Raw genomic sequence first — 112,227 nt, 5'->3', positions numbered from 1 at the left:
TCATATAAAGTTTCTCAGAAATCTAATGTTAAAAAGGCGTTTAGAAAAGTCTATTATCGGTTGTAATTTTTCTTTGTTTAAAGACGATTTCAAAAAAATCAACGGATTTGATATGAACTATGAAGCGCCTGCAGTGGGTGAAGATACAGATATTGAATTTCGTTTGAATGGCGTTGGTATAAAAACAAAAGCACTAAAATTTGGTGCAGCATTACTGCACCTTTATCACCAAGAGCTTAAAAGGCCATCTATCAATCAGGAGATCTTTCAAGAAACCGTGAAAAATAAAGCATTCTGGGCAAACAATGGTTTAGACAAGCTATAGTTTTTCATGGATGACGTGCTGGTAAATATCTTGATACTTTTGTGCGCATATTGAGATATCAAATTTTTTGGCTGTATTTAATGCTTCTCGGGCCATACATTCTAACAACTCAGGTGTTTGAGATAGGGTTTCAATATAGTGAGCAAGTGATGCAGCATCACCAGACGGGATCAGATAGCCATTAGTCTCGTGATTAATAATATCAGGGATCCCGCCTGCCTTCGTACCAACTGCCGGCAAGCCTGTGGCCATCGCTTCGAGGATCACAGAGCCTAGCCCTTCACTATACGAAGGATGAACCAGCAAATCGGCGGCTGCGAACCAGTTCCCCATTGCGCTTTGTTTACCCATAAAGCTAATGTTGCCAAGGCCTTGTGCCTGTTTTTCGAGCTCAGCGCGCGCTTTACCGTCGCCTAGTAAGCAGATGTGAACCTGAGGAGCATGCTTCTCGAGCGCCTTGGCGGCGCCAATCGTGACATCAAAGCCTTTGTGAGCGTACATATTCGCGGCTTGAATGACCAAAAACTTATTAGCAAACTGCGCCTTAATCGCGTCGACGTCCGCGTCTGAAACCGGATACTGAACCGGAGAGCTAGGAATGGTTGCGACATTCGCTTGAGGATGGCGCCGAGTTATCTGGCGGACAATCTCCGAACTGAGCCCGACCAACGTACTTGCACGAGTATAGGCAAGTTGAGATAGCCATTTACGCTTTAGGGGATTATCAATGCGTCGTGTGACGATATAGGGTACGCCATGTATCAAGCGCTGGAGCAGCGCCCAATAGATGGCTCGGCCTTCATGAACATGTACCACATCGCAGTCAGCGGTGATTGAGCGCTGATGCGAGCGAGTATAATGCTTACAAAGCACTAATTGGCACTGTTCAAGTGCGCGAATTTCATCAGCAAACGGGCTTTTGGGGTTAGCGACCACAGTGAGTTGATAACCCATTGCGAGCTGTTGTTTGATCAGTGTGAGTGTTTGTCGCTCACCGCCGCTAAACCCAGATGCAAGATTGACATGGCAAATGTGCATATCAAGATTGCCTCTTAACATAGTCTCTCAACCACAAATCGGCATAGCGTGTGAAGACGACATTAGCACTGAGTAGTGCGAGGACAAGCCCATGTCGACCATCTAAAAAGCCTTTTTTTAATATATACATTTTTATGAATCGAAATAGTGCATGGCTAATAGCTTTTAATACACTCGACGACTTTTTACCTTCCCTCTGATCACTCCAAAGCTTTATGTACTGGTTAGTCTTCGCGGTGTACTCATGAAGATAATGAAATGTATTATGCTTTAATACACCATCTAAATAGACTTTTTGATGTGTACTGGGTACTAAAACATGTTCATGGACTAGCGAGTCAGAATACTGAGCCTCAGATGTTTTATAGAGACGACAGATCCAATCAGGGTGCCAACCAGAGTGTTTTATTTCCTTGCCAAATGCACGGGATAGTCGGTTCACATAATAAACTGTGTTCGTTTGTTGGCTATTAATGGCACTTAAGATGCTTTCTTTTAATTCAGGTGTGACTTGTTCATCAGCATCTAGCCACAAGACAAAATCACTTTCCACATATGCTTGTGCGCGCTGTCGCTGCTTACCAAAACCTTGCCAATCTGATTCAATATAAACTTTGTCTGTATATTGTTTGGCAATATCGAGCGTCTGATCGGTGCTGCCAGAATCAAGAATGATGATCTCATCGACCCATCCCTCTACGGACTGTAGACACGGCTCGAGATTGTGTGCCTCGTTTTTTACAATCAGTGCGACGGCAAGAGTATTAGTTGTTTTGGTCATGATGGCTTCCCTGTCCTTGCCACTAGATCAATTACCTGGCGTGGGTCCAAATCGTTTAAACATTTTAAATGCCCTAACGGACATTCGCGTTTAAAGCATGGGCGACAGTCGATATCGGTGTGAATAATATCGACTTTATGGGTTAATGGGGGCGTGTATTCCGGGGATGTGGAGCCGTATACTGCAATCACATGACAATTTACCGCGGCAGCGATATGCATTAAGCCCGAGTCGTTGCTGACCACAGTTTGGCAGGCGCCGAGTAAGTCAACGGCTTCAATCAGGCTGGTTTTTCCCGCTAACACATACATGTCATCTTGCTGGCCAGACAGTGCGGCAATGTTTTCACAGGTTTCAACGTCTTTTGCCGAGCCGAATAGCCACACTTGGTAGCCTTGTGCAATCATCGCTTGTGCGACCGCGGCATAGTGGCGCTCGGGCCACTTTTTCGCTGGGCCAAATTCGGCCCCTGGGCATAAACCAAGCACGGGCTTATCTTGATTCAGCCCCAGTTTTTTGACCACGGCCGCTTGTGCGTCAGGGTCAATGGTTAACTCAGGTTTTGGCAGGCCTTCAAGACCGCCGAGTGAGGCCGAGCTTTGCATCTCAGCTCGAGGGTGAGCCAATGCGACATAGCGCTCAACCATGTACTGAAAGGCTTTCTTGTTGGGGCGTAAGTCATTCAGCAAGCCATACCGCATTTCACCTTTCCAGCCTGTGCGCACTGGAATATTGGCAAACCAAGGGATCAGTGCCGATTTGGCCGAATTAGGCAACACATAGGCGTGATCATAGTGGTGCTTTGCGAGTGCTTTACCCAATTGGCGACGTTTACCGAGCGCAAATTCGCCATGGCCGAGCGGCATCTCAATGCTGCGATTGACCTCTGGCATGCGTGCCAAAATTGGGGCACACCACGCTGGTGCCATCACATCAATCTTGGCGTTAGGGTGCTGTTGCTTAATAGTTTTATACAGTGATTGTGACATCACCATATCGCCTACCCAAGATGGACCAATGACCAGTATGTTCATCATGCTGCCGCCTTCTTTTTTGCTTCTTGATAAATGTTGCGGCCATCTTCTCGGGTCCGGAGAAGCTGAAGAATCCACATATATTGGTCTAGCTGTCCTTCTAGCATTGTCTCGATTTGCGCATTCATAGCGCGTGCATCTGTCTGACTTTCACCGGTTGGAAAGTCGTTGAATGCGGGATAAACGGTGATGTTAAATCGCCCTGTTTGGGCATTAAAGCCGGACAATACCGGGACAATATGGGAACGGGTCACTTTGCTTAGCTTGCCCAAGCTTGGCAAGGTGGCTTTGGTGGTGGCAAAAAACGGCACGAATTCGCTGCTTTCATCACGCATATCTTCATCGGGCAAGTAGTAACCTAGAAATCCGCGTTTAACGGCGCGAATAAAGGGTTTAATACCGGCCTCACGTTCGTAGCAGTTCCCGCCGTATTGCACGCGTTGGCGATGCATCAGCCAATCCAGCAGGCGATTCTTTTGTCGTTTAGAAAAGGCCGCCACCGGCAGTCCTTGAGAAGCAAACAGAATGGCTGCGGCATCAATGGCCCATGTGTGGGGCACAAACAGGATCACCGCTTCGTCATTATCCGTGTGGCGAGTGATGTTCTCCATGCCCGCGACGTCACAGTGGTGTTGAAACCAATGGCGGCTTCGCAAGGTGATCAGCGGAAAGCTAAGCAAAAAGGCCCCAGCCGTGGTTAAGGTTTCTACCAAAATCGCCTGACGTGCCTCGGCGGATTTGTCAGGAAAGCAGGCTTCGAGGTTAAGCCATGCATTCAAAATGGTACCTTTTTTCTTTGCTACCAGTTTGTTGGCGACCCAGCGAGAAAAGCGATACTTCGCCTTAGCCGGAGTGAGTAAACAAACGGGAAGGGCAACCAAAAGCATCAGCCATGTGCCCCAGTATTTTGGCGCCAGATAGGCCCGCGAAAATTCTGGGTTGTAAGCATGCGCGTCGTAATCGTGTCGCTGTTTTGTCATTGCTCTTTCTCACGCCCCAGCCTCACTGGGGCGAACTATTGTTATTAGCGATTAATTTCGGCCAAGTACGCGGCAACACCTTCAGCAACGGTTTTAAATGTTGCGGTGTAGCCTGCTTCTCGAACCTTGGTGAGATCGGCTTGCGTGTAGGTTTGGTAACGGCCTTTCAGGTGGGCAGGAAATGGAATTTCTTCAATTTCACCTTTGCCGTGAAATGCGATCACTGCATTGGCAACAGCGCTGAATGGCTCAGCACGGCCGGTACCACAGTTAAAAATCCCAGAGATTTGCTGCTGCCAGAACCAGATATTCATTGCGCAAACATCGCCGACATAGACAAAATCACGCTTGAAGGTATCACTGCCTTCAAAAAGTTTGGGATTTTCACCGTTTAAAATTTGTTGGTTAAGGTGGTAGGCCACTGAGGCCATACTGCCTTTGTGCTGCTCGCGTGGGCCATACACATTAAAGTAGCGAAAGCCGGTGATAGGTGGCAGTGTTTCACCATGAGCTGCCGCATCGTCCCATACGCGACGGACATAGTTATCGAATTGCTGCTTCGAATAGCCATAGACATTGAGTGCCCCTTCATAGTCGGGCGCTTCAATAAAATCGCTGTCGCGGCCGCCGTAAGTAGCTGCTGACGAGGCGTATAAGAATGGAATATCACGCTCAATACAATAATGGAGTAGCTCTTTGGAGTACTCATAGTTATTGAGCATCATGTACTTACCATCCCACTCTGTGGTGGAAGAGCAGGCGCCTTGGTGAAAAACCGCCTCAATAGGACCAAAGTCATCACCCGCCATAATTTGGGTGAGGAAATCGTCTTTATCCATGTAGTCGGCGATATCGAGATCAACGAGGTTAGCGAACTTGGTGCCGTCTTTTAGGTTATCGACCACCACAATATCGCGATAGCCTTGCTGGTTGAGTGCTTTTACTAAGTTGCTGCCGATCATGCCGGCGCCACCTGTCACAATTATCATATCATTACCTAAATTTTTGCCTGACGACAGACGCCGTCGCCTTCGCTGTTGTCTGTGATAGTATGGTTTAGCATCAACCGGGCAGAGGACAGAACCATACATGAAAACCCGCGATCGAATTATCCATGCTGCACTGGCTTTGTTCAATCAACACGGCGAGCCAAATATTACCACAAACCATATTGCGGCTGACCTCGGTATCAGCCCGGGCAACCTTTACTATCACTTTCGTAATAAAGAGGCGATTATACACAGTATATTCGACCAATACGCGCAAGATCTCGCCTTGGCGTTTGATCCTCATCAGCCCCGCGACGATACCCAAGCCCTGTTGCAGCATTATTTAGACGCGACGTTTAGCCTGATGTGGCGGTATCGGTTCTTTTACGCCAACCTGCCCGACATCCTGCGCCGAGATGAAGCTTTGCAACAAAAGTACTTGGCCGCCCAGCAACAGCTGCAAGTTAATTTAATGACCATACTTCAACACTATAGCCAAGCAGGCTGGCTCGCGCTGGATGAAAGTGCCCTTAGTGCCGTTGGCGAAACCCTGAAGTTGGTGGCGTCGAGCTGGATTTTTTACCAAAGCGCCCAGGCTCCCCAAACGCAAATTCACGCGGGGGTGATTTATAAAGGCGTGCTGCAAATGCTAGAGCTCCTCAGGCCCTTAACTACCGCACAAGGGCAAGCCGCCATTGGTGTATTAATAGACCACTATCGCAAGCAATTAGTTCGCCAAGATAAGCATGCTTTAGACACGCTGAACTGAGTAGTTCGACGGTTTGCCTGCCTAGCTGCGTGATATTCAAACAAGATGACAGCGATTACACGATATGAATCACTGTCTGACATCCCTTATTGGCACCCGGGTATTTAACGTGCCATGATAGCCGCCATCATTCGCTGCCACCGTTGGGCAGCGACCTTCGTAAAGTAATCATCACAGCATGGAGATTGCGATGACGGCTGCCTTCTATCAGCAAATTCGTCACCAGCTTGAGCAAGTAAAAGCTGATGGCTTGTACAAAAGTGAACGTCTTATTACCTCGCCACAAGCGGCCAGTGTTGCCGTCAATCATGAGCAGCAGGTACTGAACTTTTGCGCCAATAACTACTTGGGGTTGGCGAACCATCCTGAGTTGGTCAAGGCTGCCAAGGCAGGGATGGATGAGCACGGTTTTGGTATGGCGTCGGTACGGTTTATTTGTGGGACGCAAGATGCACACAAAACCCTGGAAGCCAAGTTATCTGACTTTCTCGGGATGGAAGATACCATCCTGTATTCCTCATGCTTTGATGCCAACGCGGGCTTGTTCGAAACCATTCTCGGCCCTGACGATGCCATTATTTCTGATGCGCTAAACCATGCGTCAATTATCGATGGCGTACGCTTGTGTAAAGCGAAGCGATTCCGTTATGCCAACAACGATATGGACGAACTGGAAGCCCAGCTTAAAGCCGCGAAAGCCGCCGGTGTGGCGAATATCTTGATTGTGACTGATGGTGTCTTCTCGATGGACGGCGTGGTGGCGAACTTACCAGCTGTGTGCGATCTGGCGGAGCAATATGGCGCGCTAGTCATGGTGGATGATTCCCACGCAGTTGGCTTTATGGGCGAGCATGGCCGAGGGACGCACGAATACCATCAAGTGATGGATCGTGTCGACATCATCACCGGCACCTTGGGTAAAGCGATGGGCGGCGCGTCAGGGGGCTACACGTCAGGCAAAAAAGAGGTGATTGATTGGCTGCGTCAGCGTTCGCGCCCTTATCTCTTCTCCAACTCTCTGGCACCTGCGATTGTGTCTGCCTCTATCCGTGTACTGGATATGCTAGCCGAGAGTGACCACTTGCGTGAGCAGCTTTGGGACAACAGCAAGCACTTCCGTGCACGCATGACGGAAGCTGGCTTTACGCTAGCAGGGGCCGATCACGCCATTATTCCTGTGATGCTTGGCGATGCCAAAGTCGCCAGTGAGTTTGCCGAGCGCATGATGGAAGAGGGCGTCTATGTGGTGGGCTTCTCCTACCCAGTGGTACCGAAAGGTCAAGCACGTATCCGCACCCAGATGTCAGCCGCGCATACGCGTGAGCAATTGGACCGAGCCATTGATGCCTTCATTAAAGTAGGCAAAGAGATGCAACTGATTGGGTAATGTCATGACACAAACAACCATGAAAGCGTTGGCGAAACTCAAAGCGGAGCCCGGCATTTGGATGACGGAGACCGAGCTTCCCGAGCTGGGGCACAACGATCTACTGATAAAGATTCGAAAAACGGCCATCTGTGGCACCGACGTGCACATTTACAAATGGGATGAGTGGTCGCAAAAGACCATTCCGGTGCCTATGGTGGTTGGCCATGAATATGTCGGTGAAGTAGTCGGCATTGGTCAGGAGGTACGCGGCTTCTCATTGGGTGACCGCGTATCGGGTGAAGGGCATATCACTTGTGGACACTGCCGCAACTGTCGCGGCGGTCGTACTCACCTGTGCCGCAACACCGTTGGTGTAGGCGTTAACCGTGAAGGTGCCTTCGCGGAGTATCTGGTGATCCCAGCGTTTAACGCGTTCAAAATCCCCGATGAGATCTCCGATGATTTAGCCTCGATTTTCGACCCATTCGGCAATGCCGTGCATACGGCGCTGTCCTTTGATTTGGTGGGCGAAGACGTGTTGATCACCGGCGCAGGGCCGATTGGCATCATGGCCGCTGCGGTGGCGCGTCATGTTGGGGCGCGTCATGTGGTGATCACCGATGTGAATGAATATCGCCTCGAGCTTGCTCGTAAGATGGGTGTTACACGTGCGGTCAATGTGGCTGAGTCATCTCTGGAGTCGGTAATGGCAGAGCTTGGCATGACGGAAGGCTTTGATGTTGGCCTCGAAATGTCTGGGGTGCCGGCGGCGTTTAATAGCATGCTGGCAGCCATGAACCACGGTGGCAAGATTGCGCTTCTTGGCATCCCACCGAGTGATATGGGCATTGATTGGAATCAGGTGATCTTTAAAGGGCTCGTGATCAAAGGTATCTACGGCCGCGAGATGTTCGAAACCTGGTACAAGATGGCATCGTTAATTCAATCTGGCTTGGATTTAACCCCGATCATCACCCATCACTACAGCGTGGATGACTTCCAACAAGGCTTTGATGTGATGTGTTCAGGGCAATCTGGCAAGGTGATCCTCGATTGGCAGCGTTAATGCCTCTGGTGTAGCAGCGCTGATGTACGCAAAACACCCGCACGCCCACCTATTTGGTGGGCGTTTTTAATCCAGCCAAGGGAGTGGATTGGTGGTGTTGCCTTTGCGGCGAATTTCGAAATACAAGGAAGGGGTGGATTGGCCACCGCTGTCGCCGACCAAGGCGATAGGCTCACCGGCGGTCACGGTATCGCCTACATCTTTTAGCAAGGCTTGGTTATAACCATACAAGGTCATGTCACCTTTACCGTGGTCTACGGCAATCAATAGGCCATAGCCACGCAACCAGCTCGATAGCACCACTTTACCCGCATGCGCCGCTTTCACTTCGGTGCCGCGCTTGGCGCCAATCACCACACCGTTCCAACTGACTTGGCCGGACTGACGTTCGCCAAAACGGTGTAATAACCTGCCTTTGACGGGCCAAGTAAGCTTGCCTTTGGCATTCGCAATCCCTGCCATCTTCACGGTGGCGCGTCGTGCCGCCGCGGCGATTTCTTCTTGTAAACGTTGTTTGTTCGCGTTGAGTTCCGCAAGGTAGGCACTGTCACTGGCAATTTGTGCGCGAATTTTTTTCGCCGTTTGACTTTGTGCGTTTTGCTCGCTTTCCAAATCCCGCTTTTTCTCTTGCAGTTCGGTGACTAAAGCAGACTGCTTATCGCGTTGTTGTTTCAATTGGTGCACGGTTAACTGATATTCGGTGCGTGTCGCGGCGAGGGACTCAATCGCAGCTTGACGAGACTGTGCCAAGGTTTCGGCATAGCGTGTGAGTCGGTCTAATTGTGCAATATCATCGCCACTGAGTAGTCGCTGGAGCTGATCGTTTTGGCCTTGACGGTATTGTGCGTCCAGTAAGTCGGCCAGTAAGGCTTGCTGGCCAATCATCTCCTGTTGGAGGCGGGACTGTTTTTTAGTGAGTGTCTCAATCTCGGCTTCTGTATCACCAAGAGCGCTCTGTGCAGAGCGAATCCGTTTCGATAGCGTTTCAATACGCGTGGCTTGCGCTTTTAAATCGCGTTGCAGGTGATTCAGTTTTTTGTTGTGTGCGGCCAATTGCGATTGTTGGCGAGCGATTTCATCACTGACCCCTTCCAACTGGGAATTGGCGCTCGTTGAAAAAGTGAGCAGGCACAGAAAAACGCCAGTGCACAAGGCACTGGCGCGGAGGGCTGTAAAAAAGCGTGTTCGTTTCTCCCGCATGAGAGGATTATTTCAGATCGAACACCGGCTTGCCAGTCATCTCTTCTGGAATCTCCATACCGGCCAAGGCCAGCATGGTTGGGGCCAGATCAGACAGCTTACCGCCTTCTTTCAACGTGATGTCTTTGCTGCCCACATACATCAGTGGCACTGGCAAATTGGTGTGCGCGGTGTAAGCGCCACCAGTGTTTGGATCCACCATCATCTCGGCGTTACCGTGATCGGCGGTGATCAGCATCTGGCCGTCCACTTCTTTAATCGCTTCAAGCACGCGACCAATGCAATGGTCTACCGCTTCACATGCCTTCACCGCAGCATCGTACACGCCAGTGTGGCCGACCATGTCGCCGTTCGGGTAGTTACAGATGATCATGTCGAACTTGCCAGACTTGATGGCCGCAACGAGCTTGTCAGTCAACTCTTCTGAGCTCATTTCAGGCTGCAGATCGTAGGTTGCTACTTTTGGTGAGGCAACCAACGCACGCTCTTCGCCTTCAAACACGGTCTCGATACCGCCGTTAAAGAAGAAAGTCACGTGAGCGTACTTCTCGGTTTCTGAGATACGCAGCTGGGTTTTGCCGTTTTTCGAGAGCCACTCACCCAAGGTGTTAGACAAGCTCTCTGGTGGGAAGGCGACCGTGGTATCGATGTCGGCCGCATATTCTGTCAGCATCACAAAGTCAGACAGCTCGGCGTATTTTTTACGCGTAAAGCCATCGAAATCCGGCATAAAGGCGCGGGTCATTTGACGCGCACGGTCGGCACGGAAGTTCATGAAGATCACTGCATCGCCGTCGTTGATGGTCGCTTTATTATCACCGTCGCGATAAATTTCGGTCGGCGCGACAAACTCATCGTTTTCTTCACGGGCGTACGCAGCCTCTAGGCCCTCAACCGCGCTGGTGGCAGCGAACTCGCCGTGGGCTTGGGTAAGCAGGTCATACGCGCGCTCAACACGGTCCCAGTTGTTGTCACGGTCCATCGCGTAGTAACGGCCCACCAAAGACGCAATACGGCCTTTACCGAGTTTGGCAAATAGGGCATCAAAACGCTCAAGTGATGCTTTGGCGCTGCGTGGTGGCGTATCACGCCCGTCGAGGAAGCAGTGCAGGTAGATTTGGTCGGCACCGCGTTCAGCGGCAAGCTCAACCATAGCCGCAATATGGTCTTCATGACTGTGTACACCGCCTGGCGACATCAGACCCATAATGTGAACCGCTTTACCTTTGTCTACCGCTTTATCAACCGCAGCAGTCAGCGCTGGCGTTTGGTTAAATTCACCATCTGCAATGGCTTTGGTGATCCGAGTCAAGTCTTGGTAAACCACGCGGCCAGCACCAATGTTCACGTGTCCCACTTCTGAGTTACCCATTTGCCCGTCCGGCAGGCCCACATCGAAACCTGATGCAGAGATCAAGGTGCTGTTAGCGGCCATCAGGCTATCGAGTACCGGGGTGTTGGCGTTGGTGATCGCATTATCGCTTTGTGGATCGCGATAACCCCAACCATCGAGAATCACCAGTGCGAGTGGTTTTTTTGCAGACATATTACGTCCTCTCAATTCAAGCTAAAGACTGACATTGGCTGCCATAAGACAACCACTGAGGCTTGATGCCGACCCGAGCTGAGCAGCAGCATGACTCAATGGTCATTGAATGAGCGTAATTTTACTACATTTTACGCCGCGATATGTAGGCTAAGATCAATTATCCCTGCTGACAAGTTGACCATTAGGCTTGCCAATACCCCTTGAGTCCCCTCATTATGGCGAAGATCCAGCCGGCTTGCGAATGGCTTTGCTCGATTTCTGCTATTGGTGAAACCTTCTTTCTTTTCAAGTTATTGAGCGGATGGGGAAAACCGTGCTAGTCATCTGGCAAGTGAGCGAGCGCGCGGATTTGCGCGGACAGGCTGTAAAACCATGGCGAGCAAGTTATACTCGACACCATTTTTCACCCCTTGATGGATTCTCGCGACGCGAGTCAGCAAGCAGTATAGAGCAAAGATTATGCAGGAATATATCGATTTCGTCTCCAACAACATGCTCCTCACTTTGGTTTGGGTAGGTTTGGCCGCAGCACTGCTGATGTCCTTAATTAAGCAGAAAACCGCGGCATACAAAGTGGTTGCGCCGAACCAAGCGGCGATCATCACCAACCGTGAAAACGGTGTGTTTGTCGATATCCGCAGTCGTGATGAGTACCGTGCTGGCCACATCACCGGTGCGATCAACCTCTTGCCGAGTGAAATCAAATCGAACTCACTGGGTGAGCTTGAAAAGCACAAAAATGACCCCATCATTGTGGTATGTAAAACAGGTCAAACGGCGGCAGAAAGCGCAAACCAGCTAGTCAAAGCTGGGTTTGACACTGTGTATGTACTGAAAGATGGTCTCACCTCTTGGAATGATGCCAATATGCCACTGGTTCGCGCCAAAAGCAGCAAGGGCAAAACTAAGAAGAAAAAGTGATCATCAACTCAAATATCGAGCGGTCGCATGACGCGGCGGCTCGCTTTTTTTAATGTGCTGGGCACATTGAGCCAATTTAAAGTAAGGATTAACCATCATGGCTGAAGCAGAAACCAATCAACAAGCCGAGCAAAACTTTGCAATCCAACGCGTGTTTTTGAAAGATGTGTCTTTCGAAGCGCCAAACTCGCCGGAAGTGTTCCAACAAGATTGGGCGCCAGACGTTAACTTGGATCTCGATACGCAAAGCCGTGAGCTAGGCGAAGGCATTTATGAAGTGGTTCTGCGCCTCACGGTGACAGTGAAAAACCAAGACAGCAATGCCTTCCTTTGTGAAGTGCAGCAAGGCGGTATTTTCTCAGTGACTGGCATGGAAGCGCCACAATTGGCACACTGCTTGGGTGCATTCTGCCCGAACATTCTTTTCCCGTATGCCCGTGAAACCATTTCAAGCTTGGTCGTCAAAGGCACCTTCCCGCAACTGAACCTAGCGCCTGTTAACTTTGATGCGCTGTTCATGAACTACTTGCAACAGCAAGCTGACGAGCAAAAAACCGAAGACGCGCAAGCGTAAGGATTGGCCATGACCACGTTGGCACCGACACAAGACGCTGCAATCACCGTACTAGGCGCAGGCTCTTACGGCACAGCACTGGCGATTTCACTTGCCAGAAACGGTGCCAATGTCGTGTTGTGGGGCCATGATCCCCTGCATATCGCGCAGCTTGAAACGGATCGTGCCAATCAGGCGTTTTTGCCTGACATCTCGTTTCCGGACTCATTGATCTTGTGTGCTGACTTAGCGGTGGCAGTGAATGCCAGCCGCGATTTGTTAGTTGTGGTACCCAGCCACGTCTTTGGTGATGTGCTGGGTAAGGTGAAGCCTTACCTACGTGCTGATTCTCGCGTGTGTTGGGCTACCAAAGGGCTTGAGCCAGAAACCGGACGCCTTTTACAAGAGGTGGCTCGGGAGCAACTGGGCGACAACATCCCGCTTGCGGTCTTGTCGGGTCCCACCTTCGCCAAAGAGCTGGCGGCAGGCTTGCCTACCGCGATTTCTGTGGCCTCTCCGGATGCGACATTTGTGAGTGAGTTACAAGACACCATTCACTGTCAGCACAGCTTTCGCGTTTATGGTAACCACGACTTCATCGGCATGCAGCTTGGCGGTGCGGTGAAGAATGTGATTGCGATTGGCGCAGGGATCTCCGATGGGATTGGCTTTGGCGCCAACGCGCGCACCGCACTGATCACCCGAGGGCTTGCTGAAATGACACGCTTGGGCGAGGCGCTCGGTGCGTCACGCGATACCTTTATGGGCATGGCTGGACTCGGTGATTTGGTGCTTACTTGTACCGATAACCAATCTCGAAATCGTCGCTTTGGCTTAGCGCTCGGGCAGGGCGAGGGCGTTCAAGACGCGCAAGATAAGATTGGTCAAGTGGTTGAAGGTTACCGCAATACCAAAGAAGTGTGGGCGCTGGCGCAACGCGCGGGTGTGGAAATGCCGATTGTCGAGCAAATCTATCAAGTCCTTTACCAAGGTAAAGCGGCTCAACAAGCAGCAAAAGACTTGCTCGCACGAGAGAAAAAGTCGGAATAATCGCCCAGCGAGTGCAGACATAAACGCGCGGGGTGAGAACCGCGCGTTTTTTTTATACACTGGCAGTGGCACTGGACGTATATGCGTCCTGGTTGTAGGTCATTTTTGTAAGGACGAAGGCAGTGAATAAGGCCAGAAAAGAATGCCAGCAACACCGCGTATGGCAAGCGGTGAAAAAGGAAGCGCGCGAGCATGCTGAACGCGAGCCGATGTTGGCGAGTTTTTACCATGCCACCATTATCAAGCACGACAACCTTGCCAGTGCGTTAAGTTATATTTTGGCGAACAAGCTATCGACCCCGTCGATGCCGTCGATGGCGGTGCGAGAGGTCATCGAAGAAGTCTATGCCAATGATGCTTGCGTGACGGAGTCAGCCGCCTGCGATATTTGTGCCACGGTAGAGCGTGATCCCGCGGTGGAGCTATATTCAACGCCACTTTTATACCTAAAAGGTTTTCATGCGTTGCAAGGCTTTCGCGTCGCGAATTGGTTATGGCGTCAGGGCCGTAAGGAGCTCGCCACCTATCTTCAAAATCAAATCTCGGTGACATGCCAAGTTGATGTGCACCCTGCTGCCTGTATCGGGCGTGGCATTATGTTTGACCATGCCACTGGCATTGTGATCGGCGAAACCGCGGTGATTGAAGACGATGTCTCTATCCTACAAGACGTGACCTTGGGCGGTACTGGTAAAGAAGGGGGCGATCGCCATCCAAAAGTCCGCACAGGGGTGATGATTGGCGCAGGGGCGAAGATTTTGGGCAATATCGATATTGGCGAAGGCGCGAAAATCGGTTCCTGCTCTGTGGTACTCAACCCTGTTCCGCCCCATACCACCGTGGCCGGTGTACCGGCGAAAATTGTGGGCCGACCCAGCTCGCATATGCCGTCTTTGGATATGGACCAAGAATTCAACGGCTCGCATAAAACCTTTATCTCTGGTGATGGGATCTAATCTAGCCGATAAAAAAACGGAGCCACTGGCTCCGTTTTTGTTCGCATATTGAACGAGATTAAAACAGCTTTTCTGCTACTTCGTACAAATCTTGGCGGAATGGACGCTTCATGTTTTCAATAGCGTCGATGATGTCGTGATGCACCATTTTATCGTTCTGAATACCCACACAACGGCCACCTTCACCTTGCTGGAGAAGATCGACGGCATACGCACCCATGCGGGATGCCAAAATACGGTCAAAAGCACCCGGTTGGCCGCCACGCTGGATATGGCCCAAGATGGTTGCACGGGTCTCGCGGCCGGTTTCGGTCTCGATAAACTTCGCCAGTTCGTTTACGTCGGTCATCAATTCTGTGATAGCGACAATGGCGTGTTTCTTACCCTTGTAGATCCCTTCTTTGATTTTCGACAGCAGTTTGTCTTTATCCAAGCCAGTCTCTGGGGTAATGATGTATTCGCAGCCACCCGCAACGGATGCCATCAAGGTGAGGTCACCACAATGGCGGCCCATCACTTCGACAATCGAGATACGTTGGTGAGAGGATGAGGTATCGCGCAGACGGTCAATCGCATCGATAACGGTGTTCAAGGCGGTCATGTAACCGATGGTGTAGTCAGTACCGGCTACATCGTTGTCAATAGTGCCGGGTAGGCCGATACAAGGATAGCCCATTTCAGTAAGCTTCTTGGCGCCCATGAATGAGCCGTCGCCGCCAATTACCACCAGTGCATCGATACCGTGCATCTTGAGGTTTTGGATCGCTTGTTCACGTACTTTCTCGTCCGCGAACTCAGGGAAGCGGGCTGAGCCTAAAAACGTACCGCCGCGGTTAATCACGTCGGAAACACTGGTGCGGTTAAGACGCTCAATGCGGTTTTGGTGTAAACCGAGAAAGCCATCATAGATGCCGTAAACTTCGAGTCCTTCGGTGAGTGCGCTACGTACCACTCCACGAATCGCTGCATTCATGCCCGGCGCATCGCCGCCACTGGTCAAAACACCAATTTTTCTAACCATGGTTACCCTCTGACTTTTGGTCAATTAGTTCGCGCCGATTGCGGTAATGGCAACCTATTTGCCCCAGTGAACCCGCAACGACTGTTGCTTAGACTGTAATTTTCCTACTTCTGTAATAGTATTACAATTACTGTCGCTAAAAAGTTGATACATGTCAGCCCTGTGGGCTTTTGTTCACTGCCGATGACGAGAATTGTGTGCGCTCTTTGTTCACCACGGACACGGGATCTTGGTGGATCATGATGTCCGCGCCGGGAAATGCAATGAGCAACCGGTCTTCCACTTCATCGGCAATGGTATGTGCATCTACTAAGGGTAGCTCGTCATCCAGCTCAATGTGCAGTTGGATAAACGTTGTCATCCCAGCTTGGCGTGTACGCAGCTGGTGGATCCCCCGCACACCCGCGACAGAGCTGGAAAGCACGGCGATGCGTTCCTGATCATCAAGCGGAATTTGCCGGTCGAGTAACGACTGGACTGCCTCGTAGGCCATTTTGATTGCTTGCCACAAAATAAAGCCACTGATCCCAATCGCGAACCAGGCGTCGGCTTGTGTCCATCCATACCAACTAAGGACCAATGCAATAATGATCGCCACATTCATCAGCAAATCTGACTGATAGTGCAGCGCATCGGCGCGAATCGCGGGGCTCGCGGTTTTACGAATTACCCACTTTTGAAACAGCACCAACCCCAAAGTCACGAGCGTTGCCCCCACACTCACAGCGACCCCGAGTTCAGGGGCTGCAATAGGTACAGGCTTGAACAAACGTTCAAGCCCACTGAGCAGCAAAAACGAGGCCGAACCGACAATAAAGGTTGATTGGGCTACGGCGGCTAATGACTCAGCCTTACCATGGCCAAAGCTGTGTTCATTGTCAGCCGGTTGCACGGCATAACGCACCACGACTAAGTTGGTTAATGAGGCGAGCAAGTCGAGTAGCGAGTCGACGAAGGAGGCGAGCACACTGACCGAGCCGGTCAGCCACCAAGCAATCAGCTTGGCGACCAGCAATAGGGTGGCGACGCAGGTTGCGGCCCAAGCAGCGGCCTCAACCCAGAAGGCATACTTTTTTGTCATACCAAGGGCAGAAGGTTAATAAATTCTGCCCTCAGTATATATCTCATTCACAGCAAACGTATGACACGACGCAGGTTTAACGTGAACAATCGCCTTTTTTGCCGTGATGACGATGATGCCCTTTGCCTTGTTTGTCATGCTTTTTATGCATGGCGTCAAAGAACGCGGTTTGCTGCTCCGGGGTGAGCACCTGCATCATCGCGTGTTGATGACGCGCATGGGCCACGCGGCGTTCAATATTCGGCTGTGGATGAGCCGACAATAAATCGCGCACCGCCTGCTCATTAAAGGTCTCTTGGGTCAATAAGGTTTTCATCTTTGCTTGAAAGTCGCCGCGTGCCTGCTGACGTTGAGTGCGATACTCATCACGCAGTGCTTGGAGTTGATTCTGTTGAGCCTCGGTTAAGTTCAGATCACGCCACATACCGCGGTCCATACCATCGCCAAAGTGGGGAGCGGCGAGGGTGGGCAGGGCAATGGCGGCTATTGCTAGGCCGATAGTGAAACGTTTCATTATTTTTCTCCGGTGGTGAGTGGTTACCTGTTTAGCTTACGGGCTGGGGTGTAAAGTCACGTTATTCGGTGTAAAGATGGGTAAAGTCACTCACCCGCGGGCGTAGCTATGATAGAACTACAGCTAATTGATAATGGGCAGAGAGTCTGATTGCCATGCAAGAGGTTTTGATCATCGATGATGATACCGCACTGACGGATTTACTCAGTGAGCTGCTCTCACTGGAGGGATTTTCGGTGCGTTGTGCGGATAATGGCCAAGCTGGCCTTGAGATGGCGAGAGCCTCGCCCCCTGACATTATTCTGCTTGATGTGATGATGCCGGTTTTGAACGGCATGGAAACCTTGCGTCAGCTGCGCGCCACATCCAACGTCGCGATCTTGATGCTCACGGCGCGAGGAGAAGAAGTAGACCGAGTGATGGGGCTCGAGCTGGGGGCGGATGACTATTTGGCTAAACCCTTTAGCGATCGCGAACTTTTGGCGCGAATGCGGGCCATTTTGCGCCGAACGCAGGTGATAAGCTTAGAGTCGGCACCGCCTGAAGATGAGCCGGTACTGGCCCATCATGATGTGCGAGTGTACCCGCGTCGATTAGAGACGGTGTGCCAAGATAAACCCGTGGCGTTGACCGGTATGGAAACCGAAATGTTGGCCTGTTTGCTTCATCACCCCGGTGAAGTGGTAAGTAAAGCCTTGTTAAGTGAGCAGGTGCTAGGAAAGCGACTAATGCCCTTTGACCGTGCAGTCGATGTGCATATTTCCAATTTGCGTAAGAAGCTGCCAGAGCGCCTTGATGGCAAACCTAGGATTAAAACCCTAAGGGGTAAGGGCTATCTATGGGTCGACTAGGTCTCTGGCGTCGCCAGCTCGCCGAGCGCTGGTCTCGGGTGCCCTTTCTCGGAAGTTTATACGGTCGGGTTTTTGTCATTTTCTGGCTGACGCTGCTGGCGGTGTTGGCGGCGGTTATTTGGGCACAGCGAGAGGATCCGCGTAGCTTGCATGCCATTCCCTCGCCGGAAAAAGCTCGTATCCAGGCCCAACTGGAACAATTGGTAGCAATCTCACAACAGCGTGAGATTCCAATTGCGATGATGGTTGCACGTCAGAATCAACATCGCGGTCATCGTCGCACGCCCTATAAGTTGTATTGGGTGCCTGATAGCGCGACATTAGGATCTTTGCCACGCGAATTACGCCATTTTATATCGCAAACCACCGACACCGACGCGCCGATGCAGCGCCTTTATCACCGCAATATGTTAGCCGGCCCTTTCCCCGTCACTACCGCGCGTGAAGCCGGAACCTTTTATCATGCTCGGCGTTGGCAACCCAAGCTGCCGTTTGTGCTTAAAATTTTGGAAAAACCGCAGCACTTATTAGTGGTGACCATGTTGGTCAGTACCCCTTTGTTGCTCTGGTTGGCATATACCTTGACGCGTCCCGCGCGTCGGTTTCAAACCGCGAGTCAGCGGGTCGCCAAGGGGCAGTTGGTGATTGACCCTACCCTTGAGCAAGGCCCCAAAGAGTTTCGCGATGCAGGTCGAGGCTTTAACCAAATGGTGACTGCGCTTAATCAGATGGTGACTGGGCAGCAACAACTGGTGTCAGATATTTCCCATGAGTTGCGCTCACCTCTGACGCGATTACAAATGGCACGCGCCTTGGCTGCGCGTGAATTGGGCGATAGCGAGGTATTAGCGCGGATTGAACGGGAAGCGAGCCAATTGGAAGCCTTGATCAGTGAGTTGCTCACCTTGTCACGACTGCAATCGCAAGGACACCTTGAACGCGAATCCATCAGTGCTCAAGTACTCTGGCAATCGGTTGTTGACGATGCCCAATTTGAAGCGGGGCAGCAAGGTAAACAGATCGAGGCGACTCCCTTTCCTGATGTCGCATTAACCGTCAATGTGCGCTTAGCCCGCAGTGCGCTCGACAATGTGCTGCGTAATGCGATTCGCTACGCCAATAAACACGTCTGCCTATCGGTCACGAGCGAGCAAGCGGGGTTAAATATTGAGATTCAGGACGATGGCCCCGGCGTTCCTGAGACCATGCTGACTGATATTTTCCGCCCCTTTTATCGCGTGTCTGCCGCGCGAGACCGTCAATCGGGCGGTACTGGGCTTGGGCTGGCGATTACCGCACAAGCCGTACAGCAGCATGGTGGCCAAGTCAGTGCCGCGAACCATCCACAAGGTGGACTCGTGGTGTGCTTGCAATGGCCGAGTGGTTAATATTGCGCAATCTACCAGCGGTTGCGACAATACCTGCCTTGCTTACTTTGGTAATGAACTCTCATGTTTGATATAGCGCTTTACGAGCCTGAAATTGCCCCTAATACGGGGAATATCATTCGTCTTTGTGCCAACTGTGGTGCGAACTTGCATTTGATTGAGCCGCTTGGCTTTGATCTAGAAGAAAAGAAAGTCCGTCGTGCGGGACTGGATTATCATGATCTTGCCCGAGTGACACGTCATAAAGACTATGCGGCGTTTGCAAACGCGATGGCGGGTCGTCGGATCTTTGCGTGTACCACCAAAGCCACCCAGTTTCATACGGAGGCGACGTTTGCGGACGGTGATGTGTTGTTGTTTGGGCCAGAAACGCGCGGCTTGCCTGATGCGTTGATCCAAGCATTACCCGACGCGCAGCGGTTACGTATTCCCATGCAGCCAGAGGCACGTAGCCTAAACCTGTCTAATGCCGTGGCCATTATTGGCTATGAAGCGTGGCGGCAATTAGGTTTTACCGGCGCACAATAAAAAACGTCCCCAGATTGGGGACGTTTTGTTAGACGTTTAGCGTCAGTCGCTTACGCTTTTTTCGCTTCAGCCGCTGCTTTAGCGATAGCGGCAAAGCCCGCTGCGTCAAGCGCGGCACCGCCAACTAGCGCGCCGTCGATATCCGGCATCGCGAATAACTCTGCAGCATTTCCTGCTTTTACTGAACCGCCGTACTGAATCACAACCTTGCTTGCGACGTCTTCGCTGTAAGACGCAATGTGCTTACGAATGGCCGCGTGGATTTCTTGAGCCTGTTCTGCCGTTGCAGCTTTACCCGTACCGATCGCCCAAATAGGTTCATAGGCAATGATCGCACCGTTCAGCGCTTCAACACCTTGTGATTGGATCACTGCGTCAAGCTGACGTGCACAGACAGCAAGGGTTTCGCCCGCTTCGTTTTGCGCTTCGGACTCACCGATACAAAGTACTGGCGTGAGGCCATTTTCTTTCAAGAAAGCGAATTTCTGCGCGACAAATTCGTCAGATTCTTGGTGATATTCACGACGCTCTGAGTGGCCGATAATAATATGGGTGGCACCAAAGTCTTTCAGCATCTCTGCAGAGATATCACCGGTGAATGCGCCGCTGTTGTGTGTGTCGACGTTTTGCGCACCAAGCTTAATGGCGCTATCCGCCAGCAGTTGTTCGGCTTGAGCCAAATACATGACCGGTGGCGCAACAGCAACGTCCACACCTTCCACGCCTTTAAGTTCAGCGTTCAGGCCGTTAAGCAGTTCAGTGACCATGGCTTTGCTGCCATTGAGTTTCCAGTTACCCATTACCAATGGACGGCGCATAGGAATTCCTCCGCGGTTTAGTTGATTTGAAGTCAAAAGATGTAAAGAAGGTAGTCTATTGTAGCGCGGCCTTCTCTGTTTAAAATCATAGAATGGCGAGAATGCCTTCGTTTTTACGCGTTTTATTGGCAAAAGTGAACCGCTAAGTAGTAAATTTTCATCATTTTGTGGCACGTCTGGCCAGTGAACTGTGATGGTCTCGCTAGAGTGGTGGTGAAAAATCCGGCACCATAGCCTTTCTCAATAACAAGGAGTGTGTGATGCCGCATTTAATCATGGAATACACAGAATCGGTTTCTGAACGAGTGAACATCGATCAGGTGGTGGAGGCCTTACATCAAGCTGCCATCGCCAGTGAGGTGTTTGAGCCGGCGGCGCTAAAGTCGCGAGCCGTGCCTTGCGGCGTATGGCGGGTTGGAGAACAAGCCGACCGTGGTGATTTTATTCATGTCGAATTTCGCTTGCTCGATGGGCGAACTGTGGCGCAAAAGCAAGCCATTAGCCAAGCGCTGGTTGACGTGTTATCCCGCCATGCTAGTCACGTGAGCAGTTTGACGGTTGAAATTCGTGATATGGAAACCAAAAGCTACAGCAAGCGGGTCGCGTCAGCGGTGGTTTGACCGATGATAAAGCGGTAACGGGTGGATGCTCCACCCGAGCCGGTTTGGACGTTATTCGCCAGCGCGTGCGCTTTGTCGTGCGGCTTGGCCGACGCGAAAGTCCATGATCTCAGCGTTGTGGCTACGTAGCGATTCGGGTGATTCAAAGGCGGTGGCAAAGCGTGAGTATTGCTTTGACAGCGCTTGAAATAACATGACGTTCACGTGCAGTGGGTTTTTGCCATGTTCTATCACGCGGTTGATGTGGCTTAGCATGGCGTGGAGCTGTGGTTGCGTGGCATGTGAGGCATTGGCAATCACTTCTTCACTCATCTTGAGGCGCAAAGCTTCTAAAGCTTTTGGATCGGACTGGGCCAAAGCGGCCAGTTCATCAAAAGAAGGTAGCGTCTTCATAAGTTACTCCTTTGTACGCCGTCGGTCAGATGACCGCATTACCAAGGCGTATGAATAACTATGAGTCGGGGGCGTGGGGGGATCAAATTCAGGGTGTCTGAGCCACTTGGCGCTCTGAACGGGAAAGCAGACTGTGGCACAAACAATCCCCTGAAAAATGACCGCTTTTTAGTGCTTATTTTTAACTATAAAAATACAACGGGTTACCGTATGCACCCCAGCAAAGGGGCGCAACGACTTACCAATAGTGCTCAGTGGTAATATTACCGGGCTTACGGCGTAGGTTTTTGCTTAATCCTTTGCCTTCCAAAATGCTCTTCACTTCTTTGACCATCGCCGGGTTCCCGCACAGCATCACTTGACTATGTTCGGGCTGAAGCGGCAGCCCAACCACACGCTCGAGCAAGCCATCTTCCAACGCATGGGTGATCCGTCCAGAAAGGGCGCCCGCGGTGGGCTCGCGACTCACGAACGGTTGCACGACTAACTGATCGGGGTATTTTTCTTGCAGTGCGTTGATGCGCGCTTGATAGGTCAGATCCGCCGCGAATCTTACCGCATGCACCAAGATAACCTTTCTAAACCGTGACCAAACGTCCCCTTGCTCCATAATCGACAGATAAGGACCAATGGCGGTACCGGTGGCGAGCATCCACAAATGTTGGCCTTGCGGCACTTCATCCAAGGTAAAGTAGCCCGCGGGATCTTTGGTGATCATCACGGTTTCACCCGGCTCTAGCGCATGCAGTCGCGGCGACATGAGTCCATCGGCGACACGTGTGGCATAGACTTCGTGATACTTACTTTGAGGAGGGTTAACAAACGAGTAGGCGCGTTGAATGAGTTTACCGTCGATCTCCATCCCCAGTTTTGTAAACTGGCCGGCGGTAAAGGGTTCAATAGGGGCGGATAACACCAGGCTGAAGAGATCCTTCGTCCAATGTTGGTTCTCCACAACTTCAGCCTTGATCCAAGTGGCCATATTACCTCCTCACGTCTTTTCTCCGATTCGATATGTACAGCGACGTTGCCCGGACACGATGTGCTCTTCGCGCTCGATACGGTAAGCGTTACCTAAAAGGCGTTGAAATAATTGTATTTCTGAACGGCAAAGCGCCGGACACGTTTTGGCTGCGTGGCAGATAGGGCAGTGATGTTCAATCAATATGTAGTCGGCGCCATCCTGTTGGAGCTCGGCCATATACCCCTCGCTCTCTCTAAGATACGCCAAGGTTTGCAATTTAGCCTCTAAATTATCGCAATCTTTTAGTGCATCTTGATATTGCGCAAGGGTTCGCGCTTCTCGTTGCGCGATCACTTTTTCGACGCCTTGCTCGCCAAACACGTCTTGGACGGAGTCAATCAAGGTGATCGACAGATCGTTATGACTATCTGCAAAACGGCTATGACCACTAGCGGTGAGCGACCAGTGGCGGGTGGGGCGGCCCACTTTGGCGCGCACATCTTCGAAATCAACCAGCCCGTCTCGCTCAAGGCTCTGTAAGTGTTGGCGCACGCCCATCGTGGTCATCCCCAGCGATTGCGCGAGGGTTTTTGCGCTGACACTGCCTTCTCGTTTAAGGGTATCGAGAATGCGATCGGTAGACTTGATGGTAGTGATAGTGATTACCCCAATACGCTGCCCAGCAGCACACAACTAAATAAAGCAAAGTGTTTATAAAAGGGTAATCGAAATCAATCCACTTGACCAGTGAGGGCAGCACATTGGCTGCCCGCTGAGTTATAAGATGTGATGCTTGATGGCGTCGTCTTTGCGGCTTAAATAGTGGGTCGAGTGGATGCGGCGTATGGTACGACATTGACCGCGTACCACCAGGGTTTCTGTGGTGGCCAGATCGCCTTGGCGACTAATGCCATCTAGCAAGTCCCCTTTGGTGATCCCAGTGGCGGCAAAGACAACGTTATCGCTGCTCGCCATGTCGGATAACGTCAGTACTTGGTGGGCTTGGATGCCCATTTCTTGGCAACGGGCTAATTCTTGCTCACCAAAAGCGCGGTTTTCTGGGGTATCGTCTTTGACTTCGTGGCGAGGGAGCAAACGTCCTTGCATGTCGCCGCCTAAGGCGCGAATAACGGCGGCTGACACCACACCTTCCGGCGCACCGCCAATGCCGACCATCACATCTACTTCGCTTTCCGGCATGCAGGTAAGAATTGAGGCGGCCACGTCGCCATCGGGAAAGGCGAAAACTCGGATCCCGCGTTGCTGCATAGTGGCGATGATGGCGTCATGGCGAGGCTTTGCCAAGGTGGCGACGACCAGCGTATCTAGGGTTTTACCTAGGGCGATGGCGATATTTTCTAAGTTCTCGAGCAGGGGCTTGTGCAGATCAATGGCACCTTTGGCGCCCGGTCCCACTACCAGTTTTTCCATGTACATATCCGGCGCTTTTAAAAAGCTACCTTTCTCGCCGGCGGCCAGTACCGCCAAGGCATTCGCTTGCCCCATGGCCGTCATGCGTGTGCCTTCAATCGGATCGACGGCAATATCGACCGCGTCGCCGCCCAAGCCGACTTGTTCGCCGATATAGAGCATCGGCGCGTCGTCAATTTCGCCCTCGCCAATCACAATTTCACCATCAATCTCGGTGAGGTTCAGTAAGGTACGCATCACGGCAACGGCTGCACCATCCGCTGCATTTTTATCGCCACGGCCTAGCCATTTATAACCGGCAAGGGCGGCGCCTTCGGTGACACGAGAGAAAGCCAGTGCGAGATCGCGTTTCATGAGTACTCCAAGATAAAAGCCACAAAAACTGGTCAGCCCAGTGAGCGCGCGCCAGTTTACCAGAAATAGAAAACGTTTGCGTACGCCTGTGAGCAGAGGATATGTGGAAATACACGTCAGGCGGATCAGGAATAACACCAAATATGCTGGATTTTTGTGCACTTGTGCGTTGGCAAGGCGCGAGAACAGTGGCAGTCTAGCGTGCGCTCGGTACAATAACAGCGGGGTGCACAATCACGTTGCACGGGTTGCTGCTGATGTCAGTAGTAACGGGATCAATCGTCAGAAATAAGGTGGCCTTGATGTCATTGGAAGTATTAGAACAACTCGAAGCAAAAGTACAAATGGCGGTGGATACCATTTCGCTGCTGCAAATGGAAATCGAAGAGCTGAAAGAAAAGAATGACGCGCTAGAGCGTGATGCAGCCTCGGTGAAAGAAAGCCGTGAAAGCCTCGAGCAAGAAAACGCCAAACTGCGTGAAGAGCAAGAAGCGTGGCAAAACCGTATTCGTAGCTTGCTGGGCAAGATTGAGAACGTCGAATAAACAAAAACAGAGCCGATTGGCTCTGTTTTTCTATCCGCGTGAGGCGACGTATTAGTCGTCGTCTTCCTCGTCATCAACGTCGACGCTGTCCATGGTGAGCGCGTCGGGTGAGAGGATCACGCCAGTCGTATCTGCATAGACATGATCGTCCGGGAGGAAAGTCACACCGCCAAAGTTGACGGGAACGTCGGTTTCCCCTGTGCCTTGTTCATCCGCGCCGACCGGAATCGATGCCAGTGCTTGAATACCGATATCAAGCTCATCAATAGTATCGACATCACGGACGCAGCCATACACAATCATACCTGCCCAATCGTTATCAGCAGCAAGCTGTGCAATTTCGCCATCAATCAACGCACGGCGCAGTGAGCCACCGCCATCAATCAACATGATCCGTTGCTGACCGTCTTGTTCAGCAAGCTCGCGGATAAGGCCATTATCCTCAAAGCATTTAACGGTTGTAATCTGGCCACCAAACGCACTGCGGCCCCCGTAAGAGCTAAACATTGGCTCCACGACATCCACTTGGTCAAGATACATGTCGCATAGTTCCGAGGTATTGTATTCCATAGTCTAACTTCTTGTTGAGGCAGAAAAAGGCTGACAACATGCGGTTGCCAACAAGGCTAGTCCAAGTATAACGGGCCGATAAGGCTTTGCAATGCAAAAGGGGACAATCTGTGCCCTGATTACACCAACAGCATACCGGTCATAAAAAGGCCATTGGTGACCAGTGCACAACGTACCATGTTTCCCATCATGGGGCGCAATGCGGTGGCGCTTGCGGCTTGATACACTTCACGGCCATGGCGAATCAATAAGGGAACGCCGGCGAGAAACAACCATCCCAGCCAAGCTTGGAAGGTGAGCGCGGCAAACAGCGAATAGCAAACCACGGCACTGGCAAGCAAAATTACATGATACTGGCGACCGCGATGTGGGCCTAACCGTACCACAAGCGTATGTTTGCCACAGGCGCGATCGTTATCAATGTCGCGTAGGTTATTGATGTTGAGCACTCCCACTGCGAGTAAGCCGCATGCGGTGGCGGGGAGGATAACTAGCGAGTCAATGTGTCCAACTTGTAAATAGTAGGTCCCAGCGACACCCAGCCAACCGAAAAACATCAACACGGAGAGATCCCCCAGCCCACGATAGCCATAGGGTTTATTGCCTACGGTGTAGGTAATGGCCGCCACAATGGCCATGACACCGAGTAGCAGAAAACTGACGATATCAGTGGGTTGTTGGCAGGCAATGGCAATTAAACTGCCGCCACTGATGAGCGTGAGTAGTACGTTGAGGATGAGTGCACGCCGCATGGTGGCAACACTCACGTGTCCTGACTGAATGGCGCGCATTGGGCCAAGGCGCGCAGCGTTATCTGTCCCTTTCACCGCATCGCCATAATCATTGGCGAGGTTAGACAAAATCTGCAGTAATAACGCAGTGACCAAAGCCATGGCGCTAATCGACCAAGAAAGACGCCCTTGTGAAGCGGCGACCGCGCTGCCACATAAAATAGAGGTAATGGCAAGGGGCAAGGTCTTGGGCCGAGCGGCATCAAGCCAAATAGCCAAAGTGGATTGAGTCATACAGACACTCTCGACGAAAAGACAATATCGCCATTATCGCTTAAGCGTGTAAGTGGGCAACGGGAAGGGTGAGGAAATTCGACTTCCGTTTGCGTCAGCGCAAACTTTTATGCAAAAAAGGGCAGCGTTTGCTGCCCTTGATATCGGTGTGGATTAGAGAATAAAGCGGCTGAGATCTTCGTCATCCACCAGCTCTTCAAGGTGGCTACGCACGTACTCGGCATCCACTGTCACGCTTTGACCGGCGCGCTCGCTGGCTTCGTACGAGACGTCTTCCATCAAACGCTCCATCAGTGTATGCAGACGACGAGCACCGATGTTTTCGGTTTTCTCGTTCACGCGCCAAGCGGCAGAGGCGAGCTCATCGATACCACTTTCTTCAAACGCCAGATCAATCTCTTCGGTTTTCAGCAAGGCGGTATATTGCTGGGTGAGCGAGGCGTTTGGCTCGGTGAGGATACGCTTGAAGTCATGAGTTGATAGGGCTTCAAGCTCAACACGGATGGGCAGACGGCCTTGCAGCTCTGGGATCAGATCAGACGGACGTGACACTTGGAATGCGCCTGAAGCGATAAACAGGATATGATCGGTTTTGATCATGCCGTGTTTGGTCGAGACCGTACTGCCTTCCACTAACGGCAATAGATCACGTTGCACCCCTTCGCGCGATACGTCACCGCCGCTGGTGTTACCGGATTTACAAATCTTATCGATTTCATCAATAAAGACGATGCCATTGTTTTCCACCGCATGAATGGCTTGTTCTTTGATGTCATCATGATTGACCAGCTTGGCCGCTTCCTCTTCGGTCAACACCTTCATCGCGTCTTTGATTTTCATCTTGCGCTTTTTGGTGGTGTTGCCTGCCAAGTTTTGGAACATGCCTTGTAGCTGGTTGGTCATTTCTTCCATGCCAGGAGGCGACATAATCTCAACGCCCATTTGGGGGGCGGCGACATCGACTTCCACTTCTTTATCATCAAGCTGGCCTTCGCGTAATTTTTTACGGAAGCTTTGCCGTGTTGAAGAGTCCTCTTGGCTGGCCTCATTTTGGCCCCATGCGTCACGTGCGGGTGGCAGCAAGATATCGAGGATACGATCTTCAGCTTGTTCTTCAGCGCGGAATTTTACCTTTTCCATCGCTTGCTGCTGGGTCATATTCATCGCCACATCCGCCAGATCGCGAATAATGGTTTCCACCTCTTTCCCGACATAACCCACTTCGGTGAACTTGGTAGCTTCCACCTTGATAAAAGGCGCGTTGGCAAGGCGTGCCAACCGGCGAGCGATCTCCGTTTTACCCACACCGGTTGGACCAATCATCAAGATGTTTTTCGGGGTGACTTCCGCACGCAGCTCTTCGGCAAGCTGCATTCGGCGCCAGCGGTTTCGCAGTGCGATCGCCACCGCACGTTTGGCATTGTCTTGACCGATAATGTGACGGTCAAGCTCATGCACGATTTCGCGTGGAGTCATTTCAGACATCACTAATCCTGTTTCTTACTCTCGAGTTCTTCAACGGTGTGCTGCTGGTTAGTAAACACACATATATCACCGGCGATGGTTAGCGCTTTCTCTGCGATCTCGCGGGCATCTAACGCCGTGTTTTCAAGCATAGCAACGGCGGCGGCTTGGGCATAGTTGCCGCCAGAGCCAATGGCGATCAAGTCGCGCTCTGGTTCAACCACATCGCCGTTACCGGTAATGATCAATGAGGCGGTTTCATCGGCGACCGCCAGTAGGGCCTCTAATCGACGTAGCGCGCGATCAGTTCGCCATTCTTTAGCCAGTTCAACGGCCGCTTTGGTTAGGTGCCCTTGGTGTAATTCAAGCTTGCGCTCGAAGCGCTCAAATAAGGTGAAGGCATCAGCAGTGCCGCCAGCAAATCCGGCGAGAACTTGGCCGTTATACAAACGACGGACTTTTCGGGCATTGCCTTTCATCACGGTATTGCCGAGTGACACTTGGCCATCGCCAGCAATAACCACTTTACCTTCGCGACGAACGGAAACGATTGTAGTCACGGGAACCTCTTTCTTTGTGTCTGGTACACCAGGTGGGTGATTAATGTAAGAGGTTGGGCTTTGCCGCTCACTTTTCAAGGGGAGAAGGAAGGATTTCAATCAAGGCTGGGCAAGGAATAGACTTGGCCCAGCCGATAAAATGTGGCGCTGTTATTCCCAGTACCAAATAGCACAAGGCTCAACCCCGGCGCGGCGGAGCATATTACGGTCACGCTCTGCTTGACGCTTGCGTGGGTAAGGACCCAATACCACCCGGTACCAGGTGCCTTTTTCTCCTTGGCTTATCTTGATTTGGCTTTCTAGCCCTTGAAAAGCGATGATCGCTTTACGTTCATTTGCCTGCTCTTGACTGCGGTACGCACCGCATTGCATCAGGTAAGGACGCGTGGATTGCGGCAATGCTTTGGCCTTCACTTCCACCTCTTTACTCTCCAGCTCTTCGATGTAACTCCATTTTTCTTCAGGCTTTTTAGGCAGATGTGCCTTCTTGCTCTGCGTGGAAGGCTGAGGCTGTGCGTCTGTTGCCGGTTTAGGCGCGGGTGCGTCGGTATTGCTTAATAGGTACAGGCCATAACCAAACGCGCCAACCAAACAGACAGCAAGCAACGCCCATTTTAATGGGAAACGAGCACGCGCTTTAGGTGGTTGGCGGCGGGTATTTTTTTTACGTGGTGCTTTACCACGTTTTACGTAGTCACGAGTTGCCACAGCAAATATTCAATTTCAAAAAGCCAGTAAAGCGCTCATGTTACTGGCTTCGACTCGTGCTGACCAGTCTTACTACCGAGACGGTGGGGCAACGCTCTCACGGATCACTAATTTGGCATCTAAAAGCCGTGATCCTGCATTCACTTCACGCCCTTGTAAGGTGTTGAGCAGCATTAACATCGCCTGACGACCAATGTCGTAGCGAGGTTGGGAGACAGTGGTCAGGGGAGGATCGCAATATTCGGCGAATTGGATGTCATCAAACCCTACAATCGAAATATCTTGCGGCACGCGCATGCCTAGGCGCTTTGCTTGTTGCATGGCACCGACGGCCATCACATCACAATGACAGAATACCGCGGTGGGAGGCTCAGGGAGGGACAATAGATTGGTCATTGCCCGCGCCCCAGAGGCAAAACTGAAATCTCCCACCACGCTGTAGGCTGGGTTGACTGTAATCCCCGCGCGCTGCAGGGCCTGCTGATAGCCTTGTGAGCGGAATTGCGTCAGTGCGGTTTCCGGCACCCCAGTAATATTGGCAATACGGGTGTGGCCGACTTGGGTGAGGTAATTGACCGCCTCAAAAGCGGCAGTCAGGTTGTCGATATGCACCGTCGGCAATTCAAGATCCGGGGCATATTCACATGCCATCACAAGCGGAGGGAGATTTTTCTGCTCGGGCTTACTGACATCAAAGGGGACATCGGAGCCCAGTAGGAGCATGCCATCTGCCTGTTTGGTAAAAACCAAGTTGACGAATGAGTTTTCGCGGTGGTGTTGTTGGGCACTATCTCCGAGCAAAACCAGGTAACCGTGCTCCATCGCCGCTTCTTCGATCCCGCGGATGATCTCACTAAAGTAAGGATCGCAGATGTCTGGGACAATCGCGACGATGGTTTTGGACTCGTTGCGGCGTAGGTTACGTGCAAGTGAGTTAGGGGAATAGCCAGCTTCTACGACCGCTTGCTCAACCTTTTTACGGGTTGTGGCCGAGACCTTCTCAGGGTTCATCAGCGCGCGAGAGACGGTTGCTGTGGATACACCGGCAATGTGGGCAACGTCCTTCATTGTCGCCATAATGACAGTCCTCTTGTTATCTGTATTGTGAGATCAGACAGTTATTAGCTCGTCTGACCTGTTCTCTTAGCCAATTGCGGCCTTATTCTACCTAGCCTTGTCCGATTTAAACACGGACAAGCTAACACTTATTGCAATGAAAGTGTGATTGCTGTCGCTTTACTGCAAGGGAATGTTAAGAAAGGTCTTGCGGCTCGACATCTAATGACCACCTCACTTTACGCGACAGAGGGAGCTGTTGGATGGCCGGAAGCGCCACTTGGAGCCATTGCTGCATGATTTTTCGGCTGGGCGCTTGAATGAGGAGTTGCCACCGATAGCGACCCGCGCGTTTCGCCATGGCGGCGGGCATAGGCCCCATAATATGGCATTCATCCTGTTGAATCGGTGAGGTAGCCAGCGTTTGACGCACCTGTTGTAAAAACTGCTGGACACTGTTTTCTTCATGCCCGTCGGCGCGAAAGAGACTAAGAAACGTGTAAGGCGGCAGCCACGCCTGACGCCGTTCATTTAACGCAGATTCGGCAAAGGCTTGATAACCTTTATGCACTAAAGATTGGATCAGGGTGTGCTCTGGATGGTGGGTTTGTAATAACACGGTACCCGGCTTACTGGCGCGGCCCGCTCGCCCGGCGACTTGCACCATCAATTGGGCCAAACGCTCAGGGGCACGAAAGTCATTACTGAATAGTGCCCCGTCAACATCGACTAAGGCGACCAGGGTGACGTTAGGAAAGTGATGGCCTTTGGCGAGCATTTGTGTGCCCAATAGAATTTGATACTCACCCTTTTCAATGTCGGCCAAGTAACCTTCAAGGCTCCCTTTTCGCCGGGTATTATCGCGATCAATGCGAACGGTATTGTATTCGGGAAACAAGGTGCCAAGCTGGGATTCGAGTTGCTCGGTACCGACGCCGACACTAATAAGCTGGGTAGAGCCACAGTCGCCACATTGGGGAGGCACACGTTTTTGGTGGCCACAGTGATGACAACGCAACTCTTGGTGTTGTTGATGAAGGGTATAGTAGGCATCACAGCGTTGGCAGTTCGCTAGCCAGCCGCATTCGTGACACATCATCGCGGGCGCATAACCGCGGCGATTTAAAAACAGCATCACCTGGTTACCTTGTTGCAGGTGCTGACGCATTTCAGCAATCAGCGGCGCCGACAAGCCAGCTTCGAGGTGATGGCCTTTGATATCGAGTATCCCTTGCCGGGCGGTGACCGCGTTACCAGGACGTTGCGTGAGCTTAAGGTACTGGTATTTTCCGGTTTTTGCGTTGTGTAAGCTCTCCAGTGATGGCGTTGCCGAGCCCAAGATCACCGGCACTTGTTCTTCATGCCCCCGCATGACAGCCAGATCGCGGGCGTGATAGCGAAAGCTATCTTGCTGCTTATAGGAAGGGTCGTGCTCCTCATCGATAATGATGATGCCAAGCTTTGCCATGGGGGTAAAAAGCGCTGAGCGTGTGCCAATCACTATCGCGGCTTGATTTTCCCGTGCGGCCAGCCAGGCGTTGAGACGGTCGGTATCGCTGAGCCCTGAATGCATCACGGTCACAGGAACAGCAAAGCGGCGCTCAAAACGGCGAATGGTTTGTGGTGTCAGGCCAATTTCTGGCACCAGGATGAGCGCTTGCTGGCCACGTGCGAGCACCGGCTCAAGCACATTGAGATACACCTCGGTTTTGCCTGAGCCAGTGATCCCCTCTAATAGCGCGCAGGCAAAACCATCGCCAGCATTGAGGGTGGCAACCGCCATCGCTTGCTCGTGGTTTAACGTCGGTTTTTCTTCGGTCACCGCAAAGTTTTTTACCCAAGCATTGGCCTGAGAAGGGGGCGAGTAGGGCGCGATCCAGCCTTTTTCTGCCACCGTCTTTAGCACCGGCGTGCCGATGTCTTGTTCGATTAAGTCGGCTTGAGTGGCTGGACCGTGCGTGAGAAGCTGCAACACTCGGGCTTGTTTGGGGGCGCGGCTCAGACCTGATAGAGGTTGGTTTTGTCCTGACTCGGTGATTTGCCACCATTTTTGTTGCTGCAATGTCGCAGGGCGTCCTTTACGCAGCGAGGTTGGCATCACCGCCCCCATCGCATCTCCTAGCGGATGATGGTAAAAACGGCTCGCCCATTGCAGGAGATTGTATACCGCGGGGGTCCAAACCGGCTGCGTGTCGAGTACGGTATCAATCGCTTTGAGTTGGCTGGCTTCCACACTGGCCGTTGGCGACAAGCCGGTAACGATGCCAACTTTATGCTGGCGTCCAAACGGCACCTTGACGCGCCCTCCGATGATTGGATGCTGATCGTCTGCAATACGGTAATCAAAGGTTTTCGGCAAAGGGACAGGCAAAGCCACCTGAGCAAACTGTTCCATCACAACATCTTATTGGCCAGAAGGAATGTCAGTGTAACGGTTAGCCACACGTTGGCAAAGCCTTGTTGCACCGTAAGAGACACGCGGATTGCACAAAAAAGTTGCGAAAAAGAGGGCGCTTGATTAGAATTGCGCGCCTTAGAAAATGTTTGTTAACGACGTGTGGTGCCCGGCTTAGGATCGGGAGAGCGACACGGCCTTTAAGATGAGGTTATCCCTATGAAAGCTGGTATCCATCCAGAGTACAAAGCCGTCACAGCAAAATGCTCTTGCGGTAACGAATTCGCGTTCAGCACAACCCTAGGCAAAGACATTTACCTAGACGTGTGTGACAAGTGTCACCCATTCTACACTGGTAAGCAGCGTATCCTTGATACCGGTGGCCGTGTTGACCGCTTTAAGAAGCGTTTCGGTGCCCTTAGCAGCAAAAAATAAGCCGCTATTGACCGAATACAGAGAAGGGACGCATCAGCGTCCCTTTTTTGATCGTATCGTCCCTGTCATCGGACAACAGGTCCGAGCATCATCGCGAATGCGCTGTTAGTACTGGTGGACGTTTGCTCCCTGCGTTACCATCTTTTTTATTATACAAACCTTCCCTGTGTGGTTTGTAGAGTGTCTGACTAATATCGGTGACGCTTCCCTGTCGATATTAGTTTCCCCTTCACGATAATAATTAGGAACACTAGATGTCGGACGATAAACGCCAGCAAGCGCTGGATTATCATGCATACCCTACTCCCGGAAAAATTTCTGTTGAATTGAGCAAACCTGCTGACTCGGCCGCGGATCTCGCGTTGGCGTATAGTCCTGGCGTTGCTGAGCCTGTGCGTGAGATAGCGCAAGATGCGGATGCGGTTTACCGCTATACGGGTAAAGGCAACATGGTGGCGGTGGTCTCAAACGGCACCGCGATTTTGGGGCTAGGAAATTTAGGCCCCATGGCTTCTAAGCCTGTCATGGAAGGTAAAGCTTTATTGTTCAAGCGTTTTGCTGGCTTGGACTCGATCGACATTGAAGTCAAACACCGTACTATCGATGAATTCGTGGATACCGTGGCGAACATCGCGGATACCTTTGGCGGTATCAATCTCGAAGATATCAAAGCCCCAGATTGTTTTGAGATTGAAAAACAATTAATTGCACGTTGCGAAGTGCCTGTATTTCATGATGATCAACACGGCACGGCCATCGTCACCGCTGCCGGCATGCTTAACGCGCTTGAGCTGCAAGGCAAAGATATCCGCGAGGCGACGGTGGTGTGCATGGGCGCAGGCGCAGCGGCTGTTGCCTGTATGGAGCTATTAATAAAATGTGGCGCTCAGCGGGAAAAAATCTATATGTTGGATCGTAAAGGCGTGATCCATACGCGTCGTGACGACATCAACAAATACAAGCAGCTGTTTGCCAATAACACGGATAAGCGTACCCTCGAAGATGTGATTGAGGGCGCGGATATGTTCGTTGGCGTCTCCGGTCCAGACTTGCTCTCACCCGACGCCTTGAAGCTGATGGCAGATAAACCCGTGGTATTTGCCTGCTCGAACCCAGATCCTGAAATTCATCCGGATGTGGCGCATCAAGTGCGCGATGATCTGATCATGGGAACCGGGCGTTCGGATTACCCGAATCAGGTCAATAACGTGCTCTGCTTCCCGTTTATTTTCCGTGGCGCATTGGATGTACGTGCCAGTGAAATTAACGATGCGATGAAGTTGGCAGCGGTAGAAGCCATTCGCAGCCTAGCCAAAGAGCCTGTCCCACAAACGGTATTAGACGCCGCCGGTTTGTCTTCGCTAAGCTTCGGCCCAGATTACATTATTCCCAAGCCAATGGACGCGCGTTTATTACCTAAGGTCGCCCGCGCGGTAGCGCTGGCCGCCGTGGAAACCGGCGTGGCTCGTATCGAGATGCCAGAAAACTATATGCTCGATAAGGCGTAATGCTTGAGCGTGAGGAAAGCGCGGTGGAATAGAGCCTGAGAAGGCTGTACTGAGCACCTATCATTACAGAAAACCCGCCAATCGGCGGGTTTTTTTAGTATTCGCTATCGTCGAACTCGATACCAAGCTCTTCCATGATCCGACGTGCTTCAGCGGGAATGCTGTCGGGTTTATCCTTACGGATATCGTCATCGGTTGGTAGTGGTTGGCCGGTGTAGGCATGAAGAAATGCCTCACACAACAACTCACTATTGGTCGCATGACGGAGGTTTTGCACCTGACGACGAGTACGCTCGTCGGTAAGAATTTTTAGTACTTTTAATGGGATAGAGACGGTGATCTTCTTTACCTGCTCTTTCTTTTTACCATGTTCGGCATACGGATTAATGTAGTCGCCGTTCCACTGCGCCATGTCTCACCTATCTTGATTATGGAATACCCAGAATGATGCTGCGGAGATTTTAGCTATATTAACCGCCACATGCAAAGGAGTATAGACGTCTAGAAGTGTTGACGTCCCAAAAAGCACAGGGTAAGGTGGCAGTATGAAACCTGGATCACGCCCACGATGCGCAAACCAGACTAGCAAGGATAGATCATGACTGAGAAAAAAACCGACACTATCGCCGTTCGGACCGGAATTGGGACTGACACCCAGCACCATGCGGTGGTGCCTCCCCTGTACTTATCGACCAATTACCGTTTCCCGGCACTGGGTGATGTGCCTACTTACGACTACGCGCGAGGCGGCAACCCAACGCGTGCGCAGCTCGAACAAGCGCTGACTGACTTAGAAGGGGGCGCAGGTGCGGTGGTGACCAACTGCGGGATGTCGGCGATAAACTTGGTGCTATCTCTGTTGGAGGCTGGCGAGCATATTGTCGCCCCACATGATTGTTATGGCGGCACCTATCGCTTGCTCGAATCGCGTGCCAAACAAGGGATCTGGCAGGTAAGTTTTGTCGATCAATCGGACCATGATGCGTTGGACCAAGCATTGGCTAAACAGCCCAAGCTCGTGCTGGTGGAAACCCCATCCAATCCACTCTTACGCGTGGTCGATATCGCAGAAATATGCCAAAAAGCCCATCAAGTGGGGGCTTGGGTGGTGGTCGACAACACTTTTTTATCTCCCGCTTTACAGCAACCTCTTGCGCTAGGGGCCGACATGGTGGTGCATTCGACCACCAAATTTATTAATGGTCATTCTGATATTGTCGGTGGCGCGGTGATCGCAGCAACCAGTGAGCTTGCCGAAACCTTAGCGTGGTGGGGCAACTGTATAGGCGCCACGGGCAACGCGTTTGACAGTTATATGACATTGCGAGGGTTGCGTACCTTAGGCGCACGGGTTAAACAACACCAGCAAAACACGCAAGCGGTACTCGCCTATCTGCAAACGGTTCCTGCTGTGCGCCAACTCTATTATCCGGGACTCGCTACCCATCCGGGTCACGAAATTGCTGCCCGTCAGCAATCAGGCTTTGGTAGTATGCTGAGCTTGGAATTGGATACCGACAGTGACGGGGTGGCGCGTTTTATCGCAGGCCTTTCGCTATTTGCTTTAGCAGAGTCGTTAGGCGGTGTAGAAAGCTTGGTCACACACCCAGGCTCCATGACACATCGGGCGATGAGTGATGTGGCGCAAGCGGAAGCGGGTATCGCACCGACTTTGCTGCGCTTTTCAATCGGACTGGAAGATGCGGATGATCTCATCGCTGATTTGGCCCACGCTTTTGCGGCACTGGCCGCGTAACCTGAACAACGTTACGGCGCTGTTCCTTGCTTTACCCTGATATTTGGTTAGACAAAGAGAGACCTTGTCATGCATGCGCAATCGACGGAGACGTCCCCTGAATCACAACGACAACTTCATAAATTTGGCGGCAGCAGCTTGGCGTCGCCCGCCTGCTATCGTCGGGTTGTAGATGTATTGACCGCCCACGCGGGCCGCCAAGATTTGATTGTGGTCTCCGCGGCAGGCAAAACCACTAACCAATTGATCGCCTATTTGGCTCAGCTCAACAAAGACGGTCGCCTCGCCCATGAAACGCTACAGACCTTGCGCGGCTTTCAGCAAGATTTAATTGAAAATCTTATTGATGGTGAAGATAAGCAGCGCCTTGTCGATGCCTTGTATACAGACATCGCCACGATTGCGACCTTGGGTGAGGGCGCGCTGACTGACGCAGATAAGGCGCGTATTCAAGGGTTTGGCGAGGTATGGTCGGCACGCTTACTGGCGAGCTTGCTTAGCCAGCACCAGCAACCGGCTGTGATGTTGGACTCACGTCTGTGTCTACGTGCCGAGCGGGCAGCGCAGCCGGAGGTTGATCGGGGAGCGTCTTGGCCATTGCTGAACAACCAGTTATCCCAATATGCCCACACCCAAGTGGTGATCACGGGCTTTATGGCACAAAATCAAGCGGGAGAAACCGTGCTGTTAGGGCGCAATGGCTCCGATTACTCGGCCACTGTCTTGGGGGCGCTTGCAGGCGTGAGCCGTGTGACCATTTGGAGTGATGTCGCCGGGGTCTATAGCGCGGACCCACGCCATGTTGATAATGCCTGTTTGCTGCCTTTAATTCGTCTTGACGAGGCGGGAGAACTGGCGCGACTCGCGGCTCCCGTGCTGCATAGCCGAACCTTACAGCCGGTGGCGCAAAGTGCGACCGACCTGACGTTGCGCTGCACCCAAGCGCCGGATAGCGGATCAACACGTATTGAACGCGTGTTAGCCACCGGGCGCGGGGCAAAAATCATTACGGCGTTGGATGAGGTGAGCTTGCTCCAGTTTGATGTCGCGCGAGGACAAGATTTTCAAGCGATAAAACAAGAGCTCAGCCGGATTTTGTCACAGCTAAAAGTACAGCCATTAGCAACGGATTACCAAGACGACCAGTACCGTATTTTGTTAGCGTTTACCACGGAAGTCGTGGCATTGGTAATGGCGCAAATTCAAGATGCCGGCCTCCCAGCTGAACTCAAACTGCGTGAAGGCTTTACCATGGTGGCGGCGGTTGGGGCAGGCGTGGTGAACAACCCCGTACACTGCCATGGCTTCTATCAGCAACTCAAATCACAGCCGGTGGAATTTATCAGTGAGTCGGCCTCTGGGCTGAGCTTGGTTGCTATCCTACGCCACGTCCACACTCAGGCACTGGTTGCCAGTTTGCATGATGCCTTGTTCCAAGCTCAGCGCCGTATCGGCTTGGTGTTGGTGGGCAAAGGCAATATTGGTACCCGTTGGCTAAGCCTTTTTGCCGAGCAAAAAGCACACTTGGAAAAGCGTCATGGTAAGGAAGTCTCACTGATTTCAGTGGTGGACAGCCGCAACCAATGGCTTGATTTTGCAGGTATTGATGCCACGCATGTGTTGGATGGGTTTGACGAGCGTTGCGAGCCTTATTTTGATGATGAGTGGCTCACCCGTCTACTGAATCACCCGTATGACGATGTGATTGTGTTGGATGTCACCGCCAGTGAGTCATTAGCGTACTTGTATCCGCGACTTGCCGAGCATGGCTTTCACTTAATCTCCGCCAACAAAGAGGCGGGCGCCGCACCCGCCGAGCAGTACCACGCGATTCAGCAGGCGTTTAGCAAAACCGGGCGCCATTGGCTCTACAATGCGACCGTGGGCGCCGGGTTACCGATTAACTACGCGGTGCAAGATCTGCGTGAAAGTGGTGACACGATTGTTGCACTGTCTGGGATCTTTTCTGGCACTTTGTCATGGCTGTTTTTGCAATTCAGTGGTGAGGTCCCCTTTAGCGTCCTGCTTGAGCAGGCTTGGCAGCAAGGCCTAACCGAGCCTGACCCACGGGATGATCTTTCTGGGGCTGACGTGGTGCGTAAATTGGTGATTTTGGCACGTGAAGCGGGCATGTCCCTCGAACCTGAGCAGGTAAAGGTTGAGTCCTTGGTGCCTAAGTCACTGGCTGATCTGTCTTTGGATGCCTTTCTTGATAATGCACACCAAATGGATGAACCGCTACAAGAGCGATTAGACAAAGCGCATAAAAATCGGTCAGTGCTACGTTATGTGGCGCGCTTGGAAGTTAACGGTCACGCCCATGTGAGCCTAGAAACCCTACCCAGCGAGCATCCACTTGCGCATCTATTACCGTGTGACAATGTGTTTGCGATTGAAAGCCAATGGTATCGCGAGAATCCTTTGGTCATTCGTGGGCCAGGGGCGGGACGTGATGTCACGGCAGGCGCCATTCAATCCGATTTAAATCGCTTGATAAGTCGCCTTCACTAACCCGCTAATGGATAACCGTGATCAAGCTGTCTGCGCGCTGCGTAGGCAGCTTTTTTTGTGCCGTTACCCGCGTTGTGAGGTGTGCATTGATGGCTGTGTCGTCTATCTTCATAACACCATGAGTTTTTTTCATGGCTTGCATCGTTGACATTTTAGCCGAATCACGACAATCTTTAGACATGTGGACGTCTAAACGTATAAATCAAAAGCAGAGCAGAAACAGGCAGACTGAACAGCGTCGTTCGGTGTCAGGGAGAGGATATGAGCTACACACACGCAGGCCACATTGATGCACTCAATCAGAACATTGCTGACTTAGATGGCGATATTAACGTCTCATTTGAGTTTTTTCCTCCCAGCACCCCAAGTATGGAAGAAACCCTCTGGAACTCAGTACATCGCTTAAAAGCACTCAAACCTAAGTTTATGTCGGTAACCTATGGCGCCAACTCCGGTGAGCGTGATCGCACCCATGACATCGTGAAAAGCATTCATGACCAGACTGGTATCGCGGCAGCACCCCATCTAACCTGCATTGATGCCACTGAAGATGAGCTCCGTCATATTGCCCGTGATTATTGGCAAAATGGCATCCGTGACATTGTGGCGTTGCGTGGCGATTTGCCATCGCCGGAGAAGAAGCCGGATATGTACGCGGTCGATTTAGTCCGTTTGCTCAAAGAAGAGCATGACTTTGATATCTCGGTTGCCGCTTACCCTGAGGTGCACCCAGAAGCGAAAAGCGCGCAGGCGGATTTGATTAACCTCAAGCGCAAAGTGGATGCTGGTGCTAGCCGGGCGATTACCCAGTTTTTCTTCGATGTCGAAAGTTATCTACGTTTTCGTGATCGCTGTGTTGCCGCCGGGATTGACGTGGAAATTGTCCCAGGGATTTTGCCCGTCTCTAACTTTAAGCAGGCGTCGCGCTTTGCCAAGATGACCAATGTGCGTGTGCCGCAGTGGATGCACAAACAGTATCAAGGGCTGGAGGATGATCCTGTCACGCGTCAGATGGTGGGCGCCTCTATTGCGCTTGATATGGTGCGAGTGCTAAGCCGTGAAGGCGTGAAAGATTTTCACTTTTATACCCTCAACCGTGCGGAATTGACGTATGCCCTGTGCCATACCTTAGGGGTTCGCCCGCTTGCGGTCACGCCTTAAAAAAGATACGCCCCGGTTATGTCGGGGCGTATTAGGTTGCGTGTTGTGTTTGTTGTAGTGATTAAGCACTGGCGGCGAGCATAGTGAGCTCGTCGCGCACTTCCTGCGCCCATGCCATCCATGCACGACGTTGATGGATGCTGCGTCGCAGTGCGAGGCGCATTAAACGTTGTTGTGACGTGAGCAGAGTGACTTGGCCATATTCACGCTGTTCCAGTAGCGTATAGTGATTAAGCAGCTGCTGAGACTCGGCAATCAAGTTATTCACATGATCCAGCATGGGAGCTGGGTCGAGTACATCACAACTGAGTAGTCTGGCGACATACTCGTCACGTGGTGGGGCTAACTTGGGTGTTTGAATAAACCACGCCTCAAGCATCTCAGTGCCGACAGGTGTGATGGCGTAGACCTTCCTATCGGGTTTACCGACTTGCGGCTCCAGGCGGTAGGTGACAGCACCTCGATCGGCGAGCTTATTGAGTTCACGATATACCTGTTGATGGCTGGCTTTCCACACATTGCTGATGGTGGTGGAAAACGCCTTGGTAATATCATAACCCGTGGCCTCGCAGTTGCTTAGCACTGTCAGTATTACATGGGGGAGTGACATCTCTTATATCCACAGTTTTGTTTGTACAACGATTGTTTCCTGGCGGCGGCTAGCCTTCTTTGGGCTATTTCACCGTCGCCAAGGCTTGTTCCAAGTCGGCAATGATGTCATCGATATGCTCAATGCCGACACAAAGACGGATCATCTCTGGCGTTACCCCGGCTTTGGCTTGTTCTTGCTCATTCAGTTGGCGGTGGGTCGTCGAGGCGGGGTGACAAGCCAGCGATTTAGCATCACCGATATTCACTAAACGTTTGAACAGATTAAGCGCATCATAAAATTTCACCCCTTCATCAAAGCCGCCCTTTAAGCCGAATGACAGCAATGACGCGGGCAGCCCGCCGCGTATCAGTGACTGGGCGCGGGTATAATGTGGGTGAGCGGATTGACCCGCATAGTTCACCCACGCGACGGCGGGGTGATGGGCAAGGTAATCGGCCACGGCTTTGGCGTTTTCGCAGTGGCGCTCCATCCGCAGACTTAAGGTTTCTAAGCCTTGCATCAACATAAAAGCATTCATCGGCGAGAGGGCTGCGCCACTGTTACGCAGCGGTACCGTACGTGCGCGGGCAATAAACGCCGCAGGACCAAAGGTCTCACTGTAAACCACGCCATGATAGGCCGGTTCCGGTTGTGAGAATTGCGGGAAGCGGGCTTGATGGGCCACCCAGTCAAAGGTACCGCCATCGACAATCATACCGCCAAGGGTGGTGCCATGGCCGCCAATGTATTTAGTCAGCGAGTGCACCACGATATCGGCGCCATGCTCAATGGGTTTACACAAAACGGGCGTAGCCACGGTATTGTCGACCACCAAAGGGACACCATGCGCGTGTGCGATTTTGGCAAAACCCGGTATATCCGCGATATTGCCAGCAGGGTTGCCAATCGACTCGCAATAGACCGCTTTGGTGTTGTCATCGATCAGCGCCTCAATCGCACTGGCGTCGTCACTCGCGGCAAAACGCACCTCGATGCCTTGCTCGGGAAGCATGTGGGCAAACAAGGTATAGGTGCCACCATAAAGCTGTGGCGTGGCGACGATGTTATCACCGGCCTTGGCAAGTGTTTGAATCGCATAGGTGATGGCGGCCGCACCGGCACTGACGCAAAGCCCTGCGATCCCCCCCTCTAATGCCGCCACCCGTTGTTCCAACACGTCGTTGGTCGGGTTCATGATCCGTGAGTAGATATTGCCTGGCACATCGAGGTTAAATAGATCAGCGCCGTGTTGGGCATTATCAAACTCGTAAGCGACGGTTTGATAGATAGGTGTCGCCACCGATTTGGTAGTGGGGTCGGTCTGGTAGCCGTGATGAATCGAGAGGGTTTCGTCTTTCATGGCAATTCCTTTGCGTTGTTGGGTCGCGTCAGTGCGACCTTCAATAGTAATAATATTATCAATGCAACAGCAAGCATTCGCTGACGCTTTAGCTAAAAAAAACGAGCAGCGGTTGCCGTGACACGACAAATCGATACGGAAACAAAAAAGCCGTACCCTGAGGTACGGCTTGGTGCTCGGTGATTTAACCGGTATTACGTAGGCCGGCGGCAATCCCCGCGATGGAAATCATCAAGGCATCGTCGAGTGATTGGTCCGGATCCTCTTGCTGACGCGTGCGGTATAACAGTTCGGCTTGTAGCATGTTGAGCGGCTCGACATAAATATTACGTAAGCGAATCGCTTCAGCCCCCCACGGGTTTTGCTCCATCAGGTTATCGCTGTTTTCCACCGCCAGCACCACTTGGATATCTTGGCGTAATTGCTCACGCAAGGATTCACCTAGCGGCCAGAGGCTTTCATCGACCAAGCGCTGATCATAGTACTTGGCAATGTCTAGGTTGGTTTTGGTAAACACCATTTCCAGCATCCCGAGACGGGTGGAGAAAAACGGCCATTCGCGGCACATTTCTTCCAGCTGGGCTTTGTGGCCCTTTGCAATGGCGTGATCGATTGCTTGTCCAGCCCCCAGCCAAGCCGGTAGCAATAAACGGTTTTGACTCCAGGCGAAAATCCAAGGAATCGCGCGCAAGCTTTCCACACCGCCGTTGGGGTTGCGTTTAGAAGGGCGCGATCCCAGTGGTAGTTTGCCTAATTCAAGCTCAGGGGTGGTGGAGCGGAAGTAAGGGACAAACTGCTCATGCCCACGCACTACATCACGGTAGGCTTGGCAGGAGATGTCACTCAAGGTGTCCATCAGCTGTCGCCATTCCTGCTTAGGCTCCGGCGGTGGCAGCAAGTTCGCTTCCAAAATCGCGCTGGTATACAGGTTTAAGCTGTTAACGGCGACACCAGGCAGCCCCAATTTAAAGCGGATCATCTCGCCTTGTTCGGTCACGCGTAGGCCACCTTTTAGGCTGCGAGGTGGCTGTGAGAGCAAGGCGGCGTGGGCAGGGGCACCTCCCCGGCCAACCGTCCCGCCACGGCCATGGAAAAGGGTGAGATTAACCCCTTGTTCATCACACAAATTGACCAAGGCTTCCATGGCGCGATATTGCGCCCAACCCGCGGACATGACTCCAGCATCTTTGGCGGAGTCCGAGTAACCGATCATCACCATTTGAACGTTCTGGGTAAAGCCTCGGTACCAATCAATGGCCAGCAGCTCACCAATCACCGCCTCGGCATTGTTCAGATCGTCCAGGGTTTCGAATAATGGACACACATCCATGCGGAATGGACAGCCAGCTTCTTTTAGCAATAAATGCACGGCCAGCACGTCGGAAGCGGTGCGAGCCATCGAAATGACATAGGCGCCCAAGGCTTCGCGCGGCTGTTCGGCAATTACTCGACAGGTGTCGATCACTTCTTGTACCTCAGGCGAGGGTGACCAATCACGTGGCAACAACGGACGCTTAGACGCCAGCTCGCGAGTCAGGAAGGCTTGCTTGTCTTGCTCGCTCCATTGGGCGTAATCGCCCATCCCCAAATAACGGGTTACTTCTGAGAGCACATCGGCATGGCGGGTACTTTCTTGGCGAATATCGAGCTTGATCAGGTGCACGCCAAAGCATTGCACGCAGCGAAGTAGGTCAAGCAACTTGCCGTCGGCAATAATGCCCATGCCACATTGATGGAGAGACTGGTAACACGCCAGTAATGGTTGCCACAATTGCTGGGTGTCGGTCAGGATACCTTGTGATGAGGCGCGCTCGCCTTTCAGTTTGGCATCCAAGTAGTTCAAGGTATGAGTTAGCTGACTGCGCATGGTTTTGAGGATGGCGCGATACGGCTCGTGCGCCTCGCCGGCCATCTCACGCACAGTGTCATCACACTGTGTCATTGACAGTTCACTGATCAAATCCTGCACATCGCGCAAATACAAATCCGCTGCTTTCCAGCGTGATAACAGCATCACTTCACGGGTAACCTCGCTGGTGACATAGGGGTTACCGTCGCGGTCGCCGCCCATCCAAGAGGAAATTTGTACCGGTTTGGCATCAATGGGTAAGTTGATATCGAGATGGCTTTCAAGCTGCTGATCAAATTGGCGTAAAAACGCCGGTACTGCTTGCCACAGTGAATTTTCAATCACCGCGAAGCCCCATTTGGCTTCATCAAGTGGGGTAGGTCGCTCTTGGCGGATCACATCGGTGTGCCATGCTTGTGCAATCAACTGCTCAAGACGTTTCTCAGTTTTGGCACGCTCTGCCGCCCCCAAATGTTCACTGAGCTCTAATTTCGATAAACATTTATTAATCTGCACCAAGTTATGAATGGTGGTGCGGCGTGCGATTTCGGTCGGGTGAGCGGTCAGGACTAACTCAATTTTTAAATCGGCGATCGCTTGTTGCGCGTCATTGGCATCAATCTCACCTTGGCTGACACGGCGGAGTAAATCGTCGATAGCGTCCGGGCTGCACTCCAACGCGTCGCATTGACGCGAGACGGTGTGATATTGCTCGGCGATATTAGTCAGATTCAAAAATTGGCTAAAGGCGCGGGCGACCGGAAGCAGTTGGTCAGCCGGCAAGTTTTGCAGCACGGTTTTCAGCTTAGCATGATCGTCCTGATTGCCAGCGGCAGCCGATTTTGAGAGCTGACGAATTTCCTCAACTTTTTCTAAGAGTGCTGGACCATGGGCATCTTGGATGGTGTTACCCAGCAGACGGCCAAGCATACTGACATTGCTTTTTAAGGCAGAGTACTTTTCGTTCATAGCGTATCCATTCTGTAACAAAGTTACATCCTACTGTGACTGTAAAGAACCAATCTAGCGAATATTGCGCGATCGGGTCAACTTAACCGCAAATTAGCGCGAAAACTGGCCAGCGGATTTGATGCTTATCATAGAGCCACCCCAAAAGATGAAAAAAAGTTTCAGCTTTTAGGGCTGCCAATCGCGAGAGGCACTCTCCATGCCTGCCATATCGCGACTTTCTCGTGAATGGCGACAGGGCGATTTGCATGATTAGATAGAATTATTGCTCTATTATGAATGAATAGACATAAAAAGTGACTTTTTACGCTTTTAGGGCTTGACGGATAAACGGGAATACGATAAAAAATAACCATTCACTATTTATGAATAAAAATATTTTTGAGAGTTGACCCATGATGCCACTCGCCACCAAATACAACGCCCTTTCTGCTCGACGACGCTAGCCTGCCTTGCGTGGCTATTGGCTACGCCCTCGATACTCTGCTGCCCCGCAGCACACCGTAAACACCCACAAAGAGAGACACCCATGACACTTAACACCATTATTGTCGGTGCCAGTGGCTACACAGGAGCCGAGCTTGTCGCCCTTGTCCATCGCCATCCACAACTGCACTTGGCCGGTTTATATGTCTCGGCAGGCAGTGAAGACGCCAACCGCCCCGTGAGCGCGTTGCACGGCCAATTGCGTGGTGTAGTGGATATGCCACTGATGCCTTTGACCTCGCCACAGGATGTGGCCAAGCAAGCCGATGTGGTGTTTTTGGCCACTGCGCATGCGGTTAGTCATGAATTGGCGCCGATTTTTCTGGCTCAAGGTTGCGTGGTGTTTGATTTGTCGGGGGCGTATCGGGTCAATCAAGCGGATTTTTATCCTACCAATTACGGCTTTTCGCACCAGTCACCGGCATGGCTGGCGCAAGCCGTGTATGGCTTGGTGGAGTGGCAACAGGAAGCATTATCTGCAGCGCAGCTGGTCGCCGTGCCGGGATGTTACCCGACCGCCAGCCAGTTAGCGCTCAAACCCGTGCTGGATGCAGGCTTGTTGGATAAACAAATGTGGCCGGTGATCAATGCCACCAGTGGCGTGACGGGCGCGGGGCGCAAAGCGAGTCTGACCAACAGTTTTTGCGAAGTGAGCCTGCATGCCTACGGGGTGTTTTCTCATCGTCATCAGCCAGAGATTGCCGCACACCTAGATACGCCGGTGATTTTCACCCCACACCTTGGCAGTTACAAACGCGGCATTCTTGCCACCATTACCGCCAAATTAGCGCCAGGTGCTAGTGAGGCCGAGGTGGGGCAGGTACTGAACCAGGCTTATCAGGATGCGCCGCTGGTACGGGTACTACCTGCCGGTGAGGTGGCCAAGCTGCAAGCGGTGCAACATACCGGCTTTTGCGATATTGGCTATCAGGTCGCGGATGGGCATCTGATCCTTACCAGTGCGATCGATAACTTACTTAAAGGCGCGGCCAGCCAAGCCGTGCAGTGTTTAAACCTTAAGTTTGGCTTTGCCGAAACCACAGCGATTGTCTAGGAGAAACGGATGAAAACGCCATTAGTGATTAAATTAGGCGGCGCAGCACTGAGCTGCAGCGAGACCCTCGCCAAGGTTTTCGGCGCGATGAACACCTATCGCAGTGAGGCTGAGCGGCCGCTAGTGCTGGTGCACGGTGGCGGCTATTTGGTCGATGATCTACTTAAAAAGCTCAGTCTCACCAGTGTAAAAAAACAAGGCTTACGGGTCACGCCAGTCGACCAGATTGATTATGTCACCGGTGCCCTCGCCGGCACGGCCAATAAGCTGCTGTTAGCTGAGGCGCGTAAGGCGAAGATTAAAAGCTGCGGCTTGAGCTTGGCCGATGGTGGCTTGTGTCAGGTCAGCCAGCTGGACCCTGAACTGGGGGCAGTGGGGGAAGCCAGCGCCGGTGATCCGAGTCTGCTGCAAGCGGTACTGGCCGCGGATTGTGTTCCTATTATTAGCTCGATTGGCATCAGTGACCAAGGTGAGCTGATGAACGTCAATGCCGACCAAGCGGCGGTAGCGGTCGCAACCACTCTCGGGGCGGAGCTGGTATTGCTGTCGGATGTCAGCGGCGTATTAGACGGCAAAGGACACTTGCTGCCTTGCCTCACCGAGTTAGATGCGCAGCACTTAATGGAAAAAGGGGTGATCACCGATGGCATGGTGGTCAAGGTCAACGCGGCGTTTGCCGCTGCCCGTGAACTGGGTAAACCGGTTGAGATTGCCACCTGGCGTTACCCAGAAAAACTCACGCAATTATTCGATGGCCAGCAAATCGGCACCCGGTTTAGCGCCAGTTAATTAGACGTATAACGACGCGACGACACCGTCGATTTAGGATTTAAGGAGAGCAAGATGAGTAAGGTAAATAAAGTCGTACTGGCCTATTCGGGTGGATTGGATACTTCGGCCATCATTCCATGGCTAAAAGAAAACTATGACTGTGAAGTGGTGGCCTTTGTCGCTGACGTGGGTCAAGGCGAACAAGAGCTCGAAGGCATTGAGCAAAAAGCACTTGCCTCGGGGGCATCACAGTGTTTTATCGCCGATCTGAAACACGAAATGGTGGCGGATTATATTTACCCCAGCCTGAAAACCGGGGCGGTGTATGAAGGCAAGTATCTACTGGGCACCTCGATGGCACGTCCTATCATTGCCAAAGCGCAGGTCGAATGTGCCCTTGAGGTCGGGGCGGATGCACTTTGCCACGGCTGTACCGGCAAGGGGAACGATCAAGTCCGTTTTGAGAGCACCTTCTCCGCGTTGGCGCCGCAACTGAAAGTGATTGCGCCGTGGCGGGAGTGGGATCTTACCAGTCGTGAAGCCTTGCTCGATTACTTGGCCGCCCGTGACATTCCTTGTACGGCGAGCCTTGAGAAAATTTATTCACGTGATGCCAATGCTTGGCACGTTTCCACCGAAGGTGGTGTCCTGGAAGATACTTGGACCGCGGCCAATCAAGATTGCTGGGTATGGACCGTCGCACCAGAAGAGGCGCCCAATACGCCTGAGTTTGTCACCTTGGGCGTACAAAGCGGGGAAGTGGTCTCGGTCGATGGTGAGTCCATGTCGCCTTATGACGTGCTGACGCTGCTGAACGACAAAGGCGCCCAACATGGCGTGGGACGGATTGATATTGTTGAGAACCGTTTGGTGGGGATGAAATCCCGCGGCTGCTATGAAACCCCGGGTGGCACCATCATCATGGAAGCGCTGCGTGGCGTTGAACAACTGGTGCTGGATAAAGAGAGTTATCAGTTCCGTGAGGAGCTCGGTTTAAAAGCGTCTCACCTGATTTATGATGGGCGTTGGTTTACGCCGCTTTGCCAGTCGATTGTTGCCGCGGCTAATTCCCTTGCCGCACCGGTAACGGGCGAGGTGGTGATCAAACTCTATAAAGGGCAAGCGACTGTGGTACAAAAACGCTCGACCAACAGCCTGTACTCGGAAGACTTTGCCACCTTTGGTGATGATGATGTCTACGATCACAGCCATGCCGAAGGCTTTATCCGTTTGTATTCGCTGTCGAGCCGGATTCGGACGCTGAACAAACAAAAACAATCCTAATTAAAAAAGCATCGTGAGCAGTAAGGAGAGACAGCATGGCATTATGGGGCGGACGCTTTAGTCAGGCAGCAGACAAACGGTTTCAAGCGTTTAATGATTCACTGCGCTTTGACTATCGCTTAGCAGAGCAAGACATTGTGGGCTCCATTGCTTGGTCCAAAGCCTTGCGTTCGGTGGGCGTGCTGAGTGATGACGAGCAACAGCAATTGGAGCTCGCGCTCAATGAGCTCAAGCTGTCGGTGATGGAAAACCCGAAGCAAATCTTACGCTCAGAGGCCGAAGACATTCACAGCTGGGTTGAGCAGCAACTGATCGACAAAGTTGGGGATTTGGGCAAAAAGCTGCACACCGGACGCTCGCGCAACGATCAGGTTGCTACGGATCTCAAGCTCTGGTGTCGCCAACAAGGCCAGCAAATCTTGCTGTCTCTCGACAAGCTTCAGCAGCAGCTGGTGGATGTGGCCAGCCAACACCATGATACCGTGCTGCCCGGCTACACCCACTTGCAGCGTGCGCAGCCAGTGACCTTTGCCCATTGGTGTTTGGCCTATCTGGAGATGTTTGAGCGCGACACCACCCGCTTACAAGACGTGCTTAAGCGTCTGGATACCTGCCCGTTAGGCTCCGGTGCGCTGGCAGGCACGGCGTACCCGATTGATCGCGATGCCTTGGCACAACAACTCGGTTTTGAGCGGGCCACCCGTAATAGCCTTGACTCAGTCTCGGACCGTGATCATGTGATGGAGATGCTGTCTGCGGCGTCGATATCAATGCTGCATTTATCGCGGATGGCCGAAGATATGATCTTCTATAACTCGGGCGAATCCGGGTTTATCGAGCTGGCCGATACGGTGACATCAGGCTCCTCGCTGATGCCACAAAAGAAAAACCCTGATGCGTTAGAGCTTATCCGCGGCAAAACCGGCCGCGTCTATGGCACCTTGTCGGCGATGATGATGACGGTGAAAGCCTTGCCACTGGCCTATAACAAGGATATGCAAGAAGACAAGGAAGGGCTCTTCGATGCCATGGACACGTGGCATGATTGCTTGGATATGGCCGCCTTGTGTTTTGAAGGTATCACCATTCACAAAGACAAAACCTTGCAGGCGGCGCAGCAAGGTCATGCCAACGCCACCGAGCTCGCGGATTATTTGGTGAGCAAAGGGATCCCGTTCCGTGAAGCGCACCACATAGTGGGCGTGGCGGTGGTGTCTGCCATTGAGCAAGGTTGTGGACTGGAAGATTTACCGCTTGCCACCTTGCAGCAATTCTCACCGGTGATTGAAGACGATGTGTATGCCATGCTCACGATCGAATCTTGCTTGGCCCAACGTCGGGCGCTGGGTGGGGTAGCGCCTGAACAGGTCAGCTTTGCCATTCAAGAGGCGCAAAAGCGTTTAGATAAGCGCTTTACCCCCAAAGTCACGGTGCGCTCGGCAAGGCTCACTGACCTCGATACCATCGAAGGCATGGTGGTGTATTGGGCAAAATTGGGGGAGAACTTACCTCGTGATCGCCATGAATTGGTGCGTAATATCGGCCTATTTGCGGTATCCGAGCATCAAGGGGATCTCACCGGCTGCGGATCGCTGTATATTTACGACTCAGGACTTGCAGAAATTCGCTCCTTAGGGGTTGAAGCAGGCTGGCAGCGCCAAGGTCACGGTACGGCGCTGATGATGCACTTGATTAAAAAAGCCAAGCAAATGGCGATTGAGCAAGTCTTTGTCCTCACCCGAGTGCCCGAGTTTTTCACTCAATTGGGCTTTACCCCGGTGTCGAAATCGCAACTGCCTGAGAAAGTGATGAAAGATTGTGAAATCTGTCCGCGCTTCCACGCCTGTGACGAAGTGGCACTGACCTATCACATTGCCGGGCCAGCCACGATCTCGACCTTCTCTACGTTGGAGTAGGGTGACCTATTGCCTGACGATATCAGCGTCGTCGTTATCCCTCCTTAAGGCTGCGTGCTGACTAAGTCGCAGCTTTTTTTGTGTCCTCGTCATAAAAAATTCATCAAAATTAGCTGCTTACAAATTGTTACATTGTACGGTTTGTCACAGAAGCGTCACGCGCAATGACCATCATGCCCGCGTTTTCTCGTTAATAATGGAGATTTTGTGGTGAAGACAATCCTTACGGCCGCGGTGGCCTCAGCCTTATTAGCGGCAACTGCACACGCGGCAGTGCCTCAGCAAAACGATGTCTGGTATCAAGACGCGCAAGCGGCATTGGCGGCCGCTAAAGCTAACCCACCTATCACGGGCAAAGCCAGAAATGTGATCCTCTTTGTCGGCGACGGCATGAGCGTGGGGACAATCACCGCGGCGCGGATTTATCAGGGGCAGCAGCAAGGACAAACTGGTGAGGAAAACCGCCTTGGCATGGAAAGCCTGCCGCATGTTGCGCTAGCCAAAACCTATAACACCGACATGCAAACCCCTGACTCGGCCGGGACCGCGACGGCGATGGTCACTGGGGTGAAAACCAAAGCCGGGATCATCAGTGTTGACGATAACGTTCAGCGTGGTTTTTGCAGCACCGCCAAAGGTAACGAAGCGAAAACCTTATTTGAAATGGCGGGCGAGAAGGGCAAAGCATTAGGGTTAATCTCAACCGCCCGTTTAACCCACGCCACCCCAGCCACCACTTATGCGCACAGTGCGGATCGCAATTGGGAAAACGATAGCAAGTTGCCCAACATTGCCAAAAACCAAGGCTGCACCGACATTGCCAGCCAGTTTGTCGACTTTGACGCTGGTGAAGGATTTCAGGTGGCGTTCGGCGGCGGACGGCGTGAATTTATTCCTGCCGATAGCGTCGATCCTGAGGGCAAAAAGGGCAAGCGTAAAGATGGACGCAACTTGATTGAGGCATGGCAAACCCGTCACCCTGATGGTCAATATATTTTCGATAAATCCGGTTTTGATGCCATCGATCCGGCGACCACTTCACGCGTGTTTGGTTTGTTTGAAAGCAGCCACATGAAATATGAAGCGGATCGCCGTGAAAGCCAAGATGAGCCATCATTGGCGGACATGACTAGCAAGGCGATTGATATGCTTAGCCGCAACAAAGACGGCTATGTAATGATGGTGGAAGCCGGACGTATCGACCATGCTCACCATGCGGGTAACGCCGCGCGAGCGTTAGAAGATACGCTGGCTTACGATGATGCCATCAAGGTGGCATTAGCGAAAACCAACCCAGAAGATACCCTGATCATTGTCACCGCCGATCATGCCCACACCATGGTGATGAACGGCTATGCGGAGCGGGGCAATCCCATTCTCGGCTTGTCACGTCAAAAAGGGCGCTTGAATCAGGATGATTTTGGTAAAACCTATACCACGATTACTTATGGCAACGGCCCGGGTGCGGTGAAAGGTGAGCGTGAAAACTTGCAAGAAGGGCAGGTGCGTAAGCTGGATTACAAACAGCAATCCTTGATTAAGCTCGGTTCGGAAACCCACTCCGGTGAAGATGTGGCGATCATGGCGCGTGGTCCAATGGCGTGGTTGTTCCAAGGGGCCGTGGAGCAAAACTACATTTTCCACGTGATTAACGAAGCCACGGATCTGGCTGATTAATCGTCTGGTGTGTCTGATGACCCGCGCTCCGGCGCGGGTTTTTTATTGCGCCGAAACGGATAAATCACCACATGCAGGGTGAGTAGCACACTGGCACTGCCGGCGGCGAATAACAATGCAATTGACTCCACTTGCCGTGGCGTGTCGGCATAGCCCCACCACCAGAGTGGCCAAAGTAGCGCGCACATGGCGGCCAGTTGTTTCATACAACGGGTACAGCGTCCCAGTTTTTGTTGCCAAATCGCGGACTGACAGTATTTGCAAGCCATGCGGTGTCTCTTGGTCGGTAATGGCGATAGCTTATTGTGGCGCAGTGGGCCGCCGGATACAAAAAAGCCCTCCAACGAGGAGGGCAAAAGGTAAGCAAGTGCTTGGGGAAGCAACAGGCAGCGCCTGTAAAGCGCCGAGTGTCGGCGAAAAGGGCAGTGGATTAGCAGCCTGGTCCGCAGTCCATGCAGTGTTTGATCATTTCAGGACCGAGTTTGAGCTTGGCATTCACATCCCGCAATGCGGTACGTACCCCCTCCTCAATCACTGGGTGATAGAAGGGCATATCTAGCATTTGCGAAATGGTCATTTGGTTTTGATGTGCCCATGCCAACAAGTGGGCCAAGTGTTCGGCGTTCGGTCCTATCATTTCGGCGCCAAGGAAACGGCCTGTGCCTTGTTCGGCATAAACGTGCAACAAGCCTTTATTGCGCAGCATCACCCGTGAGCGGCCTTGGTTTTCAAACGACACCACGCCGGTTTCAAAGCAGCCACAGGGGCCGAGACGGTCGGTAATCGCTTTGTAGCTTTCGCCAACCATTGCGATTTGTGGGTCGGAGAAGACTGCGGAGAGCTTGCTGCGGCGTAATCCGGCACGGATATCTTTGCCGCGTCCGGCGTTGTCACCGGCGATGCGCGCTTGGTCAGCCGCTTCGTGCAGCAAAGGAATTTGGTTACTGGCGTCACCGGCAATAAAAATGTGCGGTGCCGTGGTTTGCAGGGTGTAACTATCGGCAACTGGCACGCCGCGGGCATCCACTTTAATGCTGGTTGCATCGAGGTTTAGCTTGTCGACATTGGGGCGACGACCGGTGGCGGCAACCACATAGTCGACCCAGCGCAGTTGGCTTTCGCCCTCTTTATCACGATAACGGATTTGTACCTTATCGCCTTCACGCACCATCTCTTCCACCTTGGCATCGGCGTCGAGATAAAACTCCTCACTGAAGGTTTTATCCGCATAGGCCATGATGTCCGGATCGGTCAGCGGGCCTACTTGGCCGCCGACGCCAAACATGGTCATCTCGACCCCGAGGCGATGCAGCGCTTGTCCGAGCTCAAGGCCAATCACGCCCGGGCCAAATACCGCAACCGAGTCAGGCAGATCGTCCCATTCGAAAATATCATCATTGACCACTAAACGATCACCAAGGTGATCCCAAGCAGACGGCCAGCTTGGACGCGAACCTGTCGCGATCACAATGCGATCAGCATGGATGGTGGTGTGATCGTCAACCATTAAAGTGTGATCATCCACAAAGCGCGCATAGCCATCAATTTTGTCTTGGGCGGGAATGTCATCGACACTTTCCAGTACAAAGCCGACAAAACGGTCACGCTCGCGTTTCACCCGATCCATCACCTCACGGCCATTAATTTCCGTGGTGCCGCCGGGGTACACACCGAAGCCGGGCGCTTTGTCGATATGATGCGCCGCTTCAGCCGCCGCAATTAACAGTTTGGAAGGCATGCAGCCAACTCGCGCACACGTGGTGCCATAGGGACCGCCTTCAATCATCACCACGTTATCCGTATGTGCTTTGGCTGCGCGATAAGCACCGAGTCCGGCAGTTCCGCCACCAATCACAGCCACATCAACCGTTAATGTTTTCATTGCTTTCTCCTGGGAAAATAACGGGCGGCAAAGAGGCCGCCCAAACAGCGGATTACTGATTTAGATAGGTGTCGAGCTCTTCACTGCCACCGATATGACGGCCACCGATAAATACCTGTGGCACCGTGGCGCGACCGCTCACCGCACGCAAAGAAACCGTGGTGGCGTCTTTACCGAGGATGATTTCTTCAAACTGAAGACCTGCGTCGATCAGGGCTTGTTTGGCCTTGGCACAGAATGGGCAGCCTGGCTTACTAAACACAGTGATCGAGTCTTGCAGTTTGTGCTCAGGGGCGATGTAGCCCAGCATGGTGTCGGCATCAGACACTTTGAACGGGTCGCCTGGCTCGTTGGGCTCGATAAACATTTTCTCGACCACGCCGTTTTTCACCAGCATGCTGTAGCGCCATGAGCGTTTGCCAAAGCCAAGATCGTTTTTGTCGACCAGCATCCCCATGCCATCAGTGAACTCACCGTTGCCGTCAGGCAGGACATGAATGTTGTCAGCGTCTTGGTCGGCTTTCCATGCATTCATCACAAAGGTATCGTTGACGGACACACAGACAATGTCATCGACGCCGTACTGTTGGAACACCGGATACAGCTCGTTATAGCGTGGCAGGTGCGAGGATGAACAGGTTGGGGTAAACGCACCTGGCAAGCTGAATACAATCACGGTTTTGTTGGCAAAAATGTCATCGGTCGTGACGTCTTTCCATTGATCGCCTTCGCGAGTACGGAAAGTAACTTGTGGTACTGGTTGGCCTTCTTTTGATGCAAACATGGTTTCCCCTTTTGATTTGGTCGTTAACTGTCGACGGCATGTGTCTGACTCGCCGTGTCTTGATGGATGTAGTATCGCGAAAGAAGATTGATAGCTCTAATCGCTTGATGCTATGGTTTTGATAGTTTTCTCCTATAGAAGAGACAGCAATGAATATTCGTGATTTGGAATACCTGGTGGCGCTGGCTGAACACCGCCACTTTCGCAAAGCGGCCGAAGCGTGTTTTGTTAGCCAACCCACCTTGAGCGGACAGATTCGTAAGCTGGAAGATGAGCTGGGCGTGAGTTTGTTAGAGCGCACCAGTCGTCGTGTGTTGTTCACGGATGCGGGTATGAGGTTAGTACAGCAGGCACGTAACGTATTGCGAGAAGTCACAATTTTGACCGAATTGGCCAGTGAACAAGGGGAAAGTATGACCGGCCCCCTACATATTGGCCTGATCCCGACCGTCGGCCCTTATCTGTTGCCGAAGATCATTCCCATGCTGCGCGACCGTTTTCCAGAATTGGAGCTATTCATTCACGAAGGACAGACGCAGCAGTTAGTGCAGCAACTGGAAGAGGGCAAACTCGATTGCATCATCTTGGCTTCTGTGGAAGAAACCCAGCATTTGAAAGAGCTGCCATTGTATGAAGAGCCAATGTTATTAGCGGTCAGTGAGGCGCATAAGCTTGCGGGGTGTGCTGAAGTGGCGTTAGATGTCCTGCAAGGAGAGACCTTGTTAATGCTGGGCGATGGTCATTGCTTACGTGACCAAGCGATGGGCTTTTGTTTTAAAGTGGGGGCGCGTGAAGATCAGCGTTTTCGTGCCACCAGTTTAGAAACACTCCGTAATATGGTCGCGGCGGGCAGTGGTATCACCTTACTCCCTCGCTTATCCGTCCCGGCACAGCGCCGTGATGGCGTGGCCTATATTCCCACCACGTCGCCAACACCGACACGGCAGATCACCTTAGATTATCGCCCCGGTTCACCATTGCGAGGGCGCTATGAACAATTGGCTGAAGTGATCCGTGAGCACATGGTCGCAGTCATGGACACGCCGTTAAGTGCTGAGCCTGCCGCATTAAACGCAGGATAAAAAGAACCCCCAGTGCTGGATATCCAACACTGGGGGTCACTTCAATTGTCACGAACACTGTCGATTAAAACAAAGATTCGGTCTCTGTTTCATAGATGGTGCCGCTCGGCTGAGACGAGACGTATTCGGTTGGCTCTGTCCCTTTAATAAAGTACTCGAACATCGAGGTGTGGTCGGTTTTGCGGGTGAGCAAACCGGTTTCACGGTCAATGCGTACCTTGACGATACCCGGTGGCACCACCTTGCTTTGTTCTGGCACATCCGCGAGCGCTTTTTGCATAAAGTCTATCCATGCGGGCCCAGCGGTTTTGGCGCCAGACTCGGCCCCACGAATCGGTTGCTGTTCGTCATTCAGGTTGCTGTTGCGGGTTGTGCGCCCTAATTCACGTGAGTGGTCATCAAAGCCGACCCATACCGTGGTGACGATACCCGGGCCATAACCTGTGTACCAAGTGTCTTTAGAGTCGTTGGTGGTCCCTGTTTTACCGCCGATATCCCGTCGTTTGAGCGCTTGTGCGCGCCAGCCGGTGCCATTCCAACCGGTGCCATAGCGCCAGTCGCCGCCGCCCCAAATATTGCTCTGCATCATTTCGCGCACCAAGAACGCATTTTGCTCGTCAATAACTTGTTTTGCGGGCTGTGGCGATTCTTCGCCGTTATCGGTCAGCAAATTCTGCTCGTTGAAGGGGTCAGCCTTCTCCATCGGTTTTTCGCAGTCATCGCAAATCACCGATGGGTTAGCACGATAAATTTCTTCACCGAAGGGCGTTTCTACCCGATCGATGATAAAGGGCTCCATAAAGTAGCCACCATTGGCAAATACGCTAAACCCTTGTGCCATTTCAACCGGCGTTAAGCTGCCTGCGCCGAGTGCAATGGCTTCGGCGCGAGGGAGATCACTACGTTTAAAGCCAAAGCGAGTCAGATAATCTAGGGTATCGTCCAACCCAACACGACGCAGGACACGCACGGCCATCACGTTCTTCGATTGTGCCAAGCCAATACGAGCACGCAGTGGCCCTTCATAACGTGGCGGCGAGTTTTTCGGACGCCATGCCACGCCTTGACTGCGATCCCAGCGGTTGATGGGCGCGTCATTGATCAAGGTGGCAAGGGTCATGCCTTCATGGATGGCCGCCGAATAGATAAAGGGTTTGATGCTCGAACCCACTTGGCGCACCGATTGGGTGGCACGATTAAATTTGCTATGCACAAAGTTAAATCCACCCACTAAGGCTTTGATAGCCCCCGTGGTAGGCGACATGGATACTAAGGCGGTATTGGCGTTGGGCACTTGTGCCAAGTGCCATTGATCGTCAACGCGACGAATCCACACCTGCTCACCGCTTTGTAAAATATCACTGGCGTGTTTGGGCGCGGGGCCTTGTCGATTATCGGTAATGTAAGGGCGCGCCCAGTCCATCCCCGCCCAATCGAGTGTAATTTCTTGGCCATTAGGACCAACCACTAAGGCGGATTGGTCACTCACTTCGGTCACGATGGCAGGCTCTAGTGGACCATAGCTAGGCTGCTTGGCAAGATAATCGACAATACGCTGGTGTTGCCAGCGGTCGCTTGCGGCTTGCCATAAGGTCGCGACTGGACCGCGGAAGCCGTGGCGACGATCGTAAGCCAGGATGTTATCCATCGCCGCATCATTGGCCGCGCGTTGCATATCGGAGTCGACACTGGTGTATATGCGAATGCCCGATGTGTAAGCATCGTCGCCAAAGTGTTCTACCGCCCATGCACGCGCCATTTCTGCGACATAAGGCGCATCGAGCTCAATTTCAGCGCCGTGATAACGCGCGACAATCGGCTCATTCTTTGCTTGGCTATACTCGGCTTGCGAAATGTAGCCTTCTTTAAGCATGCGAGCTAGCACCACGTTACGGCGCTCAGTAGCACGAGACAAGGAGTACAACGGGTTCATGGTGGATGGCGCTTTAGGGAGGCCGACAATCACCGCCATTTCACTTAAGGTCAGCTCGTCTAATGTCTTACCAAAGTACACTTGGGCGGCGGCACCGACGCCATAGGCGCGGTAGCCGAGAAAAACCTTGTTAAAGTACAGCTCAAGGATTTCGTCCTTATTCAGTAATTGCTCGATATGCACCGCGATAAAAATCTCTTTTATCTTGCGCATAATGCGTTTTTCGTTAGAAAGGAAGAAATTTCGCGCCAACTGTTGGGTAATGGTACTGGCCCCTTGCTTCGCACTGCCTGACATGGCTACCACCACCGCGGCCCGAACGATACCAATTGGGTCGATCCCCGGGTGTTGATAGAAGCGACTGTCTTCAGTGGCGATTAGCGCATCAATCATTTGCGGTGGGATGTCTTCCAGCTTAACGGGAATACGTCGCTTCTCACCAAATTGGGAGATCAGCTTGCCGTCAGCACTGTATACCTGCATTGGGGTTTGTAGCTCGACATCTTTCAGTGTCGCCACATCGGGGAGGTCTGGTTTTACGTACAGGTAAAACCCGAAAATTGTAGTGACTCCCAGCACTGTGCAAACCAGTGCAAAGATAAGCAGACGCTTTATGAACTTCACCTGAGATTTCCCGTTCTGTTGCAATTGAGCCGTTCAATAACCATACGTCAGTAGTATAAAGGCACCAGCAAGAAAAATAACCCGCCGTGAAGGGCAGTTTTCTAAATGCTGACCTCACGCTGACGTTGGGAGCCTAACACGAAATGGTTCGAAATTCGGCAGTTTTAGGTATCGATATTGGCCGAGATACCATTCACGCCATTGCGGTTCGTGCACATCGACAAGGCATTCAGGTCGCAGGGCATCATGAGGTGCACTATCGCGCGACTGACGATCTTTTCACCCCGATGACCGAGATAAAAAAACGATTACTCGCATGTTTACCTTGGTATCAGCGCTTGCGCGTTCCTGTGGTGGTGGGTGTGGATGAAGATGCTGTGATCACCAAGCAAATAACGGCACCGCTTATTGACGATGAGATTGAGCAAGAAGCCTTGATTGGTCAAAAGCTGAGTGCTGCCCTCAATATGGATATCGCTACCTTGTATTACGATTTTGAGGTCATGAGCGGTATTTCCGTTCAGCCAGGACAAGCCTGTTATCAAGTAGTGGCGTGTCGGCGTCATGCGCTCACTCCAGCCCTAGATGCGCTCAAGCATGTCGGTTTATCGCCCTCGGTGGCAGACATAAACAGCCAAGCGTTAGTCGGGGTCTATCAAGCGATTCGACCTATTGCGCAGGCTAATCACTGGCCGCTGTGGCTGCATTATCACGGTGGCTTGATCACCGCGATTCGTCTTTATCCGGATGGTCAGGTTTACCAGCATCGCAGCCGTTTGGGGGAGGGAGAGCGCTACGAAAACCGTGAGTTAGCTGCCAACACCTTGGTGCAGCAGCACTTTGATCAGGCTTGTCATCGTGCGCGTGAGCATAATCGACTCTTACCACTGAGCACGGTTTGGATCAGCGGCGTCTGGCCTACCACACTGACATCTGAGCATCTTGCCATCACACTCTTAAACCCAGTGGCGATGTTGGATCAAACCGCCCCCACCATCAGTGACGAGGCCAGTATTGCGTTGGGATTAGCGCTACGGGGAGGGTATTCATGCGTATAAATCTACTCCCTTGGCGAGAAAAAGCGCGTCGCGCTCAGCGTCACACCTTTATGGTTCACAGTGGTTTGGTGGTGCTGGGTGTAGTGCTGATGGTCAGCGCTGTAAATGCGGTCCAGCAGCACTGGCTGACTGAGCAACAGGCTCGCAATCAACGCTTAACCGCAGGGGTGAACGATTTTCGTGCCACCTTACAAGCTTTTAAGCGCGAAGATAAAAAGCGTGCCGCGCTGCAATCGCGCTTACAACTGGTCAACGCCTTACAGCAACAGCGCAACAATGTCACTGCGTTGCTGAATTTCATTCCAACCGTGATGCCTGAAGGGGCCTATTTAAGTCGTTTGGCGCAGCAAAAGGGGCGTGTCACGGTCGAAGGCTGGGTCACATCCAATGCGGAGATGGCAAGTCTATTGGCAGCGTTAGAGCAAAGTGCGTTAGCCACCGACGTTGATATTGACACTGTGATCACCGAATCCGGTTCGCAACGCGCCAACAAACGCTTCACGTTAAGCTTTCGTTTAACCGACTACGTCACACCGCAACTCCCTAAGCCCAAAGGAGTGCAGTTATGATCGCACCTTCTGAATGGGATTGGCAAAAACTCCCCAGTGCACCACTCGCCACCCGCGCTATCGTTTGGGCGGTGGGCGCGATCGCACTATTGATTCTCGCAGCCTTGATGATTTTGTTGCCCAACCAAGAGGCGCTGGAGGCAGCGACCCAGCGCGAAACACAACTCAAAGCCGAGTATCGGTTGTTGGCCAATCGTGTCGCCGCTCTGCCCGATGTTGAGGCACAAATGCGCGCGTTAAATCAGCAATATGCCACCTTGATTGCCCAATTGCCGGAAGAAGAGGAACTTTCGGGATTACTTGCCGGGGTCAATGAAGTTGGGATCCGTCATCAGTTGCGTTTCAACACACTGAAGTGGCAGTCAAGAAAGCATGGCAGTTGGCTCGATGCTATCCCGATGACGGTTGTGCTGAGCGGTGACTATGCCTCTATCGGTGCATTTAGCGCAGATATTGCCGCCATGACTCGCTTGGTATCGCTGCAAGATTTTGTCCTAACCCGTACTGAAACCGATGACATTCATGCGCCCTTGCTGCTGTCTGTGTCCGCAACCACGTATCGCTATACCGGTGAACGTATTGCCACCGAGAAGGAGGCCTTACAGTGAAGCGTCTTTTGGTATTGTTATTTGGTTTGTGCTTGGTGGGCTGTGATAGATACCACAGTGATATCGAGCGGTTTATGCAACAAACCCAAGCCAGTGCGCAAGTCACGGCGACCCGCATTCCCCCACCGCCGAGTTATCAAGCGATAGCTTTTGTCGCCGATCAGCGAGATCCCTTTGTACTGCCAGCTATCAATGTCGGTAGACAGGCTTCAACGGGTGACTGTTGGCAACCCAATTTACAACGGCCGTTAGAGCCGCTCGAACAATTTCCACTGGCAAGCCTTGCCATGAAAGGCAGCTTAACCAAAGGCGCAAAGCAACAAGCCTTAATTGCACGCCCTGATGGCACCATCACTCAAGTCAGTGAAGGTGTGCATTTAGGCGAGAATCGTGGTCGTGTGGTGGCCGTGAATGCACACCAGATCGCGATTGAAGAAGCCCTGCCGGATGGCTTGGGGTGTTGGCAGCTTCGCACCGTCACCTTGTCGATGGAATCAACTTTGCCGTAGTTAGGATACCAATATGATGATACACCCTTACCTTTCCCGCACGTTGGCGCAAAGCGTTCGCCCAGTCTGGCTCACACTGCTGGTACTGATGTTCAGCCTAGGTTCAGTGCAGGTTGCCGCAAAAAGTATGCTGACCGATATTGCGGTGAAGCGTTTAGATAATGGTGATGCCCAGGTCTCGCTGACGTTTTCCGATGCCGCGGTAACGGCTGACTTTCGTCAACCCATCCCTCAGCAAGTCACGTTACGCCTACCGAACGTGCAGGTTAAACAGGCATTACTTGCGGTTCTCGATACTCGCAGTCGTCAGACACCCGTGACTGAGATTGAAACCTTTCAGGCCCCTGAGAGTGCTCGCATCGTACTGCGTGCTGAGCAGGCGGTGGATTTTGATTATCAGCAGCAAGGAAAGGTGTTGACCATTCGCGTCTCTGCGGCAAAAAAAGCGCCTTCTGCGAAGGCCTTAGCGCCAAAAGGGGCGGCGATCTCGATTAACTTCCAAGACATTCCGGTTCGTACCGTGTTGCAGCTGATTGCTGAACAGAATGATTTTAACCTGGTGACCTCGGACTCGGTACAAGGCAACATCACCATGCGCATTGATGGTGTGCCTTGGCAAGATGTATTGGATGTGATTTTGCGTGTGAAGGGACTGGATAAGCGCCAACGGGGACAAGTGATGCTCGTTGCTCCGAGCGCTGAGCTGATGGCACAAGAAAAGCAAGCACTCGAAATGCGTCAGCAGGCCGATGCCTTACTGCCTCTGACCTCAGAAGTCCTCACGGTGAACTATGCCAAAGCCAGTGATATCGCCGCACTGATTAAAGGCCAAGGCGAAGGGGTCAGCTTACTGTCTCCTCGCGGGGCGGTTTCCTTGGATGAGCGAACCAATGCATTGATCATTAAGGATAATCAAAAGAATCTAGCCCGCATTCGCACCTTAGTCCGCCACTTGGATGTGCCGGTGAAGCAAGTTGAAATTGAGGCGCGGATTGTCACGGTTGAAGAGGGGTCTGTCGATGAGCTGGGGGTGCGCTGGGGGATTTTAAATCGCAACGGCTCAACCAGTATCGGCTCTTCGATAGAAAGTAACCTGATGTGGGACCGGAATATGTACAATTCCGATGATGAGGCATTAACCGGATCGGGCAATGATTCTCTGCCGGTGGACAATTTTTTGAATGTGAACTTGGCCGCCTCCAACCCTGCTGCGTCAAGTCTGGCCCTGCAAGTGGCTAAATTGGGCAGTGATTTATTGCTCGATCTCGAGTTATCGGCGCTGGAAAGCGAAAACAAAGCAGAAATTGTATCGAGCCCACGCTTAATCACCACCAATAAAAAAGCGGCATATATCGAGCAGGGGACCGAGTTACCTTATCTTGAAGCCTCTTCCAGCGGTGCTGTGGCGGTGTCGTTTAAAAAAGCAGTACTTAGCCTTACCGTGACGCCCCAAATTACCCCAGAGAATGAGTTAGTGCTGGATTTGAAAGTCACCCAAGATATGCCGGAGAAGTCGGTGGTGGCAGGTAAAGGGGAGGCCATGTCGATCAGTACCAAGCGCATTAATACGCAGGTATTGGCGCGGAATGGTGAAACGGTGGTGCTGGGAGGGATCTTCCAACACACCATGATTAACAAAGAAACCAAGGTGCCATTACTCGGGGATATTCCTCTGTTTGGAAATCTGTTCAAACACCGTCTGAAAGATCATGCAAAACGCGAGCTTCTGATCTTTGTGACCCCTAAAATCGTCACAGGGTAGGTTAGGTGTTGCCAAAGGGGCCACTGTCCTGAGATAATTTTTAGTCTGATCACGAATTATCTGTGAGGAATTGGCGCCTCGGGCTTTTCTACATCAAGCCTGCGGGCGGTGTTGTTTTATTTAACCGCGCGTAAAATTGCTTAAAATGGCTGAAAAACGAAATATCTTTTTGGTAGGCCCTATGGGGGCTGGTAAAAGCACAATTGGTCGTCATCTCGCTCAACAACTTCACATGGAATTTTATGATTCTGACTCAGTGATTGAAGATCGAACTGGGGCAGACATTGCATGGGTGTTCGACGTTGAGGGAGAAGAAGGTTTTCGTCAACGTGAAGAGAACGTGATTAACGACCTGACTGAGAAGCAAGGTATCGTGCTAGCGACCGGCGGCGGCTCTATCATGAGTAAAGAAAGCCGTAACCGTCTCTCTGCTCGTGGTGTAGTGGTGTACTTAGAAACCACTATCGAGAAGCAGCTGGCGCGTACACAACGCGATAAAAAACGTCCTTTGCTTCAAACCGATCAACCCCGTGAAGTGTTGGAATCACTCGCGCAAGAGCGCAACCCACTTTATGAAGAAATTGCTGATTATGTGGTGCGTACTGATGATCAAAGCGCCAAAGTGGTCGCGAATCAAATCATCGAGTTGTTAGAGCAGCACTAATCCCAGACACAGGACCCGACCATGGAACGGATAGATGTTCAGTTAGGGGCGCGTAGCTACCCTATCTCTATCGGCGAAGGGCTGCTGGCAGATGCCAGCTTGTTTGAAAACGTACGTTCGCGTCGGGTTGCTGTGATAAGCAACGAGACAGTGATGCCATTATATGGCGAGAAACTGGTCTCGACGCTTAAGCAGGCAGGGGCACAAGATGTCGCCTGCCTTAGCTTACCCGATGGTGAAGCGTACAAATCGCTAGAAACCTTCAATACTATCAATACCTTCCTACTTGAAAATAACTACAATCGCGATGTGGTGCTGGTGGCACTGGGTGGCGGTGTGATTGGTGATATCGTTGGCTTTGCCAGCGCTTGTTATCAACGCGGGGTAGATTTTATTCAAGTTCCCACCACCTTATTGGCGCAGGTTGACTCGTCAGTTGGCGGGAAAACGGCCATCAATCATCCTTTGGGTAAAAATATGATTGGTGCGTTTTACCAACCCAAAGCGGTGGTGATTGACACTCAGGTACTCTGCACTCTCCCAGATCGAGAGTTTGCGGCGGGAATGGCTGAGGTAATCAAATACGGCATTATCGCCGACGCGCCTTTTTTTGACTGGCTCGATAGCGAAATGGCGGCGTTGACCGCCTTGTCACCCGACGCGTTAAGTTATGCGATTCGTCGCTGCTGTCAAATCAAAGCTGATGTGGTTGCGCAAGATGAAACCGAAGCCGGTGTACGTGCTCTGCTTAATCTGGGCCACACCTTTGGTCATGCGATTGAAGCGGAGATGGGCTACGGCAACTGGTTACATGGTGAAGCGGTTGCAACGGGCACCGTGCTTGCTGCTCACACGGCACAACGTCATGGTTTGCTGGACGAACAAAGTGTGTCCCGCATCACTGCCTTGCTCGAAAAAGCGCAGCTTCCCGTGCACGTCCCTGTCCAGATGAACTACGATGCTTTTATTAAGCACATGATGCGTGATAAAAAAGTGCTTTCAGGACAGTTGCGTTTGGTACTGCCAACAGCGATCGGCCAAGCGCAAGTGGTTGCAGATGTTCCACATCAGCTGTTAGCGGATGTGATTGATGCCGGTTAACCATTGAATGCATGACAAACACCTTTGATACTTTGGCCTTGGAGCTGGAAAGCCAAACCCAGCTCTTATCACGCCTGCAGTTTCTTACCCGCTTTAGCTCTAACCTTATCCAGGTCACCGGTCCGACTGGCGCGGGTAAAACCTGGCTCAGTGAGCGCTATATGGAGCAATGGGCCGACGCGTCGGTCCACTCCTTACTGGTGTGTCACACGGCACAAAATGATGCACAACGCCGTGCTATTTTGCTTCGTCAAATTGTCAAAGATGGCGTCTTTAATGAGGCCGATCCGCTAGTCGACAGTCTGACGATGATGCTAGGCGACAGTGGATGTGATGCGTTAATTGTCATTGATGATGCCCACCGTCTTAGCCCGAATTTATTGTCTGAACTTTGGGCACTGGTTTTACAGGCACAAAACCAAGATCATTGGCGCATCAATGTGGTGCTTTTTGCGTTGCCCGGAAAGTTGAACAAGTGGCTTCGTCAGGTGTCATATGGCCAAGGCCAAAAGCCGTTAGAGTTAGAAGTCTCGCCCTTAAATGAGGGAGAGGAAGAAATGTTTATCGATGTGTTGGCGGTGACCCGACGCATTGATGCGACCAAGAAAAAACAATGGCTGGCCAAGCTGGCCAATCAAACCCTCTATCCGGGCATGATCATGGGCAAGGACAATCAGGAGACAGGCACAGTGAGTGACGAGAAGAAAAAGCCCTCGCGTAATAAACCCTTTACCATGCTGGTATTGGCCGTGGTGCTCATGGTCGTGGGTGCTGGTGTGATTTGGTGGTACTTCCCGAGCCCAAGTGATGATCAGTCCTCGGGCATGGTATTGCCAGAAGGGTTAAAGAATCTTGATGACTTACTCCGCGAACAGCAGGGCGAGCCAGAGAGCGCCGTGACTGCTGGCCAAGGCACCGAGAAAGGCATGGACCAAAACCCAGCCAGTACTTCAAACCGCACTAGCCAGTCAGGCTCGGTGACTGAGGACACAGTCTCATTGCCAGAAGAGGTTAATGGCGAAGGCTTGACGGTTGGCCGCGGAGATGAAGGCAAACGCGTTGTCGTGCCTGATGACGTGGTCGATGCCATGATTGAAGAGCAGGATGCAGGTGGTGATGGTACTGAGGCCGTTGACGAACCCTTGATCCCTGAGCTGGCACAAACACCGCCTACTCCGGCGGCACCAGACAGCCGCCCAGAGCCTGCCGCTCCAAGCCAAACAGCGCAACCGGAAGCTGCATCTCAGCCAGCGTCCGCGAACCAGACCTTGCCATTAGATGCCCAAGCTCTGCTGGCGGTGCCTGCGCAGCGCTATGCGTTACAGCTGGCCGCCTTACAATCGCGCCAAGATGCAGTTGATTTGATTGCGAACTATCAACTGGAGGGGCGTGCTCAGGTTTATCAAACTCGCCGAAATGGCGGCACTTGGTACATGGTATTACTGGGCGATTATGAGAGTGTCACCGCGGCGCGTCGCGCAGAACTCACGCTGGCCGATAATGTCCGTGCGCTGCAGCCATTCGTGAAATCATTTAGCCAAATTCACCGTGAAATCAATCGTGCAAATGGGCAGTAAAATCCGCTGATTGATGAAACAAAATAAGGTACAATCCGCCCCCTTTCATATCGCGGAGAATGACAAGGGGCAATGAAAAAGCATCGCGCGTTTCTAAAGTGGGCTGGCGGTAAGTATTCGCTGGTCGATGACATTCGCCGTCATCTTCCCGAAGGGGACACGCTGATCGAGCCTTTTGTCGGCGCAGGGTCGGTGTTTTTAAACACCGACTATGACCGCTATATCTTGGCTGATATTAATCCCGACTTGATTAATCTCTATAACATTATCAAACAAACCCCAGCACGGTTTGTCGATGATGCACGCGCCTTTTTCTGTCAAGACTACAATCAAAAAGCGCAATATTTGCAAGTGCGGGAAGACTTTAATGCCACGCAAGATCCGTATCTTCGCTCGCTCTATTTCTTGTACATGAATCGTCACGGCTTCAATGGCCTGTGCCGTTACAACAAAAAAGGCGGATTTAATGTTCCCTTTGGGTCTTACAAGAAACCGTACTTTCCTGAAAAAGAGCTGTTCTTTTTTGCCGAAAAAGCACAACGGGCAGAGTTTGTGTGTGAAGGGTATGCGGAAAGTTTTGCTCGCGCTAAGCTGGGCGACGTGGTGTATTGCGATCCTCCTTATGCGCCTTTAACCGCAACGGCGAATTTTACCACCTATGCCACCAACGGCTTTACGCTGGATGATCAAGCGTTATTGGCCGAGCATGCAGAGCAGGCAGCGATGGCGGGTGGGATCCCGGTTCTTATTTCAAACCACGACACCCCTTATACCCGCCGTTTATATCGTGGTGCGACCTTCAACGTGGTACGAGTCAAACGCACCATTAGCCGCAATGGGAATGGGCGTAATAAAGTGGATGAGCTGTTGGCACTGTTTGCACCCCAACCCTAACTGAAAAGCGGCATTAGGTAATCATGCCGACAATGGCAAGCAAAGTTGCGACAAATACACCAATCATCACCACGCCTATCACGATGTATGCAGCGGGTGAGTCTTGAGCAAAATCGCGTTGGCGGTTTTGCTCCGACTGCACACCAAAAAGCGCGGCAATCACACTTTTGATGACGTCCCAAACGCCTAATTTTGTTGTCATGATGCCTCCTTTTTTGTCGCTCTTATCCAACCCTAGTTGGGGGTATGTATTTTGTCAGCTGTTCAGGTAGAAAAGCGGGATCGAATAAGACAGCGCGAGCGAGATCGGGTAGAATTGCGGCGACTTTTTGGCAAGTGAGGCGACAACTATGACGGATTTTTTGATCGCGCCATCGATTTTATCAGCAGATTTTGCGCGCTTGGGCGAGGATGTAGAAAAGGTACTCGCCGCGGGTGCAGATGTGATCCACTTTGATGTAATGGATAACCATTACGTGCCTAATCTCACCTTTGGCGCGCCGATTTGTCAGGCGCTGCGCGATTACGGCATTACCGCCCCGATTGACGTGCACCTCATGGTTAAGCCGGTGGACCGCATTATTCCCGACTTCGCCAAAGCTGGCGCCGATATGATAACCTTCCACGCTGAAGCCAGTGACCATATCGATCGCACCTTACAATTGATTAAAGATCACGGCATGAAAGCCGGGCTGGTATTTAATCCCGCCACACCACTGCATTATCTTGATTACGTGATGGACAAACTCGACATGATTTTGTTGATGTCCGTGAATCCCGGTTTTGGTGGCCAATCGTTTATTCCAAGCACCTTGGATAAACTGCGTGACGTGCGCGCACGTATTGATGCCAGCGGTCGAGACATCCGACTGGAAATTGATGGCGGTGTGAAAGCTGACAATATCGCCGAGATTGCCCAAGCAGGGGCAGATATGTTTGTTGCCGGTTCTGCGATTTTTGGGCAACCCGACTATAAAGCGGCCATTGATGAGATGCGCACCGCGCTTGCAACTGTAAATAGGTAAGTAGTATGAGCCTTCGTTATATTGCCTTCGACCTCGATGGTACCTTGGTCGACAGCGTACCGGACTTAACTCAAGCGTTACAGATGATGCTGGCCGACTTGGACATGCCCACCGTGACGGTGGAACAAGTTACAGGTTGGATTGGTAACGGTGCCGATATTATGATCCGTCGTGCGCTGTCGCGTCGTCATGATTTTGCCACTGACTTGGATGCCGATTTGGTCGCTCGTGCCCGTGAGCGTTTTAACTTCCACTACGACAATAACGGCCATGAAAAAACCGTGCTGTATCCGGGCGTGAAAGACACCTTGGTCGCGCTGCATCAGCAAGGTTATCAACTGGGTGTGGTGACAAACAAACCCGTGGCATTTGTGCCCGCCATCCTAGAAGACTTAGGATTAGCAGCCTTGTTTACCGATGTGTTGGGAGGCGATAGCTTACCGACCAACAAGCCAAACCCAGAAGGGTTGCACCATTTGCGAGACAAGCATGGCTTAACCAATGCACAAATGTTGATGGTCGGTGATTCAAAAAATGACATTTTGGCAGCCCAGAATGCAGGCATCGCTTCTGTCGGGTTAACCTATGGCTACAACTACGGTGAACCGATTAGCGATAGCCGTCCTGACTATGTGCTGGATTCATTCAGTGAGCTACAAGCCGTGGTCGCCAGCCACCAAGCATAACGATTATATAGCAACATAACTACCGCCCGGTTGGGCAACGCGTAAAGGAACCTAATCATCATGAGTCAATCTTCAAAACCCATTGTACTGAGTGGTGTGCAGCCCTCGGGTGAACTAAGTATCGGTAACTATCTAGGCGCGCTGCGTCAGTGGGAACAGATGCAAGATGATTATGACTGCCAATACTGTGTGGTGGATTTGCATGCGATTACCGTTCATCAAGATGCGGATGCGTTACGCGAAGCAACCTTGGATGCGCTGGCGTTGTGCTTGGCGGTGGGCGTGAGCCCCGAGAAAAGTAACTTGTTTGTACAATCGCACGTGCCAGAGCATGCGCAATTGGGCTGGGTATTGAACTGTTACACCCAAATGGGTGAGCTGAACCGCATGACTCAGTTTAAAGATAAATCGCAGCGTCATGCTGAGAATATCAACGCCGGTCTATTTGGATATCCAGTGCTGATGGCGGCAGATATTTTGCTGTATCAAACCAATCAAGTGCCTGTAGGTAATGATCAGAAGCAGCACCTAGAACTTGCCCGTGACATTGCCACGCGCTTTAACAACCGTTACGGCGATGTCTTTACCATGCCTGAGCCTTACATTCCTGATGTGAATGCTCGGGTGATGAGCTTGCAAGATCCGACCAAGAAAATGTCGAAGTCGGATGATAACCGTAATAACGTGATTGGTTTGCTCGAAGATCCCAAAGCCATTGCCAAGAAAATCAAACGTGCGGTTACCGACTCGGAAGAACCTCCGCGTGTCCATTTTGATATCGAGCAAAAGCCGGGTGTCTCTAACTTGCTTGGTTTGCTGTCCGGGGCGACCGGTGAGTCAATTGCCGCACTAGAAAAAGCCTACGAAGGCAAAATGTATGGCCATCTGAAAAAAGATACGGCTGAAGCGGTGGTGGCGATGCTCGAGCCTCTCCAAGCGCGTTATCATGAGTACCGCGCTGACCGTGCACTGCTCGACAGTGTGATGCAAAAAGGTGCTGAGCATGCATCGGCACGCGCACAGCAAACCTTGCGTAAAGTGTATGACGCCGTGGGTTTTGTTCCACGCGTGTAGCACACGAATATGACGGTATAAAAAAGCAGCGGCCGATTCCGCTGCTTTTTTGATCAGACCGGAACCCAACTCTCACTTCTTATAAGTCCATCAATAGTAACTGTTTCTGATGCGAGCCAAATCACGCCATTCTGTGTATCCATCGTTAATAATGCGCGCGAAATTCGAGTAATCACTCAAACTACGTGAAGGAACAGGTATGAAAAAGCCACTGATGTGGTCGCCGCTAGCATTGATGATGGCGGGACTCGCCATGCCCGCGGCCGCCAAAGCCCCCCTCGAGCAAACCTACCAGTGCGGTATGACGCCCACCACGCCCATTTATGCGATCCAAGGTGACGGTGAGCGCAGCCCATTGGTCCCGGCGGGCAAATACAGCTCCGATAAAACCTATGCGGTACAAGGTGTGGTCACTGCGGTGACCCAAGGCCTTTATAAAGGGGTTTGGATTCAAGATCCTCAAGGGGATGGCAATCGCGCCACGTCCGATGGCTTGTTTGTGTACTTGCGGGACGCTGATGCTCTCAATTTGCAGCCCGGTGACACCTTATGTGCCAGTGGTAAGGTCAAAGAGTATTATGGTCATACGCAATTGGGTGTGACCGATAATCAAGTGGCTAAGGGCCCGTATTATGGCCCGTTGGCCCCGACTGCCATTCGTGTGGATCACGGTGAGTCGTTAAAGGATGCACTTGAGCGTTACGAAGGCATGTATGTGACCATGGACGCGGACAGTGAGCTGGTGATCACCCGTAATTTTGGCTTTGACTACGACGCGTTTCGCAACAATATGGTGTTAACGCACCGCACTCCTTTATTTAAACCCACGCAACTTTATCCAGCGTTAACCGACGAAGCGAAAGCGCTTGCGGCGAACAATGCGGCGAATCAGCTTTATATCGAAAGTGATCAAAAAGCCAAAGATGGACAAATTCCCTATTTCCCTGGACTCGACGCTGAGCAAGGCTATCTACGTATTGGCGATCGTATTGAGCATTTGTCTGGCGTGATGGGCTTTAGCTACGATCAGTACCGTTTAGTGGCGACCAACACCATTACCGCCGGTGACATTGTACACCTTCACGATCGTCAAGATGCACCCGCGACGGTACCGAATACCGACATTAAAGTCGCCAGCTTTAACGTACTCAACTATTTCACCAGTGCCAGCGCCATTGGTGGCCCTTTAAATGTCACCTGTAAAGATCGCGACCATGCGGACGCCAAGCGTGGTTGCAACCGAGGCGCTAAAACCGCCGCTGAGTTTGAGCTCCAACGTACCAAGATTGTCAATGCCCTCCGCGCGATGGATGCTGATATCGTTGGCTTGATGGAACTTGAAAATAATGGGTTTGAAGCTGGAAGCGCCATTGCCGATTTGGTGACCCACCTCAACGCAGAGTTTGCGGATCCTGCAGACCATTATCAGTTTGTTGAACCTAGCGATGCGGTGAAAAATCAGGGCGCGTTTTTTGGCTCTGATGCGATCATGGTCGGCATGATTTACCGCCCTGCAAAAGTCTCGTTAGCCGGTGACGCACAAGCGGTTGCTATGCCCGAGCAGCATATAAGTGGTGAAAACCCTGAGGGCGAAACGCGCGAGCTTAATAAGTATCAACGCGACAGCCTGCTGCAAGCGTTTAGCATTAATGGCGAGCCGTTACATATTGTGGTTAACCACTTTAAGTCGAAAGGATCAGGCTGTTATGAAGATTGGATCGCGGGTGAATTCGAGACGGATACCGCAGATTTACAAGGACATTGTAATGCTTTCCGTGTCTCCGCGGCAGTGACATTACGCGATCGTCTGCAGCAGCTGGATGGAGACGTATTGATCCTTGGCGATCTCAATGCGTACGCGAAAGAAGATCCGGTCCGTGTATTAACCGACTACCAACGTCAGCCGAATCAGCGCGATATCATGACAGCCGCAGGCACGGAAATTCGCGGTGTACCTATGCATCCGACCGCACAAGCGGTAGAGAAAGGCCTGGGCTATATCAATCTCGCCACGGCGCGATTGGGTGATAAAGCCTATTCCTACTCGTACTCGGGTGAATTGGGGAGTCTCGACCACGCCATCGCCAGCGCTAGCTTGGCGGAAAAAGTCGTCGGTGTGGAAGACTGGCACATCAACTCGGTCGAAAGCACCTTGTTTGAATACGGTCGTCGTTACACTGGGGATTTGGTGAAATCGACCAATCCGTTCTCTTCGTCAGATCATGACCCTGTGATTGTGTCTTTGGCGTATCCGGATCCGGTTGTGCCTGTATCGGTTACCATTAATAACCGCAGTATTTTGCCGATTATTCCGATGCTGAATGGACAAAAAAGTCCTGATCACGCTTGGATGAAATGGCGCTCACAACGCACCTTTGATACGCAAAGCCCATTGGTAAAAGGGCTGAAACTTGATAAAGATGATCGTATCGAGGTCACTGTGAAAGCGCTGGGTTTGATCCCCGTCTATTGTGGCAGTGCGCCGGCGAGTCAGCCCATGTCGGTCCGTTACACCGGCTTCCGTTGCCAACTACGTTAATTTAATCACTGCGGGCAGTGGCAACACCGCCCGCGGATGACGCTTGTCAGGCACTGTGTTAGCATCATTCCGGTTTTCAATCGGATGGCGCAGCACAGTGCTTCTTATCATCGATAATTACGACTCCTTTACCTACAACCTCTATCAGTACTTTTGCCAATTGGGCGTGGACGTGTGTGTTAAACGCAATGACGAGTTGGCTATCGCAGACATTGAGGCGATGGAGCCCTCCCATTTAGTGATCTCTCCTGGTCCTTGTACGCCGAATGAGGCGGGGATTTCTCTCGAGGTCATTCGCCATTTTGCCGGACAGATACCGATTTTAGGCGTGTGTCTTGGCCATCAGTCCATTGCACAGGTCTTTGGTGCGTCGGTGATCCGCGCCAATGCGGTGATGCACGGTAAGACGTCGTTGGTCGAACATGATCATCAAGGGGTATTTAACCGCTTACCCAGTCCGTTTATCGTCACACGGTATCACTCGTTGGTGGTTGACCCGCAAACCCTGCCTGATTGTTTGACCGTGACAGCGACCACCACTGAGCCCGATGGTCGCCAAATCATTATGGGATTGAAGCACCGAACCCTGCCAATTGAGGGGGTACAATTCCATCCGGAGAGCATTTTGACTGAACACGGCCATGACTTACTGGCGAATTTCTTACAGCAATAGTTACAAAAAATAGCGATCTTTATCACTATTTTCACATTTCGTTTTTTCTGACGTGATTATCAGTGGCTGCAACCTTATGCAGCCATCACCGTCATCCCGCACCACTCATGCCTTACAGGCATCTCAGCCTTGCTGATTAGGCGCTTCTTTCGCCTCACACTTTGTGCATAACTATATCTCTAATTTGCATGGTATTTGTTATTCTGCTGAAAAGAAAAAATAATCTGCTATTGCCGCGGTTAAAAGAATGTAAATACTATGCGTCATGGAAAAAACACAGAAGGATTGAGTGATGACGATGGACAAAAAAGTAGAACGTAAACTCTTTGATGAAGTGATGGTACCTTGCTACAACCCGATGCCCATGATCCCAGATCACGGCAAAGGCTCCCGCATTTGGGACCAAGAAGGGCAAGAGTACGTCGACTTTGCGGGTGGGATTGCGGTGAGCTGTTTGGGCCATTGTCATCCCGTCATGGTGGATGCGTTGACTGAGCAAGCTCAAAAGCTTTGGCACTTAAGCAACGTCATGACGAATGCACCTGCATTGCGTCTTGCAAAGCGCCTCACTGAGTTGTCATTTGCGGATCGTGTTTTCTACGCAAACTCTGGCGCCGAAGCGAACGAAGCAGCGCTAAAGTTGGCGCGCCGCTGGGCAAAAGAAGAACACGGCGAGCACAAAAGCGAAATCATTGCGTTTAGCAAAGGTTTCCATGGTCGCACCTTCTTCACGGTCACCGTGGGCGGTCAACCTGCTTATTCTGACGGTTTTGGTCCTAAGCCGGGTGATATTACCCACCTGCCATACAATGACTTAGCAGCGCTGGCTGATCATATCTCCGATCGCACTTGTGCGGTGATGATGGAGCCACTGCAAGGTGAAGGCGGCATTATTCCTCCAGAGCCGGGTTTCTTGGAAGGTGTACGTGAGCTGTGTGACAAACACAATGCCTTGCTGATCTTCGATGAAGTGCAAACCGGTAATGGCCGTACGGGCACCTTCTATGCGTATCAACAATCGGGCGTCGCTCCCGATATCTTAGCCACCGCTAAGTCACTGGGTGGGGGGATCCCGATTGGTGCCATGTTGACCACCGAAGCCCTAGCGGCACACATGAAACCGGGGACGCATGGCTCAACCTATGGCGGTAACCCCTTGGCATGTGCGGTCGCAGAAGCGGTGGTGGACGAAGTGACCAAACCCGAGGTTCTTGACGGTGTTATTGAGCGCGAACAGTGGTTCCGCGATGGTCTAGAAGCGATCAACGATAAATACGGCATCTTCAGTGAAGTGCGCGGTAAAGGTTTGTTGCTTGGCGCGGCACTCAACAAGGAGTGGGAAGGGCGTGCGCGAGACATCTTAGTGGCGGCCGGTGAGGAAGGCTTGCTGGTGCTGGTCGCGGGCCCGAATGTGGTGCGTTTCACCCCATCATTGGTGATTACCAAAGCGGATATTGAAGAAGGTATGGCGCGCCTTGATCGTGCTATTGCGAAGGTCGTTGCTGCATAAGGCGGCCTTTACACTCGGAGGGATTTGAGATGTTAGTTATTCGGCCTATCCGTGCGTCAGATTTTGATGCACTGATGTTGTGTGCGGAAGAGTCCGGTCATGGATTTACCTCATTGCCGGTTGATGCCGATTTGCTACAAGGACGTATCAACAATTCGCTAGAAAGCTTTGCCAAGCACGTCACTAGCCCTGGCATGGAAGGCTACCTGATGGTGGCCGAAGATACCGAAACAGGTGAGGTTGCGGGCACCACGGGGATCGAGGCGGCAATCGGCCTCGATAGCCCCTTTTATAGTTATCACTTAACTAAAGTGGTGCACTCATCGCGCAAGCTCAATGTCCATAACATTGTTGAAGTGCTGACGTTTGGTAACAACTACACCGGAGCGACGGAAATTTGCACCCTGTTTTTGCGTCCTGAGTTTCGAGGTGGCCTCAACGGTAAACTGCTTTCCAAGTGTCGCTTCTTGATGCTCGCTGAGTTTCCTGAGCGCTTTGCGGATGTGATTTTTGCCGAAATGCGTGGCGTGTCTGATGATGATGGCAATTCGCCGTTCTGGCAGTGGCTTAAGGACAACTTCTTTTCGATTGACTTTACTTTGGCCGATTACCTAACCGGTATCGGTGCGAAAGGGTTTATTGCCGACTTAATGCCTAAGTTGCCGATTTACGTCAGTCTGTTGAGTGAAGAAGCGCGTGCTGTGATTGGACAAGTGCACCCGAAAACACGGCCAGCACTGCGTCTGTTGGAGAAAGAAGGCTTTTCATGCCGAGGATATGTGGACATCTTTGATGCCGGTCCAACGGTCGAGTGTTTGCGCCACAATATCGAATCGGTCCGCCATTCATTTAATGCGACGGCTAGCGTGCGTGAGCATAGCAGTGCTCAGCACTACTTAATTTCGAATACCGATTTTGCGGGCTTCCGCGCGACTGCGGCGAAAGCGGCACTTGATCCGGAAACCAATCACGTTGTGATTGCGCCAGAGGTTGCCGAAGCGCTGCAAGTTAAAGACGGCGATCGACTCCGTTTGATCGCGATGGAGGAGTAAGGATGACACATCAAACCGCAGGCCATTTGATCAATGGTGAATGGACGCCGGGTGAAGGCGACGTCATGACTTCGCTAAACCCTTTTGATAGCCGTTGTATTTGGCAAGGCAATGAAGCCACGAAACCGCAGGTTGAACAAGCGGTAAGCGCGGCACGACAAGCCTTTCTTACTTGGCGGAATACCGATTTTGCCGAGCGCCAAGCCTTGGTAGAACGCTTCGCTGAAATTGTGAAAGCCAATACCGACGATCTGGCGCGTACCATCGCTGAAGAAACCGGTAAGCCATTTTGGGAAACCAAAACCGAAGTGGGCGCCATGGTGGGTAAAATTGCCATTTCGCTGCGCGCTTACCATGAACGTACAGGATCGCGGGAAAAAGACGTCAATGGTACGCAAGCTGTACTGCGGCATCGTCCCCTTGGTGTGATGGCAGTGTTTGGGCCGTATAATTTCCCCGGTCACTTGCCTAATGGCCATATTGTCCCGGCACTATTGGCCGGAAACAGTGTGGTTTTCAAGCCATCCGAACTGACGCCTAAAGTGGCTGAACAAACCCTTGGCTACTGGTTAGAAGCCGGTCTACCTGCTGGGCTGATTAACTTGGTGCAAGGGGGTCGTGATACCGGCGAAGCGCTAGCACAAGCGCGAGGTATTGATGGCCTTCTATTTACCGGGAGTGCCAACACCGGACACATCCTCCATCGCCAGTTTGCCGGCCAACCGGACAAAATGCTGGCATTGGAAATGGGGGGCAATAACCCACTGGTTATCAGTGATAAACATAGTGGTGTGGATGCCACGGTTTATACCATTATTCAATCGGCTTACCTCAGTGCCGGTCAGCGTTGTACGTGTGCACGTCGTTTGCTTCTTCCTAAAGGGGAGGTGGGTGACAAGATCTTGGCGCGCTTGGCAGCGTGGACTAAAACGATCCGTGTGGGCGGCCAATTCGATGATCCGGCGCCCTTTATGGGCGCACAGATCTCTGTGGCGGCAGCCGAAGGGATCTTAGCCACTCAGCAAAAACTGATCGATCTCGGTGGCAAGCCAGTCGTCGCTTGTGAACATCGCCATGATGCCGTGATCTCGCCGGGGATCATTGATGTTAGCGGGATCGCCGAGTTACCCGATGAAGAATACTTCGGTCCTTTATTGCAGGTGCAGCGTTACACCGATATGGCCGATGCATTGACGAAAGCGAATGATACCCGCTACGGCTTATCGGCAGGCCTTATCAGTGACGACGATGGTGAATGGCAATACTTCCTTGACCATATTCGCGCCGGTATTGTAAACCGTAACCGTCAATTGACCGGTGCCAGTGGGGATGCACCATTTGGTGGTCCGGGCGCGTCGGGTAACCTGCGTCCAAGTGCTTATTATGCCGCCGATTATTGTGCCTACCCTATGGCATCGATGGAAGGCGAGCAGGTCACCTTGCCCGAGAGCTTTGCGCCGGGGATCACGCCTCTTGATTAAGGAGAACAACATGGATAGTTGCCAAGCGTTATTTGACAGACTGTGGCAAGACTACACCCAGCGTCTTTGCCCTTCTGCGCAGAAAGTGCATGGGTTGCTCGAAGAAGGCCAACCCCTGATCAATGATCACATTGCACTGCGCACCTTTGCACTGCCTAATGTAGGGCTGGACAAGCTTGCCCGTCCTTTTATTGCGTTGGGCTATGAACCGAAAGGTGAGTACACCTTTGAAGCGAAGAAGCTCAACGCACGTCACTACGAGCATCCCGACCCTTTGATGCCGAAAGTGTTTATTAGTGAATTGATGGTGGGCCAATGCTCGACAACATTGCAATCCATCGTGCGCGACTTAGTGGCGAATGTAGACGATGATGCGCTGAAAGGGAGCGATTTTCTTCATCAAGGACGTTTGTGGGAGTTGGATTGGCAAACCTACAAGACGTTAGCGGATGAAAGTGAATATGCAGCTTGGGTGGCAGCGCATGGCTATGGGGCGAACCACTTTACCGTCAGCGTGAATCAGCTGAACAACCATGATAGCTGTCAAGCGGTTAACGATACCTTGCGCCAAAATGGTTTTACCATTAACGAATCTGGCGGGGAGGTCAAAGGGGATGCATCAGTCTTTTTGGAGCAATCCTCGACGATGGCTGATCGCGTGCCGGTGCAATTTAGCGATGCACGCCATGATATTCCGGGGGGGTTCTACGAGTTTGCGAAACGGTATCCGCTTCCGGACGGTGAACTTTATCAAGGTTTTGTCGCCGCCTCGGCTGATAAAATCTTTGAAAGTACGCATCAATAGTGGCGAGAGAAGAAAAGGAGAGCGATGCTCTCCTTTTTTGGGTGGCTGTGTTTAGCGACTTTCAATATCGAGCCAGAATTTATCGTCAATCGCCTGAGTTTCATTACTCAGATGTGGGTTGTCGACGCGAATAAAGGTGCGCTCACCAATATTGGCTTTCTCAAAGGTCTCTTTTACCAGAGGCGCATTCTCAAAAAATTCGATGAAGGATCCGTCTTGATAGGCGGCCGCAAAGGCATCATTGAGCATGGTCGCCACCTCTGGGTTTTGGGGCGATACAAACAAGAACATCGGGAAGCGATAGATCAGCATTAAGTGCGGATCGACCAACAGATTTGCATATTGAGGTCGCTCTGCCAGTTCGCTAAAAGGTTCGATAAGCGCACGCGGGAAGAGGTCTGCCCGTCCGGTATCGACGGCTTTAAAGATATTCTCAAAGCTTGAAATTTCTCGAACCCGAAATCCCGCTGACTGCAAGACCTTCACATCGGCCCAGCCTTGCCCTTGGATCATGGTCAGATTATTGAGCCCTGCTTGGTCACTGATTTGTGCAAGCTTGGGTTCGGTGGCTTGATTAGTAATGAACAAGCGATGGCCTAAGAGACCCCGAAAAACTGGATAACGGATGGGAAGTAACTCTGACTCAAGGGTACGGTCGGCCCCGAGCCAATCTACCGTCAGTCGTCCTTGTTTCAGCATTTCTACTTTACGAGACTGAGAGCCAATTTGGCCTTGAAAGGCCTGTAACGTGACAGACTCACCCGATTTTTCCGCTAAAAACTCAATCAAGTCGATAGCGTATAAATCGAGGGCAGAGCCAGCCCGTGGTTCTGGGTGGACAATGGTGATATTCGCCGCAGCAGTTGAAGAAACCGCCGCGAGTAGCAATGCAGCAAGGGTGTGACGTAAGCTTCTCATAAACGACATCCTGTTAATCAGTTGTTAGATGGGTCGTTTTTGAAGTGTAGAACTTAGGTAATGAGTTTCCAGTCAATAAAAATAAAAAACCGACGCAAAAGCGCCGGTTTTATCGCAACACGCGAGGATTAGCGTGTGCCGTAAACCACAATGGTTTTACCGTGAGCTGAGATAAGATTCTGCTCTTCCAGCATTTTAAGGATACGCCCAACCGTCTCACGCGAACAGCCAACAATTTGACCGATTTCCTGACGCGTGATCTTGATTTGCATGCCGTCAGGGTGAGTCATGGCGTCAGGTTGCTTCGCCAAGTTCAGTAGGGTTTGTGCAATGCGGCCGGTCACGTCCAGGAAGGCAAGGTCTCCCACTTTCTGGCTGGTCACTTGCAGGCGACGCGCCATCTGAGAGGAGAGACGCATCAAAATGTCTGGGTTAACTTGGATCAGCTGGCGGAATTTCTTGAATGAAATTTCTGCCACTTCGCAAGGTGATTTCGCACGTACCCATGCGGTGCGCTCTTGGTCCTCTTCGAACAGACCAAGTTCGCCGATGAAGTCACCTTGGTTAAGGTAAGACAGGATCATCTCCTTGCCTTCTTCATCTTTGATTAGTACGGCCACAGAACCTTTCACGATGTAGTACAAGGTCTCCGCCTTTTCCCCTGCATGGATCAGAGTACTTTTGGACGGGTACTTGTGAATATGACAATGTGAAAGGAACCACTCGAGTGTAGGGTCTGTTTGAGGTTTTCCTGGAACCATATAACTTATTTCCTCTGCATGTGTTGCCCGGCAACGACGTCCTGTCTTTGTCTGAATGGAAACCCATCAGTCCAATGCACAGAATACGAGGTCTTGGCGCAGGCTACAAGCTCACTGTATGTTAACAAGAGTGTATCTTTTTTCTATCTGGATTTCTTGATTTTGATCTAAGCCAACCGCCTAAAAATTCGGCAAAAATGTGGCTAAGATCACGACCTGAGAAGTAATACACGTTAAGTGCGCTACGGCGCTTAACCTATCTTGCCTTTCTCAATCAACTGTTGGATCAAGGGGCGAATAATCAGCTCCATCGCAAATCCCATTTTACCGCCGGGCACGACCAGCGTGTTGTGCCGAGACATAAAGGCGCCACTGATCATTTGCAGTAAATAAGGAAAATCGACGTTCTTCATGCCACGAAAGCGGATCACGACAAAACTTTCGTCGAGTGACGGGATCCCTTTTGCATTCAGCGGGTTAGATGTATCTACGGTTGGGACGCGTTGGAAGTTAATATGCGTGCGAGAAAACTGCGGCGTAATATAGTGCAAGTAATCGTCCATGGAACGCACAATGGAGTCCGTAACGGCCTCGCGGGAATGGCCGCGGTCGCGCGTATCGCGGACAAACTTTTGAATCCACTCCAAGTTAACGATAGGCACCATGCCGATCAGTAAATCAACATGTTGGGCGACATTGACGTCACCATCCACCACTCCGCCATGCAAGCCTTCATAAAATAATACGTCGGTATTTTCAGGCAGATCTTGCCAGGGAGTGAAGGTGCCCGGCATTTGATTATAAGGCACGGCTTCATCAAAGGTGTGTAGATAACGACGATACTTGCCGGTGCCTTGTTCGCCATATTCTTTAAAAAATTGCTCAAGGCGTGGGAAGTCGTTGGCCGTGGGGCCAAAGTAGCTAATATGACGACCTTGTTCACGTGCTTTACGGATCTCAACATCCATCTCTGGCCGCGTGAAGCGGTGAAAGCTATCGCCCTCTAACCAAGAGGCTTTGATGTTCATCATATTGAACATCTTGCGAAACGCTTCGGAGGTCGTGGTTGTGCCTGCGCCAGATGAACCGGTCACAGCGATGATTGGGTGTTTAGCCGACATGACGAGCCCTGTCATTGATCAGTCTGAATTTACACCGCAGCCCACAATGGGAGGCGGTGTTACGGTCTGAGATCGCGCTGACGACGAATATCCACTGTCTCATGCAGCTCAGAGTATACAATCACGGCATCGCCGGATTTTAATTGTTCGCGCACTTGTTCAACTTTCTCAGCAAAGCTGACTTCCTGCTCACCGTAATCTGTCCCTTCCCGCAACACAAAGTGCTCAATTAAATTGGTCAAGGTTTCGGCTGGCACAGATTGCCATGGAACCATCATACTACATCACCTTTTGCTGACACCTAGATGGCACGGACGCCATCTCCGTGCTTAGGTTGTGAATTAGCTCCCATTTTACCGAATTATGCGCGTAGGTGCAGTGTATCTATGTCGATTCAGTCACAATTTATCGTGACGAATAGGGGCATCAGGTGTCGAGTTGCTCAGCTATCCACGCGGGCACTGCCTCTTCCAACCATAAACGCGGTGCACGCCAACGGCCAGTGACAAACCCAACATGTCCGCCATGGTCAGTGAGTTGATAGCGTATATTGGCCGGTAATGGCGTGGTTGGGATCACCGCGTCGGTCATAAAAGGATCGTCTTTGGCATGAATGATGGTCAAAGGGGTGCGGATCGCAGGCAACACGGATAGGCCACTGCATTGCTGGTAGTAATGATGTGCGTCCTCAAATCCATGCAGTGGTGCGGTGACGGTTTGGTCAAACTCGAATAAGGTCGCAATACGGGGCTGCTCGCCAGCTTGCCAACGACCCACTTGGGCGTGCCGCGTAAGCTTATCTGACAGGGTTTGCCGCATCGATCGGAGCAGATACGCTTGGTAGACACGTGAGAATCCTTGCTGAATGCGTAACGAGCAGGCGGCAAGGTCTAAGGGGGGTGACACTGCGCAGCCACTGGAGACGATCGGATCGTCCGCATACTCTGCCAAATAGCGCACCAGCATGTTGCCGCCTAGCGATACGCCCACAGCATGAATGGGATGCTGAGGATAACGCATACGTAATGTGGTCAAAAAATAGCGCGCGTCTTGTGTCTCGCCTGAGTGATAAGTGCGCGGGACGCGGTTTAATCGGCCACTGCAACTGCGAAAGTGCATCACCACACCGCACCAGCCTCGGCGCTGAAAAGCAGCCAGTAACCCATTCGCGTATGGGCTATGAAAGCTGCCAGCAAGGCCATGAAAAAGCACCACTATCGGTTGACCGGGCTTAGGTGTCTGCGTCCAAGCGAGATCGACAAAATCACCATCCGGTAAATCCAGCTGTTGCCACAAAGGAGAGAGCACGGGTTGACGCCGTATCAGCCGTGGCATGATGGTTTGTAGGTGTGGATTACGGGCGCTGGGAATCGGTTCAAAGGGCGTCATCGGCGTCTCCTTGCTCATCGTCTTTGATCACACTGGCGCGCAGGGCGGGATAGAGCGATTTGGCCGAGGGCGAGAGCTGACGGCAATAATACGCCAACGGCGAGGGCGATTCGGTCAGCCATGTTTGTTGATTCAAGGCGTGGATGAGGTCTTGTTGCTGGAACTTTTCGAGGCTGAGCTCAAAATTCAGCATTTTTTTATATTGTCCCGCACCAACGCGCGGTTTGATATCGCGACGCAGGTTGCGGTAGGCAATCAGCAAGTGCTCAGAGCGGCTAAGCGATTGTTTAAGCTGGCTGAGGCTCTCTGGGGCAAGGCCATAGCCATGACTTTCCAACCAAGCCAGCAACAAGGCAAGGTTGACGTTGCCCTGATGCTGATCTTGCAATTTAAGACACGCCTGTTTCACGTCTTGCTTGCCGTAGTGTTGCAAACAAAACTGCCACAGATCGGCTGCATTCGCTTTGCCGGGAATTAGGCTTGATTGAATGCCGCCTCCATGGCTTCCAGTTCTTCCTGTCGCTCCATCCATTCTTGCTCTACCTCTTCCAGCGCTGATTTGGCATCAGCCTGGCGTTGTAATTGTTCCGCGAGTTGGGCTTTTTGGTCTGCGCTATAAATTGTTGGGTCGGCCAGTTTGGTCTCTGCATCGGCAATAATGGCAGAGAGCTGTTCGATTTTTGTGTCTAGGCTGTCAATTTTTTTACGAAGTGGCGCGGTTTTTTGGCGAAGTTCGGCCTCGCGACGCTTTTGTGCCTTACGATCGACCTGACGTTGCTGGGGGGCGGCTTTGTCATCGGTGTTTTGTTTTTTACTTTCCGCACGGTCGGCACGCTGTTGCTCGCCAAGCCAGCGATGGTAGTCGTGTAAGTCACCGTCAAAGGGTTGCACCGCGCCGTTGTCGACAAGATAAAGATCGTCGGTGGTCGCGCGCAGCAAAAAGCGATCATGGCTGACGATCACCATCGCCCCTTCAAACGATTGTAGGGCAAGCGTCAAGGCTTGGCGCATGTCTAAATCAAGGTGGTTAGTCGGTTCGTCAAGCAACAGCAGGTTAGGCTTTTGCCACACCAATAACGCTAATACCAAGCGTGCCTTCTCGCCTCCCGAAAAGGGACCAATGGTCTCAAGCGCTTTATCCCCCTGAAAGCCAAAGCGCCCTAAGAAGTCACGTAGCGTTTGCTCGGCTGTGGTAGGCGCAAGGCGATTCATATGTTGCAGCGGGGTTTCGTCAATGCGCAAGGTATCAAGTTGATGCTGCGCAAAATAGCCAATTTTTACCCCTTGGGAGTAACTGAGCTCACCGGCCATGGCTGGTAAGGTGCCAGCAAGGAGTTTGATCAGCGTAGACTTACCCGCACCATTGCGGCCCAACAAACCAATACGCGCGCCTGGGACTAGATTGAGGCGGATGTTTTCCACAATCGGCGTCTTGTCGTACCCCGCTGCGACCTTGTCCATCATCAAGATAGGATTTGGGAGCGCATCTGGGGTGAAGAAGGTAAAGCTAAACGGATTATCGTATTGCGCTGGCAACACCTTTTCCATCCGCTCCAGAGCCTTAATCCGGCTTTGCGCTTGGCGCGCCTTTGAGGCTTTATAACGAAAGCGGTCGATGTAAGATTGCATGTGGGCAATTTGCTTTTTTTGCTTTTCAAACTGCGCTTGTTGTTGCGCCAGCTTCTGCGCCCGCATCTGCTCGAAGTCGGAATAATTGCCCGTGTATTCATTCAGCTGCTGATGCTCAATATGAATAATGCGGTTGACCACAGGGTCAAGAAAGTCACGGTCGTGGGAAATCAGCACCAAGGTACCGGGGTATTGCTGTAGCCATTTTTCCAGCCACATCACGGCATCTAAATCGAGGTGGTTGGTTGGTTCATCAAGTAGCAAGAGGTCGGAACGACACAGTAGTGCTTGGGCAAGGTTTAAGCGCATCCGCCAGCCGCCCGAAAACTGCGTGAGGGACCATTGCATTTGCGCCTGACTAAACCCCAAGCCATCGAGCAAACTGGCGGCGCGGGCCTCAATACTGTAGCCACCAATGGCATCCAGTTTATCGTGTAAGGTCGCTACGGCATGACCGTCATCGCGTTGTTCGGCATCCGACAAGGCCATCTGCAGTTCACGGTATTCAGCATCGCCATCAATGACATACTCGAGCGCACTTTTTTCCAGTGCGGGTGTTTCTTGTGCCACCCATGCTACTTGCCATTGGCTAGGATAATGATAGCTGCCCGCATCTAACGTCAGCTGGTGGCGAAGCAGCGCAAACAAGCTAGATTTGCCACAGCCGTTTTTTCCGACCAATCCGACTTTGTCGCCAGGATGGATGGTGGCAGAGGTATGATCGAGCAGTGGCTTGCCACCGCGCAGTAATTGGATGTCAGAAAAGCTAATCATGATTATTCAGTGCGCTAGTGTGGTTTGGGTGCGTCGTCGTTATACCAGCTTGGTGCGGGGATTGCCAAATTTCCCCGTCAGTCGGCCTAACTGGCGCGATCTGTGTTGTGTGTTTTGTGTGTTAAGGTTAAAAACAAGCATGAAAACTGACTCTTGCCGTGATAACAAGGATGCCTATGCCCAATGACAAGGATGCATACCAAGACCCCGCGTCGGTGTTGGTGATCTTTGCCCATCCCGACCCTGATCAGTCGGTGGCGAACCGACGTCTGCTTGCCGCTATCTCTTCTTTTCCGCACGTGACCGTTCACGATATTTACGCAACCTATCCCGACTTTGTGGTTGATGTGCACGATGAGCGCCGACGGGTGCAACAAGCTGATGTGATTGTTTTTCAACACCCGCTACAAATGTATTCCTGTCCGGCGTTATTGAAAGAATGGATTGATGTGGTGCTAGGCAAAGGTTTTGCACATGGCGAGGGAGGGGATGCGCTAGCAGGAAAAACCTGCCGTTTTGTCGTCACTACTGGAGGGGCGGCTGAGGCGTTCACTAAAAGCGGATACAACAAGTACTCGATGCAAGAGCTTCTCCAGCCGTTTGAGCTGACCGCAGCTCTTTGCCGCATGGAGTGGCTTCCGCCGTTGGTCTTGCATTGGGCACGCCGTGTTAGTGATGCTGATCGGGATGCGTTTGCGGAATTGTATGCCGATTGGATTCGTGATCCGCTCGCCCATGCGGGAGGTGAGCATGGAGCATAACTTGCTGTCTGCGGCCTTTATTTTTCTGCTCGCGGCGGTCATTGCCGTCCCACTCGCGCAGCGGTTAGGAATGGGCTCGGTATTAGGCTATCTGATGGCTGGCATCGTGATTGGTCCTTGGGGGCTCGGGCTTATCAGCGATGTGGAGTCTATTCTCCATTTTTCTGAATTCGGGGTGGTATTGCTGCTATTTCTGATTGGCTTGGAACTGAACCCTAAAAAACTGCTGCAGATGCGCCGGCCGATACTGGGGCTGGGTGGTAGCCAAGTGGTGGTGACCACCTTGGTAATAGGTGCTGTTGGGGTGATGTTTGGCCTGACGGAACGGCAGGGCTTTATTGTGGGCATGGCCATGGCGCTCTCCTCCACTGCCATTGCGATGAAAATTATGGAGGATCAGCGCCTTATGCGCAGTGAATCCGGTCAAGCAGGGTTTGCGATTCTGTTATTCCAAGATATCGCGGTGATCCCCATGTTGGCGGTGATGCCCGCACTGGCAGGAGGCAGTCTCGGCAGCTGGTTAGATGTGCTATGGATGTTTGTGGGGATTGGCGCGCTGTTGGTCGGCGGGCATTTCTTGCTTCGGCCTCTATTCCGTTTGGTGGTCATGAGCGGGGTCAGCGAGCTGTTTAACGTGGCGGCACTGGCCTTGGTGATTGGTATTGCGCTTGCGATGCAGCAGTTGGGTCTCTCGATGGCGTTAGGTGCGTTCCTTGCGGGTGTGCTGCTTGCGGAGAGTGAGTATCGCCACGAGCTCGAAACCGCCATCGATCCCTTTAAAGGATTGTTGCTGGGGCTGTTTTTTATTGCGGTTGGGATGGCGGTGGATCTCGGTCTATTGCTGGAATATCCGCTGACCTTGCTCGGTGCGGTACTTGCACTGGTGTGTGGTAAGGCGTTACTTATCTATCTGCTCGCGCGTCTATTTGGTGTGGCACCTAAAGCGCGCAGTCAAATGGCGGTGTTGCTTAGCCAAGGCGGTGAGTTTGCTTTCGTGATCTTTACGGCGGCACGCGCAGAAGGGTTACTCAGCCAAGAATTGAATGCCTTCTTGCTGGTGGTGGTGAGTCTGTCGATGATGACCACGCCTTTGATGCTTACCTTGCAGCAACGCTGGTTTGAACGCACCTTTAATGAACCCGAGGAGTTACCGACACAGACGCAATTTGATCAACATGATGCGCGCGTCATCATCGCGGGCTTCGGTCGGTTTGGTCAAGTGGTTGGTCGATTGATGTTTGCCAACAAAATTGGTGTCACCATCTTGGAACGTGATCCCACCCAAATCAAACTGTTACGTAAATTCGGGTATGATGTGTATTACGGTGATGCGACGCAGCTTGATTTGCTTCGGGCGGCAGGGGCGCAAAGCGCAGAGGCGATTGTGATTTGCACCGACTCGCCGGATGAAGTGATGGAGATTGTTGATCTTTGTCAGCGGCATTTCCCTAACTTAAAGATATTAGCGCGAGCACGAAGTCGGGTGGAGGCTTATCAGCTCATGGGCTTAGGCGTCGAAACCTTGTCGCGGGAGACATTTCTTGGCGCGCTTGATTTAGGCCGACAGACGTTAGAGTCCTTAGGCATGCATCCTTACAAGGCAAAACGTGCCGAGGTGTTGTTCCGAAAATTGGATATGCGGGTATTGCAAGACCTCTTACCTCAGCATAATGAAGATATGGCCGCCGCTTCACGCGTGAAAGAGGCGCGTAAAGAGTTGGAAGAGATCTTCGATCGGGAAATGCGCGGAGAGATTGAGCGCCACCAGAGTTGGAACCGAGATGAATAGGATGGAATTGTGAAAAAGCGCTTTATTGCTGGGGCGGCGTGCCCCAAATGTCAGCGCCAAGATACCTTGCGGGTCTGGCGCGAAAACAATATTGACAAAGTGGAATGTGTCAGCTGCGATTACCATGAGAGTCGGCTTCCGGATTCGGCACAGCAGTCACAGTCTGAAACCCCGCCGGCAGAGAATGTCATTGGGATCTTTAAACCGGAGTAGGGAATCCGTTATCATCGGCAGTCCATTAACCTTCCGGTCTCGGAGCGAGCATGAAAATTGCAAATGATGTGGTGGTCAGCCTGGCCTACCAAGTAAAAAATGAAGACGGTGCGTTAGTTGATGAATCAACAGCGCAAGAACCCCTCCAGTACCTACACGGTCACCGTAACCTGATCGTTGGTCTGGAAAAGGCACTGGAAGGTCGTGAGAAAGGCGACGCGTTTGAAGTGACTGTAGGTCCTGACGACGCATACGGTGAGTATCAAGAAGCCATGGTACAACGTGTACCGGCGAACGTATTCCAAGGCGTAGACCAAGTGGAAGTCGGCATGCGCTTTATGGCGGAAACTGACCAAGGTCAGATCCCGGTTGAAGTCACCGAAGTTGACGGTGACGAAGTTGTTGTTGATGCTAACCACATGCTGGCAGGCCAAACTCTGTCATTCTCTGTGGAAGTGGTTGATCTACGTGCAGCAACCGAAGACGAAATTGCTCATGGCCACATTCACCAAGAAGGTGGCTGCGGTCACGATCACTAATCAGTGATTAGCAACGAGAAAAGGCGCCGGTTTGGCGCCTTTTTTATTTCATATCCACCGTCTTCAGGTGTGTATCGACACCAGCGCTTGGCAATTAATAATGCGGCGGTGGGGTTTCTTCCGATTGGCTGGCGATGTTGGCCGGCGCGACGTCTTTCAGTTTGCCGACCAAATACTGAATTTGCACTGTCATACGCTCAATATCGCCTTGCTGCTGGGTGAGAGCGTCATTGAGCTGTTCTATTGTGTCTTCTTGAAACGCGACCTTGCACTCTAGATCGTCAATTTGTTGCTGTAATTTGCCAATCTCACTCATTTTTGTTTCTCACTGCATTAAGGGGTGTCGGTTAACCAAGCTTGGGCGATGCCCGCCGAGGTGCCGGAAATCACACGGCCGGTTGGGTCGATAGCAACATCATACACGACCGCGCTGGGAGGGCGAGTATTGGGTTGAGCCAATGCCTCCCAACGCCCTAGATTCTCACCGGTCTGAACATCCCAAAGCTCGACCCGCTGTGAGGGAGTACCGGTTGCGAGTCGGCGGCCGTCATCGGAAAAGCGTGCACTGGCATAAATCGCTTGGCGCGCAAAGATATCCAGTTGACTGACCTTCTCACCGCTGGGTAAGGCCCAGATAATTGCTTGATTGCTGCCATCCGAGACAAAGGCATACTTCCCTTCCCGTTGCAGCGCCACTTGCTTCACCCGTTGGTCATAAGGAAAGTCGTTGATAATTTGCCCGGAATTGGTGTCCCAAAAATAGGCATGATGGTCATTGCCCCCTGAGAGGACGTAAGCGCCGTTCGGGGAAATGGCGACCGCATTGACTTTATCGCGATGGGCAAGGAACTCTAAGCGTCTTCCTGTGCCTAAGTCGATGAATAGCGCTTTGCCGTCCGACATCGCGAGGACCACTTTTTGGCCGTTGTTGCTGATAGCCGCATCACGGATAATGCCTTCAGAGACCGACCACAAGCCCTCGGCTTGGCTCCAGGCAAGATCCCAGACAGCAAAATTTTGCGCGGTCGCGGTGATGGCATAGCGTTTATTGTCGGAGATATGGCTGACCACCACAGGGTTTGCATTCGGATCTTGGGGCCCTAGATCCGCCAGTTTTTGGTTGGTGACCAGATCCCACAGCACAATGTCGGTTTCTTCGGAGGCGAGCAGCGCAAATCGCCCGTCTCGACTCAGGCTAAAGCTGGTGGCGCCTTCAGGATGGATTGACCAACGCTGGGCTTCTTTGCCAGACTGCCAACAGCCAGTTAGCGTGATGGCGATGAGAAAAATGCAAACAATGTGGCGAATTTTGGGCATGATGCTTGAGTTCCGAAACGTGCAGCCATATAACCACGAGTATATTGATAGAATCAGGCTTTCGCATTGTTGATGCGTCAGTGACAACCATACGAGGATTTATCCTTACCATCAACGGAGTACCCAATGAAATCAGTAATGAAGATGTCGCTACTCGCGGCAACCGTTGCCCTTGCCGTCGGCTGTCAACAAGACGACACCAACGTCGAGCAGACGAACCAAGCCGCTGAGCAAGCGCAAGCGGAAGCGTCGTTTGCTAATGATGACGACAAGGCAGCCTACGCGATTGGTGCGTCTTTAGCGCAATACCTCAACGCCAACCTAGAGCAACAAGCCGACATTGGTTTGGATTTAGATAAAGAGTTGGTATTGCAAGGGGTGCAGGACGTCTTTAATGGCGAATCCAAGCTGACCGACGAGCAAGCGCAAGCGGCACTGCAGTCACTCGATCAACGCGTGACTGAGCTGGCTCAGCAACAAGCTAAAGAGAAAGCAGAAGCTGCGCTGGCAGACGGTGAAAAGTATCGCACTGAATTTGCGAGCCAAGAGGGCGTGAAAGAAACCGAATCTGGCTTGTTATACAAAGTGGATAGCTTAGGTGACGGTAAAAAGCCCGCGGCGGAAGACACTGTGGTGGTGCACTACAAAGGCACGCTAACGGATGGTACCCAATTTGATAGCTCTTACGATCGTGGCGAGCCAGCAACCTTCCCGCTTAATCGTGTGATCCCAGGTTGGACTGAAGGGGTGCAGCTGATGCCGGTTGGATCTAAATTCACCTTCGTGATCCCGCCAGAGCTGGCTTACGGTGACCAAGATACGGCGTCCATTCCTGCGAACTCAACGCTTGTGTTTGATGTTGAGCTACTGGAAATCAAAGACGATGCCAACAAAGAGAAGGCGAGTGAAGGGTAAACCTGACGCTTGTTTTCGCGCCAAAATGCCTCGGCTTTGCCGGGGCTTTTGCTTTTTTAGGGCTGGATTCTGTTAAACTTGGCTGAGATAAACACAGATTCACTGTCGAATAAGGATAGGCGTACGTGGTACCGACAGAGCATTTTGGCGCAGAAATCATGACAGAAAGCGAGCTCATTGAGCCGAATCCATTTACTGCGCAAGACAGTGTGATTTTACACTCTTATGCCGCGGTCGTAGACGGCTTGGCTGCGCTGATTGGCGAGCATTGTGAAATCGTACTGCACTCGCTAGAAGACTTGAACAAGTCAGCAATCAAAATTGCCAATGGTGAAAACACCGGTCGCCAAGTGGGGTCACCCATCACGGATTTGGCCTTACGGATGTTGCGGGACATTGAAGGGTCTGAGCGTAATTTTTCTCGCGCCTACTTTACGCGCGCGAAAAGCGGCACCTTAATGAAATCGATCACGGTTGCCATCCGCAATGGTGAAAGCCGCATTATCGGGCTGTTATGTATCAATATAAACTTGGATGCCCCTTTCTCTCAGGTGCTGCAAGCGTTTATGCCCGATGATCAAGCCAAGCAAGCTGCGTCATCGGTTAACTTTGCCAGTGATGTAGAAGAGCTGGTGGATCAAACCGTTGAGCGTACCATTGAAGAAGTCAACGCGGATAAAAGTGTGTCTAACAACACCAAAAACCGCCAAATTGTGATGGCGCTTTATGATAAAGGGATCTTTGATATCAAAGATGCTATTCATCGTGTCGCTGATAGGCTCAACATATCGAAGCACACTGTGTACCTTTACGTGCGCCAACGCAAAACGGGAGACGGGGAAAAATGAGCCTCAATTACGTACTCGTGGTCTCAGAGCCGGCTTATGGGACGCAACTTGCGCGTACGGCCTATCAATTTGCGTGTGCGGCCATTGCCAAAGGACACAGTGTCAGCAAAGTGTTTTTCTACCAAGATGGCGTATTAAACGGGGCTGCGACAACGGTGCCTGCGAATGACGAATTTGACTTGGTTAAGGCATGGCAGACCTTAGCCAATGAACATCAGGTACAACTCGAAACCTGTGTGGCTGCCGCATTACGTCGAGGTATTGTGAGTGAGCAAGAAGCGACGCAGCATGGCTTGTCACAAGCTAACCTGGCTGATGGGTATCAACAAGCTGGTCTCGGTGCCTTGGCAGAAGCTTTGTTGACAGCCGATCGTGTACTGCAATTTTAAGAGGACGTATGCAACTCGGGTTTGTTTTTTCAACCGCACCGCATGGCTCAGCGAGCGGACGTGAGGGGTTAGATGCGCTGTTGGCGGCATCCGCTTTTTGCGAAACGATTAGCGTGTTCTTCATTGGCGATGGGGTGATGCAATTGATTGATGGGCAGCGCCCAAGCACAGTGCTTAGTCGCGATTATATTGCCAGCTTTAAAATGCTACCGCTGTGTGATGTCGAAGATATCTATATTTGCCAAGCGTCACTGACGGCACGAGGCATGGGTGATGCGGCGCGCGTGTTGACGGGCGAAGTGCTGGAACGTGAACACATTCAGGCACAGCTCGCTCGCTGTGATCGCATCCTGCATTTTTAAGAGAGTCAGATGCTACATATTATCAAATCGTCCCCTTATGCAACGCATGCGCTGTCGCACTGTTTGGCGTATGCCACCCCTGACAGTGTCATCGTCTTGATCAATGACGCAGTCCTTGGCGCACTGGTAGAGAGCCCTTTGGGTGTGGCACTTTTTACAGATAACCGTTCGGTTTATGTGCTCGAAGAAGATGTGATGGCCCGTGGGGTACAAGCGCATCTACATCCGCAAGTTAAACAGATTGATATGCAAGGGTTGGTTCAACTCACCGAGGATCACGTCACGCAAATGACATGGTGATCGACTAGGCTATCGAAGGATAAAAATGCCTTCCTTGCTATCGGTGAAAAAACAGACGATGCAAAGATCTCTGTATAAATCTTGACACCCTATAAGTCGGCGCCTAAAATTTCGCGTCCCCGTTTTATTGGGGATAGATTTTTCACACTTATACGTTAAGTAATATCAGGAGCTATTTAATGGCAACTATTAACCAGCTGGTACGCAAACCACGCCTGAAGCAAGTTGCGAAAAGCAACGTGCCTGCGCTGGAAGCGTGTCCGCAAAAACGTGGTGTTTGTACTCGTGTTTACACCACTACGCCAAAAAAACCAAACTCAGCACTGCGTAAAGTATGCCGTGTGCGTTTGACTAACGGTTACGAAGTAACCTCATACATCGGTGGTGAAGGCCACAACCTGCAAGAGCACAGCGTTGTGCTTATCCGCGGCGGTCGTGTAAAAGACTTGCCGGGTGTGCGTTACCACACTGTTCGTGGCGCACTTGACTGTGCAGGCGTTAACGGCCGTAAACAAGGTCGTTCTAAGTACGGTGTGAAGCGTCCTAAGTCTTAATGGATTCCGTTAAGTAAGGCCAAACACTCAAACAATTGAATTTTGAAAAAACTGAAAAGTTTTGGATAAAACCTGAAGAAGACAACGGAGATAATCCATGCCACGTCGTCGCGTAATTGGTCAGCGTAAAATTCTTCCAGATCCTAAGTTCGGATCAGAATTGCTGGCAAAATTTGTGAACATCCTGATGGTTGACGGTAAGAAGTCAACTGCTGAAAAAATCGTTTACGGTGCACTAGACATCATGGCTGAGCGTTCTGGTAAAGAGCACTTGGCTGTATTCGAACAAGCTCTTGAAAACGTACGCCCAGCGGTAGAGGTTAAATCTCGCCGTGTAGGTGGTTCAACTTACCAAGTACCAGTAGAAGTACGTCCTGTGCGTCGTAACGCGCTGGCTATGCGTTGGTTGGTTGAAGCTGCTCGTAAGCGTGGTGAAAAATCTATGGCTCAGCGCCTGGCCAACGAGATGCTTGACGCGTCTGAAAACAAAGGTACTGCTGTTAAGAAACGTGAAGACGTTCACCGTATGGCAGACGCGAACAAAGCGTTCGCACATTACCGCTGGTAATGCCTTCATGGCGCGCCACTTCGGTGGCGCGCCGAACCCATTTTCTAAGGTTAACCTTAGTAAGAGGATACTATTGTGGCTCGTAAAACCCCTATCGAGCGCTACCGTAACATCGGTATTTGTGCTCACGTAGACGCCGGTAAAACCACCACTACCGAGCGGATCCTGTTCTACACAGGCGTTAACCACAAGCTTGGTGAGACCCACGACGGCGCGTCTACCATGGACTGGATGGAGCAGGAGCAAGAGCGTGGTATTACCATCACTTCTGCAGCAACTACCACTTTCTGGCAAGGTTCAGATCACCAATTCGAACAACACCGTGTTAACATCATCGATACTCCAGGACACGTTGACTTCACTATCGAAGTAGAACGTTCACTGCGTGTTCTTGATGGTGCGGTTGTTGTTTTCTGTGGTTCTTCTGGTGTTGAGCCTCAGTCTGAAACCGTATGGCGTCAGGCTGACAAATATGAAGTTCCACGCATGGTTTTCGTCAACAAGATGGACCGTGCAGGCGCAGACTTCCTACGCGTTGTTGATCAAATCAAAAATCGCCTTGGTGCGACCCCTGTGCCAATTCACTTGAACATCGGTGCTGAAGACGAGTTCAAGGGCGTTATCGATCTGATCAAAATGAAAGCGATCAACTGGAATGAAGAAGACATGGGTATGACTTATACCTATGAAGAGATTCCAGCTGAACTTCAAGAGCAAGCAGAAGAGTGGCACAACTTCTTGGTTGAGTCTGCTGCAGAAGCGTCTGAAGAGCTGATGGACAAGTACCTTGAAGAAGGTGAGCTGTCTGAAGAAGAAATCAAGAAGGCGCTGCGTCAGCGTACTCTAGATAACGAAATCGTACTGGCAACCTGTGGTTCTGCATTTAAGAACAAAGGCGTTCAGGCGGTACTGGATGCGGTTATCGAATTCTTACCTTCACCAATCGACGTTAAGTCAATCAAAGGTGAAGACGAAGACGGCAACCCAATCGAGCGTCACGCAGACGACAAAGAACCGTTCTCCGCGTTGGCATTCAAAATTGCAACTGACCCATTCGTAGGTACGCTGACCTTTATGCGTGTTTACTCGGGCGTTGTAAGCTCAGGCGATACTGTTTACAACTCTGTTAAGCAGAAGCGTGAGCGTCTAGGCCGTATCGTACAGATGCACTCGAACAAGCGTGAAGAAATCAAAGAAATTCGCGCCGGTGACATCGCGGCCGCGGTTGGTCTAAAAGACGTAACTACGGGTGATACTCTGTGTGCGATGGATTCAAAAGTAATCCTAGAGCGTATGGAATTCCCTGATCCAGTTATTCAGATCGCGGTTGAGCCTAAGTCTAAAGCAGACCAAGAGAAAATGGGTATCGCGCTAGGTAAACTGGCGGCAGAAGATCCATCTTTCCGCGTTGAGTCTGACGAAGAGTCTGGCCAGACCCTGATCTCTGGTATGGGTGAGCTTCACCTAGACGTTATCGTTGACCGTATGCGCCGTGAGTTTAACGTTGAGTGTAACGTTGGTAAGCCTCAGGTAGCGTACCGTGAAACTATCCGTGGTAGCACGGAAGTTGAAGGTAAGTTCGTTAAGCAGTCAGGTGGTCGTGGTCAGTATGGTCACGTATGGCTGAAGCTTGAGCCATCTGAGCCAAACGAAGGCTTTGTCTTTGTTGACGAAATCGTTGGTGGTGTGGTTCCACGTGAATACATCGGCGCGGTAGCGAAAGGCGTTGAAGAGCAAATGAAAAACGGTGTACTTGCCGGTTATCCAGTGCTCGACGTTAAAGCAACCCTGTACGATGGTTCTTACCACGATGTTGACTCCAACGAAATGGCGTTTAAGATCGCTGCATCAATGGCATTCAAGAAAGGTGCACTGCAAGCGCAACCTGTTATGCTTGAGCCAATGATGAAAGTAGAAGTAACTACGCCAGAAGAGTGGATGGGTGACGTTGTTGGTGACTTGAACCGTCGCCGTGGCCTGATTGGCGGTATGGACGAGGGCCCAGCGGGTCTGAAGATCGTACGTGCTCAGGTACCACTGTCTGAAATGTTCGGTTACGCCACTGACCTGCGTAGTGCAACTCAGGGTCGTGCTTCATACTCAATGGAATTCAGCGAGTATGGCGAAGTGCCTAAGAACATTGCCGACGCCCTGATTGCAGAGCGTAGCTAATTTTTATTAGTCTCGATGCCGGCGTGTTGTCGGCATCCAATGGTAAAACTACTCTGACTGCCGCTATCTGTACTGTACTTGCAAAAGTACACGGTGGTGCAGCGCGTGACTTCGCATCAATCGATAACGCACCAGAAGAGCGTGAGCGTGGTATCACCATCGCGACTTCGCACGTAGAATACGATACGCCAACTCGCCACTACGCGCACGTTGACTGCCCAGGGCACGCCGACTACGTGAAAAACATGATCACCGGTGCAGCGCAAATGGACGGTGGTATCCTAGTAGTAGCAGCGACTGATGGCCCAATGCCACAGACTCGTGAGCACATCCTGCTAGGCCGTCAGGTAGGCATCCCATACATCATCGTATTCATGAACAAATGTGACATGGTTGATGATGAAGARCTACTTGARCTAGTTGAAATGGAAGTACGTGAGCTGCTTTCAGAGTATGACTTCCCAGGTGACGACTGCCCAGTAATCCAAGGTTCAGCRCTAGGYGCTCTGAACGGTGAAGAGCAGTGGGAACAGAAGATTGTTGAGCTAGCGGAAGCACTGGATTCTTACATCCCAGAGCCAGAGCGTGCAATCGACAAGCCGTTCATCCTRCCAATCGAAGACGTATTCTCAATCCAAGGCCGTGGTACYGTAGTAACTGGTCGTGTTGAGCAAGGCATCATCACCGTTGGTGACGAAGTAGAAATCGTGGGCATGAAAGACACCACCAAGACCACTTGTACTGGTGTTGAAATGTTCCGTAAGCTTCTAGACGAAGGCCGTGCAGGTGAGAACGTTGGTGTTCTTCTGCGTGGTACTAAGCGTGACGAAGTTGAGCGTGGTCAAGTACTGGCGAAGCCTGGTTCAATCACCCCGCACACTAAGTTCGAGTCAGAAGTATACGTACTGTCTAAAGACGAAGGCGGCCGTCATACTCCGTTCTTCAAAGGCTACCGTCCACAGTTCTACTTCCGTACAACTGACGTGACCGGTACTATCGAACTGCCAGAAGGCGTTGAGATGGTAATGCCTGGTGACAACATCAAGATGGTTGTTNCCTGGTTCAATCACCCCGCACACTAAGTTCGAGTCAGAAGTATACGTACTGTCTAAAGACGAAGGCGGCCGTCATACTCCGTTCTTCAAAGGCTACCGTCCACAGTTCTACTTCCGTACAACTGACGTGACCGGTACTATCGAACTGCCAGAAGGCGTTGAGATGGTAATGCCTGGTGACAACATCAAGATGGTTGTTGAGTTGATCGCGCCAATCGCGATGGACGAAGGTCTACGTTTCGCTATCCGTGAAGGTGGCCGTACCGTAGGTGCTGGTGTTGTTGCTAACATCATCGCGTAATGCGTTGAGTTAAAAACATACCACTGAAAAGGAGCGCATTGCGCTCCTTTTTTTATGGCAGTACCCCAGACGTTGACCGTATGGCGCTTTGGCTTTATGCGACCTTTTTGTTTGTGTAGCTATTGCGTAAATAATCAATTGTTATATGAAAACCCTTTACCTGAAGCGCAATGCAAACTATTCTCGTTATAGTTTATGTTGTAGGGTGAGAATGATGTTTGTATGTATTTGCCATGCTGTATCGGATAAAACCATTAAGCAGCTTGTGAATCAACAAGGCGTGACCAGCATTCGCGAATTGCGTCGGCTCACTCCGCTGGGTTCACAGTGTGGTAAATGTGTGCGTCAGGCAAAAGAGGTGATTCACGATCAGGTGCAAGTGATTACATTACAGCAAGCCAGCTAACTCAGCAGTACTGAGTAAAATTTGACAGCCTCCTTATGGGTTCTACAGTTGATAAACAGAACCCATAAGGAGGCTTTTGCCATGAAAGGCGACCCAAAATCGATTGCGTTTTTAAATACCGTGCTCGGCAATGAACTTATTGCCATCAACCAGTACTTCCTTCATGCACGTATGTTCAAAGACTGGGGCTTAAAAGTTATTGCCCATAAAGAGTATGAAGAGTCGATCGATGAGATGAAGCACGCGGACAAGTTGATTGAACGCATCTTGTTCTTAGAAGGGATACCGAACTTACAAGACTTAGGCAAGTTACGCATCGGCGAAGATACGCAAGAAATTTTTGAGTGTGACCTCGCGCTAGAGATGCAGGCACACGAAGACTTGAAAGAAGCCATTGCCTACACCGAAAGTATACGTGATTACGTCTCGCGAGATTTGTTCCAGTATATTCTCGACGATGAGGAAGAGCACATTGATTGGCTGGAGACTCAGCTAGGTCTGATTGAGAAAGTGGGACTCGAAAATTATAACCAAGCGCAGATGATTGAAGATGCGAGCGATAAAGACTAAGGCGAGGCTTACGCTATCGCGGTAGATGAACGCACCCCATGGGTGCGTTTTTGTTTGGGCTTATTTTTTAACCAAGACTTGCAATAGGGCGCGGCATCGGTATAATGCTGCGCACTGCTTAAGTCTCCGGACTTCCGACGCAGTTGTGAACCAATGAGCATCGAGGAATGGAACAGTAAACTGTTCGTTTAATGTATACTCCGCTTATGTTCGCAGTCATAATATAATGGCTGACAATGTGCCTAATTTTGGCACTACGGTTTCACATAAATTAATCGGCATTCCCTCGCTCTAGTGAGGCAGAATGGCGATATTGTTTGTGTAAAAATTTTTGAATTTGGAGCTCTGTCTCATGCAGAACCAACGTATCCGTATCCGCCTAAAGGCGTTCGATCATCGCTTGATCGATCAGTCTACCGCGGAAATCGTTGAAACCGCTAAGCGCACTGGCGCACAGGTTAAGGGTCCAATCCCTCTACCTACTCGTAAAGAGCGCTTCACCGTTCTTATTTCTCCGCACGTAAACAAAGACGCACGTGACCAGTACGAGATTCGTACTCACAAACGTCTGATCGACATCGTTGAGCCAACAGACAAGACTGTTGACGCTCTGATGCGTCTTGACCTTGCTGCGGGCGTTGATGTTCAAATCAGCCTGGGCTAAGGGGGAGTAGATAATGATTGGTCTAGTCGGTCGTAAAGTCGGTATGACTCGTATCTTCAACGAAGATGGCGTATCTATCCCGGTAACCGTAGTTGAAGTTGAAGCGAACCGTGTTGCTCAGGTGCGTAAGCCTGAAGTTGACGGTTATGCCGCAATTCAAGTTACTACAGGCGCGAAGAAAGCAAACCGTGTAAACAAGGCACAAGCTGGCCACTTTGCGAAAGCAGGTGTTGAAGCGGGCCGCGGTCTGTGGGAATTCCGTCTGGAAAATGGTGAAGAGTTCGAAGTTGGCGCTGAGCTAAACGTTGATCTATTCGCTGAAATCAAAAAAGTAGACGTTACTGGCACGTCAAAAGGTAAGGGCTTCCAAGGCGGCGTTAAGCGTTGGAACTTCCGTACTCAAGACATGAGCCACGGTAACTCTTTGTCTCACCGTGCTCCTGGTTCTATCGGTCAATGTCAGACTCCAGGTCGCGTATTCAAAGGCAAAAAAATGGCAGGTCACATGGGTGCTGAGCGTGTAACGACTCAAAACCTAGAGATCGTACGTGTTGACACTGAGCGCAATCTGCTTCTTATCAAAGGTGCAGTCCCAGGTGCTACAGGTGGCAACGTGATCGTTAAACCAGCCGTTAAAGCGTAACGTCGAGGAGATAGTAATGGAATTGGTAGTCAAAGGCGCCGACGCGCTAACTGTTTCCGAAACTACCTTCGGGCGTGAATTCAACGAAGCCCTGGTTCACCAGGTAGTCGTTGCATACGCAGCTGGTGCCCGTCAAGGTACTCGCGCTCAGAAAACTCGTTCAGACGTATCTGGTGGCGGTGCTAAGCCATGGCGTCAGAAGGGTACTGGTCGCGCCCGTGCAGGTACAATCCGCAGCCCAATCTGGCGCAGCGGTGGTGTCACTTTCGCAGCTCGTCCTCAGGACCACAGCCAGAAAGTTAACAAAAAGATGTACCGTGGTGCTCTGAAGAGCATTCTGTCAGAGCTAGTTCGTCAAGAGCGTTTGATCGTTGTTGATAACTTCTCTGTTGAAGCACCAAAAACTAAAGAGCTTGTCGCTAAGCTGAAAGAGCTTGAGCTGAACGACGCTCTGATCGTAACTGCAGAAGTTGATGAGAATCTGTTCCTTGCTGCACGTAACCTGTACAAGGTTGACGTACGCGATGCAGGTACCATCGACCCAGTTAGCTTGATCGCTTTCGACAAAGTCGTGATGACTGCTGAAGCAGTTAAACAAGTTGAGGAGATGCTGGCATGATCACTGAAGAGCGTATCCTAAAAGTTCTGCGTGCTCCGCACATCTCTGAAAAAGCAACTATGGCTGCTGAAAGCGCGAACACTATCGTGTTTAAAGTAGCTAAAGAAGCAACTAAGAAAGAGATCAAAGCGGCAGTTGAAAAACTGTTCGAAGTTGAAGTTAAGTCTGTTCGTACCCTAGTAGTTAAGGGTAAGACCAAACGTCAAGGTATGCGCGAAGGTCGCCGTAGCGATTGGAAAAAAGCGTACGTTATCTTGAAAGAAGGTCAGGACATCGACTTCGTTGGCGGCGCAGAGTAAGACGGAGGAGTAACAGCAAATGGCTATTATCAAATGTAAGCCGACTTCACCGGGTCGTCGTCACCTTGTTAAAGTGGTTAACCCAGATCTTTATAAGGGCAAGCCATACGCACCACTACTAGAGAAAAACTCTAAGTCTGGTGGTCGTAATAACAACGGTCGAATCACAGTGCGTCATATCGGTGGTGGTCACAAACATCATTACCGTGTAATTGACTTCAAACGTACTAAAGACGGTATCCCAGCGAAAGTTGAGCGTCTTGAATACGATCCAAACCGCAGTGCAAACATCGCGCTTGTACTTTATGCGGATGGTGAACGTCGTTACATCATTGCACCTAAAGGCCTAAAAGCCGGTGATCAGATCCAATCTGGTGCAGATGCAGCTATCAAGGTAGGTAACACCCTGCCAATGCGTAACATCCCAGTGGGTTCTACTATCCACAACATCGAGCTGAAACCTGGTAAAGGCGCTCAGCTTGCACGTTCTGCGGGTGCTTATGCTCAGATCGTTGCTCGTGACGGTGCATATGTCACACTCCGCCTGCGCAGCGGTGAAATGCGTAAAGTTCTTGCTGAAGGTCGTGCGACCCTAGGCGAAGTGGGTAATTCAGAGCACATGCTACGCGAACTGGGTAAAGCCGGTGCGTCACGCTGGAAAGGCGTACGTCCAAGCGTACGTGGTGTTGCAATGAACCCAGTTGACCACCCACACGGTGGTGGTGAAGGCCGTACCTCAGGTGGTCGTCACCCAGTATCACCTTGGGGTATGCCAACTAAAGGCTTCAAGACCCGTAAGAACAAACGTACCGACAAGTACATCGTACGTCGTCGTAACAAGTAATTATTATCAGAGGATAAGCCATGCCACGTTCTCTCAAGAAAGGTCCTTTTATTGACCTGCACTTGCTGAAGAAGGTAGAGAAAGCGGTGGAAAGCGGTGACAAGAAGCCTTTAAAGACTTGGTCCCGTCGTTCAATGATCATCCCACAGATGATCGGATTGACCATCGCTGTCCATAATGGTCGTCAGCATGTACCCGTTTTCGTTTCTGAAGAAATGATCGGTCACAAGCTGGGCGAGTTTGCACCAACACGTACTTATCGCGGCCACGCTGCTGATAAGAAAGCTAAGAAGCGTTAAGGGGTAAGAAATGGAAGCTATTGCTAAACATCGCTTTGCTCGTATCTCGCCTCAAAAAGCACGTTTGGTTGCGGATCAAGTGCGCGGTAAAGACGTAGCACAAGCACTAGAAATTCTAACCTTCAGCAACAAAAAAGCGGCTGATCTGGTTAAGAAAGTGTTGGAATCTGCTATTGCAAACGCCGAGCATAACGAAGGTGCGGATATCGACGATCTAAGCGTCGCCAAAGTCTTCGTTGATGAAGGCCCAATCATGAAGCGTATTATGCCTCGTGCAAAAGGCCGTGCCGATCGCATCTTGAAGCGTTCTAGCCACATCACTGTTGTTGTAGCAGACCGCTAAGAGACGAGGAGATAAAGCAATGGGTCAAAAAGTACATCCTAATGGTATTCGTCTAGGCATCGTTAAGCCTTGGAATTCCACTTGGTTTGCTAATAACCAAGATTTCGCTGACAACCTAGACGGCGACTTTAAGGTACGTCAGTTCTTGACTAACGAACTGAAAAAAGCGTCAGTATCTCGCATCGTTATCGAGCGCCCTGCCAAGAGCATCCGTGTGACCATTCACACTGCACGCCCTGGTGTGGTTATCGGTAAGAAAGGCGAAGACGTTGAGAAGCTACGCGCACATGTTGCGAAACTAGCCGGTGTACCAGCGCAAATCAACATCGCTGAAGTACGTAAGCCAGAGCTGGACGCGCAACTTGTTGGCGACAGCATCGCTTCTCAGCTAGAGCGCCGTGTTATGTTCCGTCGTGCGATGAAGCGCGCGGTACAAAACGCAATGCGTCTAGGTGCCAAAGGTATCAAAGTAGAAGTAAGCGGCCGTCTAGGCGGTGCTGAAATTGCTCGTACCGAGTGGTACCGTGAAGGCCGTGTGCCACTGCACACACTTCGTGCTGACATTGATTACGCAACTTCTTCTGCTCACACCACTTACGGTGTTATCGGCATTAAAACCTGGATCTTCAAAGGTGAAGTTCTAGGCGGAATGGCTGAAGTGGAGCAAAAGGCTGACAAGCCGAAGAAGCAGCGTAAAGGCCGTAAGTAAGGAGTCTATCGATGCTTCAACCAAAACGTACTAAGTTCCGCAAGACTTTTAAAGGTCGTAACCGCGGTCTGGCGCACGGTACTGACGTAAGCTTCGGTACCTATGGCCTGAAAGCTGTTGGTCGCGGTCGTATCACTGCGCGTCAAATTGAGGCGGCTCGTCGTGCGATGACTCGTCACATTAAACGTCAGGGTCAAATCTGGATCCGTATCTTCCCAGACAAACCAATTACTGGTAAGCCGTTGGAAGTTCGTATGGGTAAGGGTAAAGGTTCAGTAGATTACTGGGTTGCCCAAATCCAACCAGGTAAAGTCCTGTACGAAATGGATGGTGTTCCTGAATCACTGGCTCGCGAAGCGTTTGAACTGGCTTCACGTAAGCTACCGATCAAAACCACTTTCGTAACTAAGGCGGTGATGTGATGAAAGCACAAGAACTACGTGAAAAGACTGTTGAGCAGCTGAACGAAGAGCTGATGGGTCTGCTGCGTGAGCAGTTTAACCTGCGCATGCAAGCGGCTACTGGCCAGCTTCAGCAAACTCACACTCTTAAAGCTGTTCGTCGCGATATCGCACGTGTTAAAACCGTATTGACTGAGAAGGCTAGCGCATAATGAGCGAGAACATCCGCACTCAGCAAGGTCGCGTTGTCAGCGACAAAGGCGATAAGACTATCGTTGTTGCTATCGAGCGTTTTGTGAAACACCCTATCTACGGTAAGTACATCAAGCGCACGACCAAGCTGCACGTTCACGATGAATCTAACGAGTGTAACCAAGGTGACACTGTAGAAGTTCGTGAGTGTCGTCCAATCTCTAAGACTAAGTCTTGGACATTGGTTCGCGTTGTTGAAAAAGCGCGCATCTAAGCGATTTTTCAAACAATATAAGTCAAACGGCTCTCATTTGGGGGGCCGTTTATTTTTTTATCTACCCATCCGGTCAAAATAGTGTTATTATTCGCCGCCCTTGTAATAAGGCAGCCCGACCCGAGATGGGTCTAGATGTAATAACAGCGGAGCACTAACAATGATCCAAATGCAAAGTATGCTGGACGCAGCCGATAACTCCGGCGCTCGCAGTGTAATGTGTATTAAGGTTCTGGGTGGCTCTCACCGTCGTTACGCCCATGTTGGCGACATCATCAAAGTTACCGTTAAGGAAGCAATTCCACGCGGTAAAGTGAAAAAAGGTGATGTGCTTAAGGCGGTGGTAGTTCGCACCCGTAAAGGCGTACGTCGTCCAGACGGCTCTGTCATTCGCTTCGACCGTAATGCTTGCGTGTTGTTGAACAACACGAACGAGCAACCAGTCGGCACACGTATCTTTGGCCCTGTGACACGCGAACTTCGTACTGAAAAGTTCATGAAGATTGTGTCTCTGGCGCCTGAAGTTCTGTAAGGAGCGATCTCATGGCAGCTAAAATCCGTCGTAACGACGAAGTTATCGTTCTTGTCGGTAAAGACAAAGGCAAGAAAGGTAAAGTATCTAAGGTTCTACCGACCGGTAAAGTTATCGTTGAAGGTATTAACCTCGTTAAGAAACACCAGAAGCCTGTACCGGCTCTGGGCGTTCAAGGTGGCATCGTAGAAAAAGAAGCCGCTATTGACGTTTCAAACGTGGCAATCTTTAACGCAGCAGCTGGTAAAGGTGACCGTGTAGGCTTCCGATTTGAAGACGGCAAAAAAGTACGTTTTTTCAAATCGACTGGCGAAACTATTAAGTAATTCTGGAGTAGTACAATGGCGAAACTGCATGATTACTACAAAGAGACCGTTGTAGCTGAGCTTTCTAAGCAATTTGGCTACAAGAGCATCATGCAAGTCCCAAGGATCGAAAAGATCACCCTTAACATGGGTGTGGGCGAAGCTCTGAACGACAAAAAACTGCTTGAAAATGCAGCTGCTGATATGACCGCTATCGCTGGTCAAAAGCCGCTGATCACCAAAGCACGTAAATCAGTCGCAGGCTTTAAGATCCGTGAGGGCTACCCGATTGGTTGTAAAGTAACCCTACGTGGCGAGCGTATGTGGGACTTCTTTGAGCGTCTAATCGCAATCGCAGTTCCTCGTATCCGTGACTTCCGTGGTCTGAACCCGAAAGCGTTCGACGGTCGCGGTAACTACAGCATGGGCGTTCGCGAGCAAATCATCTTCCCTGAGATTGACTACGATAAAGTCGATCGTATCCGTGGTCTTGATATTACTATCACTACCACTGCAGGTACTGATGAGGAAGGTCGAGCTCTGCTGGCTGCCTTTAACTTCCCATTCCGTAAGTAAGGTGAAGGGTTACTGTTATGGCTAAAAAATCCATGAAAGCACGTGATGTAAAGCGTGCGAAGCTCGCAGCCCGTTACGCTGAAAAGCGTGATAACCTGCGTGCGATCATCAAGAATGTAAACACGTCAGACGAAGAGCGTTGGGACGCAGTCCTGAAGCTTCAGTCGCTACCGCGTGATTCTGCGAAGTCTCGTCAGCGTAACCGCTGTAACCAGACTGGTCGTCCACATGGCTACCTACGCAAATTCGGCCTAAGCCGAATCAAGGTTCGTGAAGCTTGCATGAAAGGCGAGATTCCGGGTCTGCGTAAGGCAAGCTGGTAATTGAATCACGGGAGTAAAGACTTATGAGCATGCAAGATCCGATCTCGGATATGCTGACCCGCCTTCGCAACGGTCAGGCAGCAAAAAAAGTTGCTGTAAAAATGCCTTCGTCAAAGCTGAAAGTGGCAATTGCTGAGCTACTAAAAGCAGAAGGTTATGTGGCTGAGTACGCTGTAAGTGGCGACGCGAAGCCTGAACTGGAAGTGACGTTGAAATACTTCGAATCTAAACCAGTTATCGAGCAAATCCAACGTGTTAGCCGTCCAGGTCTGCGCATCTACAAAAAGAAAGATGAGCTACCTTCTGTGATGGGTGGCCTTGGTATTGCAGTTGTTTCAACTTCGAAAGGTTTGATGACCGATCGCGCAGCTCGCAAAGCGGGTCTGGGCGGTGAAATCATCTGCTACGTAGCTTAATAAGGAGTAGGAAATGTCTCGTGTTGCAAAAGCACCTGTCGTAGTTCCTGCCGGCGTAGAGGTGAAACTTAACGGTCAGGACATCACTGTAAAAGGAAGCAAAGGCGAACTAAGCCGTACGCTTCACGATATGGTGGCAGTAAACCAAGAAGACAACACCATTACCTTTGCACCAAGTGTAGAGCACGCTAAAGCATGGGCTCATGCTGGTACTGCTCGCGCACTGGTTAACAGCATGGTTGTTGGTGTGACAGAAGGCTTTACCAAGAAGCTAATCCTGAAGGGTGTTGGTTACCGTGCAACTGTTGCGGGTAACAAACTGAACCTGACACTTGGCTTCTCTCACCCAGTAGAACACGTTCTACCTGAAGGTGTTAAGGCAGAGTGCCCAAGCCAAACTGAAATTGTTATCAGCGGTGCTGATAAACAAGCGGTTGGCCAGGTCGCTGCTGAAATCCGCGCATACCGCAAGCCAGAGCCTTACAAAGGCAAAGGCGTTCGTTACTCTGACGAAGTTGTGCGTACTAAAGAAGCTAAGAAGAAGTAAGGTAACACTATGGATAAGAAAGCATCTCGTATCCGTCGTGCGACCAAAGCACGACGCAAGATCGCGGAAATGGGTGCGACTCGCCTGGTGGTACACCGTACTCCACGTCATGTGTACGCACAGGTTATCGCTGGTAACGGCGCGGAAGTCATCGCCGCCGCTTCTACCGTAGAAAAAGCGATCCGTGAACAAGTTAAGAGCACCGGTAACAAAGACGCCGCAGCAGCAGTAGGTAAAATCATTGCTGAGCGTGCGAAGGAAAAAGGCATCGAAGCTGTTGCTTTTGACCGTTCCGGTTTCCAATACCACGGCCGTGTGGCTGCACTGGCAGATGCTGCCCGTGAAGCTGGTCTGAAATTCTAAGGTAGGTGGAAGATGGCTAACGATAAACAACAAAGTGATTTGCATGAAAAGCTGATCGCTGTAAACCGTGTTTCTAAAACGGTTAAAGGTGGTCGCATCTTTACCTTCACCGCCCTGACTGTGGTTGGTGATGGTAACGGTCGCGTTGGTTTCGGTTACGGTAAAGCCCGTGAAGTACCAGCAGCGATTCAGAAATCAATGGAAAAAGCGCGCCGTAACATGATTACTGTTGCGCTGAATGAAGGTACTCTTCACCACGCTGTTAAAGGCCGCCACACTGGTTCTAAAGTGTACATGCAGCCAGCATCAGAAGGTACGGGTATCATCGCCGGTGGTGCGATGCGTGCTGTGCTTGAGGTTGCGGGCGTTCAAGACGTTCTGGCCAAAGCATACGGTTCTACCAACCCAATCAACATCGTTCGTGCAACGATCGATGGTCTGGGTGGTATGAAGTCTCCAGAGATGGTAGCTGCTAAGCGTGGCATGCCTGTTAACGAAATTCTGGGGTAATACGACATGGCTAAGACAATTAAAGTAACACAGACTCGTAGCGCTATCGGCCGTTTGCCGAAGCACAAAGCGACCCTGCGTGGCTTGGGCCTACGTCGCATCAACCACACTGTTGAACTTGAAGATACTCCGTGCGTGCGCGGTATGATCAATCAAGTCAACTACATGGTTAAAGTGGAGGAGTAATCACATGCGTTTGAATACTCTATCTCCGGCTGCAGGCTCAAAGCCTTCTGCTAAGCGTGTAGGCCGTGGTATTGGTTCAGGTCTGGGTAAAACTGGTGGCCGTGGTCACAAAGGTCAGAAATCACGTTCAGGTGGTTCTGTACGCCCAGGTTTCGAAGGCGGTCAAATGCCTTTGAAACAGCGTCTGCCAAAATTTGGTTTTACATCGCGCAAGAGCCTAACTTCTGCTGAAGTTCGCCTAAGTGAACTAGCAAAAGTTGAAGGTGACGTGGTAAGCCTAGAGTCACTAAAAGCAGCGAACGTTGTTGCACAAGACACCCGTACGGCGAAAATCGTACTGTCTGGTGAAATCGCTCGCGCTGTGACTGTTAAAGGTGTTCGTGTCACTAAAGGCGCTAAAGCGGCAATCGAAGCTGCAGGCGGTAAAATCGAGGAATAATTAGCTCGAGGACGAGGTACAGATGGCAAAACAACCAGGACAAAACTTCAGTAGTGCAAAAGGCGGGATCGCGGAGCTGAAAAGCCGTCTACTTTTTGTAGCTATGGCATTATTGGTATTCCGTGCCGGCTCTTTTGTGCCAATTCCTGGTATTGACGCTGCTGTACTTGCCGATCTGTTCGAACAGCAACAAGGGACCATCATTGACTTGGTAAACATGTTCTCTGGTGGTGCCCTTGAGCGTGCTTCGATACTGGCACTGGGGATCATGCCGTACATCTCGGCATCGATCATTGTCCAGTTACTGTCAGTGGTTCACCCCGCGTTAGCGGAGTTGAAGAAAGAGGGCGAATCTGGCCGTCGTAAGATAAGCCAGTACACCCGCTACGGCACGCTTGTGTTGGCAACCTTCCAAGCAATTGGAATTGCGACCGGGTTACCAAGTATGATGCCAGGTCTGGTGATTAATCCAGGTCCTGCTTTTTACTTTACTGCGGTAGTCAGTTTGGTCACAGGCACCATGTTCTTGATGTGGTTGGGTGAACAAATTACCGAACGCGGTATTGGTAATGGTATCTCGCTGATTATTTTCACCGGGATTGTCGCAGGTCTGCCACCGGCAATTGGACAGACAATAGAGCAAGCGCGTCAAGGCGACATGTCTCCGCTTCTCTTGCTAGGTATTGCTGTTATCGCGTTGGCGGTAATCTACTTTGTGGTCTTCATGGAGCGTGGTCAACGTCGTATCGTCGTTAACTATGCGAAGCGCCAACAAGGTCGTCGTGTCTTTGCAGCGCAAAGCACGCACTTGCCACTGAAAATTAACATGGCAGGGGTTATCCCAGCGATCTTTGCATCAAGTATTATTTTGTTCCCTGGCACACTTGCTAACTGGTTTGGTAAGGGTGATCAGACAAGCTGGCTGACCGACGTGTCTTTGGCACTAAGTCCTGGCCAACCGGCTTACGTAATACTTTATGCGGCGGCGATTATCTTCTTCTGCTTTTTCTATACAGCGTTGGTGTTTAACCCTCGTGAAACGGCAGATAACTTGAAGAAGTCAGGAGCGTTCGTACCTGGTATTCGCCCGGGTGAGCAGACTGCTAAATACATTGATAAAGTGATGACACGTTTGACCCTCGCGGGCGCCATGTACATTACCTTTATCTGTCTGATCCCCGAGTTCATGATGATTGCGTGGGATGTCCACTTCTACTTTGGTGGTACATCACTACTTATCGTAGTAGTCGTAATCATGGACTTTATGGCTCAAGTTCAGACTCATTTGATGTCTCAACAATATGAGTCCGTGTTGAAAAAAGCCAACCTTAAAGGCTACGGCCGCTAATAGGTTGTCTATTTACGGAGTTTAGCAATGAAAGTTCGTGCTTCCGTTAAGAAAATCTGCCGTAACTGTAAAGTGATCAAGCGTAACGGTGTCGTTCGCGTGATCTGCAGTGAGCCTAAGCACAAGCAGCGCCAAGGCTAATAGCAGAATATTTTTCTTGCAAAATGAGGTCAGGCTGGCTACATTAGCCAGCCCACCTTTTGTATGTGCAAAAGAAGTGGTTATGCCGCTGCGTATCCTCAACGGGCTCTGCAGCGGTTCTACTTGAAAAGTACTAGGAGTGAATAGTGGCCCGTATAGCAGGCATTAACATTCCTGATCAAAAGCACGCTGTAATCGCACTGACTGCGATTTACGGTGTCGGCAAAACTACCTCTCAGGCTATCCTAGCCGAAGCAGGTATTGCTGAAAGCACTAAGATCAGTGAACTATCAGAAGAGCAGATCGACCAGTTGCGTGACGGTGTAGCCAAGTACACTGTAGAAGGCGATCTACGTCGTGAAATTTCCATGAACATCAAGCGTCTTATGGACCTTGGCTGTTACCGCGGTTTGCGTCATCGTCGCAGCTTGCCACTTCGTGGTCAGCGTACGAAGACCAACGCACGTACCCGTAAGGGTCCGCGCAAACCGATCAAGAAATAATCGGGGTAGGTAAGTACTATGGCTAAACAACCAACTCGCGCACGTAAACGCGTACGCAAGCAAGTTGCTGATGGCGTTGCGCACATTCATGCGTCTTTCAACAACACAATCGTTACGATCACTGACCGTCAAGGCAACGCTCTAGCATGGGCTACTGCCGGTGGTTCAGGTTTCCGTGGTTCTCGTAAGTCGACTCCATATGCTGCACAGGTTGCTGCAGAGCGTTGTGGTGAGATGGCGAAAGAATACGGCCTGAAAAACCTCGAAGTGATGGTTAAAGGTCCAGGTCCAGGCCGCGAATCTACTATTCGTGCCCTGAACGCGGCGGGCTTCCGCATCACTAACATTGTTGATGCGACTCCGATCCCGCACAACGGTTGTCGTCCACCTAAGAAACGCCGCGTTTAATCACGCTTAGTGCTGTTTCTTAGAATATTGGAGAAAGATCATGGCAAGATATTTGGGTCCTAAGCTGAAGCTTAGCCGTCGCGAAGGTACTGACTTGTTCCTTAAGTCAGGCGTACGCGCGATTGATACCAAGTGTAAAATTGATAACGTCCCAGGCGTTCACGGTCAGCGTCGCGGCCGTCTGTCTGACTATGGCGTTCAGCTTCGCGAGAAGCAAAAAGTACGTCGTATCTACGGCGTAATGGAAAAGCAGTTCCGTAACTACTACAAAGATGCTGCCCGTATTAAAGGTAACACAGGTGAAAACCTGCTTCAGCTTCTTGAAGGTCGCCTAGACAACGTAGTTTACCGCATGGGATTTGGTGCAACTCGCGCCGAAGCTCGCCAGCTGGTAAGCCACAAAGCGATCCTAGTTAACGGCAAAGTTGTTAACGTACCTTCTTTCAAGGTTTCGGCAAACGACGTTGTTAGCATTCGCGAGAAAGCTAAGAACCAAGCGCGCATCAAAGCAGCACTAGAAATCGCTGCACAGCGCGAGCTGCCAACTTGGATCGAAGTAGACAGCAAGAAGATGGAAGGCACATTCAAGCGCCTACCAGAGCGTTCTGATTTGTCTGCTGACATCAACGAACACCTGATCGTCGAGCTTTACTCTAAGTAAGGCTAAACTAAAGAGAGGACATAATGCAGGGTTCTGTAACAGAATTTCTTAAGCCGCGTCTGGTTGATATCGAACAAGTCAGCTCTACGCACGCAAAAGTAACTCTTGAACCTCTAGAGCGTGGCTTTGGCCATACTCTGGGGAATGCGCTACGTCGTATCCTACTTTCATCAATGCCAGGCTGTGCGGTGACGGAAGTTGAAATTGACGGCGTACTGCACGAGTACAGCACCAAAGAAGGGGTTCAGGAAGATATCCTGGAAATCCTACTTAACCTTAAAGGCCTAGCCGTTAAGGTTGAGGGTAAAGATGAAGTTATCCTTACTCTGACCAAGTCTGGTGCAGGCCCTGTTGTTGCAGGCGACATCACCCATGATGGTGGTGTTGAGATTGCGAACCCAGAACACGTTATCTGCCACCTGACTGATGCAAACGCTGAAATTAGCATGCGTATCAAGGTAGAACGTGGTCGTGGCTATGTACCAGCGTCTGCGCGCATTCACAGCGAAGACGACGAGCGTCCAATCGGCCGCTTGCTTGTTGATGCAACGTTCAGCCCAGTAGACCGTATTGCTTACAACGTTGAAGCAGCACGTGTTGAACAGCGTACTGACCTCGACAAGCTTGTTATCGATATGGAAACTAACGGTACACTGGATCCTGAGGAAGCGATTCGCCGTGCAGCAACCATCCTAGCTGAACAGCTAGATGCGTTTGTTGACCTGCGAGACGTGCGCGTCCCTGAGGAGAAAGAAGAGAAGCCAGAGTTCGATCCGATCCTACTGCGTCCTGTAGACGATCTTGAACTAACTGTTCGCTCTGCCAACTGTTTGAAAGCAGAAGCGATTCACTATATCGGTGATCTGGTACAGCGTACTGAGGTTGAGCTTCTGAAAACGCCAAACCTTGGTAAGAAGTCTTTGACTGAAATTAAAGACGTGCTGGCTTCACGTGGTCTGTCTCTAGGCATGCGCCTAGAAAACTGGCCGCCAGCATCAATCGCTGAAGATTAATCAGATACTGATTATTTAGTTAGAAGGATTAGGTCATGCGCCATCGTAAGAGTGGTCGTCAACTCAATCGCAACAGCAGCCATCGTAAAGCGATGTTCAGCAACATGGCTAGCTCGCTGGTAACTCACGAAGTTATCAAAACAACTCTGCCTAAGGCAAAAGAGCTGCGTCGCGTCATTGAACCGTTGATTACCCTAGCTAAGAACGACAGTGTTGCTAACCGTCGTCTTGCATTCGCTCGTACTCGTAACGACGAAGTTGTAGCGAAGCTTTTCAATGAACTCGGCCCACGTTTTGCTTCACGTGCTGGCGGTTACACTCGCATTCTTAAATGCGGTGTTCGCTCAGGTGATAAAGCCCCTATGGCTTACATCGAGCTCGTTGATCGCCCAGAGCAAAAAGCTGAGGAAGCTGCAGAGTAATTCTTTACTCTTGCAGATAAGCTAGAAAAGCCAGGCCTTGTGCCTGGCTTTTTCTTTATCTATCAGGTGCTTCGTCAATCCTTTAGCGCAACCCATCCGCTTTTATGCCTTCAACCAAGCTTAATATAGGTATTAAAAGCGTCATTTTAGCTGTTTTCGTTGGTTATTCGCGCAAAGTGCCCAAAAAGAGCACATTCGATAAAAAAGATGTGATTTAGTGTTGACGGGGGTCACAATTTCTATAGAATGCCGCCCTACTTAACGCAGACAACGCGTTAGGGGAGTCAAAAAGAGGTTTTGTTTTCGCCGGTTGGCATCAACAAAAAGATAAAATTTCTTCTTGACTTCATCGGCAAGGCGAGTAATATACGCAGCCCTGACCGAGCGAAGCAACGCTTCGCAAGTCAACGCTCTTTAACAATTTGACCTATGCAATCTGTGTGGGCACTCGTTGAGAATAGACAAAAAGATTTATTCGATGAACTGAGTGACCAAACGACAACTTTTAT

Annotated in this window: 123 protein-coding genes and 3 pseudogenes (1 of these 126 only partly in view); 86 read left to right on the top strand and 40 right to left on the bottom strand. The window is 51.3% G+C overall.

All coding sequences use genetic code 11. The features are described from left to right. Nucleotides 1-325: part of a glycosyltransferase coding region (locus tag BZG84_RS07795; RefSeq protein WP_338013089.1), annotated on the top strand (this coding region is incomplete at its 5' end). Its footprint begins 535 nt before the window's first position; the window shows 325 of its 860 annotated nt. On the opposite strand, the gene BZG84_RS07790 is transcribed toward BZG84_RS07795, so the two are convergent. Genes BZG84_RS07790 through rfaD form a run of 5 tightly spaced genes read right to left on the bottom strand, consistent with a single transcriptional unit; the run spans nt 320 to nt 5,147 of the window. After that, nucleotides 320-1,363: a glycosyltransferase family 4 protein gene (locus tag BZG84_RS07790; RefSeq protein WP_077479537.1), complete on the bottom strand. Its 1,044-nt coding sequence runs from the start codon at nt 1,361-1,363 to the stop codon at nt 320-322. The genes BZG84_RS07795 and BZG84_RS07790 overlap by 6 nt on opposite strands. Before the next feature lies 1 nt (nt 1,364). Then, a complete protein-coding gene (locus tag BZG84_RS07785; RefSeq protein ID WP_077479536.1) occupies nt 1,365-2,144 on the bottom strand; it encodes a glycosyltransferase family 2 protein in 780 nt (259 codons plus the stop codon). After that, the gene (gene waaF / locus BZG84_RS07780) at nt 2,141-3,178 is read right to left on the bottom strand and encodes a lipopolysaccharide heptosyltransferase II (protein ID WP_101494758.1); all 1,038 of its coding nucleotides are present in this window, start codon (nt 3,176-3,178) and stop codon (nt 2,141-2,143) included. Before waaF ends, BZG84_RS07785 begins: the two co-directional genes overlap by 4 nt. Then, nucleotides 3,178-4,158 (bottom strand): lipid A biosynthesis (KDO)2-(lauroyl)-lipid IVA acyltransferase, encoded by a 981-nt coding sequence (locus BZG84_RS07775; RefSeq protein ID WP_077479534.1) that lies wholly within the window; start codon nt 4,156-4,158, stop codon nt 3,178-3,180. The genes waaF and BZG84_RS07775 overlap by 1 nt, the downstream gene beginning before the upstream one ends. Nucleotides 4,159-4,202: 44 nt before the next feature. Continuing rightward, a complete protein-coding gene (rfaD, locus tag BZG84_RS07770; RefSeq protein ID WP_077479533.1) occupies nt 4,203-5,147 on the bottom strand; it encodes an ADP-glyceromanno-heptose 6-epimerase in 945 nt (314 codons plus the stop codon). Nucleotides 5,148-5,247: 100 nt separating this feature from the next. Between rfaD and BZG84_RS07765 the strand changes: the two genes are divergently transcribed. From BZG84_RS07765 to tdh, 3 genes are all read left to right on the top strand, one after another. Then, a complete protein-coding gene (locus tag BZG84_RS07765) occupies nt 5,248-5,916 on the top strand; it encodes a TetR/AcrR family transcriptional regulator (RefSeq protein ID WP_069590877.1) in 669 nt (222 codons plus the stop codon). Between the two features lie 190 nt (nt 5,917-6,106). After that, entirely contained in the window at nt 6,107-7,303 is a 1,197-nt protein-coding gene (locus tag BZG84_RS07760; RefSeq protein ID WP_069590876.1) for a glycine C-acetyltransferase, read from the top strand. A 19-nt stretch (nt 7,304-7,322) separates the two neighbouring features. After that, nucleotides 7,323-8,351: an L-threonine 3-dehydrogenase gene (gene tdh, locus BZG84_RS07755; RefSeq protein ID WP_101494759.1), complete on the top strand. Its 1,029-nt coding sequence runs from the start codon at nt 7,323-7,325 to the stop codon at nt 8,349-8,351. Nucleotides 8,352-8,417: 66 nt separating this feature from the next. On the opposite strand, the gene BZG84_RS07750 is transcribed toward tdh, so the two are convergent. Then, entirely contained in the window at nt 8,418-9,446 is a 1,029-nt protein-coding gene (locus BZG84_RS07750) for a murein hydrolase activator EnvC family protein (protein ID WP_338012744.1), read from the bottom strand. A 112-nt stretch (nt 9,447-9,558) separates the two neighbouring features. Next, entirely contained in the window at nt 9,559-11,097 is a 1,539-nt protein-coding gene (gene gpmM, locus BZG84_RS07745; RefSeq protein WP_077678120.1) for a 2,3-bisphosphoglycerate-independent phosphoglycerate mutase, read from the bottom strand. Nucleotides 11,098-11,559: 462 nt separating this feature from the next. Here gpmM and BZG84_RS07740 point away from each other — a divergent pair, with 462 nt between their 5' ends. From BZG84_RS07740 to cysE, 4 genes are all read left to right on the top strand, one after another. After that, nucleotides 11,560-12,021, top strand: a complete 462-nt coding sequence (locus BZG84_RS07740; protein WP_077479530.1) for a rhodanese-like domain-containing protein — start codon at nt 11,560-11,562, stop codon at nt 12,019-12,021. Between the two features lie 97 nt (nt 12,022-12,118). Then, a complete protein-coding gene (gene secB / locus BZG84_RS07735) occupies nt 12,119-12,595 on the top strand; it encodes a protein-export chaperone SecB (RefSeq protein WP_069590868.1) in 477 nt (158 codons plus the stop codon). A gap of 9 nt (nt 12,596-12,604) precedes the next feature. Beyond that, entirely contained in the window at nt 12,605-13,624 is a 1,020-nt protein-coding gene (gene gpsA / locus BZG84_RS07730; RefSeq protein ID WP_077678119.1) for an NAD(P)H-dependent glycerol-3-phosphate dehydrogenase, read from the top strand. 122 nt (nt 13,625-13,746) lie between these two features. Continuing rightward, complete coding sequence (gene cysE / locus BZG84_RS07725) at nt 13,747-14,580, top strand: serine O-acetyltransferase (RefSeq protein ID WP_069590864.1); 834 nt, start codon at nt 13,747-13,749, stop codon at nt 14,578-14,580. 58 nt (nt 14,581-14,638) lie between these two features. Here cysE and pfkA read toward each other — a convergent pair whose 3' ends face one another. The 3 genes from pfkA to BZG84_RS07710 form a co-directional block, all read right to left on the bottom strand. Continuing rightward, nucleotides 14,639-15,601 carry a 6-phosphofructokinase gene (gene pfkA, locus BZG84_RS07720; protein WP_069590862.1) on the bottom strand — a complete coding sequence of 321 codons (963 nt, stop codon included), beginning with the start codon at nt 15,599-15,601 and terminating at the stop codon, nt 14,639-14,641. Between the two features lie 154 nt (nt 15,602-15,755). Further along, nucleotides 15,756-16,682 carry a CDF family cation-efflux transporter FieF gene (fieF, locus tag BZG84_RS07715; RefSeq protein ID WP_077479527.1) on the bottom strand — a complete coding sequence of 309 codons (927 nt, stop codon included), beginning with the start codon at nt 16,680-16,682 and terminating at the stop codon, nt 15,756-15,758. Nucleotides 16,683-16,758: 76 nt separating this feature from the next. After that, entirely contained in the window at nt 16,759-17,196 is a 438-nt protein-coding gene (locus tag BZG84_RS07710) for a Spy/CpxP family protein refolding chaperone (RefSeq protein ID WP_077479526.1), read from the bottom strand. 155 nt (nt 17,197-17,351) lie between these two features. On the opposite strand from BZG84_RS07710, the gene BZG84_RS07705 reads away from it, so the two are divergent. From BZG84_RS07705 to BZG84_RS07695, 3 genes are all read left to right on the top strand, one after another. Further along, entirely contained in the window at nt 17,352-18,047 is a 696-nt protein-coding gene (locus tag BZG84_RS07705; protein ID WP_077479525.1) for a response regulator, read from the top strand. Continuing rightward, on the top strand, nt 18,035-19,435 hold the full coding sequence (cpxA, locus tag BZG84_RS07700) for an envelope stress sensor histidine kinase CpxA (protein WP_077479524.1): 1,401 nt from the start codon (nt 18,035-18,037) through the stop codon (nt 19,433-19,435). The genes BZG84_RS07705 and cpxA overlap by 13 nt, the downstream gene beginning before the upstream one ends. A gap of 63 nt (nt 19,436-19,498) precedes the next feature. Beyond that, complete coding sequence (locus BZG84_RS07695; protein WP_077479523.1) at nt 19,499-19,963, top strand: tRNA (cytidine(34)-2'-O)-methyltransferase; 465 nt, start codon at nt 19,499-19,501, stop codon at nt 19,961-19,963. Between the two features lie 50 nt (nt 19,964-20,013). Here the strand turns inward: BZG84_RS07695 and tpiA are convergent, their stop codons facing one another. Continuing rightward, nucleotides 20,014-20,781 (bottom strand): triose-phosphate isomerase, encoded by a 768-nt coding sequence (gene tpiA, locus BZG84_RS07690; RefSeq protein ID WP_077479522.1) that lies wholly within the window; start codon nt 20,779-20,781, stop codon nt 20,014-20,016. Between the two features lie 260 nt (nt 20,782-21,041). Between tpiA and BZG84_RS07685 the strand changes: the two genes are divergently transcribed. Continuing rightward, nucleotides 21,042-21,401 carry a 5-carboxymethyl-2-hydroxymuconate Delta-isomerase gene (locus BZG84_RS07685; RefSeq protein ID WP_069590851.1) on the top strand — a complete coding sequence of 120 codons (360 nt, stop codon included), beginning with the start codon at nt 21,042-21,044 and terminating at the stop codon, nt 21,399-21,401. Nucleotides 21,402-21,452: 51 nt separating this feature from the next. Here BZG84_RS07685 and BZG84_RS07680 read toward each other — a convergent pair whose 3' ends face one another. From BZG84_RS07680 to glpX, 4 genes are all read right to left on the bottom strand, one after another. Beyond that, nucleotides 21,453-21,794, bottom strand: coding sequence for a DUF3135 domain-containing protein (locus BZG84_RS07680; protein WP_077455092.1), 342 nt, complete (start codon nt 21,792-21,794; stop codon nt 21,453-21,455). 238 nt (nt 21,795-22,032) lie between these two features. Further along, nucleotides 22,033-22,776 (bottom strand): ferredoxin--NADP reductase, encoded by a 744-nt coding sequence (locus BZG84_RS07675; RefSeq protein WP_077479521.1) that lies wholly within the window; start codon nt 22,774-22,776, stop codon nt 22,033-22,035. A 9-nt stretch (nt 22,777-22,785) separates the two neighbouring features. Continuing rightward, nucleotides 22,786-23,406: a helix-turn-helix transcriptional regulator gene (locus BZG84_RS07670; RefSeq protein ID WP_069590905.1), complete on the bottom strand. Its 621-nt coding sequence runs from the start codon at nt 23,404-23,406 to the stop codon at nt 22,786-22,788. A 129-nt stretch (nt 23,407-23,535) separates the two neighbouring features. Further along, nucleotides 23,536-24,543 (bottom strand): class II fructose-bisphosphatase, encoded by a 1,008-nt coding sequence (gene glpX, locus BZG84_RS07665; RefSeq protein WP_077479520.1) that lies wholly within the window; start codon nt 24,541-24,543, stop codon nt 23,536-23,538. A 302-nt stretch (nt 24,544-24,845) separates the two neighbouring features. On the opposite strand from glpX, the gene zapB reads away from it, so the two are divergent. Beyond that, nucleotides 24,846-25,088 carry a cell division protein ZapB gene (gene zapB, locus BZG84_RS07660; RefSeq protein WP_069590841.1) on the top strand — a complete coding sequence of 81 codons (243 nt, stop codon included), beginning with the start codon at nt 24,846-24,848 and terminating at the stop codon, nt 25,086-25,088. A 51-nt stretch (nt 25,089-25,139) separates the two neighbouring features. On the opposite strand, the gene rraA is transcribed toward zapB, so the two are convergent. From rraA to priA, 7 genes and pseudogenes are all read right to left on the bottom strand, one after another. Beyond that, complete coding sequence (rraA, locus tag BZG84_RS07655; protein WP_077479519.1) at nt 25,140-25,658, bottom strand: ribonuclease E activity regulator RraA; 519 nt, start codon at nt 25,656-25,658, stop codon at nt 25,140-25,142. A gap of 119 nt (nt 25,659-25,777) precedes the next feature. Next, on the bottom strand, nt 25,778-26,683 hold the full coding sequence (locus tag BZG84_RS07650) for a 1,4-dihydroxy-2-naphthoate polyprenyltransferase (RefSeq protein ID WP_077479518.1): 906 nt from the start codon (nt 26,681-26,683) through the stop codon (nt 25,778-25,780). Nucleotides 26,684-26,836: 153 nt separating this feature from the next. Continuing rightward, nucleotides 26,837-28,168 (bottom strand): HslU--HslV peptidase ATPase subunit, encoded by a 1,332-nt coding sequence (gene hslU, locus BZG84_RS07645; protein WP_077678118.1) that lies wholly within the window; start codon nt 28,166-28,168, stop codon nt 26,837-26,839. A 2-nt stretch (nt 28,169-28,170) separates the two neighbouring features. Continuing rightward, nucleotides 28,171-28,707 (bottom strand): ATP-dependent protease subunit HslV, encoded by a 537-nt coding sequence (hslV, locus tag BZG84_RS07640; protein WP_069361883.1) that lies wholly within the window; start codon nt 28,705-28,707, stop codon nt 28,171-28,173. Nucleotides 28,708-28,857: 150 nt separating this feature from the next. Then, on the bottom strand, nt 28,858-29,415 hold the full coding sequence (locus BZG84_RS07635) for an SPOR domain-containing protein (protein ID WP_046074733.1): 558 nt from the start codon (nt 29,413-29,415) through the stop codon (nt 28,858-28,860). Nucleotides 29,416-29,487: 72 nt separating this feature from the next. Further along, nucleotides 29,488-30,498 (bottom strand): annotated as a pseudogene (cytR, locus tag BZG84_RS07630) (DNA-binding transcriptional regulator CytR); the annotation flags it as partial. 169 nt (nt 30,499-30,667) lie between these two features. After that, a complete protein-coding gene (gene priA / locus BZG84_RS07625; RefSeq protein ID WP_077638704.1) occupies nt 30,668-32,869 on the bottom strand; it encodes a primosomal protein N' in 2,202 nt (733 codons plus the stop codon). A gap of 216 nt (nt 32,870-33,085) precedes the next feature. Between priA and rpmE the strand changes: the two genes are divergently transcribed. Both rpmE and BZG84_RS07615 read left to right on the top strand, forming a co-directional pair. Continuing rightward, the gene (rpmE, locus tag BZG84_RS07620) at nt 33,086-33,301 is read left to right on the top strand and encodes a 50S ribosomal protein L31 (protein ID WP_046074736.1); all 216 of its coding nucleotides are present in this window, start codon (nt 33,086-33,088) and stop codon (nt 33,299-33,301) included. Between the two features lie 254 nt (nt 33,302-33,555). Continuing rightward, on the top strand, nt 33,556-34,809 hold the full coding sequence (locus BZG84_RS07615; RefSeq protein WP_046074737.1) for a malic enzyme-like NAD(P)-binding protein: 1,254 nt from the start codon (nt 33,556-33,558) through the stop codon (nt 34,807-34,809). Between the two features lie 94 nt (nt 34,810-34,903). Here the strand turns inward: BZG84_RS07615 and metJ are convergent, their stop codons facing one another. Further along, nucleotides 34,904-35,221, bottom strand: coding sequence for a met regulon transcriptional regulator MetJ (metJ, locus tag BZG84_RS07610; RefSeq protein WP_046074738.1), 318 nt, complete (start codon nt 35,219-35,221; stop codon nt 34,904-34,906). A 186-nt stretch (nt 35,222-35,407) separates the two neighbouring features. Here metJ and metB point away from each other — a divergent pair, with 186 nt between their 5' ends. The 3 genes from metB to metF all read left to right on the top strand — a co-directional run bounded on the left by metB (nt 35,408) and on the right by metF (nt 40,237). Beyond that, nucleotides 35,408-36,565 carry a cystathionine gamma-synthase gene (metB, locus tag BZG84_RS07605; protein WP_077678117.1) on the top strand — a complete coding sequence of 386 codons (1,158 nt, stop codon included), beginning with the start codon at nt 35,408-35,410 and terminating at the stop codon, nt 36,563-36,565. 69 nt (nt 36,566-36,634) lie between these two features. Then, nucleotides 36,635-39,076 (top strand): bifunctional aspartate kinase/homoserine dehydrogenase II, encoded by a 2,442-nt coding sequence (locus BZG84_RS07600; protein WP_077678116.1) that lies wholly within the window; start codon nt 36,635-36,637, stop codon nt 39,074-39,076. A 261-nt stretch (nt 39,077-39,337) separates the two neighbouring features. Next, nucleotides 39,338-40,237 (top strand): methylenetetrahydrofolate reductase, encoded by a 900-nt coding sequence (gene metF / locus BZG84_RS07595; protein WP_046074741.1) that lies wholly within the window; start codon nt 39,338-39,340, stop codon nt 40,235-40,237. A gap of 61 nt (nt 40,238-40,298) precedes the next feature. On the opposite strand, the gene BZG84_RS07590 is transcribed toward metF, so the two are convergent. The 3 genes from BZG84_RS07590 to ppc form a co-directional block, all read right to left on the bottom strand. Next, entirely contained in the window at nt 40,299-40,847 is a 549-nt protein-coding gene (locus tag BZG84_RS07590; RefSeq protein WP_046074742.1) for a PadR family transcriptional regulator, read from the bottom strand. 64 nt (nt 40,848-40,911) lie between these two features. Then, nucleotides 40,912-42,189: an O-acetylhomoserine aminocarboxypropyltransferase/cysteine synthase family protein gene (locus BZG84_RS07585; RefSeq protein WP_077638701.1), complete on the bottom strand. Its 1,278-nt coding sequence runs from the start codon at nt 42,187-42,189 to the stop codon at nt 40,912-40,914. A 184-nt stretch (nt 42,190-42,373) separates the two neighbouring features. Further along, entirely contained in the window at nt 42,374-45,007 is a 2,634-nt protein-coding gene (ppc, locus tag BZG84_RS07580) for a phosphoenolpyruvate carboxylase (RefSeq protein WP_077578251.1), read from the bottom strand. Nucleotides 45,008-45,536: 529 nt separating this feature from the next. Here ppc and argC point away from each other — a divergent pair. From argC to BZG84_RS07555, 5 genes are all read left to right on the top strand, one after another. Further along, nucleotides 45,537-46,547: an N-acetyl-gamma-glutamyl-phosphate reductase gene (argC, locus tag BZG84_RS07575; RefSeq protein ID WP_077678115.1), complete on the top strand. Its 1,011-nt coding sequence runs from the start codon at nt 45,537-45,539 to the stop codon at nt 46,545-46,547. 9 nt (nt 46,548-46,556) lie between these two features. Next, complete coding sequence (gene argB, locus BZG84_RS07570; protein ID WP_077578253.1) at nt 46,557-47,336, top strand: acetylglutamate kinase; 780 nt, start codon at nt 46,557-46,559, stop codon at nt 47,334-47,336. 54 nt (nt 47,337-47,390) lie between these two features. Further along, nucleotides 47,391-48,602 (top strand): argininosuccinate synthase, encoded by a 1,212-nt coding sequence (locus BZG84_RS07565; RefSeq protein WP_046074747.1) that lies wholly within the window; start codon nt 47,391-47,393, stop codon nt 48,600-48,602. Between the two features lie 35 nt (nt 48,603-48,637). Then, a complete protein-coding gene (gene argH / locus BZG84_RS07560) occupies nt 48,638-50,518 on the top strand; it encodes an argininosuccinate lyase (RefSeq protein ID WP_077678114.1) in 1,881 nt (626 codons plus the stop codon). Between the two features lie 210 nt (nt 50,519-50,728). Next, entirely contained in the window at nt 50,729-52,195 is a 1,467-nt protein-coding gene (locus tag BZG84_RS07555) for an alkaline phosphatase (RefSeq protein ID WP_108743606.1), read from the top strand. Here the strand turns inward: BZG84_RS07555 and BZG84_RS07550 are convergent. The 3 genes from BZG84_RS07550 to BZG84_RS07540 form a co-directional block, all read right to left on the bottom strand. Further along, nucleotides 52,192-52,464: a DUF3624 domain-containing protein gene (locus BZG84_RS07550; protein WP_046074750.1), complete on the bottom strand. Its 273-nt coding sequence runs from the start codon at nt 52,462-52,464 to the stop codon at nt 52,192-52,194. The two genes, BZG84_RS07555 and BZG84_RS07550, sit on opposite strands and share 4 nt — an antisense overlap. Before the next feature lie 161 nt (nt 52,465-52,625). Beyond that, complete coding sequence (locus BZG84_RS07545) at nt 52,626-54,077, bottom strand: dihydrolipoyl dehydrogenase (RefSeq protein WP_077662622.1); 1,452 nt, start codon at nt 54,075-54,077, stop codon at nt 52,626-52,628. Between the two features lie 52 nt (nt 54,078-54,129). Further along, entirely contained in the window at nt 54,130-54,861 is a 732-nt protein-coding gene (locus tag BZG84_RS07540) for a glutathione peroxidase (protein WP_077455110.1), read from the bottom strand. Nucleotides 54,862-55,010: 149 nt separating this feature from the next. Between BZG84_RS07540 and oxyR the strand changes: the two genes are divergently transcribed. Next, complete coding sequence (gene oxyR / locus BZG84_RS07535) at nt 55,011-55,943, top strand: DNA-binding transcriptional regulator OxyR (RefSeq protein WP_077479765.1); 933 nt, start codon at nt 55,011-55,013, stop codon at nt 55,941-55,943. A gap of 64 nt (nt 55,944-56,007) precedes the next feature. Here oxyR and BZG84_RS07530 read toward each other — a convergent pair whose 3' ends face one another. Next, the gene (locus BZG84_RS07530) at nt 56,008-58,500 is read right to left on the bottom strand and encodes a penicillin-binding protein 1A (protein ID WP_077479764.1); all 2,493 of its coding nucleotides are present in this window, start codon (nt 58,498-58,500) and stop codon (nt 56,008-56,010) included. Between the two features lie 143 nt (nt 58,501-58,643). On the opposite strand from BZG84_RS07530, the gene pilM reads away from it, so the two are divergent. The 9 genes from pilM to dam all read left to right on the top strand — a co-directional run bounded on the left by pilM (nt 58,644) and on the right by dam (nt 67,242). After that, nucleotides 58,644-59,558 (top strand): pilus assembly protein PilM, encoded by a 915-nt coding sequence (gene pilM / locus BZG84_RS07525; protein ID WP_077479763.1) that lies wholly within the window; start codon nt 58,644-58,646, stop codon nt 59,556-59,558. Then, nucleotides 59,549-60,127: a PilN domain-containing protein gene (locus BZG84_RS07520; RefSeq protein WP_077479762.1), complete on the top strand. Its 579-nt coding sequence runs from the start codon at nt 59,549-59,551 to the stop codon at nt 60,125-60,127. The genes pilM and BZG84_RS07520 overlap by 10 nt, the downstream gene beginning before the upstream one ends. Further along, entirely contained in the window at nt 60,124-60,735 is a 612-nt protein-coding gene (locus BZG84_RS07515; RefSeq protein WP_077479761.1) for a type 4a pilus biogenesis protein PilO, read from the top strand. The genes BZG84_RS07520 and BZG84_RS07515 overlap by 4 nt, the downstream gene beginning before the upstream one ends. Continuing rightward, nucleotides 60,732-61,244, top strand: coding sequence for a pilus assembly protein PilP (locus BZG84_RS07510; RefSeq protein WP_077479760.1), 513 nt, complete (start codon nt 60,732-60,734; stop codon nt 61,242-61,244). Before BZG84_RS07515 ends, BZG84_RS07510 begins: the two co-directional genes overlap by 4 nt. A gap of 13 nt (nt 61,245-61,257) precedes the next feature. Continuing rightward, nucleotides 61,258-63,006, top strand: coding sequence for a type IV pilus secretin PilQ (locus BZG84_RS07505; protein ID WP_241825768.1), 1,749 nt, complete (start codon nt 61,258-61,260; stop codon nt 63,004-63,006). Between the two features lie 145 nt (nt 63,007-63,151). Then, nucleotides 63,152-63,670 carry a shikimate kinase AroK gene (aroK, locus tag BZG84_RS07500; protein ID WP_069589875.1) on the top strand — a complete coding sequence of 173 codons (519 nt, stop codon included), beginning with the start codon at nt 63,152-63,154 and terminating at the stop codon, nt 63,668-63,670. Between the two features lie 21 nt (nt 63,671-63,691). Then, a complete protein-coding gene (gene aroB / locus BZG84_RS07495; protein ID WP_077678112.1) occupies nt 63,692-64,771 on the top strand; it encodes a 3-dehydroquinate synthase in 1,080 nt (359 codons plus the stop codon). An 11-nt stretch (nt 64,772-64,782) separates the two neighbouring features. Continuing rightward, on the top strand, nt 64,783-66,348 hold the full coding sequence (locus BZG84_RS07490) for an AAA family ATPase (protein WP_077479758.1): 1,566 nt from the start codon (nt 64,783-64,785) through the stop codon (nt 66,346-66,348). 72 nt (nt 66,349-66,420) lie between these two features. Then, nucleotides 66,421-67,242 carry an adenine-specific DNA-methyltransferase gene (dam, locus tag BZG84_RS07485; RefSeq protein WP_069589882.1) on the top strand — a complete coding sequence of 274 codons (822 nt, stop codon included), beginning with the start codon at nt 66,421-66,423 and terminating at the stop codon, nt 67,240-67,242. A gap of 13 nt (nt 67,243-67,255) precedes the next feature. Here the strand turns inward: dam and BZG84_RS07480 are convergent, their stop codons facing one another. Then, a complete protein-coding gene (locus tag BZG84_RS07480; RefSeq protein ID WP_069589884.1) occupies nt 67,256-67,444 on the bottom strand; it encodes a DUF2970 domain-containing protein in 189 nt (62 codons plus the stop codon). Between the two features lie 148 nt (nt 67,445-67,592). Between BZG84_RS07480 and rpe the strand changes: the two genes are divergently transcribed. From rpe to BZG84_RS07435, 9 genes are all read left to right on the top strand, one after another. Further along, entirely contained in the window at nt 67,593-68,267 is a 675-nt protein-coding gene (gene rpe / locus BZG84_RS07475; protein ID WP_069589885.1) for a ribulose-phosphate 3-epimerase, read from the top strand. 5 nt (nt 68,268-68,272) lie between these two features. Further along, nucleotides 68,273-68,953 carry a phosphoglycolate phosphatase gene (locus tag BZG84_RS07470; RefSeq protein ID WP_077455120.1) on the top strand — a complete coding sequence of 227 codons (681 nt, stop codon included), beginning with the start codon at nt 68,273-68,275 and terminating at the stop codon, nt 68,951-68,953. Nucleotides 68,954-69,013: 60 nt separating this feature from the next. Then, nucleotides 69,014-70,027, top strand: a complete 1,014-nt coding sequence (gene trpS, locus BZG84_RS07465; RefSeq protein WP_101494755.1) for a tryptophan--tRNA ligase — start codon at nt 69,014-69,016, stop codon at nt 70,025-70,027. 199 nt (nt 70,028-70,226) lie between these two features. Further along, a complete protein-coding gene (locus BZG84_RS07460; RefSeq protein WP_077479757.1) occupies nt 70,227-72,566 on the top strand; it encodes an ExeM/NucH family extracellular endonuclease in 2,340 nt (779 codons plus the stop codon). A 97-nt stretch (nt 72,567-72,663) separates the two neighbouring features. Further along, nucleotides 72,664-73,239 (top strand): anthranilate synthase component II, encoded by a 576-nt coding sequence (locus BZG84_RS07455; RefSeq protein WP_077479756.1) that lies wholly within the window; start codon nt 72,664-72,666, stop codon nt 73,237-73,239. A gap of 292 nt (nt 73,240-73,531) precedes the next feature. Next, the gene (locus tag BZG84_RS07450; RefSeq protein WP_077479755.1) at nt 73,532-74,749 is read left to right on the top strand and encodes an aspartate aminotransferase family protein; all 1,218 of its coding nucleotides are present in this window, start codon (nt 73,532-73,534) and stop codon (nt 74,747-74,749) included. Between the two features lie 29 nt (nt 74,750-74,778). Next, on the top strand, nt 74,779-75,801 hold the full coding sequence (gene astA / locus BZG84_RS07445) for an arginine N-succinyltransferase (RefSeq protein WP_077479754.1): 1,023 nt from the start codon (nt 74,779-74,781) through the stop codon (nt 75,799-75,801). Between the two features lie 2 nt (nt 75,802-75,803). Next, the gene (gene astD, locus BZG84_RS07440; RefSeq protein WP_077479753.1) at nt 75,804-77,282 is read left to right on the top strand and encodes a succinylglutamate-semialdehyde dehydrogenase; all 1,479 of its coding nucleotides are present in this window, start codon (nt 75,804-75,806) and stop codon (nt 77,280-77,282) included. Between the two features lie 10 nt (nt 77,283-77,292). Beyond that, a complete protein-coding gene (locus BZG84_RS07435) occupies nt 77,293-78,087 on the top strand; it encodes a DUF1338 domain-containing protein (RefSeq protein WP_069590940.1) in 795 nt (264 codons plus the stop codon). A gap of 51 nt (nt 78,088-78,138) precedes the next feature. On the opposite strand, the gene BZG84_RS07430 is transcribed toward BZG84_RS07435, so the two are convergent. From BZG84_RS07430 to BZG84_RS07400, 7 genes are all read right to left on the bottom strand, one after another. Then, nucleotides 78,139-79,005, bottom strand: coding sequence for a hypothetical protein (locus tag BZG84_RS07430; protein ID WP_077479752.1), 867 nt, complete (start codon nt 79,003-79,005; stop codon nt 78,139-78,141). 128 nt (nt 79,006-79,133) lie between these two features. Then, nucleotides 79,134-79,766, bottom strand: a complete 633-nt coding sequence (gene crp / locus BZG84_RS07425) for a cAMP-activated global transcriptional regulator CRP (protein WP_002535199.1) — start codon at nt 79,764-79,766, stop codon at nt 79,134-79,136. A 251-nt stretch (nt 79,767-80,017) separates the two neighbouring features. Continuing rightward, nucleotides 80,018-80,887 carry a phosphoribulokinase gene (locus BZG84_RS07420; protein ID WP_069589567.1) on the bottom strand — a complete coding sequence of 290 codons (870 nt, stop codon included), beginning with the start codon at nt 80,885-80,887 and terminating at the stop codon, nt 80,018-80,020. Nucleotides 80,888-80,946: 59 nt separating this feature from the next. Then, the gene (locus BZG84_RS07415) at nt 80,947-81,165 is read right to left on the bottom strand and encodes a YheU family protein (RefSeq protein ID WP_069589565.1); all 219 of its coding nucleotides are present in this window, start codon (nt 81,163-81,165) and stop codon (nt 80,947-80,949) included. Between the two features lie 148 nt (nt 81,166-81,313). Next, nucleotides 81,314-82,276 (bottom strand): hydrolase, encoded by a 963-nt coding sequence (locus BZG84_RS07410; protein ID WP_077678111.1) that lies wholly within the window; start codon nt 82,274-82,276, stop codon nt 81,314-81,316. Next, on the bottom strand, nt 82,263-82,808 hold the full coding sequence (locus BZG84_RS07405; RefSeq protein WP_077479750.1) for a TIGR02444 family protein: 546 nt from the start codon (nt 82,806-82,808) through the stop codon (nt 82,263-82,265). The genes BZG84_RS07410 and BZG84_RS07405 overlap by 14 nt, the downstream gene beginning before the upstream one ends. Beyond that, nucleotides 82,751-84,679: an ABC transporter ATP-binding protein gene (locus BZG84_RS07400; protein ID WP_077479749.1), complete on the bottom strand. Its 1,929-nt coding sequence runs from the start codon at nt 84,677-84,679 to the stop codon at nt 82,751-82,753. Before BZG84_RS07400 ends, BZG84_RS07405 begins: the two co-directional genes overlap by 58 nt. 176 nt (nt 84,680-84,855) lie before the next feature. Between BZG84_RS07400 and kefG the strand changes: the two genes are divergently transcribed. The 4 genes from kefG to slyD are packed head-to-tail and all read left to right on the top strand — an operon-like array spanning nt 84,856 to nt 87,981. Continuing rightward, complete coding sequence (gene kefG, locus BZG84_RS07395; protein WP_077678110.1) at nt 84,856-85,440, top strand: glutathione-regulated potassium-efflux system ancillary protein KefG; 585 nt, start codon at nt 84,856-84,858, stop codon at nt 85,438-85,440. Continuing rightward, nucleotides 85,430-87,229 (top strand): glutathione-regulated potassium-efflux system protein KefB, encoded by a 1,800-nt coding sequence (gene kefB, locus BZG84_RS07390; protein WP_077479747.1) that lies wholly within the window; start codon nt 85,430-85,432, stop codon nt 87,227-87,229. The genes kefG and kefB overlap by 11 nt, the downstream gene beginning before the upstream one ends. A gap of 9 nt (nt 87,230-87,238) precedes the next feature. Next, nucleotides 87,239-87,442, top strand: coding sequence for a YheV family putative zinc ribbon protein (locus tag BZG84_RS07385; protein ID WP_077455134.1), 204 nt, complete (start codon nt 87,239-87,241; stop codon nt 87,440-87,442). Nucleotides 87,443-87,492: 50 nt separating this feature from the next. Then, entirely contained in the window at nt 87,493-87,981 is a 489-nt protein-coding gene (slyD, locus tag BZG84_RS07380; protein WP_077455135.1) for a peptidylprolyl isomerase, read from the top strand. Nucleotides 87,982-88,075: 94 nt separating this feature from the next. Here the strand turns inward: slyD and BZG84_RS07375 are convergent, their stop codons facing one another. Continuing rightward, nucleotides 88,076-88,297 carry a SlyX family protein gene (locus BZG84_RS07375; RefSeq protein ID WP_069589556.1) on the bottom strand — a complete coding sequence of 74 codons (222 nt, stop codon included), beginning with the start codon at nt 88,295-88,297 and terminating at the stop codon, nt 88,076-88,078. A 17-nt stretch (nt 88,298-88,314) separates the two neighbouring features. Further along, nucleotides 88,315-89,298, bottom strand: a complete 984-nt coding sequence (locus BZG84_RS07370) for a WD40 repeat domain-containing protein (RefSeq protein ID WP_069589554.1) — start codon at nt 89,296-89,298, stop codon at nt 88,315-88,317. 126 nt (nt 89,299-89,424) lie between these two features. Between BZG84_RS07370 and fkpA the strand changes: the two genes are divergently transcribed. The 40 genes and pseudogenes from fkpA (at nt 89,425) to rplQ (ending at nt 111,718) form a co-directional block, all read left to right on the top strand. Then, the gene (gene fkpA / locus BZG84_RS07365) at nt 89,425-90,213 is read left to right on the top strand and encodes an FKBP-type peptidyl-prolyl cis-trans isomerase (protein ID WP_077479746.1); all 789 of its coding nucleotides are present in this window, start codon (nt 89,425-89,427) and stop codon (nt 90,211-90,213) included. Nucleotides 90,214-90,338: 125 nt separating this feature from the next. Beyond that, nucleotides 90,339-91,061 (top strand): helix-turn-helix transcriptional regulator, encoded by a 723-nt coding sequence (locus BZG84_RS07360; protein WP_069589551.1) that lies wholly within the window; start codon nt 90,339-90,341, stop codon nt 91,059-91,061. Next, nucleotides 91,058-91,450: a sulfurtransferase complex subunit TusD gene (gene tusD / locus BZG84_RS07355; protein WP_077479744.1), complete on the top strand. Its 393-nt coding sequence runs from the start codon at nt 91,058-91,060 to the stop codon at nt 91,448-91,450. Before BZG84_RS07360 ends, tusD begins: the two co-directional genes overlap by 4 nt. A gap of 8 nt (nt 91,451-91,458) precedes the next feature. Further along, a complete protein-coding gene (gene tusC / locus BZG84_RS07350; protein ID WP_077479743.1) occupies nt 91,459-91,812 on the top strand; it encodes a sulfurtransferase complex subunit TusC in 354 nt (117 codons plus the stop codon). Nucleotides 91,813-91,821: 9 nt separating this feature from the next. Next, on the top strand, nt 91,822-92,112 hold the full coding sequence (tusB, locus tag BZG84_RS07345; RefSeq protein ID WP_077479742.1) for a sulfurtransferase complex subunit TusB: 291 nt from the start codon (nt 91,822-91,824) through the stop codon (nt 92,110-92,112). 179 nt (nt 92,113-92,291) lie between these two features. After that, nucleotides 92,292-92,666 carry a 30S ribosomal protein S12 gene (gene rpsL, locus BZG84_RS07340; RefSeq protein WP_069589545.1) on the top strand — a complete coding sequence of 125 codons (375 nt, stop codon included), beginning with the start codon at nt 92,292-92,294 and terminating at the stop codon, nt 92,664-92,666. Between the two features lie 97 nt (nt 92,667-92,763). Further along, complete coding sequence (rpsG, locus tag BZG84_RS07335) at nt 92,764-93,234, top strand: 30S ribosomal protein S7 (protein WP_069589544.1); 471 nt, start codon at nt 92,764-92,766, stop codon at nt 93,232-93,234. Nucleotides 93,235-93,309: 75 nt separating this feature from the next. Beyond that, nucleotides 93,310-95,406, top strand: a complete 2,097-nt coding sequence (fusA, locus tag BZG84_RS07330) for an elongation factor G (protein ID WP_077479741.1) — start codon at nt 93,310-93,312, stop codon at nt 95,404-95,406. A gap of 38 nt (nt 95,407-95,444) precedes the next feature. Further along, a pseudogene (tuf, locus tag BZG84_RS07325) lies at nt 95,445-96,461 on the top strand (elongation factor Tu); the annotation flags it as partial. A 1-nt stretch (nt 96,462) separates the two neighbouring features. Further along, nucleotides 96,463-96,762 (top strand): annotated as a pseudogene (locus tag BZG84_RS07320) (hypothetical protein); the annotation flags it as partial. A 214-nt stretch (nt 96,763-96,976) separates the two neighbouring features. After that, nucleotides 96,977-97,168 (top strand): bacterioferritin-associated ferredoxin, encoded by a 192-nt coding sequence (gene bfd / locus BZG84_RS07315; protein ID WP_069590747.1) that lies wholly within the window; start codon nt 96,977-96,979, stop codon nt 97,166-97,168. 81 nt (nt 97,169-97,249) lie between these two features. Next, nucleotides 97,250-97,738, top strand: coding sequence for a bacterioferritin (gene bfr / locus BZG84_RS07310; protein WP_069590751.1), 489 nt, complete (start codon nt 97,250-97,252; stop codon nt 97,736-97,738). Between the two features lie 352 nt (nt 97,739-98,090). Next, nucleotides 98,091-98,402 (top strand): 30S ribosomal protein S10, encoded by a 312-nt coding sequence (gene rpsJ, locus BZG84_RS07305; protein ID WP_002541412.1) that lies wholly within the window; start codon nt 98,091-98,093, stop codon nt 98,400-98,402. 13 nt (nt 98,403-98,415) lie between these two features. Next, complete coding sequence (rplC, locus tag BZG84_RS07300) at nt 98,416-99,045, top strand: 50S ribosomal protein L3 (RefSeq protein ID WP_069590754.1); 630 nt, start codon at nt 98,416-98,418, stop codon at nt 99,043-99,045. 16 nt (nt 99,046-99,061) lie between these two features. Continuing rightward, nucleotides 99,062-99,664: a 50S ribosomal protein L4 gene (gene rplD / locus BZG84_RS07295; RefSeq protein WP_069590755.1), complete on the top strand. Its 603-nt coding sequence runs from the start codon at nt 99,062-99,064 to the stop codon at nt 99,662-99,664. Next, the gene (gene rplW, locus BZG84_RS07290; RefSeq protein ID WP_069590756.1) at nt 99,661-99,963 is read left to right on the top strand and encodes a 50S ribosomal protein L23; all 303 of its coding nucleotides are present in this window, start codon (nt 99,661-99,663) and stop codon (nt 99,961-99,963) included. Before rplD ends, rplW begins: the two co-directional genes overlap by 4 nt. A gap of 19 nt (nt 99,964-99,982) precedes the next feature. Continuing rightward, nucleotides 99,983-100,807, top strand: a complete 825-nt coding sequence (rplB, locus tag BZG84_RS07285) for a 50S ribosomal protein L2 (protein ID WP_069590757.1) — start codon at nt 99,983-99,985, stop codon at nt 100,805-100,807. Between the two features lie 20 nt (nt 100,808-100,827). Then, nucleotides 100,828-101,106: a 30S ribosomal protein S19 gene (gene rpsS, locus BZG84_RS07280; protein ID WP_021024467.1), complete on the top strand. Its 279-nt coding sequence runs from the start codon at nt 100,828-100,830 to the stop codon at nt 101,104-101,106. Between the two features lie 10 nt (nt 101,107-101,116). Next, complete coding sequence (gene rplV / locus BZG84_RS07275; protein ID WP_069590759.1) at nt 101,117-101,449, top strand: 50S ribosomal protein L22; 333 nt, start codon at nt 101,117-101,119, stop codon at nt 101,447-101,449. Between the two features lie 19 nt (nt 101,450-101,468). Then, entirely contained in the window at nt 101,469-102,158 is a 690-nt protein-coding gene (gene rpsC, locus BZG84_RS07270; protein ID WP_069590761.1) for a 30S ribosomal protein S3, read from the top strand. 11 nt (nt 102,159-102,169) lie between these two features. Continuing rightward, the gene (gene rplP / locus BZG84_RS07265; protein WP_069590764.1) at nt 102,170-102,580 is read left to right on the top strand and encodes a 50S ribosomal protein L16; all 411 of its coding nucleotides are present in this window, start codon (nt 102,170-102,172) and stop codon (nt 102,578-102,580) included. Beyond that, nucleotides 102,580-102,771 carry a 50S ribosomal protein L29 gene (gene rpmC, locus BZG84_RS07260; RefSeq protein WP_069590766.1) on the top strand — a complete coding sequence of 64 codons (192 nt, stop codon included), beginning with the start codon at nt 102,580-102,582 and terminating at the stop codon, nt 102,769-102,771. Before rplP ends, rpmC begins: the two co-directional genes overlap by 1 nt. Beyond that, nucleotides 102,771-103,025 carry a 30S ribosomal protein S17 gene (gene rpsQ, locus BZG84_RS07255; RefSeq protein WP_069590768.1) on the top strand — a complete coding sequence of 85 codons (255 nt, stop codon included), beginning with the start codon at nt 102,771-102,773 and terminating at the stop codon, nt 103,023-103,025. Before rpmC ends, rpsQ begins: the two co-directional genes overlap by 1 nt. 160 nt (nt 103,026-103,185) lie before the next feature. Beyond that, on the top strand, nt 103,186-103,557 hold the full coding sequence (gene rplN / locus BZG84_RS07250; RefSeq protein ID WP_069590770.1) for a 50S ribosomal protein L14: 372 nt from the start codon (nt 103,186-103,188) through the stop codon (nt 103,555-103,557). A gap of 11 nt (nt 103,558-103,568) precedes the next feature. After that, nucleotides 103,569-103,883, top strand: a complete 315-nt coding sequence (gene rplX, locus BZG84_RS07245; protein ID WP_069590772.1) for a 50S ribosomal protein L24 — start codon at nt 103,569-103,571, stop codon at nt 103,881-103,883. A gap of 15 nt (nt 103,884-103,898) precedes the next feature. Continuing rightward, nucleotides 103,899-104,438 (top strand): 50S ribosomal protein L5, encoded by a 540-nt coding sequence (gene rplE / locus BZG84_RS07240; protein ID WP_077458125.1) that lies wholly within the window; start codon nt 103,899-103,901, stop codon nt 104,436-104,438. A gap of 17 nt (nt 104,439-104,455) precedes the next feature. Beyond that, entirely contained in the window at nt 104,456-104,761 is a 306-nt protein-coding gene (gene rpsN / locus BZG84_RS07235; RefSeq protein WP_069590785.1) for a 30S ribosomal protein S14, read from the top strand. 23 nt (nt 104,762-104,784) lie between these two features. Beyond that, complete coding sequence (gene rpsH, locus BZG84_RS07230) at nt 104,785-105,177, top strand: 30S ribosomal protein S8 (RefSeq protein ID WP_069590786.1); 393 nt, start codon at nt 104,785-104,787, stop codon at nt 105,175-105,177. A gap of 13 nt (nt 105,178-105,190) precedes the next feature. Then, nucleotides 105,191-105,724, top strand: a complete 534-nt coding sequence (rplF, locus tag BZG84_RS07225; protein ID WP_077481254.1) for a 50S ribosomal protein L6 — start codon at nt 105,191-105,193, stop codon at nt 105,722-105,724. A gap of 9 nt (nt 105,725-105,733) precedes the next feature. Continuing rightward, a complete protein-coding gene (gene rplR, locus BZG84_RS07220; protein ID WP_021024479.1) occupies nt 105,734-106,087 on the top strand; it encodes a 50S ribosomal protein L18 in 354 nt (117 codons plus the stop codon). A 12-nt stretch (nt 106,088-106,099) separates the two neighbouring features. After that, a complete protein-coding gene (gene rpsE / locus BZG84_RS07215) occupies nt 106,100-106,597 on the top strand; it encodes a 30S ribosomal protein S5 (RefSeq protein WP_077458131.1) in 498 nt (165 codons plus the stop codon). Between the two features lie 6 nt (nt 106,598-106,603). Then, nucleotides 106,604-106,783 carry a 50S ribosomal protein L30 gene (gene rpmD, locus BZG84_RS07210; protein ID WP_069590791.1) on the top strand — a complete coding sequence of 60 codons (180 nt, stop codon included), beginning with the start codon at nt 106,604-106,606 and terminating at the stop codon, nt 106,781-106,783. Nucleotides 106,784-106,787: 4 nt separating this feature from the next. Then, nucleotides 106,788-107,222, top strand: coding sequence for a 50S ribosomal protein L15 (gene rplO, locus BZG84_RS07205; RefSeq protein WP_077458133.1), 435 nt, complete (start codon nt 106,788-106,790; stop codon nt 107,220-107,222). A gap of 22 nt (nt 107,223-107,244) precedes the next feature. Next, nucleotides 107,245-108,570, top strand: coding sequence for a preprotein translocase subunit SecY (gene secY, locus BZG84_RS07200; protein WP_069590794.1), 1,326 nt, complete (start codon nt 107,245-107,247; stop codon nt 108,568-108,570). Nucleotides 108,571-108,597: 27 nt separating this feature from the next. After that, entirely contained in the window at nt 108,598-108,711 is a 114-nt protein-coding gene (gene rpmJ, locus BZG84_RS07195) for a 50S ribosomal protein L36 (RefSeq protein WP_000868186.1), read from the top strand. A 146-nt stretch (nt 108,712-108,857) separates the two neighbouring features. Next, nucleotides 108,858-109,214 (top strand): 30S ribosomal protein S13, encoded by a 357-nt coding sequence (gene rpsM, locus BZG84_RS07190; protein WP_069590796.1) that lies wholly within the window; start codon nt 108,858-108,860, stop codon nt 109,212-109,214. An 18-nt stretch (nt 109,215-109,232) separates the two neighbouring features. After that, nucleotides 109,233-109,622, top strand: coding sequence for a 30S ribosomal protein S11 (gene rpsK / locus BZG84_RS07185; protein ID WP_069590798.1), 390 nt, complete (start codon nt 109,233-109,235; stop codon nt 109,620-109,622). Nucleotides 109,623-109,662: 40 nt separating this feature from the next. Continuing rightward, complete coding sequence (rpsD, locus tag BZG84_RS07180; RefSeq protein WP_069590800.1) at nt 109,663-110,283, top strand: 30S ribosomal protein S4; 621 nt, start codon at nt 109,663-109,665, stop codon at nt 110,281-110,283. 23 nt (nt 110,284-110,306) lie between these two features. Next, nucleotides 110,307-111,296, top strand: a complete 990-nt coding sequence (locus BZG84_RS07175) for a DNA-directed RNA polymerase subunit alpha (protein WP_077663516.1) — start codon at nt 110,307-110,309, stop codon at nt 111,294-111,296. 35 nt (nt 111,297-111,331) lie between these two features. Continuing rightward, nucleotides 111,332-111,718, top strand: coding sequence for a 50S ribosomal protein L17 (gene rplQ, locus BZG84_RS07170; RefSeq protein WP_069590805.1), 387 nt, complete (start codon nt 111,332-111,334; stop codon nt 111,716-111,718). The last annotated feature ends 509 nt before the right edge of the window (nt 111,719-112,227 follow it).

The sequence above is a fragment of the Salinivibrio sp. PR932 genome, from assembly GCF_001996125.1.
Classification (GTDB): domain Bacteria; phylum Pseudomonadota; class Gammaproteobacteria; order Enterobacterales; family Vibrionaceae; genus Salinivibrio; species Salinivibrio proteolyticus.
Note: the sequence above shows the minus strand (reverse complement) of the source record. Positions and strands in the feature narration are given on the sequence as shown.

Bases quoted from the DNA above. Each gene is read 5' to 3' on its own strand.
- BZG84_RS07790 (WP_077479537.1), bottom strand. From the start codon at position 1,363: ATGCACATTTGCCATGTCAATCTTGCATCTGGGTTTAGCGGCGGTGAG.
- BZG84_RS07785 (WP_077479536.1), bottom strand. From the start codon at position 2,144: ATGACCAAAACAACTAATACTCTTGCCGTCGCACTGATTGTAAAAAAC.
- waaF (WP_101494758.1), bottom strand. From the start codon at position 3,178: ATGAACATACTGGTCATTGGTCCATCTTGGGTAGGCGATATGGTGATG.
- BZG84_RS07775 (WP_077479534.1), bottom strand. From the start codon at position 4,158: ATGACAAAACAGCGACACGATTACGACGCGCATGCTTACAACCCAGAA.
- rfaD (WP_077479533.1), bottom strand. From the start codon at position 5,147: ATGATAATTGTGACAGGTGGCGCCGGCATGATCGGCAGCAACTTAGTA.
- BZG84_RS07765 (WP_069590877.1), top strand. From the start codon at position 5,248: ATGAAAACCCGCGATCGAATTATCCATGCTGCACTGGCTTTGTTCAAT.
- BZG84_RS07760 (WP_069590876.1), top strand. From the start codon at position 6,107: ATGACGGCTGCCTTCTATCAGCAAATTCGTCACCAGCTTGAGCAAGTA.
- tdh (WP_101494759.1), top strand. From the start codon at position 7,323: ATGAAAGCGTTGGCGAAACTCAAAGCGGAGCCCGGCATTTGGATGACG.
- gpmM (WP_077678120.1), bottom strand. From the start codon at position 11,097: ATGTCTGCAAAAAAACCACTCGCACTGGTGATTCTCGATGGTTGGGGT.
- BZG84_RS07740 (WP_077479530.1), top strand. From the start codon at position 11,560: ATGCAGGAATATATCGATTTCGTCTCCAACAACATGCTCCTCACTTTG.
- secB (WP_069590868.1), top strand. From the start codon at position 12,119: ATGGCTGAAGCAGAAACCAATCAACAAGCCGAGCAAAACTTTGCAATC.
- gpsA (WP_077678119.1), top strand. From the start codon at position 12,605: ATGACCACGTTGGCACCGACACAAGACGCTGCAATCACCGTACTAGGC.
- pfkA (WP_069590862.1), bottom strand. From the start codon at position 15,601: ATGGTTAGAAAAATTGGTGTTTTGACCAGTGGCGGCGATGCGCCGGGC.
- fieF (WP_077479527.1), bottom strand. From the start codon at position 16,682: ATGACAAAAAAGTATGCCTTCTGGGTTGAGGCCGCTGCTTGGGCCGCA.
- BZG84_RS07710 (WP_077479526.1), bottom strand. From the start codon at position 17,196: ATGAAACGTTTCACTATCGGCCTAGCAATAGCCGCCATTGCCCTGCCC.
- BZG84_RS07705 (WP_077479525.1), top strand. From the start codon at position 17,352: ATGCAAGAGGTTTTGATCATCGATGATGATACCGCACTGACGGATTTA.
- cpxA (WP_077479524.1), top strand. From the start codon at position 18,035: ATGGGTCGACTAGGTCTCTGGCGTCGCCAGCTCGCCGAGCGCTGGTCT.
- BZG84_RS07695 (WP_077479523.1), top strand. From the start codon at position 19,499: ATGTTTGATATAGCGCTTTACGAGCCTGAAATTGCCCCTAATACGGGG.
- tpiA (WP_077479522.1), bottom strand. From the start codon at position 20,781: ATGCGCCGTCCATTGGTAATGGGTAACTGGAAACTCAATGGCAGCAAA.
- BZG84_RS07685 (WP_069590851.1), top strand. From the start codon at position 21,042: ATGCCGCATTTAATCATGGAATACACAGAATCGGTTTCTGAACGAGTG.
- BZG84_RS07680 (WP_077455092.1), bottom strand. From the start codon at position 21,794: ATGAAGACGCTACCTTCTTTTGATGAACTGGCCGCTTTGGCCCAGTCC.
- BZG84_RS07675 (WP_077479521.1), bottom strand. From the start codon at position 22,776: ATGGCCACTTGGATCAAGGCTGAAGTTGTGGAGAACCAACATTGGACG.
- glpX (WP_077479520.1), bottom strand. From the start codon at position 24,543: ATGAAACGCGATCTCGCACTGGCTTTCTCTCGTGTCACCGAAGGCGCC.
- zapB (WP_069590841.1), top strand. From the start codon at position 24,846: ATGTCATTGGAAGTATTAGAACAACTCGAAGCAAAAGTACAAATGGCG.
- rraA (WP_077479519.1), bottom strand. From the start codon at position 25,658: ATGGAATACAATACCTCGGAACTATGCGACATGTATCTTGACCAAGTG.
- BZG84_RS07650 (WP_077479518.1), bottom strand. From the start codon at position 26,683: ATGACTCAATCCACTTTGGCTATTTGGCTTGATGCCGCTCGGCCCAAG.
- hslU (WP_077678118.1), bottom strand. From the start codon at position 28,168: ATGTCTGAAATGACTCCACGCGAAATCGTGCATGAGCTTGACCGTCAC.
- rpmE (WP_046074736.1), top strand. From the start codon at position 33,086: ATGAAAGCTGGTATCCATCCAGAGTACAAAGCCGTCACAGCAAAATGC.
- BZG84_RS07615 (WP_046074737.1), top strand. From the start codon at position 33,556: ATGTCGGACGATAAACGCCAGCAAGCGCTGGATTATCATGCATACCCT.
- metJ (WP_046074738.1), bottom strand. From the start codon at position 35,221: ATGGCGCAGTGGAACGGCGACTACATTAATCCGTATGCCGAACATGGT.
- metB (WP_077678117.1), top strand. From the start codon at position 35,408: ATGACTGAGAAAAAAACCGACACTATCGCCGTTCGGACCGGAATTGGG.
- BZG84_RS07600 (WP_077678116.1), top strand. From the start codon at position 36,635: ATGCATGCGCAATCGACGGAGACGTCCCCTGAATCACAACGACAACTT.
- metF (WP_046074741.1), top strand. From the start codon at position 39,338: ATGAGCTACACACACGCAGGCCACATTGATGCACTCAATCAGAACATT.
- BZG84_RS07590 (WP_046074742.1), bottom strand. From the start codon at position 40,847: ATGTCACTCCCCCATGTAATACTGACAGTGCTAAGCAACTGCGAGGCC.
- BZG84_RS07585 (WP_077638701.1), bottom strand. From the start codon at position 42,189: ATGAAAGACGAAACCCTCTCGATTCATCACGGCTACCAGACCGACCCC.
- ppc (WP_077578251.1), bottom strand. From the start codon at position 45,007: ATGAACGAAAAGTACTCTGCCTTAAAAAGCAATGTCAGTATGCTTGGC.
- argC (WP_077678115.1), top strand. From the start codon at position 45,537: ATGACACTTAACACCATTATTGTCGGTGCCAGTGGCTACACAGGAGCC.
- argB (WP_077578253.1), top strand. From the start codon at position 46,557: ATGAAAACGCCATTAGTGATTAAATTAGGCGGCGCAGCACTGAGCTGC.
- BZG84_RS07565 (WP_046074747.1), top strand. From the start codon at position 47,391: ATGAGTAAGGTAAATAAAGTCGTACTGGCCTATTCGGGTGGATTGGAT.
- argH (WP_077678114.1), top strand. From the start codon at position 48,638: ATGGCATTATGGGGCGGACGCTTTAGTCAGGCAGCAGACAAACGGTTT.
- BZG84_RS07550 (WP_046074750.1), bottom strand. From the start codon at position 52,464: ATGGCTTGCAAATACTGTCAGTCCGCGATTTGGCAACAAAAACTGGGA.
- BZG84_RS07545 (WP_077662622.1), bottom strand. From the start codon at position 54,077: ATGAAAACATTAACGGTTGATGTGGCTGTGATTGGTGGCGGAACTGCC.
- BZG84_RS07540 (WP_077455110.1), bottom strand. From the start codon at position 54,861: ATGTTTGCATCAAAAGAAGGCCAACCAGTACCACAAGTTACTTTCCGT.
- oxyR (WP_077479765.1), top strand. From the start codon at position 55,011: ATGAATATTCGTGATTTGGAATACCTGGTGGCGCTGGCTGAACACCGC.
- pilM (WP_077479763.1), top strand. From the start codon at position 58,644: ATGGTTCGAAATTCGGCAGTTTTAGGTATCGATATTGGCCGAGATACC.
- BZG84_RS07520 (WP_077479762.1), top strand. From the start codon at position 59,549: ATGCGTATAAATCTACTCCCTTGGCGAGAAAAAGCGCGTCGCGCTCAG.
- BZG84_RS07515 (WP_077479761.1), top strand. From the start codon at position 60,124: ATGATCGCACCTTCTGAATGGGATTGGCAAAAACTCCCCAGTGCACCA.
- BZG84_RS07505 (WP_241825768.1), top strand. From the start codon at position 61,258: ATGATGATACACCCTTACCTTTCCCGCACGTTGGCGCAAAGCGTTCGC.
- aroK (WP_069589875.1), top strand. From the start codon at position 63,152: ATGGCTGAAAAACGAAATATCTTTTTGGTAGGCCCTATGGGGGCTGGT.
- aroB (WP_077678112.1), top strand. From the start codon at position 63,692: ATGGAACGGATAGATGTTCAGTTAGGGGCGCGTAGCTACCCTATCTCT.
- BZG84_RS07490 (WP_077479758.1), top strand. From the start codon at position 64,783: ATGACAAACACCTTTGATACTTTGGCCTTGGAGCTGGAAAGCCAAACC.
- dam (WP_069589882.1), top strand. From the start codon at position 66,421: ATGAAAAAGCATCGCGCGTTTCTAAAGTGGGCTGGCGGTAAGTATTCG.
- BZG84_RS07480 (WP_069589884.1), bottom strand. From the start codon at position 67,444: ATGACAACAAAATTAGGCGTTTGGGACGTCATCAAAAGTGTGATTGCC.
- rpe (WP_069589885.1), top strand. From the start codon at position 67,593: ATGACGGATTTTTTGATCGCGCCATCGATTTTATCAGCAGATTTTGCG.
- BZG84_RS07470 (WP_077455120.1), top strand. From the start codon at position 68,273: ATGAGCCTTCGTTATATTGCCTTCGACCTCGATGGTACCTTGGTCGAC.
- trpS (WP_101494755.1), top strand. From the start codon at position 69,014: ATGAGTCAATCTTCAAAACCCATTGTACTGAGTGGTGTGCAGCCCTCG.
- BZG84_RS07460 (WP_077479757.1), top strand. From the start codon at position 70,227: ATGAAAAAGCCACTGATGTGGTCGCCGCTAGCATTGATGATGGCGGGA.
- BZG84_RS07450 (WP_077479755.1), top strand. From the start codon at position 73,532: ATGACGATGGACAAAAAAGTAGAACGTAAACTCTTTGATGAAGTGATG.
- astA (WP_077479754.1), top strand. From the start codon at position 74,779: ATGTTAGTTATTCGGCCTATCCGTGCGTCAGATTTTGATGCACTGATG.
- astD (WP_077479753.1), top strand. From the start codon at position 75,804: ATGACACATCAAACCGCAGGCCATTTGATCAATGGTGAATGGACGCCG.
- BZG84_RS07435 (WP_069590940.1), top strand. From the start codon at position 77,293: ATGGATAGTTGCCAAGCGTTATTTGACAGACTGTGGCAAGACTACACC.
- BZG84_RS07430 (WP_077479752.1), bottom strand. From the start codon at position 79,005: ATGAGAAGCTTACGTCACACCCTTGCTGCATTGCTACTCGCGGCGGTT.
- crp (WP_002535199.1), bottom strand. From the start codon at position 79,766: ATGGTTCCAGGAAAACCTCAAACAGACCCTACACTCGAGTGGTTCCTT.
- BZG84_RS07420 (WP_069589567.1), bottom strand. From the start codon at position 80,887: ATGTCGGCTAAACACCCAATCATCGCTGTGACCGGTTCATCTGGCGCA.
- BZG84_RS07415 (WP_069589565.1), bottom strand. From the start codon at position 81,165: ATGATGGTTCCATGGCAATCTGTGCCAGCCGAAACCTTGACCAATTTA.
- BZG84_RS07410 (WP_077678111.1), bottom strand. From the start codon at position 82,276: ATGACGCCCTTTGAACCGATTCCCAGCGCCCGTAATCCACACCTACAA.
- BZG84_RS07405 (WP_077479750.1), bottom strand. From the start codon at position 82,808: ATGGATGGAGCGACAGGAAGAACTGGAAGCCATGGAGGCGGCATTCAA.
- BZG84_RS07400 (WP_077479749.1), bottom strand. From the start codon at position 84,679: ATGATTAGCTTTTCTGACATCCAATTACTGCGCGGTGGCAAGCCACTG.
- kefG (WP_077678110.1), top strand. From the start codon at position 84,856: ATGCCCAATGACAAGGATGCATACCAAGACCCCGCGTCGGTGTTGGTG.
- kefB (WP_077479747.1), top strand. From the start codon at position 85,430: ATGGAGCATAACTTGCTGTCTGCGGCCTTTATTTTTCTGCTCGCGGCG.
- slyD (WP_077455135.1), top strand. From the start codon at position 87,493: ATGAAAATTGCAAATGATGTGGTGGTCAGCCTGGCCTACCAAGTAAAA.
- BZG84_RS07375 (WP_069589556.1), bottom strand. From the start codon at position 88,297: ATGAGTGAGATTGGCAAATTACAGCAACAAATTGACGATCTAGAGTGC.
- BZG84_RS07370 (WP_069589554.1), bottom strand. From the start codon at position 89,298: ATGCCCAAAATTCGCCACATTGTTTGCATTTTTCTCATCGCCATCACG.
- fkpA (WP_077479746.1), top strand. From the start codon at position 89,425: ATGAAATCAGTAATGAAGATGTCGCTACTCGCGGCAACCGTTGCCCTT.
- tusD (WP_077479744.1), top strand. From the start codon at position 91,058: ATGAGCCTCAATTACGTACTCGTGGTCTCAGAGCCGGCTTATGGGACG.
- tusC (WP_077479743.1), top strand. From the start codon at position 91,459: ATGCAACTCGGGTTTGTTTTTTCAACCGCACCGCATGGCTCAGCGAGC.
- tusB (WP_077479742.1), top strand. From the start codon at position 91,822: ATGCTACATATTATCAAATCGTCCCCTTATGCAACGCATGCGCTGTCG.
- rpsL (WP_069589545.1), top strand. From the start codon at position 92,292: ATGGCAACTATTAACCAGCTGGTACGCAAACCACGCCTGAAGCAAGTT.
- rpsG (WP_069589544.1), top strand. From the start codon at position 92,764: ATGCCACGTCGTCGCGTAATTGGTCAGCGTAAAATTCTTCCAGATCCT.
- bfd (WP_069590747.1), top strand. From the start codon at position 96,977: ATGTTTGTATGTATTTGCCATGCTGTATCGGATAAAACCATTAAGCAG.
- bfr (WP_069590751.1), top strand. From the start codon at position 97,250: ATGAAAGGCGACCCAAAATCGATTGCGTTTTTAAATACCGTGCTCGGC.
- rpsJ (WP_002541412.1), top strand. From the start codon at position 98,091: ATGCAGAACCAACGTATCCGTATCCGCCTAAAGGCGTTCGATCATCGC.
- rplC (WP_069590754.1), top strand. From the start codon at position 98,416: ATGATTGGTCTAGTCGGTCGTAAAGTCGGTATGACTCGTATCTTCAAC.
- rplD (WP_069590755.1), top strand. From the start codon at position 99,062: ATGGAATTGGTAGTCAAAGGCGCCGACGCGCTAACTGTTTCCGAAACT.
- rplW (WP_069590756.1), top strand. From the start codon at position 99,661: ATGATCACTGAAGAGCGTATCCTAAAAGTTCTGCGTGCTCCGCACATC.
- rplB (WP_069590757.1), top strand. From the start codon at position 99,983: ATGGCTATTATCAAATGTAAGCCGACTTCACCGGGTCGTCGTCACCTT.
- rpsS (WP_021024467.1), top strand. From the start codon at position 100,828: ATGCCACGTTCTCTCAAGAAAGGTCCTTTTATTGACCTGCACTTGCTG.
- rplV (WP_069590759.1), top strand. From the start codon at position 101,117: ATGGAAGCTATTGCTAAACATCGCTTTGCTCGTATCTCGCCTCAAAAA.
- rpsC (WP_069590761.1), top strand. From the start codon at position 101,469: ATGGGTCAAAAAGTACATCCTAATGGTATTCGTCTAGGCATCGTTAAG.
- rplP (WP_069590764.1), top strand. From the start codon at position 102,170: ATGCTTCAACCAAAACGTACTAAGTTCCGCAAGACTTTTAAAGGTCGT.
- rpmC (WP_069590766.1), top strand. From the start codon at position 102,580: ATGAAAGCACAAGAACTACGTGAAAAGACTGTTGAGCAGCTGAACGAA.
- rpsQ (WP_069590768.1), top strand. From the start codon at position 102,771: ATGAGCGAGAACATCCGCACTCAGCAAGGTCGCGTTGTCAGCGACAAA.
- rplN (WP_069590770.1), top strand. From the start codon at position 103,186: ATGATCCAAATGCAAAGTATGCTGGACGCAGCCGATAACTCCGGCGCT.
- rplX (WP_069590772.1), top strand. From the start codon at position 103,569: ATGGCAGCTAAAATCCGTCGTAACGACGAAGTTATCGTTCTTGTCGGT.
- rplE (WP_077458125.1), top strand. From the start codon at position 103,899: ATGGCGAAACTGCATGATTACTACAAAGAGACCGTTGTAGCTGAGCTT.
- rpsN (WP_069590785.1), top strand. From the start codon at position 104,456: ATGGCTAAAAAATCCATGAAAGCACGTGATGTAAAGCGTGCGAAGCTC.
- rpsH (WP_069590786.1), top strand. From the start codon at position 104,785: ATGAGCATGCAAGATCCGATCTCGGATATGCTGACCCGCCTTCGCAAC.
- rplF (WP_077481254.1), top strand. From the start codon at position 105,191: ATGTCTCGTGTTGCAAAAGCACCTGTCGTAGTTCCTGCCGGCGTAGAG.
- rplR (WP_021024479.1), top strand. From the start codon at position 105,734: ATGGATAAGAAAGCATCTCGTATCCGTCGTGCGACCAAAGCACGACGC.
- rpsE (WP_077458131.1), top strand. From the start codon at position 106,100: ATGGCTAACGATAAACAACAAAGTGATTTGCATGAAAAGCTGATCGCT.
- rpmD (WP_069590791.1), top strand. From the start codon at position 106,604: ATGGCTAAGACAATTAAAGTAACACAGACTCGTAGCGCTATCGGCCGT.
- rplO (WP_077458133.1), top strand. From the start codon at position 106,788: ATGCGTTTGAATACTCTATCTCCGGCTGCAGGCTCAAAGCCTTCTGCT.
- secY (WP_069590794.1), top strand. From the start codon at position 107,245: ATGGCAAAACAACCAGGACAAAACTTCAGTAGTGCAAAAGGCGGGATC.
- rpmJ (WP_000868186.1), top strand. From the start codon at position 108,598: ATGAAAGTTCGTGCTTCCGTTAAGAAAATCTGCCGTAACTGTAAAGTG.
- rpsK (WP_069590798.1), top strand. From the start codon at position 109,233: ATGGCTAAACAACCAACTCGCGCACGTAAACGCGTACGCAAGCAAGTT.
- rpsD (WP_069590800.1), top strand. From the start codon at position 109,663: ATGGCAAGATATTTGGGTCCTAAGCTGAAGCTTAGCCGTCGCGAAGGT.
- BZG84_RS07175 (WP_077663516.1), top strand. From the start codon at position 110,307: ATGCAGGGTTCTGTAACAGAATTTCTTAAGCCGCGTCTGGTTGATATC.
- rplQ (WP_069590805.1), top strand. From the start codon at position 111,332: ATGCGCCATCGTAAGAGTGGTCGTCAACTCAATCGCAACAGCAGCCAT.